Below are 112108 nucleotides of genomic sequence, written 5' to 3'. Positions count from 1 at the left end.
GTTGTCATTGCAGGCGATGGGCAGGTCTCGCTCGGCCAGACCGTAATCAAGGGCACCGCGCGCAAGGTGCGGCGTCTGACACCGGGCGGCTTCGACGTGGTCGCGGGATTTGCCGGCTCGACCGCCGACGCCTTCGCGCTGCTCGAACGGCTCGAAGCAAAGCTCGAGGCGACACCGGGCCAGCTGGCGCGCGCCTCGGTCGAACTCGCCAAGGACTGGCGCACCGACAAGTACCTGCAGAAGCTCGAGGCGATGCTGATCGTCTCGGACGGCAATGACATGCTGGTCATCACCGGCGCCGGGGACGTGCTGGAACCGGAACACGATGTCGCCGCCATCGGCTCGGGCGGTAACTACGCGCTGGCCGCGGCGCGCGCGATGATGGATACCGAGCGATCCGCCGAAGAGGTCGCGCGCGCGGCGATGGCGATCGCTGCGGATATCTGCGTCTACACCAACGGCAACCTGACCGTGGAGAAGATCTCGAAATGACCGATCTCACCCCCCGCGAAATCGTCTCGGAACTCGACCGGTTCATCATCGGCCAGAAGGATGCCAAGCGCGCGGTCGCCGTCGCCCTGCGCAACCGCTGGCGGCGCAAGCAGCTTTCGGACGCGCTGCGCGACGAGGTGTATCCGAAGAACATCCTGATGATCGGGCCCACCGGCGTCGGCAAGACCGAGATCAGCCGCAGGCTGGCCCGGCTGGCCCGGGCGCCGTTTCTCAAGGTCGAGGCGACCAAGTTCACCGAAGTCGGCTATGTCGGCCGCGACGTCGAGCAGATCATCCGCGATCTCGTCGACAGCGCCATCGTGATGACCCGCGACTACATGCGCGAGCAGGTCAAGACCTCGGCCCAGCAAGCCGCCGAGGACCGGGTGATCGACGCCATCGCCGGAGAGGACGCCCGCGAAGGCACGCGCGAGATGTTCCGCAAGAAGCTGAAGGCGGGTGAACTCGACGATACCGAGATCGACCTCGAGGTTTCGGAGTCCTCGAATCCGTTCCCGATGATGGAGATCCCCGGCCAGCAGGGCGGGATGGGGATGCTCAACCTCGGCGACCTCTTCGGCAAGGCGATGGGCGGGCGCAAGACCAAGAAGCGCCTGACCGTGGCCGACAGCTACGATGTGCTGATCGGCGAAGAGGCTGACAAGCTTCTCGATGACGAGACCGTCACCCGCAGCGCCATCGAGGCCGTGGAACAGAACGGCATCGTGTTCCTCGACGAGATCGACAAGGTCTGCGCGCGCTCGGATGCGCGCGGTGCCGACGTCAGCCGCGAGGGCGTGCAGCGCGACCTGCTGCCGCTGATCGAGGGCACGACCGTCAGCACCAAGCACGGGCCGGTCAAGACCGACCACATCCTGTTCATCGCTTCGGGCGCGTTCCACATCGCCAAGCCGTCGGACCTGTTGCCCGAACTGCAGGGTCGCCTGCCGATCCGGGTCGAGCTGCGCGCGCTGACCGAAGAGGACTTCGTGCGCATCCTGACCGAGACCGACAACGCGCTGACGCTGCAATATACCGCGCTGATGGGCACCGAAGAGGTCGACGTGCGCTTCACCGAGGACGGAATCGCGGCGCTGGCCAAGATCGCGGCCGAAGTGAACCAGTCGGTCGAGAACATCGGCGCGCGGCGGCTTTACACCGTCATGGAGCGTGTCTTCGAGGAACTCTCGTTCACCGCACCGGACCGGGGCGGCGAAGAGGTCGTCGTCAACGCCGCATTCGTGGACAAGAACCTCGGTGAACTGACCCGATCCGCCGATGTGAGCCGCTACGTGCTCTGACAGGGCTTTCCTTTCCCGCCGAAACGCGGGAGAGAGAGGCATGGGCTTTCTGCAATTTCTCCGCCAGAACGCCCCGTTTCTCTCGGCCGGGTTCCTGCTTTCGTTCACGTCGAGCTACGGGCAGACGTTCTTCATCTCGTTGTTCGCCGGCGAGATCATGCGCGATTTCGACCTCTCGCACGGGCAATGGGGGCTGATCTACACCATCGCCACCACGGTTTCGGCGCTTGCGATGGTCTGGGCCGGCGTTCTGACCGACCGCTTCCGCGTGCGGTATCTGATGGTCGTCGTGTCGATCCTGCTGGCGCTCAGCTGCATCGCCATGGCCGGGGCGCAGGGTGCTGTCGTGCTTGGCGTGGTGATCTTCGCGCTGCGCCTGAACGGGCAGGGCATGATGAGCCACCTCAGCATCGTGGCCATGGCGCGCTGGTTCAACGCCACGCGCGGCAAGGCCATCTCGATCTCGTCGATGGGGTTCGCGATGGGCCAGGCGGTGCTGCCTCTGGCTTTCGTGGCATTGCTGGCCTGGGTCGACTGGCGGCTCTTGTGGCTGCTGGCCGCCGCCATCGTGCTGGCCACCGCGCCGATCATCTTCCGCCTGCTGCGAGAGGAACGCACGCCGCAATCGGTCGCCGAAAGCAGCGCCGCCCTGGGCATGGGCGGGCGGCACTGGACGCGCGGCGAGATGGTCAAGAACTGGCTGTTCTGGGGTGTCCTTCCGCTGATGATCGGACCGCCGGCTTTCGGAACGGCGCTGTTCTTTCACCAGGTACACCTTACCGAAGTGAAGGGCTGGGAATTGGCCGGCTTCGTGTCGCTTCTGCCGCTTTTCACCGCCGTCTCTGTCCTGACGACCTTCACTTCGGGCGGCCTCATCGACCGGATCGGCACCCGGCGGCTGATGCAGGTCATCTTCGTGCCCTTCGTACTGGCCTTCTTCGTGTTGGGACAGGCGCAGACGCTCTGGGGCGCGGCGCTTGGCATGATGATCTTCGGCATCTGCACCGGAGCCCAGTCGACGATCCCCTCCGCCTTCTGGGCCGAGCATTACGGCACGCGGCACATCGGATCGATCAAGGCACTGGTCACGGCGATCCTGGTATTCGGGTCGGCGATCGGCCCCGGCCTCACCGGCCTGCTGATCGACCTCGGCATCGACTTTCCCGACCAGATGACGGGCATTTCCATCTACTTCGCGCTGACCGGCATCTTGGCCGCGGTCACGGTGGAGAAGGCCGCGCGGTTCTTCGCGTCACCGGCGCAGGTAGACGTAGTAGGCACCTGATCCGCCATGCCGGATGTGCGCGGGTTCGACCTGCAGGACGGCGGCGGCAAGCGGCTGGAGTCTCAGCCATTGCGGCACCTGGTGCTTGAGAACACCGTGCCGCACCGGAATCGGCCCGTCGTCGTCGCGGTCCTTGCCCTTGCCGGTGATCACCAGCACCAGCCGTCGCCCGGCACTTTGCGAAGACAGGATGAAACGCGTCAGCGCGACATGTGCCCGGTCGAGCGTCATGCCGTGCAGGTCGATCCGGGCCTCGGGTTTCAGCTTGCCGCGCCGCAGGCGGGTGAAGGTCTTGCGGTCCATCTGAAGCGGTGCGGCGCGCAGGCCTTCGGCAAGCGACGGCGCAAGATCTTTCGCGGTCTTCTTCGGCGCGGGCCGGGCGGGAAAGCGCGAAGCCGTCGGTTCGGCCTTGCGGCGCGGGGCCGGCTTCGGGGTCGGAACGATGGCTTCGGGATCGAAGGTCTCGCGCCGGCGCGGGTGCAGCGGTTCGGCCTGATCCGCCACCTTGCGCCAAAGTTCGACTTCGTCCGCCGTCGGCCTTCGACGGCTCATATGGCGCTTTCGGGCAGCAGCGCATAGGCGCGCTGGATCGGCATCAGTACCAGCATCCGACCCGGGTCTTTCAGTTGCCCGGCCGCGCGGCCCGCGGTCGCCCCGGTGCCAAAGAACACGTCCGCGCGTTGCGCGCCCTTGATCGCCGACCCGGTGTCCTGCGCGATCATCAAGCGGTGCATCGGCTCCGCGCCCGCCTTCTCGATCCAGACCGGTGCGCCGAGCGGCACGAAGGCGGGATCAACGGCGATCGAGCGCAGCTTGGTCACCGAGCGGTTCATCGCGCCCAAGGGACCGCGATCCGCCGGCACCTCGCTCACCTCGCGGAAGAAGACGTAGGACGGGTTGTGGAACAGCAGTTCGCGGCCGTCGTCGGGATTGCGCCGGACCCAGTTCTTGATCACCTCGGCGCTGACCTGGTGCACGTCGTAGATGCCGCGCCGGACCAGCTCGACCCCGATCGAACGGTAGGGATGTCCGTTCGCCCCGGCATAGCCGACGCGGATGTGGCGACCGTCGGTCAGGCGGATCCGGCCCGAGCCCTGGATCTGCAGAAAGAACAGTTCGACCGGGTCGTCGACCCAGGCGATTTCCAGTCCACGGCCCGCCATGATCCCGCCGTCGAGGATCTCGCGCCGGGTGAACCACAGGCTCGCCGTGCGCGCCTCGGGCGGCATGGCATAGACCGGGTAACGAAACCGCGGCGTCTCGACCAGCGAGCCATCAAGCTCGGGCTCGAAGTAGCCGGTGAAAAGCGCCGGGTCGCCATCCTCGATCAGCACCGGGCGGAACAGCAGTTCGAAAAAACTTTTCGGATCCGGATCGGTCGCGGCGAAGGCGCAGACCGCGCGCCAGTCGGGATCGCGCATGTCAATGCAGGTCTTGCGGAACACCTTGAGCGCCGCGCCATGATCGTCCGTCTGCCAGTCCTGCAGATCGGCGAACTCGACCATCGTGTAGCGCGGATCGGCGGCGGACGGCGCGGCCATCACGACCGACAACGCCGACAGCACCCCCGCAAGGAGACCACTCAGCCGTCTGTGGAGACCAGCAGCCAATTTGGGTCGTCCGATCCCATCTTGCGCGCGAACGACCAGGTGTCCTTCTGGCGCTTGACCTCGTTCTTGCTGCCCTCGACGACCTCACCCTCGGCGTTGCGCACTTCCGAAGTCAGCTCGCCGGTGAAGCGGATGGTCAGCTCGGCCTCCTGCGTGTCCTTGTCGAACGTGGCATCCATCAGCTTGAGCTCGCGCACACCGATGAAATCGGCCTCGATCGTCAGGCCCTGGTCCTCGCGGGCGGCAACACCCTCGACGAAGCTTTCATAGATGTCCTCGGCCAGGAACGGCTTGATCGCGTCGAGATCGCCGCGCTCGTAGCCCATCACGATCATCTCGTAGGCGCTGCGTGCGCCGGCGAGGAATTCGGTCACGCTGAAGGATGGCTCGATGCGTTTCATCTCGGCCAGCGCCTTGGCTTCGTCGCTGCCCTCCTCGACATGGTCGGTGATGTCGTAATCGGGTCCGCCCTCGATCACCTCGAACTCGCGGCTCGGCCGGTTCGAGACCGGCGGTTTCGACGAGGCCGGTCCTTCGAATCCGTCCCTCGTGCCCAGCACGTTTTTCAGGCGCAGGATCAGGAAGATCGCGATTCCGGCCAGCACCAGAAGTTGAAGGAGGGGCGAATTCATTGAAACCTCGTACAGGTCAAGACATGGAAACAGGTGTCTAGGGCACTTATGTAAGCGAGTGACCCGTTCAAGTCCACAAGACCACACGAAAGGACACGACCATATGTGGCTGTTTCTGATCTTCATCGCGGTCCCGCTGATCGAAATCGCCCTGTTCATTCAGGTCGGCGGTCTGATCGGGCTTGGCTGGACGCTGTTCACCGTCGTCGTGACCGCGATCCTCGGGACCTGGCTGGTCCGCACGCAAGGTCTGGCCGCTCTCGATCAGCTGAAAACTTCCTTCAACGAGATGCGCGACCCGTCCGAGCCACTGGCGCATGGTGCCATGATCCTGTTTTCCGGCGCACTTCTGCTGACACCGGGTTTTTTTACCGACGCCATCGGTTTCGCCCTGCTGGTGCCCGCGATCCGCTCCGCCGCCTTCCAGGCAATCCGATCGCGTGTCCGGGTCACGTCCTTCCAGTCGGGATCTGTCCCGCCGCACCGCGAACCGCGTCGGCCGGTCCGTCCGCGCGATGACGTGATCGAGGGCGACTACACCGAGGTGCCGCCCAAGGGCGTGCGTCCCACCCATGACGGGCGCAACGGCGGTTCGGGCTGGACCAAGCATTGAGCAGCCCGCCCCGAGGTGTTAAGCGGTCGCTGATTTAAGAACACCTCAGGGAGACACCCATGGCAGAAGACGCCGACGCCCAGCAGCCGCAGCAGCCTCAAGTCCCGCAGATGCGGGTCCTGGGCCAGTTCATCCGCGACATGTCCTTCGAGAACATCATGGCGCAAAAGGGCGCGCCCGCCGACGTGACCCCGGACGTGCAGGTCCAGGTCAACCTCGACGCCAAGAAGCGCAGCGCCGAGAACCAGTACGAGTCCTCGATCAAGCTCAACGTCACCTCCAAGCAGAAGGACGGTGACGCGACGCTTTTCGTGCTCGAGATCGACTACGTCGGCATCTTCAGCATCCAGAACGTCCAGGACGATCAGCTACACCCGTTCCTGCTGATCGAATGCCCGCGGATGATCTTCCCGTTCCTGCGCCGCATCGTCAGCGACATCACGCGCGACGGCGGCTTCCCGCCGCTGAACCTCGAGAACATCGATTTCGTGTCGCTGTACCGCAACGAGATCGCGCGCCGTCAGGCCAACCCGCCGAAAGCGGACGCCTGAGCTAGAGCTTGCCCCAAAGAGCGTCCGCGCCCAGCGCCTCGACAAAGGCGGCATGGGCCGCGGCCTCTCTTTCGGTGATCCGCGGCGGCAGCGCTTCAGGTCGCGGCCGCGGGGTCCAGTCCTCGCCGCCGCCGCCCGTGCCGTTGTTCACCGAAACCGAAAGGGCGAAATCGGGCTGCCGTCCGCCGATCAGCTCGAGATAGACCTCGGCCAAAATCTCGCTGTCGAGCAGTGCACCGTGCAGCGTCCGCGCCGAGTTGTCGATCCCGAACCGCCGGCAAAGCGCGTCCAGCGACGCGGGAGAACCCGGAAACCGCTTGCGCGCGATTTCCAGCGTGTCGATGGCGCGCTCCCACGCGATCTGCGGCAGCCCCATCCAGCGCAGTTCGGCATTGAGGAATTTCACGTCGAAGGCCGCATTGTGGATCACCAGCTTGGCATCGCCCACGAAGTCGAGAAACGCCTGACCGACTTCCGCGAACTTGGGCTTGTCGGCAAGAAACTCGTCACCCAGCCCATGCACTTGGAATGCCTCTTCGGGCATGCTGCGCTCGGGGTTTATGTACTGGTGGTAGGTCTTGCCGGTGGCGACATGGCCGATCAGTTCGACCGCGCCGATCTCGACGATGCGGTCGCCGGTCTCGGGGTCGAATCCGGTGGTTTCCGTGTCGAGCACGATCTCACGCATTGCGTTGCCAGCCTCGTCTGAGGGTTTCGACAACAGCCTGCACCTGCGCGCGGGCATGTTCAAGCGTATCGGTTTCAATCACGAAGTCGGACCGCGCGCGTTTCTCCGCATCCGGCATCTGGTTGTCGCGGATCTGGCGGAATTCTTCACGGGTCATCGAACTGCGCGCCAGAACCCGGCGTTCCTGCTCTTCCGCCGAGACGGTCACGCAGGCCACGGCATCCATCTCGCGTTCGCCGCCGGTCTCGAACAGCAGCGGAATGTCGAGCACGACGATATCGGCCTCCGTCCGGTCGAGAAACTCCGCGCGATCCTGCGCCACCAGCGGATGCACGATTTCCTCGATCCGTTTCAGCGCCTGCGGGTCGCGCGCGATGATCCCGCGCAGCGCCGCGCGCGACACCGCGCCATCTTCCACCGCATCGGGATAGGCCGCTCCGATCGGCTCGACCGCCGCGCCGCCGGACGCATAGAGCCGATGGACGGCCGCATCCGCGTCCCACAGCGCACAGCCTTCCTCGGCGAACATCCGCGCCGTGGTCGACTTGCCCATCCCGATGGAGCCGGTCAGCCCGAGCCTGATCATCCGCCCAGAACGACCCGGCGGGTCTCGTCGTCGACCTGTGGCCGTGTGCCGAACCAGCGCTCGAATCCGGGCACCGCCTGATGCAGCAGCATCCCCAACCCGTCGACCGTGACGCATCGCTTTGCCTCGGCGGTCTCGAGCAGCCGGGTGCGCAGCGGCGTGTAGACGAGGTCCGTGACCACCGTTCCGGGCCGCAGCCCGTCGAGCGGCACGCGCATTTCGGGTTTTCCGACCATGCCCAGCGACGAGGTGTTCACCACCAGCCGGGCCTCCTCCAGCATGTTTCCGGCCTGCACCCAGTCGACGACGCTGACCCGGTTGCCGAAGTCGCTTTGAAGTTTCTCGGCCCGGACACGGGTCCGGTTCGACAGCAGGATCTTCGGCGTTCCCGCCTCGAGCAGCGAGGCGATCACCGCCCGGGCACCGCCGCCCGCGCCCAGCACCGCCGCCGGCCCGTCCTGCGGTTTCCAGTCCGGCGCGCCGGTCTTGAGGTTCTCGAGAAACCCGTACCCATCCGTATTGTCGGCATGAATCTTGCCGTCCTGGCGGAAGATCAGCGTGTTCGCCGCCCCGATCAGCGTTGCCCGGTCGGTCACGAGGTCGGCGATGTCCAGAACCGCTTCCTTGTGGGGCAGGGTCACGTTGGCGCCGACGAAGCCCATCTTGGGCATTTCGCGCAAGACGTCGCGCAGATCGCCCGGCGCCACGTCCATCGGAATGTAGAACCCGCGGATTCCGTGACGCCGCAGCCAGTGGCCGTGCAGGATCGGCGATTTCGAATGCGCTATCGGCGCACCGATGACGCCGGCCAGGGGAATTTTCTGTCCGCTCATGCCTCGAGATCTCCGCTTCGTGTCATCCAGGCCAGCAACTCGAGAAGCGGCAGGCCCAGAACGTTAAAGTAATCGCCGTCGATCCGACTGAACAGACGCACGCCTTCTTCTTCCAGCTTGTAGGCGCCGACCGAGTCGCGGATGCTTTCCCAATTCCGCGCCACGTAGGCGTCGATGTAGGCGTCCGAGGCGTCGCGCATCAAAAGCCGCACCTGCCCGACATGCCGCCAGACAGGCTGGCCGTCCTCGCAGACAACGGCCGCTGACAGCAGCATATGGCGCTTGCCGCGCATGGCCCGCAACTGGTCGCGCGCCTCCTCCGGGGTCTCGGGCTTCGACAGGATCTGGCCTTCGAACTCAAGCACCTGGTCGCAGCCCAGAACCTTTCGGCCCGGCAGCTTGTCGCTGACCTTGCGCGCCTTCAGCTCGGCCAGTGCGTCCGCGACATCCCGTGGTGGCGCATCCTCTGCGGCGAGTGCAGCGCGCACGGTCTGCTCGTCGATCCGCGCCGGGATCACCTCGATCGGCACCGCAGCCTGGCGCAGAAGATGCGCCCGGATTGTCGAACCTGACGCGAGGACAAGGGGGAAAGACATGGGGATAACCGTGTGTGCGGCATTAGGGATCTCTTAACGAAGGTTTCTGAATAATTAAGGCCGCGAGGGCAACCCGGCTGCGCTACATCGTCTTCGCGGTGAAAACCGGCGGTTCATCCGCATGTTGGCTTGAACAACCTGCGAGCTGTGGAGGATCAAGTCGTCCGGGAAACATCCACGCTGAAATCCACATGCCGAACGTCTTTGTGAAGTTTTAAACATCTGACAATAAGTGATAATTTTGCATCCCGAGGATTGTACACGAAATCGCCCACATCGCTTTCCAGACGGGATAACCCAGGCTGTAACTTCGAAATCCCCAGATTTCGGTCGACCTACATTCATCATCAATCTTTCTTTCTTATTTCTTATTGATGTAAGGAGCGGCTTCGAAGGAGTGCCCGATGACCGACCTGCTTGCCGCGGCCTATCCCTGGACCAAGGCGCTGCACATCATGGCCGTGATCGCCTGGATGGCGGGCCTGTTCTATCTACCGCGGCTGTTCGTCTATCACGTCGAGACCGTCGGCGAGACCGGAGACACCCACGGGCTTTTCATGACGATGGAGCGGCGGTTGATCCGGGTCATCATGAACCCCGCGATGATCGCGACCTGGGTCTTCGGGCTTTGCCTGCTCTTCACGCCGGGGCTGGTCAGCTGGGACATGATCTGGCCCTGGACCAAGGGCGCCGGTGTGCTCGCGATGACATGGTTCCACCACTGGTGCAGCATGCGCCGAAAGGAGCTCGAGCGCGGCGAGAACCACATCACCGGCCGTCAATTCCGGATGATGAACGAGGTGCCGACGCTGCTGATGGTGCTGATCGTCGTTTCGGTCGTCGTCCGCTTCTGAATCGTTGACTCGGCTGCAAAGCCTGCTTATCTGGCTGTCACCGCCCCGTCCGGGGACGGCGCAGACCAGACATCGCAATTTCATCACCGCCCCGCGACCGCGCGGGTCGAGAACGGGTATTCCATGACATCCGATATCACCGACGCCCCGGCGCAGCCCGAAATCGTCGAAACGCTCAACCTCGCCGATCTCAAGCGCAAGAGTCCCAAGGACCTTCTGGCCATGGCCGAGGATCTCGAGATCGAGAACGCCTCGACCATGCGCAAGGGCGAGATGATGTTCCAGATCCTGCGCGAACGCGCGGACGAGGGCTGGGAAATCTCCGGCGACGGGGTTCTCGAGGTGCTGCAGGACGGTTTCGGCTTCCTGCGCTCGCCCGAGGCCAACTACCTGCCGGGCCCCGACGACATCTACGTGTCGACCGAGATGATCCGCAAGTTCTCGCTGCGCACCGGCGACACCATCGAAGGCGTGATCCGCGCACCCGATGACAACGAACGCTACTTTGCGTTGCTCGACGTCACCAAGATCAACTTCGAGGATCCCGAGAAGGCGCGCCACAAGATCGCGTTCGAGAACCTGACGCCGCTGTATCCGGACGAGCGGCTGAACATGGAAATCGAGGATCCGACGATCAAGGACCGCTCGGCCCGGATCATCGACCTGGTCGCGCCCATCGGGAAGGGCCAGCGTTCGCTGATCGTGGCGCCGCCGCGGACCGGCAAGACGGTCCTGCTGCAGAACATCGCCAACTCGATCGAGAAGAACCACCCCGAGTGTTATCTGATCGTGCTGCTGATCGACGAGCGCCCGGAAGAGGTGACCGACATGCAGCGGTCGGTGCAGGGAGAGGTCGTCTCCTCGACCTTCGACGAACCGGCCACGCGACACGTCGCGGTCTCGGACATGGTCATCGAGAAGGCCAAGCGCCTTGTCGAGCACAAGCGCGACGTGGTGATCCTGCTCGATTCCATCACCCGTCTCGGCCGCGCCTTCAACACCGTGGTCCCGTCCTCGGGCAAGGTGCTGACCGGTGGTGTCGACGCCAACGCGCTGCAGCGGCCCAAGCGGTTCTTCGGCGCGGCGCGCAACATCGAGGAGGGCGGGTCGCTGACCATCATCGCCACCGCGCTGATCGACACCGGCAGCCGGATGGACGAGGTGATCTTCGAGGAATTCAAGGGCACGGGCAACTCCGAGATCGTGCTCGACCGCAAGGTGGCCGACAAGCGGGTCTTCCCGGCGATGGACATCCTCAAGTCCGGGACCCGGAAAGAGGACCTTCTGGTCGACAAGGCCGACCTGCAGAAGACCTTCGTGCTGCGCCGCATCCTGAACCCGATGGGGACGACGGACGCGATCGAATTCCTGTTGTCGAAGCTCAAGCAGACCAAGACCAACTCGGAATTCTTCGACTCGATGAACACCTGATAACCGTTTAATTTCAATGGTTTGAATGGAATGGAAACGATCTACGCCCTGGCTTCCGCGCATGGGCGGGCCGGGGTTTCGATCGTTCGGATCTCCGGCCCGCGGGCGTTTGGCGTGGCCGAAACCCTGTGCGGGTCCCTGCCGCCGGTTCGCAAGGCGGCGACCCGTCGCCTGACCGATGGCGCGGGCGGACTGATCGACGAAGCGCTGGTGCTGTGCTTCGCCGCGCCGGCCAGCTTCACCGGTGAGGACGTGGTCGAGTTGCAGGTCCATGGCAGTGTCGCGGTGATCGACGCGGTGCTCGGATGTCTCGCCGAAGTAGACGGGACGCGCATCGCCGAGGCAGGGGAATTCACCCGGCGCGCGCTCGAGAACGGCCGCATCGACCTCGCGCAGGTCGAAGGGCTTGCCGACCTGATCGACGCCGAGACCGAAGCGCAGCGCAGGCAGGCGGTCCGGATCCTGTCCGGTGCGCTTGGCGACAAGGTCGAAACCTGGCGCGCCGATCTGGTCCGCGCCGCAGCCTTGCTCGAGGCGACCATCGACTTCGCGGACGAGGAAGTCCCGGTCGATGTGTCGGAAGAGGTGGCCGATCTACTTGCGCGTGTTCAGTCGGACCTGCGCCAACACATCGACGGCGCTCAGATTGCCGAACGCATCCGGTCCGGATTCGAGGTCGCCATCGTCGGACCTCCGAATGCCGGCAAGTCGACGTTGCTGAATGCTTTGGTCGGTCGGGATGCGGCGATCACGTCGGAGGTCGCCGGCACCACGCGGGATGTCATCGAGGTGCGCATGGACCTGGGTGGACTGCCGGTCACGATTCTCGACACCGCCGGCTTGCGCGACAGCAGGGATGCCGTCGAGCGAATCGGGATCGAACGTGCGCTCGACCGGGCCAGATCCTCGGATCTGCGCGTGTTCCTGACCGATGCGCCGGGTAATCTGGGCCTCGTGCCGAGCCCTCAAGATATTGCGCTGATGCCCAAACAGGACACAGCGGATAGCGCGGCGCGGGGGATTTCCGGAAAAACGGGTCAAGGCATTCCCGAACTGCTCGCCGATCTTCAAGCCTACTTCTCGACCCGCGCGACATCCGCGGGATTGGCGACACGCGACCGGCATCGCACAGCCATGCTGCGGGCGACAGGCGATTTGAACGCGGCCCGGGAAATGTTGCGGCACGGTCCGGATCGGTATGATATCACGGCAGAAGAGGTGCGGTCCGCGATTCGATCCCTCGAAGTTCTCGTGGGTCGGATCGACGCAGAAAATCTGCTGGACGAGATCTTCTCGAGCTTTTGCATTGGCAAATGACAGGTGTTTCACGTGAAACATTTTGACGTGATCGTGGTCGGCGGAGGCCATGCGGGCACCGAGGCGGCCCATGCCGCGGCGCGCTCCGGTGCGCGAACTGCGCTTGTCACCATGACGGAAGACGGGATCGGCGTGATGTCCTGCAATCCCGCGATCGGAGGGTTGGGCAAAGGTCATCTGGTGCGCGAGATTGACGCGCTGGACGGGGTTATGGGTCGCGTCGCGGATCATGCGGGAATCCAGTTCCGCCTGCTCAACCGTCGCAAGGGTCCAGCGGTGCAGGGGCCGCGCGCGCAAGCCGACCGGCAGCGGTACCGTTCCGAGATGCTGCGGGTGACGAAGGCTCAAGCCGGACTGCACATCATCACCGGAGAGTGCGTCGACTTCCTGATGGACAAGGACCGGGTTACCGGCGTCGTTCTTGACGATGGGACCGAAATCCGGGCCGACGCGACAGTCCTGACCACGGGAACATTTCTGCGCGGCGTGATCCACATCGGAGACGTGTCGCGGTCGGGCGGCCGGATGGGCGATCGGGCGTCGGTGAAATTGGCCGAACGAATCGACAGTTTCGACCTCGACCTTGGCCGTCTCAAGACGGGAACCCCACCGCGACTCGACGGGCGCACCATCGATTGGGATGGGCTCGAGATGCAGCCGGGGGACGATAGTCCGACCTTCTTCTCTTTCCTTACGACCGAAGTGTCGGCGCGCCAAGTGTCCTGCGGGATCACCCACACCAATCCGCGCACCCATGACATCATCCGCGAGAACCTCGCGCGGTCCGCGATGTACGGCGGACATATCGATGGGGTGGGTCCGAGGTATTGCCCGTCCATCGAGGACAAGATCGTACGGTTCGGCGAGAAGGACTCGCACCAGGTTTTCCTTGAACCCGAGGGGCTGAACGACGCGACGATTTATCCGAACGGCATATCGACCTCGCTGCCCGAAGACGTGCAGCTCCAATACGTGCGGTCGATGAAGGGGCTGGAGGGGGTCGAGATCCTGCAACCAGGGTATGCCATCGAGTACGATTACGTCGATCCGCGCGCGCTCGACGCGACATTGGCGCTTCGGACGGTTCCCGGGCTTTTCCTCGCCGGCCAGATCAACGGAACCACCGGCTACGAAGAAGCCGCGGCGCAAGGAATGGTGGCCGGGCTCAACGCGGCGCATGCGGCGCTGGGTCGGGAATCCGTCGTATTCTCGCGGGCAGAGAACTACATCGGCGTCATGATCGACGATCTGACCACGCGTGGCGTGACTGAACCCTACCGGATGTTCACGTCCCGCGCCGAGTTCCGTCTGTCGCTACGGGCGGACAACGCCGATCAGCGGCTGACGCCCTTGGCGATGGAGCTCGGTATCGCCAGCGATGCCAGGCGCGCTGCGTTCGCGGCCAAGATGGAAGACCTCGAAGCAGGACGGAAGACGTTAAAATCGCACGCCTTCACGCCCAAGGAGCTTGCGGCCCACGGAATTCGGGTCAACCAGGATGGTTCGCGGCGGAATGGCTATGAATTGCTGGCATTTCCGGATGTCGAATTTGCCGACATTCTCCCGCTCGAGGAGACGTTTTCCGAGATCCCGCCGGAAACCCGGCAGCAACTGGGGCGCGAGGCGCTGTACGCGAATTATCTGACGCGGCAACAGCGGGACATCGAAATGCTCCGCAAGGACGAGAACCTGCGGATACCGGGCGATATCGACTACGCTGCGCTGGACGGGTTGTCTAAGGAATTGCAGGGAAAACTGAGTGCGGCGCGCCCCGGAACCCTGGCGCAAGCGGCGCGCATCGACGGCATTACGCCCGCAGCCTTGACATTGATCCTCGCCAAGGTTCGCGGTGCGCGGAAGCGGTCCGCATGACCCCTTCTGCCGCGGCACCCGATGTTTCACGTGAAACACACGAACGGCTGGACGCTTACGCAGCCTCGGTGGAAAAGTGGACGCCCCGGATAAACTTGGTGTCGAAATCTGACGCAGCGCACCTCTGGACCCGTCACATTGCTGATTCCATGCAGCTTTTCCACTTGCAGTCCCGCGCGAAACTCTGGTGCGACATCGGAAGTGGCGGCGGTTTCCCCGGATTGGTTCTCGCGATCATGGCGGCCGAGGGTGATCCGGCGCGCGAAACCGTTCTGATCGAAAGCGACCAACGGAAATGTGCCTTCCTGCGCACGGTCGCCCGCGAGCTGAGCCTCAAGGTGCGCGTGATTGCCGATCGCATCGAAAATGTAGCGCCGGTCGGGGCGGACGTGGTGTCGGCGCGGGCGTTGTCCGATCTCGACCAGTTGCTCGGCTATGCCAAAAGGCACCTCGGACCTCAAGGCACGGCGCTTTTTCCGAAAGGTCGGAGGTGGCAGCAAGAGGTCGAGGCAGCGCGGGCCCACTGGACGTTCGATCTCGTGACGCACCCCAGCCGGACCGATCCCGATGCAGCGATACTGGAAGTAAGGACTCTCGAACGTGTCTGATCTCTCGCGGCCGCAGGGCCCCAAGATCATCGCCGTGGCCAATCAGAAGGGCGGTGTGGGCAAGACCACGACGGCAATCAACCTCGCCGCTGGACTTGTCGAGCTTGGCCAGCGAGTCCTGGTCGTCGATCTCGACCCGCAGGGCAATGCGTCGACCGGCCTGGGGATCGAGCTCGATGATCGCGAGTTCACGACCTACGAACTGTTGCTCGAGGATATCGATCTGAAGTCTGTGATCCTCGAGACCCCGATCGAAGGTCTGATGATCGTCCCGTCGACGGTTGACCTGAGTTCCGCCGATCTGGACCTGATCTCGAACGAAAAGCGCAGCTTTCTTCTGCACGACGCACTGCGCCAGACCGCGATGGACGCATTCAACCTCGATTTCATCCTGATCGACTGTCCGCCGTCGCTGAATCTTCTGACCGTGAACGCCATGATCGCGGCGCACTCGGTCCTCGTGCCGTTGCAGAGCGAATTCTTCGCGCTGGAAGGCTTGTCGCAGCTCATGCTGACGATCCGGGAAGTCCGCCAGAGCGGCAACAAGGACTTGCGCATCGAAGGTATTGTGTTGACCATGTATGACAAACGCAACAACTTGTCCCTGCAGGTCGAACAGGACGCTCGCGAGAACCTTGGAGAGCTGGTCTTCCAGACGCGGATTCCGCGCAACGTCCGGGTCAGCGAGGCGCCGTCCTTCGCGCTGCCGGTGCTGAGTTACGACACGCAGTCGAAAGGCGCGCAGGCGTACCGGTCGCTGGCGATGGAAATACTGAACCGGAACGCCGCGAAAGCGGCTTGAGAGGTAGCAAAGCATGGCAATGGGTTCGGACAGGAAGCGTGGGCTCGGGCGCGGGTTGTCTGCGTTGATGGCGGACGTGGCGGAGACTGAGGAGGCGACGCGTCAGGGTCCGACCGCGGCGGATCGCCTGGTCCCGATCGAACGCGTGGTGCCGAACCCCGAACAGCCGCGTAAACGATTTGCCGCGGAAGACCTCGAGGACCTGGCCGGATCGATCCGCGAGAAGGGGATCATCCAGCCGCTGATCGTGCGGGCCAAGGGTGACCAGTTCGAGATTGTGGCCGGGGAGCGCCGCTGGCGCGCGGCGCAGCAGGCGCAGCTGCACGAGATCCCGGTGATCGTGCGCGACTTTACAGATGTCGAGGTTCTGGAAGTCGCGATCGTCGAGAACATCCAGCGCGCCGACCTGAACGCGATCGAAGAGGCGGCGGGTTACCGGATGCTGATGGACCGGTTCGGGCACACGCAGGAGAAGATGGCCGAAGCGCTCGGCAAAAGCCGGAGCCACATCGCCAACCTGCTGCGGTTGCTGCAACTCCCGGACTCGGTGCTCGAATTCGTGCGCGGTGGCGAGTTGAGCGCGGGCCATGCCCGGGCCCTGATCATGGCACGTGATCCGTTGCAACTGGCGCGCAAGGTGATCCAGGGCCGGCTGTCGGTGCGCGAGACCGAGGCATTGGTCAAGAAGGAGAGCGCGCCGGAGCAGGGGGAGAGCACGCCGCGTCCGACCCGCGAGACCGGGGAAAAGGACGCCGACACCAAAGCGCTCGAGGGCGATCTGTCGGCGGGTCTCGGCATGAAGGTCTCGCTGAGCCACAAGCCGGGGCAGGAATCGGGGCAGATGGTGATCCAGTACCAGTCGCTCGACCAGCTTGACGAGCTGTGCCGGCTGCTGAGCGTCAGCTAGACCCCGACCAGGCGGGAAATCACCGCGTTCAGAAGCATAAACCCTTGTTCTGAAACAATTATTCTGTCTTCTTGATCAGAGATCATGCCAAGGTCGCGCAAGTCCGACAGGGTGACCGGGTCCAGGGGCCGGCCAGCGAGTGCGGCATACCGGACCGGGTCGATCCCTTCCTTGAGACGCAGGCCCATCAGCAAGAATTCCGCGGCCTGATCCTCGGGCGTCAGTGCGGTTCGGGGCAGTTCAGCCTCGTTTGTCGCCACGCCGTCCAGCCACGCCTTCGGCATCCGGCGCGCCTCGGTCGCGACGCGCCGACCATCCAGCGTCAGGCGGCCATGGGCGCCCGGACCGATCCCGATGTAATCTCCGTAACGCCAGTAGACGAGGTTGTGGCGCGACTGTGCGTCGTCGCGCGCGTGGTTCGAGACCTCGTAGGCCGGCATTCCGTGCGCGCCGCAAGCCTCCTGGGTCAGCGCGAACATGTCCGCGCCGAGATCTTCGTCGGGCAGACCGCGCAGGCGCCCGGCCTTGTAGCGGTCTCCGAAGGCGGTGCCTTGCTCGATGGTCAACTGGTAGAGCGAGAGGTGGTCGATGGCGAGCGAGAGCGCCCGGGTCAACTCGGCCTCCCATTCCGCCAGCGTCTGATCCTGGCGGGCATAGATCAGGTCGAAACTCACGCGGTCGAACGCCGAGCGGGCGATGTCGAAGGCCTTCAGCGCCTCGTCGGTACTGTGCAACCGGCCCAGCCGGCGCAGGTCGGCATCGTTCAGCGCCTGGATGCCCATGGAGACCCGGCTGATCCCGGCCTGCCGGTAGGCAGCGAAACGACCTGCCTCGACCGAGCCCGGGTTGGCTTCGAGCGTGATCTCGAGATCGTTGGCAACGGGCCAGAGGCGGCGCAGCTCGGCGATGATTTCGGCCACCGTTTCGGGCTGCATCAGGCTGGGCGTGCCGCCGCCGAAATAGACCGATCTCAGAACCCGGCCCGGAGTCTCGGCCGCGGCACGGTGCAGCTCCGACAGGTAAGCTCGGCGCCAGGCGTCATGGTCGATCCGGGCCGAGACATGGCTGTTGAAATCGCAGTAGGGGCACTTCGATTCGCAGAACGGCCAGTGGACGTAGAGGCCGAAGCCGCCCTGTTGCCAGTCCTCAGCCAAAGCAGGCCGAGATCAGCTTGGCGAAGGCATCGGCACGGTGGCTGATCGCGTTCTTCTGCGTGGAGGGCATTTCCGCGAAGGTGACGTCATGTCCGTCGGGCTGGAACATCGGGTCGTAGCCGTGGCCCTGCTGACCCCGGATCGGCCAGACCAGCGTGCCGTTGACCTTGCCCTCGAACACCTCGTCATGCCCGTCCGGCCAGGCAAGCACCAGCGTGGCGCGGAACCGGGCGCGGCGCGGATGCGGCGCGCCGCGTTCTTCCAGCAGCGTATGCGTCTTCGTCATCGCCTTGAGGAAATCGCGGCCTTGCGGCGTCTCGGCCCAGTCGGCGGTGTAGACCCCGGGCGCGTTTTCGAGCACCTCGACCTCGATCCCGGAGTCGTCGGCCAGTGCCGGCAGCCCCGTCGCCTTGGCGGCGGCATGGGCCTTGATGCGGGCGTTTCCGACGAAGGTGGTTTCGGTCTCCTCCGGCTCCGGCAGCGACATCTCGGCAGCACCCACGACGGCGACGCCATGCGGTTCGAAGAGTTGCGCCATCTCCTCGAGCTTGCCCGCATTATGCGTGGCGATCAGGATCCGGTCGCCCTCGAAGCGGCGTGTCATGCCACGGCGGCTTTCTGGATCTCGGCCAGTTCGGTCACGCCCTTTTCGGCGAGGTCGAGCAGCGCGTTCATCTGGTCGCGGGAATAGGTGGCGCCCTCGGCGCTCATCTGCACTTCGATCAGGCGGTGCGAACCGGTCATGATGAAGTTGCCGTCGACGCCGGCCTCGCTGTCCTCGGGATAGTCGAGGTCGAGCACGGGCTGTCCCGCATAGATGCCGCAGCTGACCGCGGCGACCGGATCGGCAAGTGGATCGGTAATGACGTCGCCGGCCTTCATCAGCTTCTGCACGGCGAGCTTCAGCGCCACCCAGCCGCCGGTGATCGAAGCGCAACGGGTTCCGCCATCCGCCTGGATCACGTCGCAGTCGACGGTGATCTGGCGTTCGCCCAGGGCCACGCGATCGACGCCGGCGCGCAGCGACCGCCCGATCAGGCGCTGGATCTCGACGGTGCGGCCACCCTGCTTGCCGCTGGCGGCTTCACGCCGCATCCGCGTGTTGGTGGCGCGCGGCAGCATGCCGTACTCCGCCGTCACCCAGCCCAGACCGGAGCCCTTGATGAAGGGCGGCACGCGATCCTCGATGGTGGCGGTGCAGAGCACATGGGTATCGCCCATGTGGATCAGCACGGAGCCTTCGGCGTGCTTGGTGAAACCAGTTTCAATTGAAACTTCTCGCATTTGGTCGAGTTGTCGGCCTGACGGGCGCATGATCTGTCCTTTTTGCTGTTGTCCCCGGATAACGTTCCGGGCGCGCGGGATGCAAGCCTGATTGATTTCGGGCAGGTTCGTGCTTTTATCTTGGACGGGGAAAGAAGGCGGCGATGAACGACGGCAAAAACATCCTGAACGAGATGAACGAACGCTCACGCGAAGTGTTCCGGCGCGTGGTCGAAGGCTACCTGGCCGATGGGCTGCCTGTGGGCTCCCGAACGCTGACACGCGACTTCAGCGAGAAGGTGAGCGCGGCGACGATCCGCAACACGATGCAGGATCTGGAATACCTCGGCCTGCTCGACAGCCCGCATGTCAGTGCCGGACGAGTGCCGACGCAGTTGGGCCTTCGGATGTTCGTCGACGGGCTTCTCGAGGTCGGCAACCCCGACGCGCAGGACCGCGAGCGGATCGACGCGACGCTCGAGCCGGGCGAGGGTGATGTGGCCGAGATGCTCGACCGGGTCGGATCGGCGCTGTCGGGGGTGACCCATGGTGCCTCGCTGGTGCTGACGCCGAAACACGAGGCGCCGATCAAACACATCGACTTCGTGTCTCTGGCGCCCGACCGGGCGCTGGTGGTGCTGGTCTTCGCCGACGGGCATGTCGAGAACCGGCTTTTCAGCCCGCCGCTTGGCCAGACTCCGAGTTCAATGCGCGAGGCGGCGAATTTCCTGAATGCGCTGATCGACGGCAAGACGTTGGGCGAGGTCCGGCTGAGCGTTCAGGACCAGATCACCCAGCGCAGGCAGGAAATCGACACGCTGGCGCAGGAACTCATCGAAAGCGGTCTGGCGGTCTGGGAGGGCAACGGCGATCAGATAGAGCGTCTGATCGTGCGGGGCCGGGCGAATCTGCTGACCCAAGAAGGCGAGGCGGAGGACCTTGACCGCATCCGCAGCCTCTTCGACGACCTCGAACGCAAGCGCGACATTGCCGAATTCCTCGAGCTTGCCGAAGGCGGCGACGGTGTGCGCATTTTTATCGGTTCGGAGAACAAACTTTTTTCACTTTCGGGTTCCTCTCTGGTGGTTTCCCCATATATGAACGCTGATCGAAAGATCATTGGCGCCGTGGGCGTCATTGGTCCGACACGACTGAATTACGGAAGAATCGTGCCGATCGTGAGCTATACGGCACAACTGGTCGGAAAGCTGATCTCCGACCGGAGTTAGAGGTGACATATGGCAAAGCCAAGGGAAGACGACTTTCTCGATGATATCGAGAATGCCGAAACGGAAGAATATGCCGACGCCGCGGCAGAGATCGACGCCGAGGAGCTGGAGCTGGATCAGCTTCGGGCCGAGCGCGATCAGCTGAAGGACCGGTTCATGCGGGCGCTGGCGGATGCCGAGAACGCGCGCAAGCGGTCCGAGAAGGATCGGCGCGAGGCCGAGCATTACGGCGGCGCGAAGCTGTCGCGCGACATTTTGCCGGTCTATGACAACATGAAGCGCGCGCTCGACGCCGCGACGGACGAACAGCGCGACGTAGCGGGCCCGTTGATCGAGGGTATCGAGCTGACGATGCGCGAGCTGCTCAACGTGTTCAAGAAGCACGGGATCGAGGTCATCGCGCCGGAAGTGGGCGACCGGTTCGATCCGCAGCATCACCAGGCGATGTTCGAGGCCCCGGTGCCGGGCACCAAGGCCGGCGACATCATCCAGGTCGCCGCCGAAGGTTTCATGCTGCGCGACCGGCTGCTGCGCCCGGCGCAAGTCGGCGTGTCCTCGACGCCGGCAAGCTGAGCCTGTCGGGCCATTCGGATTTCGGAGGCGGTCAGGTTCTGGCCGCCTCTTTCAGTTTGTAAACCAGTTCCAGCGCCTCGCGCGGGGTCAACTCGTCCGGCAGGACGGTTTCCAGCGCCTTTTCGACGGCCGAATCCTGTTTCGGTGCAGGTGGCGGTGCGGCAGGACGGGCCGAGAACAACGGCAGGTCGTCGATCAGCGTCTTCTGAGTCGCGCCGCCTTCGCGCTCGCCTTTTTCCAGAGCGTCGAGCACGACCCGCGCCCGGGCGATCACGGCGGGTGGAAGTCCCGCAAGCTGGGCGACCTGCACGCCATAGGACCGGTCGGCGGCCCCCTTGCGCACTTCGTGCAGGAAGATCACCTCGCCCTCCCACTCCTTGACGGCGACGGTGGCGTTCTCGACACCGGCAAGCTTTCCGGCCAGCGCCGTCATCTCGTGATAATGCGTGGCAAAGAGCGCGCGGGCCCGGTTCACGTCGTGCAGGTGTTCCAGCGTCGCCCAAGCGATGGAAAGACCATCATAGGTCGCCGTGCCGCGCCCGATTTCGTCGAGGATCACCAGCGCGCGGTCGTCGGCCTGATTGAGGATCGCCGCGGTCTCGACCATCTCGACCATGAAGGTCGAGCGCCCGCGCGCAAGATCGTCCGAGGCGCCGACGCGGCTGAAAAGCTGGCTGACGAGGCCGACGTGGGCCGAGGCCGCCGGGACGAAGCTGCCCGCCTGAGCCAAAAGAGCGATCAGCGCGTTCTGGCGCAGGAATGTCGACTTGCCGGCCATGTTCGGCCCGGTCAAAAGCCAGATCGCCGCCGCATCGCCCTCGGCGCCGAGGTCGCAATCGTTGGCGATGAAGGGCTCTCCGCCTTGGGTTTGCAATGCACGCTCGACCACCGGGTGGCGCCCGCCTTCGATGGTAAAGGCGCGGCTGTCGTCGACCTGCGGACGCACCCAGCTCTCGATCGCGGCGACTTCGGCCAGCGCCAGCGCAAGGTCGAGTTCGGCGAGCGCGGCGGCGGTGGCGCCGACCGGGCCGGAGGCGGTCAGCACCGTTTCGCAAAGCCCTTGGTAGAGACACTTTTCGATCTCGATTGCCCGCGATCCGGCGTTCAGGATCCGCGTTTCCAGCTCCGACAGTTCGACTGTGGTGAACCGCACCTGATTGGCGGTGGTCTGACGATGGATGAACCTGTCCGAGAGCGGCGGCGACAGCATCTTCTGGGCATGCGTCGCCGTGGTTTCGATGAAGTAGCCCAGCACGTTGTTGTGCTTGATCTTGAGCGAGGCGATGCCGGTTTCCTCGACGAACTGCTGCTGCATCCGGGCGATGACACCGCGACCCTCGTCGCGCAACTGGCGGGCCTCGTCGAGGTCGGCGTCATGACCGGGGGCGATGAACCCGCCGTCGCGCGCCAGAAGCGGCGGCTCGGCGACCAGCGTCGAATCGAGCGCGGCGATCAGCGAGTCATGCCCCGTCAGGTCGCCGGCGGCCTGGGCCAGAATGCCGGGCAGGTCGTGGCCCGACAGCAGCGCGGCCAGCTCTTCGGCCCGAGACAAACCGTTGCGGATCGCGCTGAGGTCGCGCGGCCCGGCCCGGTCGAGCGCGATGCGCGACAGGGCGCGGTCGATGTCGGGCACCTTGCGCAGCAGGTCGCGCGCCTCGCCGCGCACTCCGGCGTGGTCGACGGCGAAAGACACCGCGTCGAGACGGTCGCGCACAAGCGCGAGGTCGCGTGACGGGCTCGAAAGCCGCCGTTCGAGCAGCCGCGCGCCGGCGGCGGTGGCTGTGCGGTCCATCACCGAAAGCAGCGACCCGGCGCGGCTTCCGGCCAGCGACCGCGTGATCTCGAGGTTGCGCCGCGTGGCGGCGTCGATCTGCACGGTGCGCTCGGGCGAGTCGCGACGCGGCGGGCGCAGCAGTGGCAACTGACCTTTCTGCGTCAGGTCGAGATACTGCACGATGGCGCCCAGCGCCGAAACCTCGGCGCGCGAGAAGGTGCCGTAGCCCTCCAGGGTCTCGACCCCGAATAGCGCGCACACCCGGTCCTCGCCCGAGGTGCTGTCGAAGGCGGAGCGGGCCAGCGGAGTCAGGGCGATGCCGAAATCCTCGGCCACCGCGCGCAGCTCCGCCTCGCGGGTTTCCGCCACGATCAGCTCGGACGGGGCGAGCCGCGCCAATTCCGGACCCAGCCGGGTCGCGGTCAATGGCATGACGTGCAGCGCGCCGGTCGAGATGTCGACCCAGGCAAGCGCGGTGTCGTCGCGCACCTCGGCAAAAGCGGCGAGGTAGTTGTGGCTGCGCGCCTCGAGCAGCGATTCCTCGGTCAGCGTGCCGGGGGTGACCAGCCGCACCACGTCGCGTTTGACGACCGATTTCGAGCCGCGTTTCTTGGCCTCTGCGGGGCTTTCCATCTGCTCGCAGACGGCGACGCGAAACCCCTTGCGGATCAGCGTCAGAAGGTAGCCTTCCGCGGAATGCACCGGCACGCCGCACATCGGGATGTCGTCGCCGTCGTGCTTGCCGCGCTTGGTCAGCGCGATGTCGAGCGCCTCGGCCGCGGCCACCGCGTCGTCGAAGAACATCTCGTAGAAATCACCCATGCGGTAGAACAGCAGGGCGTCGGCGTGCGCGGCCTTGATCTCGAGATATTGCGCCATCATCGGCGTCACGGTCATGCTGGCCCCCCGGCGGTTTCGGCGGACCTTACAAATCCGGGACCGGCGGCGAAAGCGCCAATTCTGGCCCATTGAGGCAGGTCTGCAATGCCGCTAGAACAGCCGGTACGCTGCCAAGGGGGAGGCTCGCCAGTGTCCAAGAACCGCATCACCGACGAAGAGGCGCTGGCCTTCCATCTCGAACCGGCACCGGGAAAATTCGAGATCTCGGCGACGGTCCCGATGACCACGCAGCGTGACCTGAGCCTGGCCTACAGCCCCGGTGTCGCGGTGCCCTGCGAGGCGATCTCGGACCGGCCCGAAACCGCCTACGACTATACCAACAAGGGCAACCTCGTCGCGGTGATCTCGAACGGGACGGCGGTTCTGGGACTCGGCAACCTCGGCGCGCTGGCCTCGAAACCGGTGATGGAGGGCAAGGCGGTGCTCTTCAAGCGCTTCGCCGACGTCAATTCGATCGACCTCGAACTCGACACCGAGGACACCGATGCCTTCGTGAACGCGGTCAAGCTGATGGGGCCGACTTTCGGGGGCATCAACCTCGAGGACATCAAGGCGCCGGAATGTTTCATCATCGAGCAGCGGCTCAAGGAAGAGATGGACATCCCGGTCTTTCACGACGACCAGCACGGCACGGCGGTGATCTGTGCGGCCGGGCTGATCAACGCGCTGCACATCTCGGGCAAGAAGATCGAGGACGTGCGCATCGTGCTCAACGGGGCCGGGGCGGCGGGGATCGCCTGTCTCGAACTGCTGAAGTCGATGGGGGCGCGGCACGAGAACTGCATCATGTGCGACACCAAGGGCGTGATCTACCAGGGCCGCACCGAGGGCATGAACCAGTGGAAATCGGCGCACGCAGTCAAGACCGAGCTGCGCACGCTAGAAGAGGCGATGAAGGGGGCCGATGTGTTCCTCGGGGTCTCGGTCAAGGGCGCGGTCACGCAGGACATGGTCGCAAGCATGGCCGACGACCCGGTGATCTTCGCGATGGCCAACCCCAACCCCGAGATCACGCCGGAAGAGGCGCGCGCGGTGCGGGCAGACGCGATCGTGGCGACCGGGCGCAGCGACTATCCCAATCAGGTCAACAACGTGCTGGGCTTTCCCTATCTCTTCCGCGGTGCGCTGGACATCCACGCGCGCGCCATCAACGACGAGATGAAGATCGCCTGCGCCCATGCGCTGGCGCTTCTGGCGCGCGAGGACGTGCCGGACGAGGTGGCGCTGGCCTATGGCAAGAACCTCAGCTTCGGGCGCGATTACATCATCCCGACGCCCTTCGATCCGCGCCTGATCCACCGCGTTCCGCCCGCCGTGGCCAAGGCCGGCATGGACACGGGCGCCGCGCGGCGGCCGATCATCGACATGGACGCCTATGAGCTGTCGCTGAAATCGCGCATGGACCCGACGGCAAGCATCCTGCGCGGCATCACAGCGCGGGCGCGGGCGAACCAGACCCGGATGATCTTTGCCGAGGGCGACGATCCGCGGGTGCTGCGCGCGGCGGTGACCTACCAGCGCTCGGGCTTCGGCAAGGCGCTGGTCGTGGGCCGCGACGACGACGTGCGCGCCAAGCTCAAGGAGGCGGGGCTCGAGGACGCGGTGCGCGAGATCGAGGTCGTGAACGCCGCCAAGACGATGCATCTCGAGACCTACAAGGCGTTTCTTTACGACCGCCTGCAGCGCAAGGGATTCGACGCGCAGGACGTGCATCGCCTTGCCGCCCGCGACCGGCACGTGTTCTCGGCCTTGATGCTGGCGCACGGGCATGGCGATGGCCTCGTCACCGGTGCGACGCGCAAGTCGGCGCATATCCTTGAGCGGATCAACCACGTCTATAACGCCGATGTTTCCAGTGCTGCGGCCGGGATCACCGCGCTGGTGCACAAGGGGCGCATTGTGTTCATCGCCGATACGCTGGTGCACGAATGGCCCGACGAGGAGGATCTTGCCAATATCGCCGAGCGTGCGGCGACGGTGGCGCGCAACATGGGGCTCGAGCCGCGCGTGGCCTTCGTCAGCTTCTCGACCTTCGGCTACCCGGTGTCGGAACGCGCCACCAAGATGCTCGAGGCACCGCGCGTGCTCGACCAGCGCGGCGTGAGTTTCGAATACGAGGGCGAAATGACGGTGGATGTCGCGCTCAACGCCCGCAGCCAGGCGCAATACCCGTTCTCGCGCCTGACCGGACCGGCGAACATCCTTGTCGTGCCGGCGCGGCATTCGGCCAGCATCTCGGTCAAGCTGATGCAGGAAATGGCGGGTGCGACCGTGATCGGGCCGATCCTTGCCGGGGTCGACGGGGCGATCCAGATTTGTTCCTCGACCTCGACCGCGAACGACATCATGAACATGGCGGTGCTCGCGGCGAGCGGGGTGGGACGGTGACGGTCTTCAACCTCGGCTCGATCAACGCGGACTTCGTCTACCACGTGCCGCATCTGCCGGGTCCAGGCGAGACGCTGAGTGCGGCCAAGCTGACCCGCGGGCTGGGGGGCAAGGGCGCGAACATGTCGGTCGCGACGGCCCGGGCGGGGGCGCGGGTCGTGCATATCGGAGGCGTGGGAAAAGACGGGCGGTGGGCGGTGGAGCGTCTGCTGGAGTACGGCGTCGACACGCGGCACATCGCGGAAACCGAAGCGGCCACGGGCCACGCGGTGATCTACCTCGATCCCGAGGCCGAGAACACCATCGTCATCTTTCCCGGCGCCAATCGCGAGGTCACGGCTGAGATGGTCGAGGCCGCGCTGAGCGAGGCGGGACCGGGGGACACGCTGATCTTTCAGAACGAGACCAGCATGCAGCGCGAGGCGGCCGAGGCGGCGCGCGCCAAGGGGATGCGCGTGGCCTATGCGGCGGCACCCTTCGAGGCGGCCTCGGTGCGCGCGGTTATGGATTTGCTCGATCTGCTTGTCCTGAACGCGGTGGAGGCCGAGCAGTTGCAGCGCGAAACAGGCTCCAACCTGGCGGATCTGCCGGTTTCGGACATCGTGGTGACGCGCGGCGCCGAAGGTTGCTTGTGGATCTCGCAGGAAGATCGGGCGGGTCGCAGCTTTGAGGCGCTGAAGGTGGAGGCGGTCGACACCACCGGCGCGGGGGACACCTTCACCGGGTATCTCGTCGCCTGTCTCGACCGGGGGATGCCGATGGCGCAGGCGGTCAGCCAGGCGATGCGGGCGGCGGCGCTGATGGTGACGCGCCACGGCACCGCCGACGTCATCCCCGACCTCAAGGAGATCGAGGACCACGTCTTCGGGCGTTAGCTTCCGACGAAGGGCGCCGCGCTGCCCCAAAGCTGGCGGACGCGTGTGTCGCGTCCGCAGGCTTCGCGATAGGCCTTGTAAGCGCTGGCCTGGCGTTTCGGGCCGAACCGCGTGAGGATCAGCTTGTCGCCCTTGTAGTAGTCCTGGTGGTAGGCGTCGGCGGGGTAGAACCGCCCGGCATCGAGCACCGGGGTCACCACCGTCTGGCCGAGCGCCTGCTGGGCCTGGGATTTCGCGGCCTGCGCGGCCTGTTTCTGCGCCGCGCCGTCGGCGAAGACCGCCGTGCGGTAGCTGTCGCCGCGATCGCAGAACTGCCCGCCCGCGTCGGTGGGGTCGATCGACCGGAAGAACATGTGCAAAAGCTGCTCGCGGCTGACCACCGACGGATCGAACCGGATCTGCACCGCCTCGTAATGCCCGGTGCTGCCACCGGTCACCTGCTTGTAGGTCGGGTTCGCCGTGGTTCCGCCGGTAAAGCCCGACACCGCCCCCTTGACGCCTTTCACCTTCTCGAAGTCGGCCTCCACGCACCAGAAACACCCTCCGGCGACGGTCAGGGTTTCGGTTTCGGCCGCATGGGCGCCGCGGCTCTGCGCGATCAGGCCAAGTGCGATGGCCGCGGCAAGGGCGCAGGTGCGCAGGGTGTGATGATGTCTCGGCATGTGCATCTCCTCTGGACCCAGTCTAGGCGAGGCCGGGTGCGCCTCAATTCACGCTGCGGTGAAAACACGGGCGTGTGAGCGCGGTTTACCTCTTGGCTTTGCCGGGCGGCGTTCCTAGCGTGCGCTGAAACAGACCGGGCCGGGACAGGGCGCGGAATGTTACAGCGGGCGTCGGAATGAGGGCGGGACGGAATGCGGATTGCAATGTGGTCGGGACCCCGGAACCTCTCGACGGCGATGATGTACAGTTTTGGCGCGCGCGACGATTTCCACGTCATGGACGAGCCGTTCTACGGCGCTTACCTCATCGAGACCGGGCTCGACCACCCGATGCGCGACGAGATCCTTGCCGTCCACGAGACCGACGCGCGGAGCGTGGCCGAGGTCTGCGGCGTCGAACTCGCCGACCGTCCGCACCTCTACATGAAGCACATGGCGCATCACATGCTCGACGGCTTTCCGCTGGGCTGGGCCGAGGGCTGCGTCAATGTCCACCTGATCCGCCACCCGGCGCGGGTGATTGCAAGCTACGCGGCCAAGCGCGAGGCGCCGGATCTTCGCGATATCGGCTTCGAACAGCAGACCGCGCTATTTGACCGGCTGGGCGGGATCGTCGTGGACAGTGACGACATCCGCGCCGACCCCGAGGCCATGCTCCGGTTGCTCTGCGATCGGATCGGGCTGCGCTTTGATGCCGCGATGCTGTGCTGGCCGGCGGGTACGCGCAGCGCCGACGGTGTCTGGGCGGCACATTGGTACGGCGCGGTCCACCAGAGCACAGGGTTTGCGGGGGCCGAGGGTCCGCTGCCCGACCTGTCGGGACGCGAGGCGGAGCTGTCGGCCGAGGCGCTGCCGTATTACGAGGCGCTATGGAACCGGCGCCTGCACTGACACCTCCACGGCGAGGCGGTTGCGCCGTGTCTCCGGATCAAGTCGCTCCAATGGCGAAGGTGGGTTGCAGGCGGCCCGGGGTCGGGCCGCCATCGACGCTGCGGCGCGTTACAGCGCGTTCTTGAAGATCTCTCCGCCCTTCATGATCAGGTCGAAGCGTTCCTCGTATTCGGTCATCACCGACATATCCTCGAGCGGGTTGCCGTCGATCAGCAGGATATCGGCATGCGCACCTTCCGCGATCACCCCGAGCGTGCCCGGGTAGGGGTTGCGCGGACCGGACAGCGCCAGAAGCTCGGCCGATTTCGAGGTCGCCTGCCGCAGGATCTCGATATTGTCGAACCACTCGGTGCGCAGCACGAACTCTTCGTTGGCCCGCGCGAGCATCGCAGGCGAGGTGATGACGTCGGTGCCGAAGACGATGTTTTCGAAGCCCAATTCCTTGGCCATGGTGAACATCTGGTCGATGCCGTCGAAAGCTTCGTCGTGCCGGGCCTTCTGCTCATCGTTGTAACCCGCCGGATGGAAGGTATAGACAATCACCTGCGGCGACAGCCAGGCGTCCTTCTCCATCATCAGGCGCATCGCCTCCTCGCTCATCAGGTTGCCGTGCTCGATCGATTTCACGCCGTTCTCGAGCGCGCGGATGATGCCGTCGGAGTTGTAGACATGGGCGGTGACGTAGGTGTTCCAGTCCTCCGCCGCCTCGACGGCGGCGCGGATCTCGTCATCGGTGTACTGCATGGTGTCAAGCGGGTCGGCATACGATCCGGTACCCCCGCCCACGGAAATCTTGATCTGCGAGGCCCGGCGGCGCAGCACCTCGCGCACGGTTCTCAGGACCTCTTCACGCCCGTCGGCAATCGCGGCATGGAAGTACTTCATCGGCACACTGGGATCAAACTCCAGCGATCCGGGCGCGTTGGCGTCGGTCCGGTGGTCCGAATGGCCCGAGCTCTGCGAGATCATCGGGCCCGACGGGTAGACGCGCGGGCCGACGAGGATGCCCTGGTCGATGGCGAGCTTCAGCGAGAAGGAATTGCCGCCGACGTCGCGGACGGTCGTGAAGCCTTGCATCAGGTATTGTTCAGCCGTGACCGACGCCACATAGGCCCAATATTCCCGGTCGGAAGAGAACGCGAGGCCGAACGGCATCTGGAACATCAGATGCGAATGCATATCGGCGAAGCCCGGCATCAGGAAGCGCCCGCCGGCGTCGAGCACGGTGGCACCCTCGGGCGCGTCGAGATCGGCCCCGATGGCCGAGATCAGCCCGTCCTCGACCAGCACGTCCTGCCCTTCGATGAGATCTTCGCTGACCCCGTCGAAGATGCGTGCGCCGGTGATCAGCGTGGCGTCCTGCGCGACGCCGGGCGAGGCGAGGGCAAGACAGAAAATACTGGCGAGAAACGTTCTGGGCGCGCGCATGGCAACTCCTTTCAGATGTCGAACGGGATGGATTTGCAGAATTTTCTTTTCGTGGCCGTAAGGCTTCGACTGTATCTTCCGACCGGCCTTCGGCGGCGGAAGGTCGTTCCGGTCGGGGCGGGCCCGACTGTTTCGCGGCGGCTTGATAAACGCCCGTCGGTAAATCCAGTGGCAACGGTCATGCGACGTCTTCTGTCCGGTAGAGGCCGAGCGCCACGATGATGTTCAGGATCGTCCCGTAGAGATTGATGCCGACGGCCACGACGAACACCGGAACCGAGGCGTAGTCGTCCAGCCCGTTCTGAACGACATTGGCGATAACCCCGCCGCCACCGAACACGACAATCGCCGGGATCATTGCGAGGCGGTACCAGCCGACACGGCCCATGCCCGGCAGCTTCAGGCTGGTCGCGTAGAGCGTGAACATCACCAGCGATGCCGCAACCGGCGCCGCGCTGAGCGGCGCACCCGCGATTAACGCGGTGAGACCGCTTGCGATGAGAAAGCCGAAGGCGAGAGCCGCGAACAGCCATTGCAGACGCAAAAGCTTTGCGAGCGGCAGCGGAAACGTCACTTGGGCACTCCTCGTGTCGCCTCGACCAGGGTCGCGCAAGACATGGTGTACCCGAGGCCAAGAAAGTCTTGCCCGCAACCTTAGGGGTATTTCTCGAAATTGTCAGGCTTTCCCTTGGGTTAGTGCTGTGGGCCGAATTCGAGCAACCTTCAAGTTTCGCGGCGGCTGAAACTTCCCGGTGATCGGCCACGTGACTGCGCGTGTAATTGGAACCAAGGGAGACCAACCGATGAAAATTGCAGCAACAATTTCCGCTCTCGCGCTTGTGGCCGGAGCGGCGTTTGCCGACAACCACGCACCGATGGTGATGGCAAGCGACCAGGACGTGTCGAACGGCATCGTGAGCGCCGAAAAGGTCATGGCCGGCGAGAACGGCTGGCTGGTCGTGCATCGCACCGATGCCGAGATGAAGCCTGGCCCGGTGGTGGGCTATGCCCCGCTGCGCGGTGGCGAGAACACGGACGTCGCGGCGATCCTCACCGAAGAGGTGCAGCCCGGCGAGATGCTGATGCTGATGATCCACTCGGAAGCGGGCGGCATGACCACCGGCGCCTTCGAATACACCCTCGGCGCGACCGAGGACGGGCCGATCAAGCCCGACGGAAACCTGGTGATGCAGGTCGTCACCGCCAAGTAAGCTGCATCCCACCGGTTATCCCCAATGACACAGGGATGCGCAGCCCGGACCGGTTCACCGGTCCGGGTTTTTACCTGCCCGACAGACGCTTGTCGCGGGCGGCCAGAAGCTTGAGGCGCAGCGCGTTGAGCTGGATGAAGCCTGCCGCGTCCTTCTGGTCGTAGGCGCCGGCATCTTCTTCGAAGGTGACATGCGCTTCGGAATAAAGCGAATGGTCGGACCAGCGCCCGACCGTGCGCACGTGCCCCTTGTAGAGCTTGAGCCGAACCGTGCCGGTGACATGCTCCTGGCTCGCGTCGATGGCGGCCTGCAGCATCTTGCGCTCGGGGCTGTACCAGAACCCGTTGTAGATCAGTTCGGCGTAGCGCGGCATCAGCTCGTCCTTGAGATGCATCGCGCCGCGGTCGAGCGTGATCGATTCGATCCCGCGATGCGCCTCGAGCAGCAGCGTCCCGCCCGGGGTCTCGTAGATGCCGCGTGACTTCATGCCCACGAAACGCCCCTCGACGAGGTCGAGCCGGCCGCAGCCGTGCTTGCCGCCCAGTTCGTTGAGCTTCGTCAGCAGCGCGGCCGGGGACAGCGCCTCGCCATTGATGCTGATCGCGTCGCCCTTCTCGAAGCCGATCTCGACATATTCCGGCGTATCTGGTGCTTTTTCCGGGTCGGTGGTGCGCTGGTAGACGTAATCCGGCGCATCCTCGGCCGGGTCCTCCAGCACCTTGCCTTCGGACGAGGTGTGCAGAAGGTTCGCATCCACGCTGAACGGCGCCTCGCCGCGCTTGTCCTTGGCGATCGGGATCTGGTTCTGCTCGGCGAAATCGATCAGCCGGGTGCGGCTGGTCAGGTCCCAGACCCGCCACGGCGCGATCACCTTGATGTCGGGATTGAGCGCATAGGCCGCAAGTTCGAAGCGAACCTGGTCATTGCCCTTCCCGGTCGCGCCATGCGCCACCGCATCGGCCCCAGTCTCGGCCGCGATCTCCACCAGCCGTTTCGAGATGAGCGGGCGCGCGATCGAAGTGCCCAGCAGGTAGAGCCCTTCGTAGACCGCGTTGGCGCGGAACATCGGGAAAACGAAATCGCGCACGAACTCCTCGCGCACGTCCTCGATGAAGATGTTTTCGGGCTTGATGCCCAGCAGTTCCGCCTTCTTGCGCGCCGGTTCCAGTTCCTCACCCTGGCCGAGATCGGCGGTGAAGGTCACCACTTCGCAGCCGTACTCGGTCTGCAGCCACTTGAGGATGATCGAGGTGTCGAGACCGCCGGAATAGGCGAGCACTACTTTCTTCGGCGCGGACATGCGGAATTCCTTCGTTCGGGATCGCGAAGCGCGATAGCGGGTTTTCGATGCGCTCGCAAGCTTGGCCCGCGTTGACCGGCGCGGCGGCGATGCCTACTGATCGTGCACCCGACACGAGGACCCCCGTGATGACCCGCGACGCCTTCATCGCCGCCGCCCGCGCCGCCGAACGCGACATGCGGAGCGTCTTTCCCGAGACGCCGCTGATGCGCAACGATCACCTGAGCGCGCGGTTCGGCGCCGACATCTGGCTCAAGCGCGAGGATCTGAGCCCGGTGCGTTCGTACAAGCTGCGCGGGGCCTTCAACGCGATGCGCAAGCAGATCCCGGGCAAGTCGCTTTTTGTCTGTGCCTCGGCGGGCAACCACGCGCAGGGCGTGGCCTTCATGTGCCGGCATTTCGGGGTCAGGGGCGTCGTGTTCATGCCGGTGACGACGCCGCAGCAGAAGATCCAGAAAACCCGCATGTTCGGTGGCGGCATGGTCGAGATCCGGCTGGTCGGGGACTATTTCGACAAGACGCTGGGCGCCGCACAGGCGTTCTGCTCCGAGGCAGGCGGGCATTTCTTGTCGCCCTTCGACGACGCGGATGTGATCGAGGGGCAGGCGACAGTGGCGGTGGAGATCGAGGCGCAGCTCGGGGCGCTGCCGGACCGGATCATCCTGCCGGTGGGCGGCGGCGGGCTGTCCTCGGGCGTGCGCAGCTATTTCGGCACCGACTGCGCAATGACCTTCGTGGAACCCGCGGGCGCAAAAAGCCTCGCCGCCGCGCTGGCCGAGGGACAGCCCGTGGACGTCTCGCCGATCAACAATTTCGTCGACGGGGCGGCGGTGGCCAAGTTGGGCGAAAAGACCTTCGCGCGGCTAGCCGGAGTTGATCCCGGCGACGTCCTCAGCCTTTCCGAAGACCGCATCTGCGTCACGATCATGGAGATGCTGAACGTCGAGGGCGTGGTGCTGGAACCCGCCGGCGCGCTGGCGGTCGAGGCTTTGTCCGAGCTGGGCGAGACGATCCGCGGCAAGACTGTGGTCTGTGTCACCTCGGGCGGAAACTTCGATTTCGAGCGCCTGCCGGAAGTGAAGGAACGGGCGCAGCGCTACGGCGGGGTGAAGAAATACTTCATCCTGCGGATGCCGCAGCGGCCCGGGGCGCTCAAGGAGTTTCTCGAGATCCTGGGGCCCGACGACGACATCGCGCGCTTCGAATACCTCAAGAAGTCCGCGCGTAACTTCGGCTCGGTACTGATCGGCATCGAGACCAGCGCGCCTTCGAATTTCGACGCGCTGCGCGGCAAGCTCGACGCGGCTGGGTTCACTTACACCGACATCACCAACGACGAGACGCTGGCGCAATTCGTGATCTGAGGGAGCGGGCATGGACTTCGAAAGCAGGACCGTGGTGGTCACAGGAGGAGCCAGCGGGATCGGCGCCGCACTTGCGCGGCGGTTCGCGAAGGCGGGCGCCCGGGTCTGCATTGCGGACCACGACGCCGCCGGCGCACGGGCCGTCGCGGGCGAGATCGGCGGGCTCGGGGTGACGTGCGACGTGACCCGCGAAGAGGCCGTTCGGTCGCTTGTCGATGAGGTGCGAACGAAGCTTGGTCCGGTGGACATTTTCGTCTCTAACGCGGGCGTTGCGCGCGGTCAGCCGGGACATGCCGTCTCTGCCGACGACGACGTCTGGACGCTGAACTGGCGCCTGCATGTCATGGCGCATGTCTACGCGGCGCGGGCGCTCCTGCCCGAGATGATCGCCCGGCGCTCGGGACATCTCGTCAGTGTCGCCTCGGCGGCGGGGCTTCTGAACCAGATCGGAGACGCGGCGTATTCCGCGACCAAGCATGCCGCCGTCAGCTTTGCCGAGTCGCTGGCGATCAGCCACGGCGACGACGGCATCGATGTCTCGGTGGTCTGTCCGCAATATGTCGCGACCCCGCTGATCGGGCTGGCCTCCGGGGATGCCGATGACGTGCCGGGCCTGCTCACCGCCGAAGAGGCGGCGGCGGTGATCGTCGAAGGCGTCGCGAAAAAACGGTTCCTGATCCTGCCGCATCCGCAGGTCGCGGATTACGCTGCCCTGCGCGCGCGCGACCCCGAAGCGTGGATCGCGGGCATGCGCAAGCTGCGCCGCCGGACCGCGGCGGCAGACGGGTCGCTGGATGCAGCCGCGCTTTACCGTCTGGTCTAGCCGGCGCGGCGCTCTCCGATCTGTGAAAGGAACAGCGACCGCGTGGCATCGTAACAATCCGCGATCCGCTCGACCTCGATCACGGTGAGGTTGCCGGTACGGGCAACAATCTCTCCAACCTTGCAGAGTTCGACGAAATCCTCGAAGCCCAGGTTGAGCGCGCTGCCCTTCAAGGAATGCAGCAGTTCCGGAAGATCGCCCGCAGCGGGCGCCTGCCGGAGCTGTGAGATCGCCGTTCCGGTTTCACTGAGGAAAAGTTCGACGATTTCGTCGAACACGTCCGCGCCCAAGTCCCTTTTCAACGTCTCGATCTGGTTCCAGTCGATCATCGCTACCCCGTCTGCCTCCGGCGCAAGCCTCGCGGCATATCGTTAACATGAGGTAACGCGGAAGATTTGAACCAAGTGAATTCGAGCATTCACACGACCTTAAACCCGGTGCCGCTAAGCCCGGTTGGAGGATCCTCGCACGGGACGACCGAATGCTGCTTGAAACCGATCCGACCGGGCTGACCGGACAGCGCGCCCGTGCCCGCGCGGCGCTGTCGGTCCTGGTCGTTGACGACAGCCCGATGCAGCGCCGGGTGCTCTCAGGGCTTCTGGGTCAGGCGGGTCACGCGGTGACCGAGGCCGGATCGGGCGAGGAGGCGCTGGCGCGCAGTGCCGAACACCCGCCCGACCTGGTGCTCAGTGACTGGGTGATGCCGGGCATGTCCGGGATCGAGTTCTGCCAGCGCTTCCGCGAGCAGTCTGTGGACCAGTTCGCCTACTTCATCCTGCTGACGTCGAAAAGCGACAAGCAGGACGTGGCCCAGGGTCTCGACGCGGGGGCCGACGATTTTCTGACCAAGCCGGTGCATGGGCATGAGTTGCGCGCGCGCGTCGATGCCGGTCGGCGCATCCTGCGGATGCAGCGCGAACTGACCGAAAAGAACCGGCTGATCTCGGAAACGCTGGACGAGATGCAGCGGCTCTACAGCGCGCTCGACAGCGATCTCGCCGAAGCCCGGAAGCTGCAGCAATCTCTCGTGCGCGAAACGCATCGCCGGTTCGACGGCGGCAGCGTGTCGCTGATGCTGCGGCCCAGCGGCCATGTCGGGGGCGATCTGGTCGGGTTCTTTCCCGGCGGCCAGGATCGTGTCGGGCTTTTCGCCATCGACGTATCGGGCCACGGCGTCAGCTCGGCGCTGATGACCGCGCGCCTGGCCGGGTATCTCTCGGACGGCACGCCGGAGCAGAACATCGCGCTCGCGCGAAGCGACGATGGCGGTCACGCGCCACGCCCCCCGGCCGAGGCCATCGGCACGCTCAACGACCTGATCCTCAACGACATGTCGACCGAGCATTATTTCACCATGCTGCTCGCGGACGTCGACCTCGGAACCGGGCGCATCGCCATCGGCCAGGCGGGTCACCCGCACCCGATCGTGCAGCGTGCGGACGGACGCATCGAGCAGGACGCGCCGGGCGGGTTCCCGGTCGGGCTGATGCCGGGGGCGAGTTTCACGCAGTACGAGCTGACGCTCGATCCCGGCGACCGGCTGCTGATCCTGTCGGACGGCGTGGCCGAGTGCCCGTCGAAGTCGGGCACGTTTCTTGGCGATGACGGGGTGGAAGGGTTTGCCCGCGACCTCGCGCATGTGCGCGGACCGGAGTTTTTCGAGGCGCTGATCGAACGGCTGTCGCGGTTCAGGGGCGGTACGAAGTTTCCCGACGACATTTCCGGGATCCTTCTGGAATTCGACGGCCCGTCATAACCCGAACCACGACCGCAGGAACCGCCGGTCGCCTTCGTTGCCGAGGATCGTGGCGGCCTCGCGGGGTGTCAGAACCAGAGTCCGGTGATCCGCTTCGGTCGGCGCGGCCACCGGGCGGACGGGGCGTGCGACGTAGACATGGCAGAGCTTTTCGGCCCAGAGGTCGTATTCCGGCATGAAGGCGAAGCGCCGGAAGGCGCCCAGACGGCGCGGACGCGCAATGCGCCAGCCGGTTTCTTCAAGCACCTCGCGGTGCAGCGCCTGCACCGGGCTCTCGCCGGGATCTACGCCGCCGCCGGGCAGCTGGACATCGACCGGGTCACCGGTCTGGACGGTCAGCAGGACCCGGTTTCCCAGCGGCAGGATCGCGTAGGTGCCGGGCCGCGTCCGGTAGCGGCGGTCTGCGCGTGGTGCATGGCCGACCCTCGGGATCATGGGCGCAAGTCCTCTTTTCATCCGTGTTGTAGGCCATATATGGACGCGGTATGCCAAGAGCAGCCGCTTAAGGAAACCCCAATGACACTCGGACAACAGATCGCGTGGGACGACACGGTCCTGCCCTTCCAGCTTGACGTCAGCGACATCCGTGGCCGTGTCGCACGGCTCGACGGGGCGCTGAATGGCATCCTCAAGCAGCACGATTACCCGCCGCAGGTCGAAGCGCTGGTAGCCGAGATGGCCCTGCTGACCGCGCTGATCGGGCAGACCATCAAGTTGCGCTGGAAGCTGCAGCTGCAGGTCCAGACCAAGGGCGCGGTGCGCATGATCGCGACGGACTACTATGGTCCCGAGACCGATGGCGCGCCGGCGCGGATCCGGGCCTATGCCAGCTACGACGCGGACAAGCTGACGGACGGTGCGCCCTTCGAGCAGTTGGGCGAGGGCTATTTCGCCATCATGATCGACCAGGGCAAGGGCATGACACCCTACCAGGGGATCACACCGCTGACCGGCGAAAGCCTGTCGGCCTGTGCCGAATCTTACTTCGCGCAGTCCGAACAGCTTCCGACCCGCTTCTCGCTCAGCTTCGGGGAAAGCCTGGAGCCCGGCGTCGACGTGCATTGGCGGGGCGGCGGCGTGATGCTGCAGCACATGCCCAAGGCCTCGCCTTTCGTGGCGCAGGGCGAAGGCAGCGGCGAGCCGCTGGTCGCCGACGATCTTCTGGACGGCGGCGAGGCCGAGAACTGGTCCCGGGTCAACATCCTGCTCGACACCGTCGAGGAGATGGAGCTTGTCGGGCCGTCGGTGCCGCCGAACGACCTGCTGCTGCGGCTTTTCCACGAGGAGCAGCCGCGGGTTTTCGACGCCCAGCCGGTGCGCTTCGGCTGTACCTGTTCGGAAGACCGGGTGCGGCAGAGCCTGTCGATCTACTCGTCGAAGGACATCGAGAAGATGACCACCGACGAGGGGCGCGTCACGGCAGACTGCCAGTTCTGCGGGGCGCATTACGATCTCGACCCCGCAACGGTCGGCTTCGAGGCGGAAAAGGACCCGCGTGACTGACGCAATTGCCGCGATTCGCGCCGCGCTGGAGCACTCCGGCGCGGCGTCCTCGGATTTCGACCTCAACCCGGATTTCGTGCTGCCCGAGGGTCGCAAGCTGCGCCCCGCCGGGGTTCTGGCGCCCATCTTCGAACGCGACGGGCGGTTGGAGCTGCTGCTGACCAAGCGCTCCTCCATGCTCAAGCACCATCCTGGACAGATCGCCTTTCCGGGCGGCAAGCAGGATCCGGTCGATCCGGACCCGGTGGCGGCCGCTCTGCGCGAGGCGGAGGAAGAGATCGGCCTCCCGCGAAACCTGGTCGAAATTCTTGGCACCATCGCCCCGCACGAGACGGTGACGGGGTTCGTGGTAACGCCCGTGATCGCCTTTGTCAGAGACACATTCGACATCATTCCCGAACCCGGCGAGGTCGAGGAGGTGTTCGCAGTGCCGCTGTCGCATGTGCTCGACGCTTCGAACTATGTTGTGCAGTCGCGGCAATGGCGCGGTCATGTCCGGTCCTATTTCGCGGTGCCCTACGGCCCCTATTACATCTGGGGCGCGACTGCGCGTATGCTCCGGGCATGGACCGACCTGATGACGCGCTGATCCCCGCCGGGACCGCCTGGCTCGACGACCGCGCGGCGCAACGGGTCTGCGCGGCGGTCGCGGCAGGCGATCACCGGGTCTTTTTCGTCGGCGGCTGTGTCCGCGACGCGATCCTGGGCCGGGGCGGTTCGGACGTTGACCTTGCCACAGATGCACGACCCGAGAGGGTCATCGAACTGGCCGAGGTGGCTGGACTGAAATGCGTGCCGACGGGCATCGATCACGGCACGGTCACGGTGGTCGCCGAGGGCCGGGGCTTCGAGGTCACGACCTTCCGGCGCGACGTGAAGACCGACGGACGGCGGGCGGTCGTGGCGTTTACGGATGACATTGCCGAGGACGCGCGGCGGCGCGATTTCACCATGAACGCGCTTTATGCCACGCCCACGGGGCGGGTCGTCGATCCGCTGGGCGGGCTGCCGGATCTCTTGGCGCGCCGCGTGCGGTTCATCGAGGATGCGGACGCGCGGATCCGCGAGGATTACCTGCGGACCCTGCGGTACTTTCGCTTCGTCGCCTGGTATGGCGATCCCCAGATCGGTTTCGATCCGGATGCGCTTGATGCGATCGCGCGCAATCTCTCCGGGTTAGAGACGCTTTCCGCCGAACGAATCGGAACGGAAGTGATGAAACTATTGTCGGCGCCGGATCCGGTGGCGGCGGTGGCGGGCATGCGCGCAACGGGTGGTCTGGCGGTGCTTCTGCCCGGAGCCGACGACCGGTTTCTCGGTCCGGTCGTGCACCTCGAGAGTGGCACGGGCGATGCCGATCCGGTTCTGCGGCTGGCGGCGCTGGGCGGCGAGGGTGTGGCGGACCGGCTTCGGCTCAGCCGGGCGGACGTCCGCACGCTGGAAGCGATGACCGAAAGTGCCGGCAGTGCGCAGGGGATCGCCGAGATCGCCTACCGGCACGGACCGCGGATCGCGACGGCCGCGGCGATCCTGCGCGCCGCGATGGCGGGCACCGAGATGCCGGCGGGCACGGCGCGGGCTGTCGAAACCGGGGCGCAGGCGGTCTTTCCGGTCAGGGCGGCGGACCTGATGCCGGCGCTCTCCGGTCCGGCGCTGGGCGAGACCCTGCGCCGGATCGAGCAACGCTGGATCGAGTCGGGTTTCACGCTGGGCAGGGACGATCTGCTGCCTGACGACTGAAAGGCTCGACATGCGGGGCCCGAGCGGGTAAGGGAAAGCCATTATGGCGGACAAGCGCGGAAATATCACTGAGTTCGTGATCGGCTGAAGCCGGTCTGACTGCTCTTTCGGACGGTGGTGCCCTGGGCGACGCCGGACCCTTCCGTGAATGACTACCCCTCCCCGAGGTTCCCGCCATGTTCCAGTACTTCGAACGACTCGTCGACCCGTATGTCGCATACGAGGAAACCGACCACCCGCCGCAAAAGCTCTGGCCTTTCATGCGCGACTACGCGCGGCCTTTCGGGCGGGTGTTTCTCGTCACGGGGCTGATGTCCGTCGTGGTCGCGGCCATCGAGGTCGGGCTGATCTCCTACATGGGTCGCGTGGTCGACCTGCTGGCGGGTTCGCCCGGGGATTTCTGGGCCGAACACGGCACCGAGATGATCCTCGCGGGACTGTTCATCCTGCTTGTGCGCCCGGTCATCCAAGCCTTCGACGTGGCGCTGCTGAACAACGCGGTGCTGCCGAACTTCGGCACGCTGATCCGCTGGCGTGCGCACCGGCAGGTGCTGCGGCAGTCGGTCGGCTGGTTCGAGAACGATTTCGCAGGCCGCATCGCCAACCGGATCATGCAGACGCCGCCGGCCGCCGGCGAAGTCGTGTTCCAGGCCTTCGACGCGATTTCGTTTTCGCTCGCCTATTTCATCGGCGCGGGCATCCTGCTGATGGCTGCCGATCCGCGGCTTCTGTTGCCGCTGGCGGGATGGTTCGTGCTTTACGCGCTGCTGATCCGCTGGACGGTCAAGCGCGTCGGCCCTGCCTCGCAGGAGGCATCGAACGCGCGGTCCGTGGTGACGGGTCGGGTGGTCGACGCCTACACCAACATCCACTCGGTCAAGATGTTCGCGCATCACGACCAGGAACTCGACTACGCGCGCGAAGCGATCGAGTATTCGCGGCGCACCTTCCAGACCGAGATGCGGATTTTCACGATCATGGACGTGGCGCTGACCGCGCTCAACGGCGTGCTGATCGTCGCAGTCGTGGGCTGGGCCATCGCGCTCTGGATGCAGGGGCAGGCCAGCGTCGGTATCGTTGCCGCCGCCACCGCGCTGACGCTGCGGCTGAATGCGATGACGGGCTGGATCATGTGGGCGCTGACCACCTTCTTCCGGCAGCTCGGCGTCGTCGCCGAGGGGATGGAGACCATTGCGCAGCCGATCGACCTGGTGGACGCGCCCGACGCGAAACCGCTCAAACTGACCCAAGGCGAGATCGTGGTAGACAACCTCAGCCACCACTACGGGCGCGGCGCGGGCGGGCTCGACCGGATTTCGCTGACCGTGAAAAGCGGCGAGAAGATCGGGCTCGTGGGCCGGTCGGGTGCGGGCAAGTCGACGCTGGTGAAGCTGCTGCTGCGGTTCTACGACGCCGAAACCGGCTCGATCCGCATCGACGGGCAGGACATTGCGGGCGTGACGCAGGACAGCCTGCGCCGGTCCATCGGGATGGTGCAGCAGGACAGTTCACTGCTGCACCGCTCGGTGCGCGACAACATCCTTTACGGGCGCACCGATGCGACCGAGGCCGAGATGATCGCGGCCTGCAAGCAGGCGCAGGCGCACGACTTCATCCTCGATCTGCGCGATCCGGAAGGGCGCACGGGCTATGATGCGCAGGTCGGCGAGCGCGGTGTGAAGCTGTCGGGCGGTCAGCGCCAGAGGGTGACCCTTGCGCGAGTGATCCTGAAGAACGCGCCGATCCTTCTGCTCGACGAGGCGACCAGCGCGCTCGACAGCGAGGTCGAGGCGGCGATCCAGGACACGCTTTATGGGATGATGGAAGGCAAGACGGTCATTGCCATCGCGCATCGGCTCTCTACCATTGCCCAGATGGATCGCATTCTCGTGCTCGACGCCGGACGGATTGTCGAGGACGGAAATCACGAGACCCTGCTGGCTCGGGGCGGTCTTTACGCTGAGTTCTGGGGCCGGCAATCGGGCGGTTTCCTGCAAACGGAAGATGATGCCGCTTGAAGATCGCTGACCTGATCGACCCATTCGCGCCCGCCGAGGGGCCGCCACCGCAGACGCTGGGCGCCTTCCTGCGCTGGTGCCTGTCGGGTGCCTGGCCGGCGCTGTGGCTCGCGGCCTTCCTGTCGGCTGCGGCGGGCGCGATGGAGGCAGGCACCGCCTGGATTCTTGGCAAGGTCATCGACGCGACGGCGGCGGGCGGGCCGGACGCGTTTTTCGACGGCGGCAACATCGCCCTGATCGTGGGAGCGGTGGCGTTCTTCCTTGTCGCCCGGCCGATCCTTTTCGGTCTGTCGGCGGGGTCGAACGCGATCATCGTGCAGCCCAACCTCAACCCGCTGGTGCTGTCGCGCCTGCACCGCTGGACGCTGGGTCAGACGGTCACCTTCTTCGACGACGACTTTGCCGGACGTATTGCGCAAAAGCAGATGCAGGCAGCGCGGGCGGTGACCGAGGTCACGTCGGAGTGCATCAACGTGGTGGCCTTCGCGCTGGCCTCGCTGCTTGGGTCGGTGCTGCTGCTGCTCGCGATTGACTGGCGTGTGGCGCTGGGCTTCGGCGTGTGGCTGGTGCTCTACTTCGCGCTGATTCGCTGGTACCTGCCGCGCATCCGCAAGCTGTCGGCGGCGCGGGCCGGCGCGCGCGCGATGGTCTCGGGGCAGGTCGTCGACACGATCACCAACATCAAGACGGTGAAATTGTTTGCCCATGCCGATCACGAGGACCGCGCAGCGCTGGGCGCGATGCAGACCTTCCGGGATCGCGCGGTCAGCTTCGGGCATCTCTCGGCCAGTTTCCGGTTGGCGCTGATGACGCTGGCGGGGCTTCTGCCGGTGGTGCTGCTGGGCGGGACGATCCTGATGTGGCAGGCCGGTGCGGCGACGCAGGGCGATATCGTGGCGGCCGGTGCGGTGGCGATCCGCATAGCGCAGATGACGGGTTGGGTCAGCTTCACGCTGATGGCGATCTATGCCAACGTGGGTGAGGTCGAGGACGGGATGCGGACCCTGACCCCGCGCAAGCGGCTCGACGATGCACCGGGGTCGACCGATCTGGTCGTGCCGCGTGGCGAGATCGCGTTGCGCGGCGTCGAATTCGCCTACGGGCGCGAGACCGGCGGTGTGCGCGACATCGACCTGACCGTGACACCGGGCGAAAAGCTCGGGATCGTCGGGGCGTCTGGCGTGGGCAAGTCGACGCTCGTGGCGCTGCTCTTGCGGCTCTACGACCCGGAAGAGGGCACGATTCTCATCGACGGCACGGACATTCGTGACGTCACGCAGGAAAGCCTGCGGCGCAACATCGGGATGGTCACGCAGGAGACCGCGATGTTCAATCGCTCGGCGCGGGACAACATCCTGTACGGACGCCCGGATGCGGACTTCGACGCGGTTGTGGCCGCCGCGCGCAAGGCCGAGGCGCATGAGTTCATCCTCGATCTCGAGGACCATCATGGGCGCAAGGGATACGACGCGCATCTGGGTGAGCGCGGGGTGAAGCTGTCGGGCGGGCAGCGGCAGAGGATCGCGCTGGCGCGGACGATCCTGAAGGATGCGCCGATTCTCGTGTTGGACGAAGCGACCAGTGCGCTCGACAGCGAGGTGGAGGCGGCGATCCAGTCGGCGCTCGACCGGGTGATGGAGGGCAAGACGGTGCTCGCCATCGCGCACCGGTTGTCGACGCTGACCGAGATGGACCGGATCGTGGTCATGGACGAGGGGCGCATCGTCGAGACCGGCACGCACGAGGCACTGCTGGCGCAGGGCGGGCTTTATGCGCGCTACTGGCACCGGCAGTCGGGTGGGTTCATCCGCACACAGGCGGCCGAATAGGGCTTTTGCGACCCGGTCGGCTGCTCTAAGCGAAAGCCATGGGCGAACATCTGATCCAGCGGCTGGGTATTCACGGCGACGGCGTGGCCGAGGGCCCGGTCTTTGTGCCGCTCACCTTGCCGGGTGAGGTGGTCAGCGGGACCGTCGAGGGCCAGAGGCTGGCCGAGGTGAAGATTGTCACGCCCTCCGAGGAGCGTGTTGCGGCCCCCTGCCGGCATTTCCGGTCCTGCGGCGGCTGCCAGTTGCAACATGCCTCCGACGGTTTCGTGGCCGACTGGAAGGTCGCGGTGGTGCGCGATGCGCTTGCCGCGCATGGGATCGAGACCGCGTTCCGGCCCATCGTGACCTCGCCGCCGGCCTCGCGGCGCCGGGCGACATTTGCCGCGCGGCGCACCAAGAAGGGCGCCATCGCCGGGTTCCACGCGCGCGGCTCGGACGCGGTGATCGAGATTCCGGGCTGCATCCTGCTGACGCCCGACGTGCTGGGCGGGCGCGACAATGCCCACGCGCTGGCCCTGCTGGGCGCCAGCCGGAAGGCGGCGCTGGCCGTCGCCGTCACCGCGTCGCGCGCAGGTCTCGATGTCGCGGTCACGGGCGGCAAGCCCGCCGATGTCACGCTCAGGCAGGAACTGGCGGCGCTTTGCGAGGCGCGCGGTCTGGCGCGTTTGACCTGGGACGGTGAAGTGATCGCGCTGCGTGCGCCGCCTGCGCAGGTGTTCGGACCGGCCGAGGTCGTGCCGCCGCCGGGCGCCTTCCTGCAGGCTACGCAGGACGGCGAGGCAGCGCTCGTGCATGCGGTCCGCGAGATCGTCGGAGATGCGCGCAGCATCACGGACCTGTTCGCGGGCTGCGGGACCTTCAGCCTGCCGCTGGCGGCCGGGGCGCGAGTCCATGCGGTCGAAGGCGATGCTGCGATGATCGCCGCGCTCGAACAGGGTTGGCGGCACGCGAAAGGGCTGCAGCGGGTGACCGGCGAGGCCCGCGATCTTTTCCGCCGTCCATTGCTGCCGGACGAGCTGCAAGGCGCGGATGCGGTCGTCATCGACCCGCCACGGGCCGGCGCCGAGGCCCAGATTGCCGAGCTTGCCCGCTCCGGCGTGGCGCGGATCGCGCATGTCTCGTGCAGCCCCGTGACCTTCGCGCGGGACGCCGCCACGCTGGTTCGCGCCGGATACGCGCTGGACTGGGTTCAGGTCGTCGACCAGTTCCGCTGGTCGCCGCATGTCGAGATGGTCGGTGCCTTCACCCGTTGACGGAGCTGCAACAAGCCGAGAATTTTCTGGAAGTTCACGGTAAATTCAGAAAGAAAAACTACGCGGATTATGCTATCGCGCTGAAAAAAGCAGACCGGGACAGGTAACAGGCTGATGCGTAGAAGAGACCTTTTGATGGGTGCGACCGCGATGGTCACGCTGGGAGCGTGCAGTGGCGACCCCAAGTTCAAGCGCTACTCGGGTCCGGAAGTGACCTATGTCGTCGTCAACAAGAACGAGCGACGGATGTACCTTCTGCACCACGACCAGGTGCTGAAATCCTACGACGTGAACCTCGGCTGGGCGCCGGTGGGCCACAAGATCCGCCAGGGCGACGGCAAGACGCCGGAAGGGCGCTACACGATCGACCGGCGCAACCCCAACAGCAAGTATCACCTGTCGGTGGGAATCAGCTATCCTAATGACAAGGACCGCGAGATCGCCGATGCGCTGGGCTATCGCACGGGCGGCGACATCTTCATCCACGGCCAGGAAAAACCGAACCGCAAGGACAAGAAGGACTGGACCTGGGGCTGCATCGCGGTGCGCAACCGCGAGATCGAAGACGTTTACGCGATGGTCCGCGACGGCACGCCGATCACAATCAACCCCTGAGGGTCACGTTTCCTAGAACTGAAAAGGGCCGCGGAATGCGGCCCTTTCTTATTTGGCGGTGTGAAGCGAGTCGGTTCGGTCGGCTTCTGGCCGACCGTGTTTCGATGACCGGAGATTTTCCGGTTACCCACCCAAGTCGATCATGCGGGCAAGTCGGGGCCGCTCGTCGGACAATTCGGCCATCCGCGACAACAGTATGTACCCTGATCCTTGGCGAATGGTTCAGGCCAGATTGTTCTTGTGCGCCTTTCCGCCCTTCATGATCACATCGAAATTGTCCGCGCTGGCCATGACCGTCAGGTCGGCAATCGGGTCTCCGTTCACGAGAAGAATGTCGGCGTAGGCTTCTGCTTCGATGATACCGACCCGACCAGCCTGGTAGGGATTGCGCGGGCCGGTCAGGTCCCAAAGCTGTCCGTTCAGTCCGGTCGCCTGCCGCAGAATCTCGGCGTTGCTGAACCATGGCGTCCTGAGCTGCAATTCCTCCAGCTGCGTTGCCTTCGTTTCCCGCGATCCGACGAAGTCCGTTCCGAGGGCAATCTTGGCTCCGGACTCGCGCGCCAGCCGCAGCATTGCGTCGAGACCATCAAATGCCATCTGCTGGCGCTCTGCCTGGGCGGGCGTGAATCCGGCCGGAATGTCCGCCGCGAAAAAGCCGACCTGGGTCGAAAGCCAGACCCCTTTTTCAACGGCCAACTCCATCGACTCAGGTGTCATCAGGTTGCAGTGCTCGATACATTCGTAACCTGCCTCGATCGCGGCGCGGACCGATGTGTCCATGTAGGCGTGCGAGGTGGCGTAGGTGTTCCAGCGTTTGGCCTCTTCCACTGCGGCTTCGAGCTCGGCCGGGGAATATTCGTTGATGTCCAAGGGGTCGTAGAGACCGGTCACGGCGCCACCCGAAAAGATCTTGATGAAGTGCGCACCCTGCCGAAACTGTTCGCGAGCCGCCGCCAGAACCTCGGGAACTCCGTCTGCAAAAAGCGTGATTCCAAGCCGCTCAGCTTCGGTGAACGGCGGCCCGCCAAAGGCGCGTGGCCGCACGGACCGCGGCCGAAGGTCGCCATGACCGGCGGTCATCGAGATCGCGGCGTTTGACGCTTGAATGCGCGGGCCGGGGTGGAGGCCTTCGTCTATGGCTCGCGCCAGACCGAGGACGCCGCCACCGGTATCGCGGACACTGGTAAAGCCACGCATCAGGGTGGCTTCACTTTCGCTCAAGGCCAATGCGGCGATGTAATCTGGGCGTGCCGTCAGGAAACCGGCCGGATCCTGGTTCCACTGCAGGTGGACGTGCATGTCGAGCAGCCCCGGCATCAGCGTGCGGCCGTCTCCTTCGATTCGCGGAACTTCCGGTGCAGCGTTCGCGACCGGTGAAATCTCCCGGATCAGTTCTCCCTCGACCAGTACGTTCGTCAGATCGGTCAGTTGATCGGACATCCCGTCGAAAACCCGAACGTTTGTGAACAGCGTCGCATCCGGTGCTTGCGCCCGGACGCGCGCGGGGACGAGGGCCAGAGCACTGGTCGATGCCAGACCGGACAAAAACGTGCGTTTGGTGAGCATGACATATCCCTATAGTTGATCGCTTGGTTGAAGACTAAGTCACGCTCCCGTTGAAAACCAATCGGTAAATCGGATGAATTGGGTGACGTGAGGAAAGTGTCTTTGGGCGCTGAGCTGCAGAATGTCGTGCGTTGCAGGAAAGGCCCGAACGGGCGCGTTGCGGACTTTGGCGCGTCCGAGAGTTGACCCCGCTTACCGGACAAAGCTGACGTCGACAGGTTCCAGCCCCGGTGGTACGTGCGGCCCATGCGCAGAACACTGGTCGACACTTTTGCAACCATTGCGTTCTTCACGACTGTTGCAGCCGTGACCGAATTGTTCGTGGCCGGCATGGCGCCTGCCGAGGTTCTCAAGACGCGCGCGACCATGATCCCGCTCATGGTCCTGACAGGGCGACCCTACGGGCTTTGGCGGGATTGGTTTTTCCGGACGACGAAGCCCACCGTGTCTTGGAGCAAGACGCTGATCGACGGCAGCGCCTTTTTGTCGTTCCAGTTGCCGGTCTATGGCCTGGTTCTGTTCATCGTCGGGGCTGACGGGGGCGAGATACTCGTGCTGCTGGCGTCGACTGCGATCCTGATGTTCGTGGTCAGCCGCCCGTTCGGGATCTTCCTCGAGTTCACCCGAAGGCTGTTCGGGGTCGACTGAACAACGTCCGACGGCTTTGACTTAGAGGCGTACGGTACTGGCACGGCCAACTTCACGTCGACATGCAAAAGGGCCGCGCGATGCGGCCCTTCTTTTTTGCTCGATCCGAACCGGCGTCAGCCGCCCAGGATCATCGTCCACCAGATCTTGCCGCTCGATTCCTGGTGCCAGTTGAAGCCCAGCGACGTCGCGGCGGGCGACATGATGATGCGGCGCGTGTCGGGTTGTTCCATCCAGGCGGCAAGGGTCTCGAGTTCGGTCTCGTAGGTCTCCGAGATGTTCTCGCCGACGAGTGTGCCGGAATAGCCCGAGCGGCGAACGCGGTCGATCGGCGAGGAGCCGTCGGAGCCGAAGTGCCAGGGGCGGTTCTGGATCGACATGTCGCGCGAATGGGTGGCGGCGGCGGCATTGAGCTGCGAGTTCAGCGAGACCGGCTGCAGGCTCGACGCGGCGCGCAGCGAGTTCACGGCGTCGAGCATCCGGACCTGGATCTCGTCGGACTGGAAGCGGCTGATCCGGTAGACCTTGGGAAGCGGCTTTCCGTCGGGCCCGATGGCGGAGCCCTGGCCGACCGGCTCGCAGGCAGCGAGCGTGAGCACGAGCACGGACAATATCGACAGCAATCGGATCATGGCAGACTCCCAGAAAAACCCCCATCGGGCTTATCGCGGGATGCTGCCCAGTTCAAACGCACTTTTCCGATAGTTCGCGCCACGGTAGCTGATTGATTTGCGACTGAGGCATTACCGCCATAATATCGGTGCAGAAGTGCCCAGACGCATATGGAGGAGACCAGACGTGTCCGATTCGCGATTCGCCGCCCCGACCCGCCGCGGGTTCATAGCCGGTACCGCTTCGTTGCTCGCCGCCCCGGCCTACGCCCAGCGCCTCGTCGGCGAGCAGAACGTGCTCGAGTCCGAGCGCGAAGCCAATCCCAACGTGCGGCGCAACATCTCGAGTTTCAGCGCGCAGGACTGGCGGCCCTATTTCTCGTCGCTGCGCAACGGGGCGATCCTTGTCGATATCGACAGCCGCGCGCTGCACTACTGGGGACCGGACCAGGTCACGTACCGGCTTTACCCGTCGAGCATCCCGATCAGCGAAGAACTGACCCGACGCGGCCGCACGTCGGTGATCCAGAAGGTAGTCGGCCCGGACTGGCGCCCGACGCCCAATATGCTCAAGCGCAATCCCGAGTGGCCGCGGTACATCCCGCCCGGACCGGATAACCCACTTGGCACCCACGCGCTTTACCTCAGCTGGACCTACTACCGGATCCATGGCACCCACGACAATCGCAAGATCGGACGCAAGTCGTCGAACGGGTGCATCGGGCTTTACAATGCCCACATCCAGGACCTCTTTGCGCTGGCCCAGGTCGGCACGCAGGTCCGGGTGATCTGACGGAAGAAAATCGCTGTCCGGAAGGCGGCCCGCCGTGGCCGCCTTTCGCGTTTCAGACCCAGCCTTCCATGTTGTCGTCGATGACGTTCGAAAGGGCGGTGACATGCGCCGCGTCGTCGTTGAGGCAGGGAATATAGGTGAAGGTCTCGCCGCCCGCTTCCTCGAAACTTTCGCGGATCTCCTCGTTGATCTCCTCGAGCGTTTCGATGCAGTCGGCCGAGAAGGCCGGGGCGCAGACGGCGATGGACTTTTTGCCCGCCTTCGCCAGCCGCGCAACCTCTTCGACGGTGTATGGCTTGAGCCATTCCTCGGGTCCGAAGCGCGACTGGAAGGTGGTGGTGATCTCGGTATCGGCCCAGCCGAGACGTTCCTTCAGCAGCCGCGTCGTCTTCTGGCACTGGCAGTGGTAGGGATCGCCCTCCATCAGGTAGCGCACCGGCACGCCGTGGTAGGAACAGACAAGGATGTCAGGCTTTCGCTCCATCCCCGCGTAGGCGCGCTCGATTGATTGCGCCAGTGCCTCGATATAGTCGGGCCGGTCGAAATAGGGCTCGACGGTGCGGGTCACCGGCTGCCACTTCTCGGCCATGAGCGCGCGGAAGAAGGCGTCGTTGGCCGTGGCCGAGGTCGCCCCGGCGTAATGCGGGTAAAGCGGGAAGAACAGGATCTTGCGGCAGCCCGCCGCGATCATCTCGCGGACCTTCGATTTCGTCGACGGGTTGCCGTAACGCATGCAGAAATCGACCATCACGTCATCGCCGTGCCGCTTGCGCATCTCGGCGGCGACCGCCGAGGTCTGCGACTTGGTGATCGTCATCAGCGGGCTTTCCCCGGCCTCGTGGTTCCAGATCGACTTGTAGGCCGCGCCGCTGGTGAACGGGCGTTTGGACAGGATCACGAGTTGCAGCAGGGGCTGCCATTTCCACGGGCTGTAGTCGATGACGCGCCGGTCCGAGAGAAACTCGTTGAGATAGCGCCGCATCGACCAGTAGTCGTAATTGTCCGGCGTGCCGAGGTTGGCGAGCAGGATGCCGACCTTCGGCTTCGGCACGGCGGGGTGATCCGCCGGGGCGTGGCGTGGCCGGGTTGCTGCATCGCCGCCGTCAAGCATGTCTGATCCTTCGTTCTTCCGCGAGACTTCGCAGAGATAGACAGTTTCGCGCCCCGGTCAATCGCGCAGGGGTGTCTCGGAGGTGTCGAGCGCCTCGGCAAGCCGCGTGCGGGCCGAGCCGGGGCGCAGCGGCTGCGGCTGGTCGGCGTGGGGCGCCCAGCCGGTCAGCACGACGATCTCGAAGGTGGCGCTTACCCGACCATCAGGCGTTGCGAAGTGCTCGGCGTAAAGCGCGTCGACCGCCTCGAAAAGGGCGCGGCGCGGCGCGCGGCGCAGCCGCGATTGCAGCGCGTTGGCTTCGCCCATGTCGCGCAGATCGTGCATGAGGTGGCGCGCGTCGCGGTACGCGACGTGCAACGGCACGCTGTCGGCGACCGGCAGCGCCAGGCCAGCTCGCTGCAAGAGCGCACCGAGGTCGCGGATCTCGCCCATCGGAGCCACGCGCGGCGAAAGGCCTCCGGTCATGGCGATCTCGGCCTCGCCGAGACAGCGCCGCAGCTCCTGCAGTGTCGTGCCGCCGAGCGCCGCGGCAAGCAGCAGCCCGTCGGGTTTCAGGGCGCGCCGGCACTGGATCAATTGGCCCACGGGATCGTTCGACCAGTGCAGGGCAAGCGCATGAACGACCAGGTCATGCGCCTGCGGTTCGAGATCGAGCGCCTCGGCCTCTGCGACGATCTTCGCTCCGGGCAGGCGGGAGGCCCAGACATCGGGAAAGGGCGTGACGACGGCGGGCGCGCTAAACGCCCTGTTAACCATGCCCAGGCGATCCTCGATCTCGTCGGCCGCTGTGTCCTGAAGGAACAGCGCGCCGGGCCGGGCCCGGGCGCGGTGCTGGGCAAGCGCCCGGGTGTCGGTCAGTTGGTTGGGCGTCGGCATGAGCGGAGAATAGGGTGCCACACCGGGCAATTCAAACGGCTGTCTCGCTGGTCTACCCGCCGCGCTGCATCGCCTGCGGCGAAACGGTGGACAGCGATTTCGGCCTGTGTGGTCCCTGCTGGCGGGACACGCCGTTCATCGGCGGGGCGATCTGCGACCGCTGCGGCACGCCGCTACCCGGGGCCGCGGAGGAGGCCGGGCTTAGCTGCGACGATTGCCTGAGGACCGAACGGCCCTGGCGACAAGGCCGCGCGGCGCTGCTTTACAAGGACACGGCGCGCCGGCTTGTGCTGGCACTGAAACACGGCGACCGTCAGGAGATCGCGAAGCCCGCCGCCTTGTGGATGGCAAACGCCCTGCACGGTCTGCCCTTGGAAAACGTGCTTATCGCGCCCGTCCCGCTGCACTGGCTGCGGCTGCTGCGCCGGCGCTACAACCAGTCCGCCCTGCTGGCCCGGGCGCTTGCGACGCAGCTTGGCCGCCCGGTCTGCCCGGACCTGCTGGTGCGGCGGCACCGGACGCCAAGCCTTGATGGCAAGAGTCGCGCGTTGCGCTTCGAATCGGTCCGCGGCGCAATCGCGGTGCATCCGCGGCGCCGGCACAGGCTGGCCGAACGGCCGATCCTGCTGGTCGACGACGTGATGACCTCGGGGGCAACGCTGGCCTCGGCCGCCGACGCCTGCATTGCAGCAGGCTCGGGTCCGGTCTGCGTCGTGACACTGGCACGCGTTGCCAAAGACACCTAAATCCCTGACAACAGTATCTGTCACAAGGGACCACCCCGATGAAACCGGTCGAAATCTACACCTCTCCGCTTTGCGGTTTCTGCCATGCGGCCAAACGCCTGCTGTCCGAGAAGGGCGTCAGCTTTTCCGAGGTCGACGTTCTGGAGCACCCCGACCGCCGGGCCGAGATGATGCAGCGCGCCAACGGCGGGCGTACGGTGCCGCAGATCTTCGTCGGCGACACCCATGTCGGCGGCTGCGACGATCTTTATGCGCTGGAACGGGCCGGAAAGCTCGACGCGCTGCTCGCGGCCTGATGCGCTGCGCGATCCTTCAGCTCAACGCATCGGACGATCCGAAGGCGAACCTCGAGACCACGCTGGAGATGGTGAAGGACGCGGCGGGCCAGGGCGCGGAATTTGTGCTGACCCCCGAGGTTACGAATTGCGTCTCGATGAGCCGCAAGCATCAGCAGGCGGTTCTGGCGCACGAGGACGAGGACGCGACGCTTGCAGGTCTGCGCGGTGCGGCGCGTGCGCACGGGATCTGGCTGCTGATCGGCTCGCTCGGGCTCAAGACCTCGGACCCGGACGGGCGCTTTGCCAACCGCTCGATCCTGGTCGGCCCCGACGGCGGGATCGCGGCGCGCTACGACAAGATCCACATGTTCGACGTGCAGGTCACGCCGGAGGAAACGTTCCGCGAATCCGACGGCTACCGGCCCGGAACGCGAGCGGTGCTGGCCGAGACGCCGTTCGCGCGGATCGGCATGACGGTGTGCTATGACATGCGGTTTCCGCTGCTCTACTCGGCGCTCGCAAACGCCGGGGCCGAGGTGTTCACGGTGCCGGCGGCGTTCTCAACGGTGACCGGCGCGGCGCATTGGCACAGCCTGCTGCGCACGCGGGCGATCGAGGCCGGCTGTTTCGTGATCGCGCCTGCTCAGACTGGCGAACATGCCAGCGCGGCGCACAAGACACGCAAGACCTACGGGCATTCGCTGGTGGTCTCACCCTGGGGCGAGGTGCTTCTGGACGCGGGCGAAGAACCCGGCGTCTACATGTTCGATCTCGACATGGGACAGGTCGCCGAGGCGCGACGCCGGGTGCCGAGCCTCGCCAATGCACGAACCTTCGACGGGCCGGAATGAGCGAGGACCGCAACACCCTGGCGATTGCCCTTTTCAGCGAGGTGCTGGCGGCCGACCAGATGGTCCGCAACAGGCTGGGACGGGTTCTGCCGAAGGGCATGGAAATCTCGCATTTTTCGGTGCTGAACAATCTCGCCTGGCACGATGGCGAGCGCACGCCGGCGCAGCTGGCCGAAACCTTCCACGTCACCCGCGGCGCGATGAGCAACACGCTGAGCAAGCTGGAATGGGCGGGATACGTGCATGTCCGTCCCGACTGGGACGACGCGCGGCGCAAATTGGTGTCGATCAGCCCCGCCGGCCGCCGCGCGCGCGACGAGGCGCTGGGCTCGATTACCCCGATGATCAACCAGGCGGTCGAGGAGATGGGCGAGGACCGCGTGCGTGCGGCATTGCCGATCCTGCGCGAGATGCGCCGCCAGATGGGACCGCAGGACTAGGCCGGGCGCAGGCTCGCCGTCACGTAGTTGACGCTGAGGTCGCGGTCCGACAGACGCCAGGACCATGTGATCGGGTTGAACACGAATCCCTTGCGGTCGACCGGCTCCAGCCCCGCCTCTTCGAGAAGGGTGAAAAGCTCGTCCGGCGTGATGAACTTCGACCAATCATGCGTGCCCTTGGGCAGCCAGCGCATCACGTGCTCGGCCCCGACGATTGCCATCATGAAGGACTTCGGATTCCGGTTCAGGGTCGAACAGATATGCAGCCCGCCGGGTTTCAGAAGGTCGTGCACGGCGCGCAGGTAGTCGATGGGCGAGGCCACATGTTCGACCACTTCCATGTTGAGCACGACGTCGAAGGATTCGCCGCTGGCGGCGAGATCCTCGGCGGTCGTATGGCGGTAGTCGATGTCGAGACCCGACTGCTCGGCATGCACCCGCGCCACCGGGATGTTGCGTTCGGCGGCATCGGCACCGACCACGTCGGCACCCAGGCGCGCCATCGGTTCGGACAAGAGGCCGCCGCCGCAGCCGATGTCGAGGATGCGCAGGCCGGCGAAGGGCAGCTTGCCGCCAAGGTCGCGGTCGAACTCGCCGGCGATCTGCGCGGTGATGTAGTCCAGCCGGCAGGGATTGAGCATGTGAAGCGGCTTGAACTTCCCGTTCGGATCCCACCATTCTGCGGCCATCGCCTCGAACTTGGCGATCTCGCCGGGGTCGACAGTCGTTTGCGGCGTCGGCATCGCGGTCTCCCATGTACTCTTCTGCCCGTCGGGCTGTATATAGGTCACTAATGGACAAATACCCGGACCAAAAGCGCGCGGTGCAGTACCTCTACCCGCCGATCGACCCCTTCGATCAGCGGATGCTCGAGGTGGGCGACGGGCACACTGTCTACGTCGAACAGTGCGGCAATCCGAAGGGGCTGCCGGTGGTCGTGTTGCATGGGGGTCCGGGCGGCGGGTGCAGCCCGGCGATGCGGCGCTATTTCGATCCCGAGGTCTACCGCGTGGTGCTGTTCGATCAGCGCGGCTGCGGTCGGTCGCGGCCGCATGCCTCGATACGCAACAACACCACTTGGCATCTGGTGCGCGACATCGAGTTGATTCGCGACACGCTGGGCATCAAGGACTGGATCGTCTTCGGCGGCAGCTGGGGCGCGACCCTCGCATTGATCTATGCGCAGGCCCATCCCGGTCACGTGCTGCACCTCGTGCTGCGCGGTGTGTTTCTTATGACCCAGCGCGAGCTTGACTGGTTCTATGGCGGCGGCGCGGGCCGGTTTTGGCCCGAGGTCTGGGAACGGTTCGCAACGATGGTGCCCGAGGACGAGCGCGACGACCTGATCGCGGCCTATCACAAGCGCCTGTTCTGCGGCGACCTTCCGACCGAGACGCGGTTCGCCCGTGCCTGGTCGGCATGGGAGAACGCGCTTGCCTCGATTCACTCGACCGGCTCGGCCAGCGACAGCCCCGGTGATTATGCGCGCGCCTTCGCGCGGCTCGAGAACCACTATTTCTCCAACGCGGGCTTTCTCGATTTCGACGGGCAGATCCTGGCCGAGATGGACAAGATCGAGAACATCCCCGGGGTGGTCGTCCAGGGGCGCTATGACATGATCTGCCCGCCCGAGGGTGCCTATGCACTGACCCAGCGCTGGGATGCCTGCGAACTCAAGATGGTGCGCAGCGCCGGGCACGCGCTGTCCGAACCGGGCATCAGCTCGGAATTGGTGCGGGTCATGGACGGGCTCGCCGAGCAATGAACCGGGTGTCGCGCATCGACCGCCGGGCGCTCTTCACAACCGGTGCCGCCGCCGCCGTGCTGGCTGCTGCCGGGATCAGCGCCGAGGCCGAGCCGCGGCGCGGCGGTCGCCTGCGCATGGCGCTGTCGGGCGCCGGGCGGAGCGACAGCTTCGACACGCGCCGGTCTCAGGGTCTCTTCATGCAGGTGGCCGGCGCCGGAACCGTCTTCGACACGCTGACCGAGGTCGCTGCCGACGGCACCCTGCGCGGCGAACTGGCGACGGGCTGGGAGGGCAGCGCCGACGCGCGCAGCTGGACTTTGACGCTGCGCGAGGGTGTGCGCTTTCACGACGGCGCGGCGTTTACGGCGCACGACGTGCGCGCCTCTTTCGACCTGCACCGGGACTCGGGCCTCGATGCCGTGCGGCGGATCGAGATCCTGAGCGATCACCGTATTCGGGTCGATTTCGACCGGCCCAGTCCGCAGTTTCCCTTCCTGCTGTCGGATGCACGCTTTGTCATCTACCCGCACCGGCGTCTTGAGGACGCGATGGCGTGGGGTATCGGCACGGGGCTCTACAAGGTGCGGCGGTGTCAGCCCGGGCGCGACCTGATCGCCGAACGTGTCGCCGAGCATTACAAGGACGGCCACGCGGGCTGGTTCGACGAGGTCGAACTGGTCTCGATCCCGAAGGCCGAGGTGCGCGCCGAAGCGCTGCGGGGGCGCTACGTCGACGTGGCCGACCTGGCGGATGCCCAAGGTCTCGACCGCGCGTCGGACTTCGCGCTTCTGCCGGATGCGCAGACCATGACCCAGGCCGCGCAGCCGGGCGTGCGGTTCCCACGGCTGATGGGCCGCGCGCTGCCGCTCGACAACCTGCGCGCGGCCGAACGCTGGTGGATGGCCTGAGCCCGCGACAGGGCTTGCAGACTCGGACGCGCCCGACTATATGCAAGCCAACAGCGGCGCTTCCGGGTCCAAACCGAAAGCTCCACCGGAAAGATTGACGGGCCGCGCGCCCGTTTTTTTGTGCCTTGAGACAGGTGCGTCAGACCGGACAGGGACATGAGCAACGACCTAATCGCCAAAGCCGCAATGGATCGCCGACTGGCCGAGATCGTCACGCCCGTGATCGAGGATCTCGGCTTTGAACTCGTGCGCATCCGGCTGATGTCGGGCAAGACCACGACGCTGCAGATCATGGCCGACAAACCGGAGGGCGGGATCGAGGTCGACGACTGCGCCATGATCAGCCAAGCGGTGAGCGCGGTGCTCGATGTCGAGGATCCGATCCTCGATGAGTACACGCTCGAAGTCTCGAGCCCCGGCATCGACCGCCCGCTGACGCGGCTGAAGGACTTCGAGGCCTTCGAGGGCTACGAGGCCAAGCTCGAAACCGCCGAGACGATCGACGGGCGGCGGCGCTTCAAGGGTGAGTTGGCCGGCGTCGAGGGCGACGAGGTGCTGATCAACGTGACCGAGGGCACGATCGGGCTGCGCTTCGAGTGGCTCAGCGAGGCCAAGCTCGTTCTGACCGACGAGCTGATCAAGGAAATGCTGCGCCAGCGCAAGGCCTCGGGCGCGCTGGACGAGACCAAATTCGACGAGATCCAGACCGACGAGTCTGCTGTAGAGGAAAACGACTGATGGCAATCACATCCGCAAACCAGCTGGAGCTTCTGCAGACCGCAGAAGCCGTCGCGCGCGAGAAGATGATCGACCCGGGCCTCGTGGTCGAGGCGATGGAAGAGTCGCTCGCCCGCGCCGCGAAGTCGCGCTACGGGGCGGAGATGGACATCCGCGTGTCGATCGACCGCAAGACCGGCCGCGCGACCTTTACCCGCGTGCGCACCGTGGTCGAGGATGAGGAACTCGAGAACTACCAGGCGGAATTCACCGTCGAGCAGGCCAAGCAGTACATGGAGGACCCCAAAGTCGGGGACACCTTCGTCGAAGAGGTTCCGCCGGTCGAAATGGGCCGGATCGCGGCGCAGTCGGCCAAGCAGGTGATCCTGCAGAAGGTGCGCGAGGCCGAGCGCGACCGCCAGTACGAGGAATTCAAGGACCGCGCGGGCACGATCATCAACGGCATGGTCAAGCGCGAGGAATACGGCAACGTCATCGTCGACGTGGGGGCCGGCGAGGCGATCCTGCGCCGCAACGAGAAGATCGGCCGCGAAAGCTATCGCCCGAACGACCGCATCCGGGTCTACATCAAGGACGTGCGCCGCGAGCAGCGCGGCCCGCAGATCTTCCTCAGCCGCACCGCGCCCGAGTTCATGGCCGAGCTCTTCAAGATGGAAGTGCCGGAAATCTACGACGGCATCATCGAGATCAAGGCCGTGGCCCGCGATCCCGGCAGCCGCGCGAAGATCGCGGTGATCTCCTATGACAACTCGATCGACCCGGTCGGCGCCTGCGTCGGCATGCGCGGCAGCCGCGTTCAGGCGGTGGTGAACGAGCTTCAGGGCGAAAAGATCGACATCATCCCGTGGAACGAGGACCAGCCGACGTTCCTGGTGAACGCGCTGCAGCCCGCCGAGGTCAGCAAGGTGGTTCTCGACGAGGAGGCCGGCAAGATCGAGGTGGTGGTGCCCGAAGAGCAGCTGAGCCTCGCCATCGGGCGTCGTGGTCAGAACGTGCGGCTTGCCAGCCAGCTGACCGGTCTCGACATCGACATCATGACCGAGGAACAGGAAAGCGCCCGCCGCCAGGCCGAGTTCGAGGCCCGTACCAAGCTCTTCATGGAGCAGCTCGACCTCGACGAGTTCTTCGCGCAGCTTCTGGTGTCGGAAGGCTTCACCAACCTCGAAGAGGTGGCCTATGTCGAACTCGACGAGCTTCTGGTCATCGACGGCGTCGACGAGGAAACCGCGAACGAGCTTCAGGCGCGGGCGCGTGACGTGCTCGAGGCGATCAACAAGGCCGCGCTCGACAATGCCCGCGAGATGGGTGTCGAGGATAGCCTGGTTGAATTCGAGGGCCTGACACCCCAGATGATCGAAGCGCTTGCCAAGGATGGCGTGAAGACGCTGGAAGACTTCGCGACCTGCGCCGACTGGGAACTGGCCGGCGGCTGGACCACGGTCGACGGTGAGCGTGTCAAGGACGATGGTGTTCTCGAACCTTTCGATGTCTCGCTGGAAGAGGCGCAGGATCTCATCATGACCGCGCGGATCATGCTGGGCTGGGTCGACCCCGCCGACCTCGAAGCCGAGGAAGAGGCCGAGGACGGCGAAGCGACCGAGGAGGCCGAGGCCTGATCGCGGGTCTCGGGAGTTCCGAATGGGCCGGGGCGGCGCAACCAAGGACCGCGGCGACGGTCCGGACCGCAAGTGCATCGCGACCGGTGCGGTTCAGCCCAAGGACGGGCTGATCCGCTTTGTTGCGGGACCCGAAGGCGAAGTCGTGCCGGACATTCTCGGCCGGCTTCCGGGGCGCGGACTCTACGTGTCGGCGGATCGCGAAGCGATCGCGACGGCGGTAAAGAAGGGGCTGTTCTCGCGCTCTGCGAAACGGGCCCTGAAGGCGGATGAAACGCTGCCGGACGAGGTTGAACGCCAGTTGGCGCGGCGCGTGGTCGAGCTGATCTCGCTGCAGCGCAAGGCGGGCAAGGCGGTGGCCGGATACGAGAAGGTCAAGAGCTGGCTGCAGATGGAAGAGGCGCAGGTTCTCATCCAGGCCAGCGACGGATCGGGACGCGGAAAATCGAAGCTGAGCACGCCGCATTTCGGCACGTTCATCGGCTGGCTGACCGCGGATGAATTGGGTTTGGCATTCGGTCGCCAAACTGTGATACATGGGGCGCTCGCCTCTGGTGGACTCACGCAACGTGTTGTAGAGGAAGCCCGAAGACTGAGAGGCGTGCGCGGAAACGAGGGTGGCAAGGGCCATCCGGAAGGATAGACGAGCTTTATGAGCGATACTGACGGCAAGAAACCATTGGGTCTGCGCACAGGCGCGCGTCCGGGCAACGTGAAGCAGAGCTTCAGCCACGGGCGGACCAAGAACGTCGTTGTTGAAACCAAGCGCAAGCGCGTCGTGGTGCCCAAGCCGGGTGCTGCGAGCAAGCCTGGTGCAGGGTCGTCATCCGCTCCGATGGGCAATCCCGCAAAGCGGCCCGCAGGTATCTCGGATGCCGAGATGGAGCGTCGTCTGAAGGCGGTTCAGGCCGCCAAGGCACGCGAGAGCGAGGAGGCTGCCGAGCGCGAGGCCGAGGAGCGCGCGCGCGCCGAAGAGCGTGAGCGTCGCCGGGCCGAACAGGAAGCCAAGGAGCGCGAAGAGCGCGAGCGCGAGGAAAGCCTGCGCGCCAAGGCGGAAGAGGACGAGCGCCGCAAGCGCGAGGCCGAGGAGGCCGCGAAGGCCGCCGCCGCGGCACCGGTCGTCGAGGAACCGGCCGCCGCACGCCAGGGTGGCCCCAAGCAGGGCGACGCCGGGCGCGGCAAGAGCCAGGCTCCGGACCGCGACCGCGACCAGCAGAACAAGCGCGGCAAGGGTAGCGGCGACGCCAACCGTCGCTCGGGCAAGCTGACCGTCAACCAGGCTCTGGCCGGTGGCGAAGGCGGCCGCCAGCGGTCGATGGCCGCGATGAAGCGCAAGCAGGAGCGCGCACGCCAGAAGGCGATGGGCGGCCCGGTCGAGCGCGAGAAGGTCGTGCGCGAGGTGCAGCTTCCCGAGGCGATCATGGTCTCGGAACTGGCCAACCGCATGGCCGAGCGCGTCGGTGAAGTCGTCAAGGCGCTGATGCAGAACGGCATGATGGTCACCCAGAACCAGAGCATCGACGCCGATACGGCCGAACTCATCATCGAGGAATTCGGCCACAAGGTCGTTCGCGTATCGGACTCGGACGTCGAGGACGTCATCAAGGAAGTCGAGGACGCGCCGGAAGACCTGCAGGACCGTCCGCCGGTCATCACGATCATGGGTCACGTCGACCACGGCAAGACGTCGCTTCTGGACGCGATCCGCAACGCCAAGGTCGTCGCGGGCGAGGCTGGCGGTATCACCCAGCACATCGGCGCCTACCAGGTGAAGACCGATGGCGGGCAGGTGCTGACCTTCCTCGACACGCCGGGCCACGCCGCGTTCACCTCCATGCGCTCGCGCGGGGCGCAGGTGACGGATATCGTCGTGCTGGTGGTGGCCGCGGATGACGCGGTGATGCCGCAGACCATCGAGGCCATTAACCACGCCAAGGCGGCCGGTGTCCCGATGATCGTGGCGATCAACAAGGTCGACAAGCCGGCGGCGAACCCCGACAAGGTGCGCACCGACCTGCTGCAGCAGGAAGTGATCGTCGAGAAGATGTCCGGCGACGTGCAGGACGTGGAAGTCTCGGCCGCGACCGGCCAGGGGCTGGATGAACTGCTCGAGGCAATCGCGCTTCAGGCCGAGATCCTCGAACTGAAGGCCAACCCGGACCGGGCGGCCCAGGGCGCGGTGATCGAGGCACAACTCGACGTGGGTCGCGGCCCCGTTGCGACCGTCCTGGTCCAGAATGGTACCCTGCGTCAGGGCGATATCTTCGTCGTGGGCGAGCAGTACGGCAAGGTTCGTGCGCTCATCAACGACAAGGGCGATCGCGTCAAGGAAGCGGGACCGTCGGTTCCTGTCGAGGTACTCGGCCTCAACGGCACGCCCGAGGCCGGTGACGTTCTGAACGTGACCGAGACCGAGGCGCAGGCCCGCGAGATCGCGGCCTACCGCGAGCAGCAGGCCAAGGACAAGCGCGCCGCTGCCGGTGCCGCGACGACGCTCGAACAGCTGATGGCGAATGCCAAGGCGGACGAGAACGTCAGCGAACTGCCGATCGTGGTGAAAGCCGACGTGCAGGGCTCTGCCGAGGCCATCGTTCAGGCGATGGAGAAGATCGGCAACGACGAAGTCCGCGTGCGCGTGCTGCACTACGGTGTCGGCGCGATCACCGAAACCGATGTCGGCCTCGCCGAGGCCTCGAACGCGCCGATCATGGGCTTCAACGTTCGTGCCAATGCGTCCGCGCGCAACACCGCGAACCAGAAGGGTGTCGAGATCCGTTACTACTCGGTGATCTACGACCTCGTGGACGACGTGAAGGCGGCCGCCTCCGGCCTGCTCAGCGCCGAGATCCGCGAGAACTTCATCGGTTATGCGACGATCAAGGAAGTCTTCAAGGTCACGGGTGTCGGCAAGGTCGCCGGTTGCCTCGTTACCGAAGGCGTGGCGCGACGCTCTGCAGGTGTGCGCCTGCTGCGCGACGACGTGGTGATCCATGAAGGCACGCTGAAGACGCTCAAGCGCTTCAAGGACGAAGTTCCCGAGGTCCAGTCGGGCCAGGAATGCGGCATGGCTTTCGAGAACTACGACGACATCCGCGACGGCGACGTCATCGAGATCTTCGAGCGCGAGGAGGTCACGCGGACGCTCGCGTGACACTTCTACCGTTGCAATGAAATTGAAAAAGGGGACAGACGGATCTGTCCCCTTCTTGCTGTCTTGCCTCGCGGTCGACCAGATGTCAGGCGGCTTTTTGGACCGGACTTCCCGCGTAGACGGTGTTGTCCACCCTGACCGCGATGCGCCCGTCCGGCAAACTCCGGACAAAGACACCTTGGATCGACACGGCACTACCGACGGTAATGGTGCGAAGCACGTCGTTTCCTCCCCAGGATCATGACATGGCCTCTGCATAGTCAAACTTCGTCAATATGTCATAAACAAATTCACGAATTCGCGAGGATTGGTCACGGATCGGCAATATTTCGCGGATTTTCCGGTCTGTGAACTAGAGCCAATCCCGCAGGACGGGAATGAGCGGCAGATCGGCGGGCGGCATCGGATAATCGCGCAGGTTCTGCGGGCGCACCCATTTCAGCGCCTGACCTTCACGCGACATAGGGGCTCCTTCCCACTTTCGGCAGGCGAAGAGCGGCATCAGAAGGTGGAAATCGCCATAGGCGTGGCTGGCGAAGGTCAGCGGCGCGAGGCAGGACGCCCAGGTGCTGATGCCCAGTTCCTCTTCGAGCTCGCGGATCAGCGCTGCTTCCGGGGTTTCACCGGCCTCGACCTTGCCGCCGGGAAACTCCCAGAGCCCCGCCATCGACTTGCCTTCCGGACGCTGCGCCAGAAGCACGCGCCCGTCGATGTCGATGAGCGCCACGGCGGACACCAAAACGATCTTCATGCGCGCGCCGTCACGACCTGTAATCGGCGTTGATGTCGATGTAGCCGTGGGTCAGGTCGCAGGTCCAGACCGTCGCCGCGCCGTCGCCGATGCCGAGATCGACCGCGATACGTATGTCCTGGCCCTTCATGTGTGCCGCGGCATCGGCTTCGACGTATTGCGGGCTGACCCAGCCCGCCTCGGCCACCACGACGTCGCCGAAGCGGATCGCCAGCTTGTCGCGATCCGCCGGCGCGCCGGATTTGCCGACGGCCATAACCACCCGGCCCCAGTTGGGATCCTCGCCGGCGATGGCGGTCTTGACCAGCGGCGAGTTGGCGATGGACATCCCGTGCGTGCGGGCGTCGCCGTCGCTGGCGGCGCCGGTCACCGTGATCTCGACGAATTTCGTGGCGCCTTCGCCGTCGCGCACGACCTGATGCGCGAGGTCCAGCATCACCGCCTCCAGCGCTTCGGCGAAGTCGGCGTTGCCCGAGACGTCCGCTTCCGACGCGCCGGTCGCGGCGACGATCAGGCTGTCCGAGGTCGAGGTGTCGCTGTCGACCGTGATGCAGTTGAAGGTCCGCGCGCTGGCCGCCGAGACCATTGCCTGCAAGGCGGCCTGATCGCAGACGGCATCGGTGAAGATATAGACCAGCATCGTCGCCATATCCGGCGCGATCATCCCCGAGCCCTTCGCGATGCCGGCGATCGAGACCGTCCGACCCGAGACTTCGATCTGCGCCGCGGCACCCTTGGGATAGGTGTCGGTGGTCATGATCGCGCGGGCCGCGGACTCGATCCCGGCGGTGCTCAGCCCGTCGACCAGCTCCTGCAGTTTCGCCGTGATGCGTTCGTGCGGCAGCGGTTCTCCGATAACGCCGGTCGAGGCGGTGAAGACCCGCGCTTCGGGCACGCCGCAGGCGGTCGCCGCGGCCGCGGTTATGGCCTCGACCGCAGCGATCCCGTTCTTGCCGGTGAAGGCGTTCGAGTTACCGGAATTGACGAGGATCGCGGCGCCGTCCGCCGGATCGCCGCCGAGTTTCGACTGGCAGTCGAGCACCGGCGCCGAGCGGGTCTCGGAGCGCGTGAAGACCCCCGCAATCGCGGTGCCGGGATCAAGCTGCGCCAGCATCACGTCGGTGCGGCCCGAGTACCGGACCCCGGCCGCGACGGTGGCAAAGCGCACGCCGTCGATGACCGGAAGCTCGGGAAACCGCTCGGGCGCCAGCGGCGAGACGGCGAGGGTCTTCGCCATACGCGTCAGTCCAGCAGTTCGAGGTTGTTGAGAACCGTGGGGTCGATCCCGCTCACGTCGGCGCGCTCGACTTCCGCCGCCGTGGCGGTTTCCTCGATCTTTGCGTTGACGGCCGCGCGCATCAGCTCGGTGTTGAGCTCCTCGCGCATGTCCTCGAGCGTCGGGACGGAGGCGTTGCGCTTTTCGTTGAGCTTGATGACATGCCAGCCGAACTGGGTCTGAACCGGCTCGGAGACTTCGCCAGGTTCGAGCGCGAAGGCCGCGGTTTCGAACTCGGGCACCATCTGCCCGGCACCGAACCAGCCCAGCTCGCCGCCGTTGGGGCCGGACGGGCCGGTCGACTTCTCGCGTGCGACCGCGGCAAACTCGGCCCCGCCGTTGATCTCCTCGCGGATCGCCTGCGCCTCTTCCTCGGTCTCGACGAGAATGTGGGAGGCGTTGAATTCCTCCTGCTCTTCCATGCCGGCAACGCGTTCGTCATAAGCCGCCTTGATTTCTTCCTCGGGCATGGTGTCGCCGACCATCTCCTGGATCGCGATGCTGGCGCGAACCGAGCGGTTCTCGTTCTCCAGCGCGACGGCGGCACTGTTGGGCAGGTCGCCGGTGAAGGTATCGGCCAAGGCCTGCTGCTGGATCAGCTGCTCGAGGATGCCGCCGAACAGCGCATCGGGCGGGACCTGCTGGTACTGTGCCGGCAGCGTGGCTCGGGCCGCGATCATGTGGCCGATCGTGATGTCCGTCCCGTTGACCGTTGCGACGACGGTGTCGGCGCTGGCGGTGGTCTCGGCCGCGTCGTCCTGCTGGGCGTGTGCCGGCATGGCAAGCGCGGTTGCAATGGCCGTACCGGCCAGGAAGTTGCGAAGGTTCTGCATGATAGGTCCTATGTATACGTCGCGGCGTGGCACGACATTGACACTGTTTGGCGCGCCCCTTACATCGCCCTGTGGGCGCGGCGGTGGCCGCCGTCTGCCACATATCTATGGGCTGTGCCGACCACGGGCAAGCCGTCAGGCCATCAGATCACATTATCGGCTGGAGAACGCATGCTGGGTATCGGAACACTCGCCAAGAAGGTCTTTGGAACCCCCAACGACCGCAAGATCAAGGCGACCCTCCCGCTGATCGCGCAGATCAACGATCTCGAGCCTGAGTTCGAAAAGCTCAGCGACGACGGCCTGAAGGAAAAGACCGAGGAATTCCGTCGGCGCGCCAAGGACGGCGAAGCGCTGGACAGCATCCTGCCCGAGGCTTTTGCGAACTGCCGCGAAGCCGCGCGCCGGGCGCTGGGCCTGCGCGCCTTCGACACCCAGCTGATGGGCGCGGTGTTCCTGCACGGCGGCAACATCGCCGAGCAGAAGACCGGCGAAGGCAAGACTCTGACCGCGACCTTCGCGGCCTACCTGAATGCGCTGACTGGCAAGGGCGTACATATCGTCACCGTCAACGAATACCTCGCCAAGCGCGACGCGGCGTGGATGGGCAAGGTCTTTGGAACGCTGGGCCTGACCACCGGCGTCGCCTATTCGCAGATGCCCGAGGATGAAAAGCGCACCGCCTACGAAAGCGATATCACCTACGCCACCAACAACGAGCTTGGCTTCGATTACCTGCGCGACAACATGCGCTCGGAACTGAGCCAGATCTTCCAGAAGCAACACAACTTCGCCATCGTGGACGAGGTCGACAGCATCCTGATCGACGAGGCGCGCACGCCGCTCATCATCTCCGGGCCCTCCGACGACCGCTCGGACCTCTACCGGACCGTCGACACCGTGATTCCGGTGCTGCAGGACGACCACTTTTCGCTCGACGAAAAGACCCGCAATGTGACCTTCACCGACGAGGGCAACGAGTTTCTCGAGGCCGAGCTGCGCCGCCGTGGCCTGCTCGAGGAGGACCAGTCGCTCTACGATCCGGAAAGCACGACGGTCGTGCACCATGTCAACCAGGGCCTGCGCGCGCACAAGCTGTTCCAGCGCGACAAGGACTACATCGTGCGCGACGGCGAGGTGATGCTGATCGACGAATTCACGGGTCGGATGATGCCGGGCCGGCGCCTGTCGGACGGGCTGCACCAGGCCATCGAGGCCAAGGAAGACGTCGAGATCAAGCCCGAGAACGTGACCCTCGCCTCGGTGACCTTCCAGAATTACTTCCGCCTCTACGACAAGCTTGCCGGGATGACCGGTACCGCCTCGACCGAGGCCGAGGAATTCCGCGAGATCTACGGGCTTGGCGTGGTCGAGGTTCCGACCAACAAGCCGGTCGCCCGTGCCGACGAGGACGACCAAGTTTATCGTACCGCGCGCGAAAAGTACGAGGCAATGATCGAAGAGATCAAGAAGGCCAACGAGCGCGGCCAGCCGGTGCTTGTCGGGACTACCTCGATCGAGAAATCCGAGATGCTGAGCCAGATGATGAAGGCCGCCGGCATTCCGCACAACGTCCTGAACGCACGCCAGCACGAGAAAGAGGCGCAGATCGTCGCCGATGCCGGCAAGTTCGGCGCCGTGACCATCGCGACCAACATGGCCGGGCGCGGCACCGACATCCAGCTTGGCGGCAACGTCGACCTGCAGGTGCTCGACGCCATCGCCAGCGACCCGGACGCCGACCCCGAGGCGCTGCGCAGCCGCATCGAGGCCGAGCACGCCGACGAGAAGGCGAAGGTGATCGAGGCCGGCGGTCTCTACGTGATCGCCTCGGAACGCCATGAAAGCCGGCGGATCGACAACCAGCTGCGTGGCCGTTCGGGCCGGCAGGGCGACCCCGGACGCTCGGCCTTCTACCTCAGCCTCGAGGACGACCTGATGCGGATCTTCGGGTCCGAGCGGCTCGACAAGGTGCTCAAGACGCTTGGCCTGCAGGAAGGCGAGGCGATCGTTCACCCGTGGGTCAACAAGTCGCTGGAGCGCGCGCAGGCCAAGGTCGAGGGCCGCAACTTCGATATCCGCAAGCAGCTGCTGAAGTTCGACGACGTGATGAACGAGCAGCGCAAGGTGATTTTTGGCCAGCGCCGCGAGATCATGGAGGCCTCGGACCTCAGCGAGATCACGACCGACATGCGCCACCAGGTCATCGAGGACATGATCGACCGGTTCCTGCCGCCCAACACCTACGCCGACCAATGGGATGGCGAGGGTCTTTATGCGGCGGCGATCACCCAGCTTGGCATCGACGTTCCGGTACTCGAATGGGTCGACGAGGATGGCGCTGACGACGAGGTGATCCGCGAACGGCTGAACGAGGCTTCGGACACGTTCATGGCCGAGAAGGCCGAGGCGTTCGGCTCCGAGAACATGCGCAACATCGAAAAGCAGCTTCTGTTGCAGTCGATCGACGGCAAGTGGCGCGAGCATCTGCTGACGCTCGAACACCTGCGCTCGGTCGTCGGTTTCCGTGGCTATGCCCAGCGTGACCCGCTGAACGAGTACAAGAACGAGGCCTTCCAGCTTTTCGAATCGATGCTGGACAGCCTGCGCGAGGACGTGACCCAGAAGCTTGCGCAGATCCGGCCGATGACCGAGGATGAGCAACGCGCGATGGTCGAGCAGATCCGCGCGCAACAGGCGCAGATGCAGGAAGCCGCCGAGCGCGCCGAGCAGAAGGTCGCGGCAGAGCATGGCGATACGCCGCAGGCCGAAACGGTTTTCGACGAGAACGACCCGTCGACCTGGGGCAATCCCGGCCGCAACGAGCCCTGTCCCTGCGGCTCCGGCAAGAAGTTCAAGCATTGCCACGGCCGGCTGGTCTGAGGGCGCCGCGATCTCGTCGCAAAAAAATGGTTGCTTGCCACAACTCTGCCGGGTTTTCCTTTCATTAACCACATGTGGGAAGCATGTAGGGCGAGTGGAATGTCGTACCGAAAAGAGTTTTTGACGGCCTTGGGCACACTGACCTGTGCGCTTGGCATCGGCTTCATCATGCAAAGTGGAGATGCCGCCCGAGAACGATACGGTCACGCCCAACCCATTGAAGATGAGGTGGAATTCCTGCCGAAACCCGCGCGCACCGCGGTCGTCAGGTCGGCTTTCGCGATCACCGGGACACCGAGCGCGGCCCTCAAGGTCAGCGACATCACCCTGACGTCTGCCGAGGTCGATCCGGTCGCTATCAGCACAACCGTCGATTCCCGCATCAACTCTCCCAGTGCGCCCGAAAGCGGGCTGCCTGCCCCGAACCTGCCCGATTCTCCGGTTGCCGAGGCTTGCGCGACCGGCTTCACCGCGACACCGGTTGCCGCCGCGATGGTGGAACTGACGCTGGTGGCACCCTGCAGCCCGGGCGCCGAGGTGCTGTTTTCGCACGCCGGCCTGGTGTTCTCGGAAATGGTCGGCGAAGACGGGCGCGCCCTCGTCATGGTCCCGGCACTTCGCGCGTCGGCGACCTTCGAGGCCGCCATCCCCGCGGGCAAGACCCTGAGCGTTACGACCTCGGTCGAAAGCCTGCCGCTCTACCGGCGCACCGTGCTCCTGACCACCACGGCTGACGGGCTCGAGCTGCATGCGCGCGAATTCGGCGCGGAATATGGCGCAGAGGGTCATGTCTGGTCGGGTGCCCGGCGCGGCATCGAGGCGGTGACGCAACGAACCGGCGGCTTCATGGTCAGCCTCGGAAATGGCGGCGGTGCGGACGGGTATCGCGCCGACGTCTACACCTTCCCGCGCGCCTTGCAGGGCGACACGGACCCGTTCGAACTGTCGCTCGAGGCCGAGATCAGCGGGTTGAACTGCGGTCGCGAGATCGACGCCCGCGTACTGTCACTCGATGCGGCGTCGAAGCTCGTCACCACCGACGTCACCCTGTCGGTTCCGGGATGCGACGCCATCGGCGACTTTCTGGTGTTGAAATATCCGCCCCAAGACCTGACAGTCGCGGCGAGATAATTTCGGGACCGGGGCCGACGGACAATGCAGTTTTGGCGTGCGGCGGGATTCGCCGCACTTTTCGTTTCATCCGTCGCGTGCCGCGCCGCCGCGCAGGACGTGACGCTGACCTCGCGTGACGGCAGCGTCGAACTGAGCGGAACGCTTCTGGGCTTCGACGGCGAGTTCTACCGGGTCGAAACCGAGTACGGCGAGCTGACGCTCGACGGGTCTGGGGTGCTGTGCGACGGGCCGGGTTGCCCCGACCTGCAGGACTTCGTGGCCGAGATCGCGGTATCCGGTTCGGCCACGATGGGCGCGGTGCTGATGCCGGCGCTGGTCGAGGGCTTCGGATTGCGCAACGGCTACCGGACCGACCGCGAGGCCGAGAGCGACGCCTATTTCACCTACCTTCTCACCGATGAGGAGACCGGGAAGCTCGCGGCGCGGATCCGGTTCCGGGTGACGACGACCGACGAGGGGTTTGCGGACCTGCTGGCCAACGAGGCCGACATGGTGATGGCGCTGCGCGAAATTCGCACCGACGAACGCAACCGCGCGCGCGAGGCCGGGATGGGCGATCTGACAGGTGCCAACCGCAGCCGGGTTCTGGCGCTCGATGCGATCGTTCCGATCGTGGCTCCGAACAACCCGGTGCGCGCGATCTCGGCGCAGGATCTTGCGGAAGTCTATGCCGGTCGGATCGCCAACTGGTCCGCGCTTGGCGGTCCGGATGCGCCGATCACCCTGCACGCGCCCGACCCCGGCACGGGACTTGGTCAGGCGGTCGGCGACCGGCTGCTCGATCCGGCGGGACTCGAGATGTCCGCCGAGGCCACGGTCCACATGCGCGGCGCCGAGATATCCCGCGCGGTGGCCGACGATCCCTTCGCGATCGGGCTGGCCAGCTATGCCGAGATCGAGGACGCGCAGGCCGTGGTGCTGACCGGAAGTTGCGGCCGGACGCTGCGAGCCTCGCGTCGCAGCATCAAGACCGAGGACTACCCTCTGACCGCACCGATGTTTCTCTACCTGCCTGCGCGGCGGCTTCCGAAAGTGGGGCGCGAGTTCCTGGCCTACACCCGCGGGCTGGCAGCGCAGAACGTGATCCGGCGCGCCGGGTTCGTCGACCAGGCCCCCGAGGAGGTTCCGGTCGACGACCAGGGCGACCGGTTCGTCAACGCAATCGCCGCGGCCGGGGCCGAGGTCACGCTCGGGGAATTGCAGCGCATGGTCGCGACCCTGTCGCCGATGGCGCGCCTCACGATCTCATTTCGGTTCGAGGCGGGTTCGATCCGGCTCGACGCGCAATCGCGCTCGAACGTGCAGCAGCTGGCCCGGGCGCTCGAACAGGGGCAGTACGACACGCGGCGGCTGCTGTTCGTCGGCTTCAGCGACGGCGACGGCGCGTCCGGGGCCAACCGCGACATCGCCCTGCGCCGGGCCGAGGCGGTGCGCCGCGCGGTCACCATCGCCGCCGAGACCGCCAACCTCGAACGGGTGACACTGGACGTTGACGCCTTCGGAGAGGCCTTGCCGATGGCCTGCGATGACTCGGCCTGGGGCCGGCAGGCGAACCGCCGGGTCGAGGTCTGGCTGCGCTAGGCGTCAGATGTAGCCTTGCGCGCGAAAGCTGATCTCACGCGATCTGCCGACGATGATGTGGTCATGAAGGGTCAGACCAAGCGCCTTGCAGGCGCCGTCGATCTGGCCGGTCATCGAGATGTCCGCCTGCGAGGGCGAGGGATCGCCCGAGGGGTGGTTGTGAACGAGAATCAGCGCGCTCGCGTTCAGTTCCAATGCGCGCTTGGCAATCTCGCGCGGGTAGACCGGAACGTGGTCGACGGTGCCGCTGGCCTGCGCCTCGTCGGCGATCAGCACGTTCTTGCGGTCGAGGTAGAACACCCGGAACTGCTCGGTCTCGCGATGGGCCATGGTGGTGTGGCAATAATCCAGCAGCGCATCCCAGCTCGACAGGACCTGCTGTTTCATGATCCGGGCGCGCGCCATGCGGTGTGCCGCGGCCTCGACGATCTTGAGCTCGGTCACCACGGCCTCGCCGACGCCGGAAAGGTCCCGTAATCGCGCGGGATTGGCCGTGATCACGCGGTTGAAATCCCCGAAGCGCTGCAACAACGCATGGGCCAGCGGCTTGACGTCGCGCCGCGGGATGGCGCGGAAAAGCACCAGTTCCAGCAGTTCGTAATCCGGCAGCGCCGAGGCGCCGCCCTCCATGAACCTCTGCCGTAGACGCCGGCGATGGTCCGAGATGTAGGAAGGCAGGCGGCCCTTCGGGACCGCCACTGCAGCGGCCTCGTCGGAAAGGAAGGGAAGCGGGGCTTCCCCGAAACTGTCGGGTGGTGTGTTCATCCCGCGATAATTGCGCCGGGATGGTTGCGCGGCGGTTAACGCGGTTGCGATCTGAGGTTGTGCGGGCGCACGGAGTGGCGCGCCCTACCCTTTCATCGAATCCCAGAAGTTCTTGACCGAGGAAAAGAAGCTCGAAGTCTCGGGATTGTTGTTCTCGGACAGATCCTCGAACTCGGCCAGCAATTCCTTCTGGCGCGAGGTCAGGTTCACCGGGGTCTCGACGGCCAGTTCGATGAACATGTCGCCATGCCCACCGCCGCGCAGCGCCGGCATGCCCTTGCCGCGCAGACGCATCTGCCGGCCCGACTGGCTGCCCGCGGGGATCTGCACGCGCCCGCGCCCGCCGTCGATCGTGGGAACTTCGATGCTGCCGCCCAAGGCGGCCTTTGCCATCGAAACCGGCACGCGGCAGTAAAGGTTCGTGCCGTCACGGGTGAAAAGGTCATGCTCGCGCACGTCGATGAAGATGTAGAGATCCCCCGACGGGCCGCCACGCATGCCGGCCTCGCCCTCGCCGGCAAGCCGGATGCGGGTGCCGGTCTCGACGCCGGCGGGAATGTTGACGCTCAGCGCCCGGTCCTTCTCGACCCGGCCGGCGCCCTTGCAGGTATGACAGGGGTTCTTGATGATCTGTCCGAGACCCGAACAGGTCGGGCAGGTCCGCTCGACCGTGAAAAAGCCTTGCTGCGCACGCACCTTGCCCATGCCCGAACAGGTCGGGCAGCTTGTCGGCTCGACGCCGCCCTCGGCGCCGGAGCCGTTGCAGGATCCGCAGGCAATCGATGTCGGCACGTTGATGGTCTTTTGCAGCCCGTTGAAGGCCTCTTCGAGCGTGACGCGCAGGTTGTAGCGCAGGTCCGACCCGCGCGCCGCGCGACGGCCGCCGCGCTGGCCGCCCATGAAATCACCGAAGAGGTCGTCGAAAACGTCTGAAAAGGCGCTGGAAAAGTCGCCCTGCGGGCCGCCACCGCCAAAGCCGCCGCCCGGCCGTGCGCCGGCGCCCATGCCGCCGTCGAAGGCCGCATGACCGAAGCGGTCATAAGCCGCCTTTTTTTCGGCGTCCTTGAGAACCTCGTAGGCTTCGTTGGCTTCCTTGAACTGCGCCTCGGCCTTCGGGTTGTCCTTGTTGCGGTCCGGGTGAAGCTCTTTCGCCTTGGTCCGGTAGGCCTTCTTGATCTCGTCGGGCGTGGCGCCCTTCTGCACCCCGAGGACGTCGTAGAAATCGCGTTTGGACATCTTGTTCTTCCCCTCTTGGAACGTGATGGGCCGGCCCGCTTGGGACCGGCCCTGTCAGTGGTTCCGGGTTTCGCGGATCACGCGCGCTTGTTGTCGTCGCCGAGATCTTCGAAGTCGGCGTCGACGATGTCGTCATCGTCTCCGCTCCGCGGTGCGTCGGCCTCGGTCGGGGCTTCTTCGCCGCTGTCCTGCGAGGCCTTGTAGATCGCCTCGCCCAGCTTCATGGCCGCCTCGGTGACGTTCTGGATGCCCGCCTTGATCTTGTCGGCGTTGTCGCTTTCCATCTCGTCCTTGAGCGCCGCGATGGCCAGTTCAATCGCCTCGACCGTGGACGGGTCGACCTTGTCCGAGTGCTCCTCGAGCGATTTCTCGGTCGAATGCACGAGGCTTTCGGCCTGATTCTTCGCCTCGACGAGTTCGCGGCGGTTCTTGTCGGCCTCGGCGTTCTCCTCGGCGTCCTTGACCATACGTTCGATGTCGTCGTCGGTCAGACCGCCCGACGCCTGGATCGTGATCTTCTGCTCCTTGCCGGTGCCCTTGTCCATCGCGCCCACCGACACGATGCCGTTGGCGTCGATGTCGAAGGTCACTTCGATCTGCGGCATACCGCGCGGGGCCGGCGGGATGTTCTCGAGGTTGAAAGCGCCCAGAAGCTTGTTGTCCGACGCCATCTCGCGCTCACCCTGGAAGACGCGGATGGTCACGGCGTTCTGGTTGTCCTCGGCGGTCGAAAAGATCTGGCTCTTCTTGGTCGGGATCGTCGTGTTGCGGTCGATGAGGCGTGTGAACACGCCACCCAGCGTCTCGATGCCCAGGCTCAGAGGCGTCACGTCGAGCAGCACGACGTCCTTGACGTCACCCTGCAAAACACCGGCCTGGATGGCGGCGCCCATGGCCACGACCTCGTCCGGGTTCACGCCCTTGTGCGGCTCTTTGCCAAAGAACTTGGTCACTTCCTCGACCACCTTCGGCATGCGGGTCATGCCGCCGACGAGAACGACCTCATCGACGTCCGATGCCGAGATGCCGGCATCCTTGAGGGCGGCCTTGCACGGGTCCATCGACTTCTTGATCAGGTCGCCAACGAGGCTTTCGAGCTTCGAGCGGGTCAGCTTCATAACCATGTGCAACGGCTGGCCGTTCGAGCCCATCGAGATGAACGGCTGGTTGATCTCGGTCTGGCTCGACGAGGACAGCTCGATCTTCGCCTTTTCGGCAGCTTCCTTGAGACGCTGCAGAGCCATCTTGTCGCCGGTCAGGTCGACGCCGTTCTCCTTTTTGAACTCCTCGGCGAGGTAGTTCACGATGCGCATGTCGAAGTCTTCGCCACCGAGGAAGGTGTCGCCATTGGTCGACTTCACTTCGAAGAGGCCATCGTCGATCTCGAGGATGGTGACGTCGAAGGTACCACCACCAAGGTCATAGACCGCGATCGTCTTCGACTCTTTCTTGTCCAGACCGTAGGCCAGCGCAGCAGCGGTCGGCTCGTTGATGATGCGCAGCACTTCAAGACCGGCAATCTTGCCGGCGTCTTTGGTCGCCTGGCGCTGGGCATCGTTGAAATAGGCGGGCACGGTGATGACGGCCTGCGTCACTTCCTCGCCGAGATAGCTCTCGGCGGTTTCCTTCATCTTGCCGAGGATGAAGGCCGAGATCTGGCTCGGCGAATACTTTTCGCCCTTGGCTTCCACCCAGGCGTCGCCGTTGCCGCCGTCGATGATGTTGTAGGGGACGATCTTCTGGTCCTTCGTCACCTCGGGGTCCGAGGTGCGGCGGCCGATCAGGCGCTTGACGGCAAAGATCGTCGCTTCGGGGTTGGTGACGGCCTGCCGCTTGGCTGGCTGTCCGACAAGCCGCTCGTCGTCCGTGAAGGCGACGATCGACGGCGTGGTGCGCGCGCCTTCGGCATTCTCGATCACGCGCGGCTGGCTGCCGTCCATGATGGCGACGCAGCTGTTGGTGGTTCCCAGGTCGATACCAATTACTTTGGCCATTTTAGATCCCTCATAGTTCAAGGCGATGACACGGAGAGCAGGCCCGTTCCGGCGCCTCTGCCCCGTTCTTGATGGTCGGGAAAGCGCAACGCTTCCCCGCGGTTCGCAGGGTATATAGGGAGGGCAAAAGCGGCCTGCAACCATTGCCATGCGGTCGCAAACCGGATTCTTTCGCCCGTATTCGGGCGATTTGCACGAAAGGTCCGCCGCATGCCGCCGCTGCGCGTGAAAGGCTTCGAGATCCATGTCGGCTACCTCGACGTGCCGGCGCAGCAGGCGCTGGTTGCCGCGGTCCGCGGGGTTGCGCGCGCGGCGCCGTTTTTCACGCCCGAGACCCGGCGCGGGCAGAAGATGTCGGTGCGCATGACCTCGGCAGGGAGTTTCGGCTGGATTTCGGATCGCAAGGGCTATCGCTACGCGCCACGGCACCCCGACGGCACGGCCTGGCCGCAGCTTCCCGCCGAGGTCCGGGCGATCTGGCAAGATCTCGCACCCGGCGCGCCGGACCCGGATTCGTGTCTCGTGAACTGGTACGGCGAGGGCGCGCGCATGGGACTGCACCAGGATCGCGACGAAGCGGATTTCCGCTGGCCCGTGGTTTCCGTTTCCCTGGGGGATCAGGCGCTGTTCCGCATGGGCGGCACCGACCGCCGCGACGCGACCGAATCGATCTGGCTGTCCTCGGGCGATGTCGTCGTGATGGGCGGTGACGCGCGCCTTGCCCATCACGGCATCGACCGCATCCGGTTCGGCTCTTCGACGCTGCTTGACCGCGGAGGGCGGATCAACCTGACCCTGCGCGTCTCGCAGTAGCCTAAGCCGTGTCCGCCGACAGGGCGCCGTCATATTCGGCCACCCGCTCCTGCGCCGGACGCTCCGAGCAACGCCGGACCCAGTCGCGGATCGCCGAGTCGTCAGGCGTTGCGTCCGGCATCCAGACGAACGGCGACGTCACCAGAAGGTCGGCGGCGCTGAACGCCTCGCCCAGCAGATACGGCCGGTCCTGCAAGGCGCCTGAAATTCGGCTCGTCAGTTCGGTCATGCCGCGGAAACTGGCCTGCAGCACCGGATGCTGGAGGCCGGTCATCGTGTGGATCAGCACCGGTTCGACGACATTGCCATAGTAGGCGAGCCAGCTCAGATAGGCGCCGCGGTCGGCTGCGCCCACCGCCGGCCCGAGACCGGACTTGGGGAAGAGATCGGTCAGGTAGAGAATGATGGCATTGGATTCCCAGATCAGCGCGCCGTCGTGGACCAGCACCGGCACCTTGCCCTCGGGATGCGGGTTCTGCGGATCGACCCGCCCGCTGCCGTCCGCGCGCGGCACCTCGACCCTCCGGATCTCGACCTCGTCCTCGACGCTCATCTCGTAAAGCAGCCGCACGATGCGTGTCGAGCGGCTGTGGGGGGCATGGTAGAGCGTGAGCATGGATGACCTCTTGTCTGCGTGTTGCACGGGATTTCCTAGCCGAAGCCCCTGACAGAACATGTCTGGAGCGCCGAACCTGCCACAATCCGGTGTGCTAAGATACCACGGCGCGCCGGGAGCGCGCTCTGAGGACAAGGAGACAGCCATGATCATGCGGATCTTCCAGGTGACAGCGCGACCGGGCAAGGAGGCGGACTTTGCGCGGTTCTTCCATGAAACTGCGATCCCGCTCATGAAACGGACCGAAGGGCTGCGCACGATACTGCCCGGCGCCGCCCGTGCGGACGCCCCGCGCGATTTCGCCTTCGTCATGGTCTGGGAGAGCCTTGCCGCGCTCAAGCGTTTCGTGGGCGAAGACATCTCGTCCCCGCATGTCGACCCGGCCGAGGCCGAGTTGGCCGAAAGCCGCTCGATCCGCCATTACGACCTCGTCGAGGCCTGACTGGCAGAGCAGCTGGCGACGTTATCCGGCGGCGGTCAGCTGCGCCGGGTTGCCGACTTCGCTGCTGCGGATCGCCGCATCCATCCGGTCGAAACGCGGGCCTTCTGTTTCCAGTGCGATCCGGCGGTGTTTCTGGTCGTATCGCCTTTTGTAGAACCGCATATTGAGCGCCTGCATCAGCTTCGAGCGGTGTTTCGGATGCTCGCGCCGCCAGGCCAGCGAGCCGGCTGCGGGGCGGATCGCGAAATCCGGGAAGGTGCGCCCGAGGTAGTCGGTGTATTCGCGGGCGAATCCAGCCACAAAGGTATTGTCCTGCAGGGACCACGGTTTGTTGGGCCCGGTGAAATGCAGGATGTAGGGCTGGTAGCGTTCGACCGCGGGCGTGTTCATCCAATTCTGCGTGCGCCAGTTGAACAGCGGGTTCAGCGTGAGGATCTGGTCCGAGAAGGCCAGGTTCATCGCGCCCTGGTCTTGGTCCTTGTGAACCGGAAGGTAGGGAATGTTGTCGACCATCGCCTTGCGCAACCGGGCCGGGCCGTCGATCCCGAGGAACCCTTCCGGCTGGCAGAGAAAGACCCCGGCGTTGAAGTAGCGTCGGCTGGCACCGCCCAGATCGTCGACCTTGGCGCGCCGCTTTGCGTCCATTTCGCCTTCGTCGAGGTTCCAGAACTCCTGCGATGCGGCAAGGGCGAAAGGCTGGTCGACGCTCGAGAACAGCCGGCCGATCCCCGGCCGGGCGAGGTAGGTATCGGTATCGAGATAGAACAGCAGGTCGTAATCGTCGCCGAGCGTCTCGGGCAGCAGCCATTTGAAATAGGTGGCCGCGGTGATCCATTCCTTGGCCTGCGGTACATCCGGCAGGATCGACACGTCGATCTCGCAGAGGCGCGCCGGGCCGTCGAGATGGGTCGGGTCGACGCCGCCGATGTCGGGCATGCAGATCACGACATCGAATTGGCCGTCGGGCTCGGTGCGGCGGATCCGGTCGGCGCAGAACATCGCCAGCGGCAAATGGCCGGTGTCACATGCGAAAACGACGGCAGCGCGGTGCATGGCCGCGCGGTTTTGTCTGGCTGGTCCCATGGTCGGATCGACGGTTCACGATGCTGGCCTGATGAACCGAGATTGCCCCCGTTCGCGCGGTATCACAAGGTCCGGTTGCAGCCGCCGACCGTGCTGCAGAAGGCGGGCTTCAGCGCCGCGCGCTCCAGCTGAGCGAGGCATGCCTGCGGGTGTAGAACTCGCCCATCATGCCGATCACGACCAGCACCACGCCGCACCACCAGGCGTATTGCCAGTTGGTGTAATGCGGATTGTAGTTGATGAAGGCGAACCCGCGGCACTGGTCGATGATGTGGAACAGCGGGTTCCAGTCGAACATCGCCAGCATGAAACCGGGCAACGTGTTTGCGACGAACATCTTGCCCGAGGCGATCATGTTGGCGCGTTGGTAGACCGTCGTGAAGATCGACACGAATCCCGGCGCCCACGGCTTCAGAGCCAGCAGCACGAGGCCAAGTGCCAAGCCGGTGAACCACGCCAGCAGCAGCATTCCGAAAGCCGGGAACGGCTGGTCGATTTCCAGCGGCGTGAAGGCGACGTGATAGACGAACAGGATCACCGCCAGCGACAGCACCTGGATATAGAGCGCCCCGAGGCCGGCCGACATCAGCGCGATGAAGGTCGACATCGGGGCGTGCTGCATCATCGGGCTGGCCGGCCCTTCCGAGCCGACCACGGCGCCCAGCGTCTTGGCATGGGTCATGAACAGGAACACGCCGGTCATGATGTAGACCAGGAAATCGCCGCGCAGGGCCGCACCGCGCAGGCCGAGCAGCGAGAACATGACGTAGAACGCCATGATGAAGATCAGCACCTGCACGATGTTGACGATAATCGCCAGAAAGGCGTTCGAGTTGGTCTTGCGTACCGAACGCACGATCGAGTGGTAGATCAGCTCGAGGATCACGACGGCCTTGGTCAGGCCGCTCTGTGGTCTGCGTTGGGGCTTGAACATTGCTCGCCGGCCTCGATGCGCGGGGGGGTCTGAAGGGACTTCTTGAGGTTCCGCTGGGAGCGCATCATAAGGGGTAAAATTCGCTACATCAACGAATGCCGATTGGGAGTTGCACCTTGGATTACGAAAAACTGGTCGATGTCATGCGGTCACTTGCGCTGGAGGCGGGCGACAGGATCATGGAGATCTACGAGGCCGACGACTTCGACGTGAAGGTCAAATCCGACGCGAGCCCGGTGACCGAGGCCGACGAGGCCGCCGATGCCATTATCTCGGCCGGCCTGACCTCTGCATTCCCGGACATGATGCTGGTGACCGAAGAGCAGGCCGCGACCCATTCCGCCTCGGGCGATACCTTCCTGATCGTCGATCCGCTCGACGGGACCAAGGAGTTCATCAACCGCCGCGGCGATTTCACGGTCAACATCGCGCTGGTCGAAGGTGGCAAGCCGGTGCGCGGCGTGGTTTATGCCCCGGCCAAGGGGCGCATGTTCTACACCCGCGCCGACGGTCAGTCGGTCGAGGAAGCCGGACCCTTCGACAGGGCTGCAGTGGGCGCGCAGACGGAGATCAACGTTTCGGATGCCGACAACTCGGCCCTGATGGTCGTCGCCTCGAAATCGCATCGCGACCAGGCGACGGACGACTATATCGGCAAGTACGCCGTCAAGGACATGAAGTCCGCCGGGTCCTCGCTGAAGTTCTGTCTCGTGGCCACCGGCGAAGCCGATCTCTATCCGCGTCTCGGACGCACGATGGAATGGGACACGGCCGCGGGCCATGCCGTCCTGTCCGGTGCCGGCGGCGCGGTGGTGCGGTTCGACGACCTCAGCCCGCTGGTCTACGGCAAGGAAGGCTTCGCGAACCCGTTCTTCATTGCCTACGCCCCGGGTGTCGCGCTCAAGGAGGCCTGATGTCGGTTCTCATCGTCATCCCCGCGCGCTACGCCTCGCAGCGCTATCCCGGCAAGCCGCTGGTGGCCCTGCGTGGCGCCGATGGCCAGTCGCGCAGCCTGATCGAGCGCAGCTGGCTTGCGGCGCGTGCGGTTGGTGGCGTCGACCGGGTCGTTGTGGCCACCGACGACGATCGCATCCGCGAAGCGGCCGAGGCGTTCGGCGCCGAGGTGGTGATGACCTCAAGCGACTGCCGCAACGGGACCGAGCGTTGCGCCGAGGCTCATGCGACACTGGGCGGTGGTCATGACGTCGTCGTGAACCTGCAGGGCGACGCACCGCTGACGCCGCACTGGTTCGTCGAGGATCTCGTCAGCGGATTGCGTGCGGCCCCCGATGCCGAAATCGCGACCCCAGTGTTGCGCTGCGAGGGTGCGACGCTCAACGGCTTTCTCGACGACCGCAAGGCCGGTCGCGTCGGCGGCACCACGGCGGTCTTCGGGCGCAAGCGGCAGGCACTCTATTTCTCCAAGGAAGTGATCCCCTTCACGTCGCGCAGCTATGCCGACGCCGAACCGACACCGGTGTTTCACCATGTCGGGGTCTATGCCTATCGCCCCGAGGCGCTCGCGGCCTACCCGGGATGGGACATCGGTCCGCTGGAACAGCAAGAGGGCCTGGAACAGCTTCGGTTCATGGAAAACGGGCGCGAGGTCCTGTGCGTCGAGGTCGAGGCACGCGGGCGGCAGTTCTGGGAACTGAACAACCCCGAGGACGTGCCGCGGCTCGAGGCTATGATGGCGGCGATGAAGCTCGAATGAGCAAGGCGCGGGCCAGCGTCGTCGTTGTCAGCCGTCACCGGCCCGACGATCTCGCGCTTTGCCTGACCGCGCTGAGCCGCCTTCAGGACGTGTGTTTCGAAATCGTCGTCGTGGCCGATCCGGCAGGCGTAACGCGGGCGGCCTCCCTGCCCTTCGCGGACGATCTGAAGATCGTCGCTTTCGACGTTCCGAACATTTCCGCCGCGCGCAACCTCGGGATTTCCCACGCGTCCGGAGAGATCGTCGCCTTCATCGACGACGATGCGGTGCCAGAACCGGGCTGGCTGTCGGAACTTGTCGTGGAATTCGAAAGTCCCGGCGTCGACGCCGCCACCGGCTACGTGCGCGGGCGCAACGGGATCAGCTTCCAGTGGCGCGCTCGCGGCGTGGACGACGCGGGCCGCGCGGTTGCGCTCGGGAAAGGCGTCGTCGACACGGTGAGTACGGTCGCGGCGGTCAAGCTCGAAGGCACCAACATGGCCCTTCGCCGGCAGGTGCTGGTCGAGATGGGCGGCTTCGACGAACGGTTGCACTACTTTCTCGACGAGACCGAACTGTCGTTGCGACTGGCCCGGGCAGGACGGGTCACGGCAGTCGTTCCCACGGCGCAGGTGCATCACCGGATGGCGGCGAACCGGGTGCGCACCGCGCGGCGCGTGCCGCGCGATCTTTTCGACATCGGAGCCGGCTGGGCGATTCTGCACGGGACCCATCTGGCTGCGTCGCGGCGCGCAAGGGCGCTGGCCGAGATGCGTGAACACCAACGCGCCCGCTTGCTGCGGCACATGGCGGCGGGCACCATCGAACCGCGCGACGTCAAGCGCCTGCTGCGCCGCTTCGATGCGGGGGCGAAAGAGGGTCAGGGGCGCGAAATTTTCTCCGAACATGCGCCGGGTCCGCCGCTTGCGAGATTCCGGCAGTTCCCCGCCCCGGCACGCCGGGCTCAGGTCATCGCGGGCCGTGTCTGGTCGCGCGGCAGACTGCGGCGCGAGGCCGTCAAATCGGCGGCGCGTGGCGACAACGTTACCCTGATCGAGCTCTCCCCGACGGCGCTTTACCACCGGGTGCGCTACCAGCCCGAGGGCTATTGGCTGCATACCGGCGGTCTCTTCGGGCGCAGCCTGCGGAGCGCGCCGATCCTGGCCTGGTATCGCCATGCCACCAGGGTCTCCAAGGAATGCATGCGGATTCGTGCCGAACGGCGGCTCTGAAAGCGAGCGAATTTCGCAACAATGTTCCCTTGGCGTTACAAAATTGCTTTAATTGGCGCGCACGTCGTGTTCTTGGAAAGCGCGACACCCGCTTCGCGGGCCAACGACGACCGATCATTGTGCAGAATGAAATTTAAGGATCCTGAATGACACGTAAGGTAACGAAGGCGATCTTCCCCGTCGCCGGTCTCGGAACGCGGTTCCTGCCGGCGACCAAGTCCGTTCCGAAGGAAATCATGACACTCGTGGATCGGCCGCTGATCCAGTATGCGATCGACGAGGCCCGAGCTGCGGGCATCAAGGAGTTCATATTCGTGACCTCGCGCGGCAAGAGCGCGCTGGAGGACTACTTCGACCACTCTCCGGTTCTCGAACAGGAACTGGAAAAAGCCGGCAAGACGGCGCTGCTCGAAACCCTCAAGACGACCGACATGGACAGCGGCGCGATCGCCTACATCCGCCAGCACAAGGCGCTGGGCCTGGGACACGCAGTCTGGTGCGCGCGCCGCCTGATCGGGGATGAACCCTTTGCCGTGATCCTGCCCGATGACGTGATCGCGGCCGACAAGCCCTGCCTGCAACAGATGACCGAAGCCTATGCCGAGACCGGCGGCAACATGGTCGCAGCGATGGAGGTCGCGCCCGAGAAGGCCTCGTCCTACGGCATGCTCGACGTCGGCGAGGATTCCGGCACGACCGTCAAGGTGCAGGGCATGGTCGAAAAGCCGAGCGCCGGCGAGTCGCCATCGAACCTTGCCGTGATCGGGCGCTACATCCTGACGCCGGACGTGCTCAACGATCTCGACAGCATGAAAAGCGGCGCCGGCGGAGAAATCCAGCTGACCGATGCCATTGCCTCGCAGATCGACAAGCAGGAGGGCGTCTTCGGCTACCGGTTCCGTGGCCAGCGCTTCGACTGCGGATCGAAGTCGGGCTTCCTGCAGGCCACAGTAGCCTTCGGCCTTGCGCGAGACGACCTGCGTGACGACCTTGCCGCCTACCTGCGCGAGATCGTGCATATCGACAAGGCGGCCCAGTAAGCTTCGGGAGATCGTACGTGTCCAAGGTTCTGGTCACCGGCGGCGCCGGCTACATCGGGTCGCATGCCTGCAAGGCGCTGAAGTCGGCGGGCTACGTGCCGGTGACCTTCGACAACCTCGAAACCGGCTGGGAAGACGCCGTCAAGTTCGGTCCGTTCGAGAAGGGCGATCTGCTGGACCGCGACCGGCTCGACGCCGTTTTCGCGCAGTACGCGCCCGTCGCCGTGATGCATTTCGCCGCCCTCAGCCAGGTCGGCGAAAGCATGTCGAACCCGGGCCGCTACTGGCGCAACAACGTCACCGGTTCGCTGACTCTCATCGAGGCGGCGGTGGCGGCGGGATGCCTCGATTTCGTGTTCTCGTCGACCTGCGCCACCTATGGAGAGCAGGACAACGTGGTGCTCGACGAGGACTCGGCACAACACCCGATCAATGCCTACGGCGCATCGAAACGCGCGATCGAGGAAATCCTGCGCGATTTCGAGACCGCGCATGGTCTGCGGCACGTGATCTTCCGCTATTTCAACGTCGCCGGAGCCGATCCCGATGGCGAGGTCGGCGAGTTCCACCGGCCCGAGACCCATCTGGTGCCGCTGCTGCTCGATGCCATCGACGGCAAGCGCGACGCGCTGACGATATTCGGCACGGACTACCCGACCCCGGACGGCACCTGCATCCGCGACTACGTGCATGTCTGCGATCTCGTCGACGCTCATGTGCTCGGGCTGAAATGGCTGGAGGACGGCAAGGGCAGCCGGGTGTTCAATCTCGGCACCGGGTCGGGGTTTTCGGTCCGCGAGGTGATGCAGCAGTCGCGTTCGGTCACCAACCGCGAGGTCCCCTACTCCGAAGGTCCGCGCCGCGCCGGCGATTGCACGAAGCTGGTGTCGGGCTCGCGCCGCGCCATCGCCGAACTCGGGTGGTCGCCCGACCGGTCGACGCTCGACACGATGATCCGCGACGCCTGGAGATGGCACCAAACTGGCCATTACGAGAAATAGCCCGCCGCCCGCGCGGCTTCTCGACCTGACGCGAACGCTGCTCCGCGCCGGCCGGGTGCCGACCGGGATCGACCGCGTCGAGCGCGCCTACCTGCAACATCTCTCCGAAGACGGCGTGCCGCTCTGGGCGCTGGCGCGCAGCGCCTGGGGCTTTCTGCTACTCGACCCATCCGGTGTCAGGGCCGCGATTCCGCATCTGTGCGGTGCGTCACCCTGGCCAGGCGGAGACCTGCTGTCATCGCTGGCGCTACGCCGGCCCGCCGCCGTGCGCCGCACCGAGGCCGGATTGCGGCGTCTTGCCGTGGCCCGATGCCGTCCGGGCGGGCTCAAGGCGATGCTGTCGCGCCATTTGCCGACAGGATCGGTCTACGTCAACGTCGGGCATACCAACCTAGACGCCCCGGTTCTCGAGGCCATCGCCGCGGCGCGCGGTCGGTGCGCCGTCATGGTGCACGACATGATCCCGCTGGATCATCCCGCCTACCAGCGCGACGGCAGCGTGGCGCGGTTCCGCGTGCGCATGCGGCTTGTCTCGGAACGGGCCGATGTGGTGATCTACACGGCGCGGGCCACCCGGCAGCAGGCCGAGCATCGCTTCGAGAGTTGGGGTCGCGTGCCGCCCGGGGTCACGGCATGGTTGGGGGTCGAGATCGGGCCCGTTGGAGATCTTCCGTCCGATCTGCCGCCAGCCTCCCCCTATTTCATCTGCGTCGGCACGCTCGAGCCGCGCAAGAACATCGGCTTCCTGCTCAATCTCTGGGGCGACCTTGGGCCAGGCGCGCCTGCGCTTCTTCTGTGCGGAGCGCGGGGCTGGAAGAACGAGGACGTTTTTCGCAGGCTCGACGGATCACGGACCGGCTCCATACGGGAAATAGCCGGTCTCGACGACGCGGCTCTGCGCAGACTTGTGTCGGGCGCCGCGGCGCTTCTTTTCCCCAGCCATGCCGAGGGGTTCGGTCTTCCCGTGATGGAGGCCGCGGCGTTGGGCACCCCGGTGATCTGCAACGATCTGCCAGTGCTGCGCGAGGTGATGGGAGACGTGCCGACCTACCTCCCGGTCATCGACAGGCATCGCTGGGCGGCAGCGATCCGCGCGCTTGCGACCGGGCAGGGCGACGGGCCGCCGCCGGTTTTCGATCCACCGCGCTGGGATAGGCATTTCCAACAGGTACTGAGCGTGATCTGATAGCGTGGAAACGCCATCGCGCGGGTCAGGACAGGGAGCGGGGATTGAAGGTCTGGCAATCCTACCGGTTGCGGCTTCAACGCAAACGCTGGCGCCTGCGCGCGCTCCGCAAGCGTCGCGAACTTCAGCCGCTGAAGGACCGGACCGCCCGCATCGCGCCCGACGACATCCTCGTCTTCTCCACCCTGAGGAACGAAAGACCGCGCCTGCCCTTCTGGCTCGACTACCATCGGCGCCTTGGTGTCAGGCATTTCATCATCGTCGACAACGACAGCAGCGATGGGTCGCGCGAATACCTGCGCCAGCAGCCCGACGTGTCGCTCTGGGGCACAGGGGCAAGCTATCGCCGGGCGCGGTTCGGAGTGGACTGGCTGAACTGGTTGCAGCGCCGCCACGGCCATGGTCACTGGTGCCTGACCGTCGACCCGGACGAATTCTTCGTCTACCCGTTCTGCGACACGCGCCCGCTGCGCGCGCTGACCGACTGGCTGGACGCCTCGTCGATCCGATCCTTCGGCGCGATGTTGCTCGACATGTACCCGCGCGGCCGGATCGACGCACAGCCCTACCGGCCGGGGCAGGATCCGGTCGACATCGCCTGCTGGTTCGACAGCGGCAACTACACGATCTCGCGCAACGACCTGTTCGGCAACCTGTGGATCCAGGGTGGCCCGCGCGCCCGGACCTTCTTTGCCGAAGAGCCGTACCGTGCGCCTGCCCTGAACAAGGTTCCGCTGGTGCGCTGGGACCGGCATTACACCTACGCCAGTTCGACGCATATGCTGCTGCCGCGTGGCCTGAACCTCGTCTACGACGAATGGGGTGGCGAAAAGGCTTCGGGCGTGCTGCTACACACCAAGTTCCTCGACACCTTCGCCGCGAAGGCCCACGAGGAGATGGGCCGCGGTCAGCATTACGCGGCCTCGTTCGAATACCGATCCTATGCCGAGCGGCTGCACGCCGATCTCCAGCTCTGGTGCGAGCGGTCCGAGAAATATCTCAATTGGCGCCAGCTCGAGATCCTCGGGCTCATGTCGCGGGGCAACTGGGCATGAGCCTCGGCGTCGTCGTTCTCGTGCATACCGCCTTCGACCGTGCCGAGCAGGTGATCCGGCTCTGGTCGGCCGCCGGCTGTCCCGTGGTGGTTCACGTCGACCGCGCCGTGTCGAAAGCTGCATACCACGGTTTCGCAGAGGCGCTGGGCGACCTGCCGGACCTTGCCTTCTGCAGGCGTCACCGATGCGAGTGGGGCACCTGGGGGCTGGTGGCGGCGGCACTCTCCGGGTCGGAGGTGATGTTGAGACGCTTTCCGCAGGTCGGCCATGTCTACCTCGCCTCGGGGGCCTGCCTGCCACTACGGCCGGTGGCCGACCTGATCGCCTACCTTGCCGCGCGTCCGCGAACCGATTTCATCGAAAGCGCCACAACCGCGGACGTTCCCTGGACCGTGGGTGGGCTAGAGGAGGAACGCTTCACGCTGCGCTTTCCGTTCTCGTGGAAACGGCACCGGGCGCTTTTCGACAGCTATGTCGCCCTCCAACGTCGGATCGGATTCCGGCGCAAGGTGCCGCTGGGGTTGGTGCCGCACATGGGATCGCAATGGTGGTGCCTGACGCGCCGGACGCTGTCGGCAATCCTGCACAATCCCGACCGCCGGCGGATCGACCGCTATTTCCGGCGCGTGTGGATCCCGGACGAAAGCTATTTCCAGACCCTCGCGCGTCGGTTTTCGTCCCATGTCGAAAGCCGCTCGCTGACCCTCTGCAAATTCGATTTCCAGGGCAAGCCGCACCTCTTCTACGACGATCACCTGGAAATGCTGCGCCGTTCGGACTGTTTCGTGGCGCGCAAGATCTGGCGCCACGCGGATGCGCTTTACGAGGCGTTCCCGACAAACTGTGCCTCTGCGGTCGAACCACGACCGGGCCGTATCGACCGGGTGTTCGCACAGGCTGTCGAGCGACGCACGCGCGGGCGTCCCGGACTTTACATGCAAAGCCGGTTTCCCAACGAGCACTGGGAGAACGGCATCACCGCCGGACCCTATTCGGTGTTTCAGGGCTTTGACGACCTGTTCGCAAACTTCACGCCCTGGCTTGCCGCGGAGACCGGCGCGCAGGTGCATGGTCATCTCTTTGCACCGGACCGGGTGGAATACGCTGGCGCGCAAAAGGTGTTCAACGGCGCCCTGTCGGACGCCGCGCGCCTGCGTGATTACAATCCCAACGCCTTCCTGCAGAACCTGGTGTGGAACACGCGGGGAGAGCGGCAGGTTTTCCAGTTCGGGCCGCGCGACAACCAGCAAGTCGCGTGGCGCTTCGCCCGCGATCCCAACGCGCAGGTCTCGGTCATCACCGGGGCCTGGGCGATCGCGTTGTGCCGGTCCGCGCGCAGGCCCGCGGACCTGCGCCGCCTGGCGGCGCATCTGCAGAGGATCGAGGCCGAGTTTCTCACTATCCTGCGCGCGCCCTGGACCAAGGCGCGCATCCGGATCTGGACCCTGGCGGAGTTCATCGAGGCGCCGATGGCTCCCTTGCAGGCGATTCTCGACGAGATCGGGCAGGTGCCCGGGCACCGGTTGACGGAAGCGCCGCAGATGGTCGATCTGCAGGGGTTCGACGGCTTTCTGCAGACCCTCAAGAACCAGGGGATGCATCCCTATCTCGTGGGCGAAATTCCGGCGGGACCAGAGAACGAACCGCGCCAGTCCGGCGCGGCGAAGCCCTATATCGTGCGGGCGCGGTAACCCGTGAGCAGGCGCTTCGATCTGTTCGTGATTCTTGCGCATATGCGCACCGGGTCGAACCTTCTGGAGTCGAACCTCCAAGCGCTCGAGGGCGTGCGCTGTCACGGCGAGGCCTTCAATCCGTATTTCATCGGCGCCCCGGATGCCGAAAATCTGCTGGGCATCACGCAGGCCAAACGCGACGCCGACCCGGCGCGGCTTCTGGCGCGGATCCGGGACCATGACGGCCGGCTGGGCGGGTTCAGGTTTTTTCCCGACCATGACCCGCGAATTCTCGGCCGGATCCTCGACGACCCGCGCTGCGCGAAGATCATCCTCACGCGCAATCCGCTCGACAGCTATGTCAGCCTCAAGATCGCGCAGACGACGGGCCAGTGGAAGCTGACCGACGTCCGCCGGCGCCGGGATGCTAAGGTGCGGTTTGACGCCGACGAGTTCCGCCGTCACGAGGCTGCAATGCGGGAGTTCTCGGCGCGGGTTGGCCACCGCCTGCAGGTCACCGGGCAGGCCGCGTTCCGGATCGCCTACGACGACTTGCGGTCGGTTGAAGTGCTGAACGGGTTGGCGGAGTATCTCGGGGTCGCTGGCCGGGTGAAACGCTTAGCGGCGGATCTCAAGGCGCAGAACCCGCAGGCCATGGCCGAAAAGGTGACGAACCCCGAAGAGATGCGGCGCGCGCTGGCTGCCAGTGACCGATACGATTTGGACGCAGCGCCGGAGTTCGAGCCGCGTCGGTCCGCGGCGGTGCCCGCTTATGTGACGGCGGCGAGGGCGCCGCTGGTCTACCTGCCGATCCGCTGCGGCCCGGAGGAGCAGGTCCTCTCGTGGCTGGCCGCGCTTGATAATACTGAAATCTCTGCGCTGGGCACCGGCCTTTCGCAGCGCAGCCTGCGCCAGTGGAAGCGACGGCATCCCCGGCATCGCGGCTTCACTGTTCTTTGCCATCCGGCGCGGCGCGCCCATGCCGCCTTCTGCCGCCATATCCTGGGTGTCGGCGGTCCGCGCTACAGTGCGATCGCGCGCCTTTTGCGGCGGCAGTACGGCGTCGGGATCCCCGAAGACTCCGATGACGCGGGCTACAATCTTGACGCGCACCGCGCGGCCTTTGTCGGGTTTCTCGAATTCGCCGCGGCGAATCTCAACGGTCAGACTGCGGTCCGGGTCGACCCGGCCTGGTGCAGTCAGTACGCGGCAGTCCAGGGCTTTGCGGACTTCGCCCTGCCCGACGTCCTGATCCGCGAATCCACGCTCGAGACGGACCTGCCCCGGCTGGCCGATAGCGTCGGCTTGGCGTCGGTGCCGCCGCCCGGCCCGGCGGTAAAGGACATGCCGTTTGCCTTCGAGGACGTCTACGACGATGCCATCGAATCGGCGGCGCAGCGGGCCTACCGGCGCGATTACATGATGTTCGGGTTCGAGCGCTGGCGCTGAGCGGTCAGGCAGCCTGGTCGGTCTCTGCCGAGGTCAGGATCGTGTAGAGCGTCTGCGGATTCGGATTGGCCCGCAGCTTGGCGCAGACCCCGGCATTGCGCAGCGTCCGCGACACCAGCGCCAGCGCTTTGAGATGTTCGACGCCGGCATCCTCGGGTGCGAAGAGGCCGAAGGCGATATCGACCGGCTGGCGGTCGACGGCGTTGAAATCGATCGGCTTGTCGAGCAGGACGAAGGCACCTGCAACCTGATCGAGCCCGCCGAGCCGCGCGTGCGGCAAGGCGACGCCGTGACCGACACCCGTCGGTCCCAGCGCCTCTCGGGCGAGCAGCGCGTCGAGCACGTCGCCGGAGCGCAGCCCGTAAGCCTGTTCGGCGACTTCACTGAGATCGTGCAGCAATCGTTTCTTGCTGGATGCAGACGTGAGAACTTTCACCGCCTCCGGTTTCAGGAGTGTTGCAAAATTCATGATGCTCGCTTTGCCGCGGCGCCGCGCGCCGTCTCGTTGTCCTATTGCGGGTCGATCCAGCCGATGTTGCCGTCATCCCGGCGATACACGACGTTCAGGCCCTTCTTGTTCTCGTTCCTAAAGATGAGGACCGGTGCTCCTGCCAATTCCATCTGCATCACGGCCTCTCCGACGGACAGCGACGGAATGTTGGTTTCCATCTCCGCCACGATGATCGGTTGCAGGGAGTCGGGCTCCTGATCTTCCGAATCCGTTTCCGACGCGAGGATATAGGAGGACGCTCCGAAGATTTCAACCGGTTCCGTCCGGTCCTTGTGATGGTCCTTGAGACGGCGCTTGTAGCGTCTCAGTTGCTTTTCCATTTTTTCGCAGCACGCCTCGAAGGCGGCGTAGATTTCGGTCTCGTGCGCCTTGGCCTGTGCGGTAAGGCCGGTCGACAGGTGCACGGTAGCCTCGCAGACATACTCATGTGCGGATTTCGAGAACACGACCTGCGCATCGGTCGGGCGTTCGGCATACTTCCGGACCGCATCTCCAAGTCCCTGCTCGACATGCGTGCGCAAGGCTTCGCCGATGTCAATCTGTTTGCCGCTTATTTGGTACCGCATGATGTCTCCTTCACGATTCCGACCCCGAACGTCGTCAGCCGCCGCGCGCGCGGCGCAATCTTCGGTCAGAGGTCGCAGAAACAGGCAAGTTTCCGCGTGTCAGTCCGTCCGGGCCTTTGCGTCAAGGCCGCAGAAACGCGGGGCGGGAACACACGGGTTGCCATGACCCGATTGGAGCGGAAACGCGGGGATGAGTCAAACGAAAGCCGGTGCTGAAACATGCCATTTTCGTTAACACTCTATTGAGCGAAATCAGTATATTCGGAAGTTGTCGCCCAGGTAGACGCGGCGCACGTTCTCGTTCTCGACGACTTCGTCGGGGGTGCCCGACATGAGCACCTGACCTTCGTGCAGGATGTACGCCCGATCCACGATCTCGAGCGTTTCGCGCACGTTGTGATCGGTGATGAGCACGCCCAATCCGCGTTTCTTCAGGTCCGCGACAAGCAGCCGGATGTCGCCGACCGAGATCGGATCGACCCCCGCGAAAGGCTCGTCCAGCAGGAGGTATTTCGGATTGGCCGCGAGGCATCGCGCGATCTCGACGCGCCGCCGCTCGCCACCCGAGAGCGCAACCGCCGGGGCGCGGCGCAGGTGTTCGATCGAGAACTCCGACAACAACTCCTCGAGCCGTTCGCGCCGCTTGTGCCGATCGCTTTCGGAGATGTCGAGAATCGCGGCGATGTTGTCCTGCACGGACAGGCCGCGAAAGATGCTCATCTCCTGCGGCAGGTAGCCGATGCCGAGTTGCGCGCGCCGGTACATCGGAAGGTTGGTCGCATCCTGTCCGTCGATCAGGACCGAGCCGCCTTCGGGATTCACCAGACCCGCGATGGCGTAGAAAGTCGTTGTCTTGCCCGATCCATTCGGTCCGAGCAGCGCCACGACTTCGCCGCGCTCGAGATGCATCGAGAAGTCGCGGATCACGGTCTTCTTGCGGTAGGACTTGCGCAGGTGCGAAACCTGCAGTCCCTGGGTCCCGGTCGTGACGGTCAGTTCGGGCTGCACGGCTAGCGATCGCCGGTCTGCAGGATGGTCTTGACCCGCCCGGCCATCTGCGCCGTTCCGTCGTCGAGCTGAACCGTCATCTTGTCCGCGCTCAATGCCGACTGGCCCTGGGTCAATAGCACGTCCCCGTTCATGACGATGGTGCCGGCGTCGATGTCGTAGTCCGCGGTCTGCGACTCGGCGGCATCCGGACCCGAGACCAGCGTGACACCGCCCTTGGCCTCGAGCCGGGCGATACCCTCCGCCGTGCCGCGGTAGACGACCAGAACCTCCTGGGCGGCGAGGCGCATCTCGCCCTGGACGATGACAACGTTGCCCGAGAAAACCGCCGTGCCGGTGGCGTTGTCGACGGCCAGGTTGTCGGCGGTCACTTCGACCGGCAGCCCGGTGTCCTGCTGGATCGCGCCGAAGGCGACGCTGGCGGTCTGCGCGCCGAGCGGCGCGGCGAAGGCCAGAAGCACAAGAACGGTCAGCAGGTCACGCAGTCTGGTCACGGGTCACTCTTCCAATGGCTTCGGCAGATATACAACTTTCACCCCGTCTGTGAAAAGCATTTGCTCCGGCGCGCTCTCGCCTTCCGGGGCCGTGATCCGCATGGCGCCCGCGTTGAGCTCGCCCATCGGGCTGAGTCCCGCGACCGGCCCGGGGCTCACGACTTCCAGCCGCGACATACGAGAGCGTATGTTGTCGCTGCGGACGTCGTACTCTGCCGAGGTCGAGACGATCACCTGACCGGTCAGCGTCGTCATGTCGTCGCCCAGATCGTAACTTGCGTGGTTCGCCGTCATCACGATCCGGCCTCCCGAAACGGTGTCGATATCGACCTCGACCGTCTCGGCCTCGTTCCGGCCCACGGTTCCGGCAGGGGTGATCAGCTTGTCGGCGATGAAGGTCAGTTCGTGCCCGTCCGCGGTCGTGCCGGAAAAGAACGGTGCGGTGATCTGCTGATCGCGCAGGCGTTCCTGGATCTCGGTTTCGGCGAACGGGATCGAGGCCGTGGGATCGACCACGCGTGACAGCAGGAAAAGCGTGGACAGCAGGGCAAGTGCGGCAAGCGGAAGCATGACTTTGAGCCATGCCACGAGGCGCGAATAGGCGTCGCCCTGCATCGCCTATCCGAGACCGACGCGCAGGCAGTCGTGGATGTGCAACAGCCCCAGCGGCGTCCGGTTGTTCGCTCCGAGCACGAAAACGCAGGTGATCTTGCGTCCGTTCATGATGCCGACAGCCTTTTCCGCCAGATCGTCCGGCGCGATCACGGTCGGGTTGCGCGTCATGACATCCGCTGCCGTATGGTTCAGCAGCCCGTCCATGTGCCGGCGCAGGTCGCCGTCGGTGATGATGCCCGCAAGCGCGCCGTTCGCATCGGTCACGCCGACCACGCCGAACCCCTTGCGGCTGATCTCGATCAGCGCTTCGGACATCGGCGTGTCCTCGGAGACCAGCGGAAGCGCGGACCCGGTGTGCATCAGATCCTCGACCCGGCTCAGAATCGCGCCGAGCTTGCCGCCGGGGTGGAAAGACCGGAAGTGTTCGGGCGTGAACGCGCGGTGCTCCATCAGCGCCACGGCAAGCGCGTCGCCGAGCGCCAGGGTCATCGTGGTCGAGGTCGTCGGCACCACGCCGATACCGCAGGCCTCCTCGGCTTTCGGCAGCACCAGCGCGACGTCGGACTGGCGCAGCAATGTGCTGTCGGCGCGGCTGGCCACGCCGATCATCGGGATCGCGAACCGGCGCGTGTAGGCGATGACGTCGGCAAGTTCAGGCGTCTCGCCCGAGTTCGACAGGACGATCACCACGTCGCCCCGTCCCATCATGCCAAGATCGCCGTGGCTCGCCTCGCCCGGATGCACGAAATGGGCCGGCGTGCCGGTCGAGGCGAGGGTCGCCGCGATCTTGCGTGCGATGTGGCCCGACTTGCCCATCCCCGAGACGATCACGCGCCCGGTCGCAGCGAGGATCAGGTCAACGGCCTTGGCGAAGCTGTCGTCGAGCGACGCTTCCAGCTTGGCCAGCGCGTCCGCCTCGATGCGGACCACGCGCCGCGCGGTGTCGAGGAAGGTGTCGCTCATGAGTGTGCGAAGATGTCGGTTTCGGGCCAGCCGGCGAGGTCGAGCCGCGCCCGTGTCGGCAGGAAGTCGAAGCAGGATTGCGCGAGATCGGTCCGGCCTTCACGTTCCAGCATCGCATCAAGCGCATCGCGCAGACGGTGCAGATAGAGCACATCGGATGCGGCATAATCGAGCTGGGCGTCGGTCAGCGTTTCGGCGCCCCAGTCCGAGGATTGCTGCTGCTTGGAGATGTCGATGTTCAGAAGTTCCTGCAGCAGCTTGGCAAGCCCGTGCCGGTCGGTGAAGGTGCGCACGAGGCGGCTGGCGATCTTGGTGCAGTAGACCGGCTGCGCCAGAGCGCCGAAGGCGTGGTACATCGCGGCGATGTCGAAGCGCCCGAAGTGGAAGAGCTTCAGCACATCGGGGTTCTCGAGCAGGGCGCAGAGATTCGGCGCAGCGGTCTGACCGATCTCGATCTGTACGAGATGCGCGTCGCCGTCGCCCCCGGACAGCTGCACGACGCAAAGCCGGTCGCGATGCGGGTTCAGACCCATGGTTTCGCAGTCGATGGCCACGACCAGGCCGAGGTCGAGCCCGTCGGGCAGGTCGCGCTTGTAGAGATGATTTGTCATGGCTTCCTATAGCGTGCGGCTCTGACATGGGAAAGTGCGCGCACGGGATCAAGAGCGGGTCCGCCGACGCTGCAGCGTCGGGAACGGTGGGATCGGGCCATTAGGGCAGATCACGCAGCTCGTTGGTTGTCGCGGCCGACGCTGGGCCAAGGGCGCCACCCGCAGACGGACGGCCCGTCGCCGGGCCGCCCCCCTTGTCACGTCAGCCGTCGACCTTTACCCAGGCCGCATCGCGCGCCGACGAGCGTACGCAGGCGTCCACGAAGGCCACGCCCTTCAGCCCGTCCTGCACCGTGGGATAGATCACCGCGCCGTCCGGCTTGCCGCCGGACTGGTGCGCGACGATCGCCTCGGCGGCCTCGGTGTAGATGTTGGCGAACCCTTCGAGATAGCCTTCGGGATGCCCCGGCGGCACGCGGCTGACCCGGCCTGCCGCGGCATCTGATCCCGCGCCGTTCCGGGTAATCAGTCGCTTCGGTTCGCCGAAGGGCGTGACCCAGAGGTAGTTGGGGTTCTCCTGTTCCCATTCGAGACCGCCCTTGTCGCCGTAGACGCGCAGGCGCAACGCGTTCTCGTTGCCCGGCGCGACCTGGCTGCACCAGAGCATGCCGCGTGCGCCGCCCTTGAAGCGCATCAGAACATGGCCGTTGTCGTCGACCTGCCGTCCCGGGACGAAGGCCTGCAGATCAGCGGCGAGGCTCTCAAGTTCCAGCCCCGAGACGAAGCTCGCGAGGTTGTAGGCATGCGTGCCGATATCCCCGGTCGATCCGCCGGCACCCGAGCGCGCTGGGTCGGTGCGCCACTCGGCCTGCTTGATCTCGATCTGTTCGGTCAGCCAGTCCTGAGCGTATTCGACCTGCACCACCCGGATCGTGCCGAGATCGCCGTTGGCGACCATTTCGCGGGCCTGCCGCACCATCGGGTAACCGGTGTAATTGTGGGTCAGCACGAAGAGCGCATCGGAGCTTTCGGCGGCCTTCACGAGCTTCTTGGCATCCGCGAGCGTCGAGGTCAGCGGCTTGTCGCAGATCACATGGATGCCGCGTTTCAGGAACTCGCGCGCTGCCGTGTAATGCACATGGTTCGGGGTCACGATGGACACCGCCTCGATACCATTCTTCAGCCGGGCCTCGCGTATCGCCATCGCCTTGAAGTCGTCGTAGACCCGGTCCTCGGCCAGACCCAGCGCCTTTCCAGACGCCTGAGCGCGTTCCGGCGTCGACGACAACGCACCGGCGACCAGCTCGAACCGGTCGTCGATGCGCGATGCGATGCGATGCACCGCGCCGATGAAGGCGTCGTTGCCGCCGCCGACCATGCCGAGCCTGATCCGTCGACCCTGATCCGATTGTCCCTCGTTGGACATGATGTGTCTCCCTGTCTTGGTTCCGAGTGGGGCGCCGCAGGGACGCCCCCGCCGCGTCAGCCGATGCCCAGCATTTTGCGGTTGGCCGCCTCGTCGCTGCCGCCGTCGGCGAAGTCGTCGAAAGCGCGTTCGGTCACGCGGATGATGTGATCCTTGACGAATTGCGCGCCTTCGCGGGCCCCGTCCTCGGGATGCTTGAGGCAGCATTCCCACTCGACCACGGCCCAGCCGTCGAAATCGTTTGCCGCCATCTTCGAGAAGACCGCGCCGAAGTCGACCTGACCGTCACCGAGGCTGCGGAAACGCCCGGCCCGGTCGACCCAGGGTTGGTAGCCCGAGTAGACGCCCTGCCGGCCGGTCGGATTGAACTCGGCGTCCTTGACATGGAACATGCCGATGCGGTCCCGGTAGATGTCGATGTTGTCGAGGTAGTCGAGGCACTGCAGGACGTAGTGCGACGGGTCGTAGAGCATCTTGCAACGCGGGTGGTCGTTCACGCGCTCGAGGAACATCTCGAAGGTGACGCCGTCATGCAGGTCCTCCCCGGGATGGATCTCGTAGCAGATGTCGACGCCGTTCTCGTCCGCGTAATCGAGGATCGGCTTCCAGCGTTTCGCCAGCTCGTCGAAGGCGGTTTCGACCAGACCGGCGGGGCGCTGCGGCCAGGGATAGACGTAGGGCCATGCCAGCGCGCCGGAAAAGGACGCCTGCGCCGTGATCCCGAGGTTGTTCGACGCCTTGATCGCCTTCTTGACCTGATCGACCGCCCATTCCTGCCGGGCGGCGGGATTGCCGTGAACCGACGGATCGGCAAAGCCGTCGAAGGCCGTGTCGTAGGCTGGGTGGACGGCGACGAGCTGTCCTTGCAGGTGCGTCGACAGCTCGGTCACCTCGATGCCGTTCTCCGCTGCCTTGCCCTTGAATTCCTCGCAGTAATCCTTCGAGTCCGCAGCCTTTGCGAGGTCGATCAGGCGCGCGTCCCAGCTGGGCACCTGGACGCCCTTGTAGCCGCAGTCGGCGGCCCATTTGGTGATCGCGTCCCACGAGTTGAACGGCGCCTCGTCGCCGGCGAACTGCGCCAGAAACAGCGCCGGCCCCTTGATTGTCTTCATGTCTTCCTCCCTGTCATTCCGTGCCGCACGCGATGGTGCCGCTCTGGTGGCGCGATGGCGCCCGACGGGCGATGCTGCCACTGCCGGGATCCGGTCTGCCGTGATGCCCGCCGATGCCGCGCGCGGCACCGGGGCGTGGAGACCTGCCCGTCTGGAAGCGTATGCCGACCACCCGGACCGTCCCGCGCCCCAGAGCGTCGCGCGACATCGGGGTCAACCTGGAACGATGATGGCCAGACCTCGGTGAGACCGCAAGGGATCAGTGCGGCTCTGTGGATTTTTCTGCGCATGCGTTACTGCTGCAGGCACGGGATGCCGCGGGTCTTGCGATCCGTGATGCCTTGCATTGTCAGTGAGACCCGGCACCATGAGCGGGAAGGGGGAGACGCATGGGCGAACGTAGCAAGATGGAGGCGGGCGCATGGTACTGTTGCCTCGACCCTGAGCTCGACGCCCTTCGCGCGGACGCCCGGAGGGCGGTGCATGAACACAACACCCTCGCGCCCGACCGGCGCGGTGCGATCGGCCCCCCGGTTGCGTCGGCTGCTCGGCTCGGTCGGCGAGGTTTTCGTGGAGGCGCCGATCCATGTCGCCTACGGGATCAATCTGCATCTGCACGACGGGGTCTACATCAACGCCGGGTGCGCGATCCTCGACACCGCGCCGGTGGAAATCGGCGCGCGCACGATGCTGGGGCCGAATGTCCAGATCTACTGTGCAGAGCACCACAAGGACCGCCTATTGCGGGCACAGGGGCTTGAAAAGGCGCTACCGGTACGTATCGGCTCGGACGTCTGGATCGGCGGTGGCGCGATCATCATGCCGGGCGTCACCGTTGCGGACGGTGCCATCGTCGGGGCGGGCAGCGTGGTGACCCGCGACGTGCCGGAAGAGGCCACGGTGATGGGTGTCCCGGCGCGGGTGCGGCAGCCCTAGAGATCGCGCGCCCAGGTCTGCCCGATAAGATCATGGCCAAAGCTGTGATGGGCTTCTTCTTCGACCAGTTCGAAGCCGGCGGCGACGTAGATGCGCCGGGCCGAAACCAGCACGTCGTTGGTCCAGAGCACCATGCGCCGGTAGCCGCGGTCCTTTGCAAAGTGCAGGCATTCATCGACGAGCCGCCCGCCCAGTCCGCGTCCGCGCGCCGCCGGGTCCACATAAAGCAGGCGCAGTTTCGCGGTCGCTTCGTCGCCGCGCACCACGAACACCGATCCGACCACCTCGCCTGCCATTTCGGCGATCCAGCAGCGTTCGCAGTCGTGATCGAAGTCGCGCAGGAACTTTCCGAGGATCTCTGCCACCAAAGCCTCGAACTCATGATTCCAGCCGTATTCCTCGGCGTAGAACGCCGCCTGTTGTTGCAGGACCCGCCCCATGTCACCCGGTTCCGGATCACGAAGCGTGATCGGTGGCGGCTTGCCCGTATCGCCGAGATGGTGCCGGACGGTGCTCATGGCGTTCGCGACGGCGACACGTTGGGGCTCCGCGAGGGGCGCGAGCAGCGCCGAAATTTCCTGTCTCGACGCGGCGTCGAGCGTCTGGAACGCAAGGCGTCCCGCCTCGGTCAGACGCAGCTCCAGCCGCTTGGCGTTCCCGGGAGACGGGGCGCGCTGCAACAGGCCGTCACTCTCGAGGCTCGAGACAAGGCGGCTGATAAACCCGGTATCCATGCATAGACGCTCGGCCAGATCCCGTGCGGAAGGTGCGTCATTCGGCGCGGCATGGGCCAGCTCGTAGAGGATCCGCGCCTGCGGAAGGGAAAACTGCGATGCAAGAAGGTGCTCGTTCAGGGCACCCACGAGGCGGGTATGAAACCGGTTGAAAGCCCGGACCTCGTCGATCTGGTCGGCGCGGACGGATTCCGACTGCGGCATGCGGCATCCTCCTCAAGACATATGTTGACTAAGTCAACATACGAGGTGACGCGCGGTCGTGCAATCCAGTCGACCTCTCGATCACGTGACGGCGTGCAGAGTATTGCCGGTGGACATTCCCACCGCGCGAGGCCTCTACTGATGCCATGCACGTCGGAGGATGACATGCGACGACTTCTTCTCCTGCTGATCCTTGCTTCGCCGATTCTGGCAGCCGGCTGCGACACCGGTCCGAACGGATACGGTACCGCGCCACCGGGAACCTCGCAGGCCGCCTGGGATGCGCAAAAGGCGGCAGAGCGTGACGCGTACCGCGACTACATGCACGGCCCGCGCGGCGGCTCGCGCTAGGCGATCAGGACCGCGGCGGTTCGGTGGCCCAGCTGCGCACCTCGTCGAAGCTCGCATCGGTACGCCGTGCGATGCCGTCCCGCACGGCACGCCGGACGAGTGAACGATAGGTTTCGCGCGCAGCCCCGTAGCGCTGTGCCCGCCGTTTCCACCCCAACGTCTTGATCAGGCAGACCGGCCAGAACAGCACCGGCCCGGCCGCGGCGCGATAGACCATCAGCTGGTTGCGGTACATGTAATAGACCTTCCAGAGCGGCCGGATCGGGTGCTGGCCCATCTCCGAACCGACGGCATGTTCGAACTTGAGACCCGGATCGAAGGCGATCCGCACGCCGGCCTCGCACATCGCCAGAGAGTAAAGCGCGTCGTCGCCATAGATGAACAGGCTGCCGTCCGGAAAACCGGTCCGTTCGATCGCCGTGCGGGATACGAAGAGCCCGACAAACGAACCGCCGTCGACGTCGCGCGGCTCCGTCGCGGCATAGCCTTCGTCCTGGATGTGATACCCGTCCCGTCCGGCGACGAGCGAGCGCAGGAAGCCTCCGAGGCTGGCAAAGGGGTTGATCAGGGGCCGGTTCATCTCGCAGACCGTGCCGTCCGGCTGGTAGACCGCCGCAACCCAGGCGCCGTGGCTGTTGCGCGGACGGTCGAGAAAGGTGGCGATCGCGCCGGGGTAGGGGCGCGCATCGTCGTCCATCAGCAGAACCCAGTCGGCGGTACCGGCGTCGTGGACATGGCGCATCCCGGCTTCGAAACCGCCGGCGCCGCCGACGTTGCGCGGCAGGCTCAGAACTTCGAGCCTTTCGTCGCCGTGGGTGCGCAGCCACTCCGCCGTGCCATCGCTCGAGGCGTTGTCGACGACCAGAACGTGCGCGAGATTCGCGCTGTCGAGCAGCCGCGCCACAGTTTTCTTCAACTCCGCAAGGCGGTTGAAGGTCACGACAAGCGCCGTGACGCGCGGCGGGTTCGGTTCGGGCGCGGTCATCCCGGTCAGAGCGGCGCGCCCGAGAACACCGGCGGCGTGCCGCCGCTCTGCTTGGCGGCAAGCCAGGCTTGTGCCGTGTCGAGCGCCTCGCGGATGCAGACATCCATGTCGAGGTAGCGGTAGGTGGCGAGGCGCCCGAGGAAGGTCACGTTCTGCGTCGCCTCGGCGCGCGCCACGTATTCCGCCAGCAGCGCCTTCTCCTCGACAAGCCGGATCGGGTAGTAGGGAATGTCCGACGGCCCGCAAAGCCGCGAGTATTCATGCGTTATCAGCGTGCGGTCGTGATCTTCCCAGGGCGCGAAATGCTTGTGCTCGGTGATGCGCGTGTAGGGCACCTCGGCATCGCCGTAGTTCATCACCGGGCAGCCCTGGTAATCGCCCTCGCGCCGGCTGTGTTCGAAGTCGAGCGTCCGGTAGCCGAGCCGTCCCAGTTCGTGACCGAAGTAGCCGTCGAGCGGACCCGAGTAGAAGACATGCGTGTCGCTGCCGACGGCGGCCTTGTCGAACTGCGTGTTCAGCCTGACCGTAATCGCGGGATGGTCGAGCATCGCCGCGACCATCGGCGTGTACCCGTCCTCGGGGATGCCCTGGAAGGGATGCGCGAAATAGCTGTCGTCGTAGGTGAACCGCAGCGGCAGGCGCTTGAGGATCGAGGCCGGAAGCTCGCGCGGGGAACAGCCCCACTGCTTTTCGGTGTAGCCCTTGAAGAAGGCGCCGTATATGTCCGGACCGACCATCGACAGGGCCTGTTCCTCGAAGCTCGCCGGATCCGCGATGTCATGCGCGGCCTCGGCGACGAAAGCTCGGGCCTCTTCGGGGCGGAAGCTACGTCCGAAGAACTGGTTGATGGTCAGCAGGTTGATCGGCATCGAGAAGACGCGGTCACCGACCGTCGTCATCACCCGGTGGCGGTATTCCCGGAAGGTCGTGAAGCGGTTGACATACTCCCAGACCTCGGCGTCGCCGGTGTGAAATATGTGGGGGCCGTAAACATGCAGCATGACGCCGGTTTCGGCATCGCGCGTGGTGTGGCAGTTGCCGGCGACGTGATCGCGCGCCTCGATCACCGTCACTTCCTGCCCGGCCTCGGCAAGCTGGCGTGCGGTGACGGCGCCCGAAAGACCCGCGCCGACGATCAGAACGTTCNTGTCCCCCGGTATCCATGCCTCGTTGCGCGCCTGTATTGTCAAAAACGCCGCCGAACGCAATTCGATATCAGACCCCCGCACAACCCGTGGCGCCAGCGCACCAGGAGAGGGGGTTTCAGCGCAGGCGTTTCTCGGTTTCGGGGTCAAAGAAAAGCGCGTCGGAGGGATCGAATCCGACCTGTACCGCGGTGCCTTCGGGCAGCATCGCGTCGTCGCGTGATTCCACGATCAGCCGCTCGCCCTGCGGCGTGTTGAGGTAGTCGTAGGACACGCCCCCGAGGCGTTCGCGCAGGTCGAGCGTGATATCCGAAGGCCCGGCGGTGACGTTCAGGTGCTGCGGACGCAGCCCGACGAGGACTTTTCCCTTCGTTGGCAGCGCGACGCTGGTGTCGATAACCGTGTCGCCAAGCGCCGGAATGCGCACGCGCCCCTCCTCGACCACGCCGTCGAGGAAATTCATGCTGGGCGAGCCGATGAACCCGGCCACGAAGCGGTTGTCGGGGTCGGCGTAGAGGTCCATCGGGCTGCCCACCTGTTCGATGTTGCCGGCGCGCAGCACGACGATCTTGTCGGCCAGGGTCATCGCCTCGACCTGGTCGTGGGTGACGTAGATCATCGTCGCGCCGATTTCCTTGTGCAGGCGCGCGATCTCCACCCGCATGTCGACGCGCAGCTCGGCGTCGAGGTTCGAGAGCGGCTCGTCGAAGAGAAACACCTCGGGCCCGCGCACGATGGCGCGGCCGATGGCGACGCGCTGGCGCTGGCCGCCCGAGAGCGCCTTGGGTTTGCGGTCGAGATACTCGTCGAGCTTCAGGATACGGCTCGCCTCGGCCACCTTGGCCCGGATCTCGTCCTTCGCATGGCCGTTCATGCGCAGCCCGAACCCCATGTTCTCGGCCACGGTCATGTGCGGGTAGAGCGCGTACGTCTGGAACACCATCGCCACGCCGCGCTCTGCCGGATCGAGGTTGGTCACGTCGCGCTGACCGATCCGGATCGCGCCGGACGTGGTCTGTTCGAGCCCCGCGACCATGCGCAGGAGCGTCGATTTCCCGCAGCCGGACGGGCCGACGAACACGCAGAAATCACCGTCCTCGATATTGAGATTGACACCGTGGATCACCTCCACCGGTCCGAACTTCTTCACCACGTTGCTCAGCGTGACTCCGGTCATTGGGTCCTCCCAGTCATGTTCTTTCTGGAAAGCGCCAGCTTTCCGCGTCTTCAGCGATCCGTGCCGCGGTCTCCAGAAGCAGCGCGGCCTTTTCGTCGAGCTGCGCCAGCGTCGCGCGGGCAACCGTCGTGGTCAGAGATATCGCGCCAAGCGGGCGGTGGGTCCGGCTGAGGACCGGAACCGCGCAGCAGATGATCCCGAGTTCGTGCTCCTCGCGATCGAGCGCGTAGCCGAGCTCTCGGATCCCCGCGAGTTCGGCGCGCAGGGCGTCCTCGCTGGTGATCGTGTGCTTGGTGTGACGGTAGAAGCTTTGCGCCTTGAGCGCCTCCGCAAGGCCTTCATCATCGAGAAAGGCCAGCATCGCCTTGCCCACGCCGGTGCAATAGGCCGGGCCGACCTTGCCCGCCTGTGCGAACATCTCGATCGGCCGCGCGGCGTTGCGCTTGTCGACGTAGAGCACCTGGCCTCGGTCGAGCTGGGCGAGGTGGATCGTCTCGCCGGTCGCGGCCGACAGAGCGTCTACGTGCGGACGCGCCAGCGGAGCCAGCGAGCTTTGCGCCCACGCGCTGTGCGCAAGGCGCACGAGGCGCACGCCCAGCGCGTAGGTGCCGGTCTGCGGATCGTGGCGAAGCATCTGCTGGCGGGTCAGGGTTTGCACGAGGCGGTAGAGCGTCGCCTTGGGGTAGCGCGAAGTTTCCAGAAGATCGGAAAAGCGGATAGGTTCGCCGCGCTCGGCCACCGTCTCGAGCACGGCCAGCGCCTTGCCGACGGTCCCTTCGGGCTGACCTTCCGCTGTCATGCCGCCTCCCCCGATGCGAATCTGTTGACAGCCCAGACTGTACCGAACATATTTCCCATTATTCAAGACCAAGTTTCAATAGTTGGAACCAAGGGAGGACATCATGTTCCACTACAAGACGGGCGTCGCCGCCCTGACCGTCGCGCTGCTCGCGACGACCTCGGCGCTGGCGCAGGACAAGCGCGTCGTGAAGTACAACGCGGACTACGATCCCGCGCCGCTGGCGGCGATGGAAGAGGTTATCGCGAAGTTCGAGGCCGAGAACCCGGACATCGACATCCAGCTGAACAACTTCGACCACGAAGGCTACAAGACGGCGATCCGCAACTTTCTGACCGCCGACGCGCCGGACCTTGCCAACTGGTATGCCGGCAACCGGATGGCGCCCTTCGTGAACTCCGGCCAGTTCATGGACGTCTCGGACGTCTGGGAAGAGAACGGGCTGAAGGAATCGCTCGGCTCGGCGCTGGCGTCGATGACCATCGACGACAAGCAGTGGGGCGTACCCTACACCTATTACCAGTGGGGCATCTACTACAACAAGGAGGCCTACGAGGCCGCCGGCGTCGAGGTTCCCGGCCCCGAGGGCGTGAGCTGGGAGCAGTTCATCGCCAACTGCGAGAAGTTCGCGGCGGCCGAGATCGACTGCATCACCACCGGCACCAAGGCGCTGTGGCCGGGGGCGGGCATCTTCGACTACCTCAACCTGCGCACCAACGGTTACGAGTTCCACATGGACCTGACCGCGGGCGAGGTGGAATGGACCGATGACCGTGTGCGCGCGACCTTCGCGGAATGGGCCAAGATCCAGCCCTACATCACCAAGAACCACGCGGCGATCGACTGGCAGGATGCCGCAGCATTGCTGGTGCAAGGCAAGGCCGCCAATTACGTGATGGGCAACTTCGCCGTGGCCGTCTTCAAGGAAGGCGGGATGACCGACGAGACCCTCGGTTTCATGGGCTTCCCGGAAATTACCGCGGGCGTGCCGCGTGCCGAGGAAGCGCCGACCGACACGGTCCACATCCCGTCAGGTGCGACGAACGTCGAGGACGCCAAGAAGTTCCTGGCCTACCTCGCGACGGCGGAAGCGCAGACCACGATCAACGCGGCCATGGGCCAGCTGCCGATCAACAAGGACTCGACCGTGGCCGACGATCCGTTCCTGCAGGCGGGCTTCGAGATGCTGTCGACGGCCGATGGCGGCATCGCGCAGTTCTTCGACCGTGACGCCCCGGCCGAGATGGCCAAGGCCGGCATGGAAGGTTTCCAGGAGTTCATGGTCCGGCCCGAGAACCTCGACCAGATCCTCGAGCGCCTCGAGAAGATCCGCGGCCGCGTCTACTGACGCCAAAACTTTCGGGGCATCCCTGTCGGGGTGCCCCATTTCCGGCCTGACCGAGGGGGATCGATATGGCGACATCCGCGTGGAAAGCCAACCAGAGGCGGCTTGCGCCCTGGTTGTTCCTGGCGCCCGGACTGATCATGTTCGCGGTCTACGTCGTGATCCCAATCTTCCAGAGCATGTGGATCAGCTTCTACGACTGGGACGGCCTGGGCGAGAAGGTGTGGATCGGCACCGAGAATTACGTCGAACTGATGGACGACGACGCGTTCTACACCTCGCTCAAGAACAACGTCATCTGGCTCGTCCTCTACATGCTGTCGGTGCCCGCGGGGCTGCTGATCGCGATCTTCCTCAACCAGACGATCACCGGGATGCGGCTCTACAAGTCGCTCTTCTTCTTTCCCTTCGTCATTTCGCAGGTCGTTGTCGGCCTGATCTTCTCGTGGTTCTACGCACCCGACTTCGGCCTGCTTTACAAGCTGATCGAGATCGTCACCGGCAGCGGCGTCGCGATCCTTGCCGACGACCGCTACGTGACCTACGGCATCATCGCCGCAGGCCTCTGGCCGCAGATCGCCTACGTGATGATCCTTTACCTCACCGGGCTCAACAACGTCTCGCCAGACCAGATCGAGGCCGCGCGGCTCGACGGGGCCAAGGGCTGGCGCATGCTCTGGCATGTCGTGCTGCCGCAACTGCGTCCTGCGACCTTCATCGCCATCGTCGTCACCGTGATCGGCGCGCTTCGTTCCTTCGACCTCGTCTCGGTCATGACCGACGGCGGCCCTTACGGGTCGAGCCGCGTGCTGTCCTTCTACATGTACGAGCAGGCGCTCAGTGAATACGGCTACCGCATGGGCTATGGCGCGGCCATCGCCGTGGTGCTCTTCGCCATCATGATGATCTTCATCTCGGGCTTCATCTGGAAGATGTGGCGCGACGAGCGGGAGGGGCACTGATGTCCGGAAACTTCCGCGAAGCGGTCAACGCCACCTGCCGCGAAATGCCCGGGGCCGAGGTCTCGGATCCCTGGGGGGGCGGGCATGACGCCTGGAAGGTCGGCGGCAAGATGTTTGCCTGCATCGGCGCGGCCACGCCCGGTGTGTCGGTCAAGACCGCCGATATCGAGACCGCGACCATGCTGATCGACGCCGGTGTCGGCATCAAGGCGCCCTATTTTCACCGCAGCTGGATTCTGCTGCCCGAGGATTGCGACCCGGACGAGCTGACGCACCGTCTTTGCGCTTCTTACGACATCGTTCGCGCGGGGCTCACGAAAAAGGCGCAGGCCGCGCTGCCGGCCAGAGACGAGAGCTGAGCCATGTTTCCAAGACCGATCGAACAGACCTCCGTCGGCACGCAGCGGTTCTACAAGATCGCCGTGCCGGTGGCCCTGGTTCTCTGGCTGTTGCCGCTTCTGGGCGTGGCGCTGACCTCGGTGCGCCCGGCCTCGGACCTCGCACAAGGCAACTATTTCGGGATGCCTTCGGCGCTAGCGTTCTCGAATTACATCGAGGTTTTCGCCAATTCGCCGATGGCGCAGTACATGCTGAACTCGTTCAAGGTCACGATCCCCACCGTGATCGGCGCCGTGGCCCTGTCCTGCATGACGGGCTTCGCGCTGGCGATCTACGGCTTTCGGGCGAACTTGCTTGTGTTCTTCATGTTCGTCGCCGGGAACTTCGTGCCGTTCCAGATCCTGATGGTGCCGGTGCGCGACCTGACGCTCAGTCTGGGAATGTACAACACCTGGTATGGGCTGGCGCTCTTTCACACCGCCTTCCAGACCGGGTTCTGCACGCTCTTCATGCGCAACTTCATCAAGGCGCTGCCCTACGAGTTGATCGAGGCCGCGCGTGTCGAAGGCGTGAGCGAGGTCCGCATCTTCTGGTACGTCGTGCTGCCGCTGATGCGGCCTGCAATCGCGGCGCTGAGCGTGCTGATCTTCACTTTCATCTGGAACGACTTTTTCTGGGCGACGGTGCTGTCGAACTCACCCGACTCGCAGCCGATCACCGCCGGTCTTTCGTCGCTCAACGGCCAGTGGATCGCGCAATGGCATCTCGTCAGCGCAGGCTCGATCCTCGCCGCAGTGCCGCCGGTCCTGATCTTCTTCCTGATGCAGCGCCACTTCATCGCCGGCCTCACGATGGGAGCCGTGAAGTGATCCGAAGCTGGCGGATCGACGGAAAAGGCCAGACCCTCGTCCTTGCCTCTGCCGAGGACCGCCTGCCGTGCGTCGCCTACTGGGGCGCGTCGCTGCCCGAGTCGGAAGATCTCGGCGCGATCTTCGCGGCGCAGGACCTGGACGTGACCGGGGGCATGCTCGACGCGAACCCCGAGCTTTCGATCTGCCCGGAGGCGGCGCGCAGCTTTCCCGGCCAGCCGGGTCTGGTTCTGCGGGATGGAGCCGGAGCCCCGGTGCTGCCGAGCTTCCGCCATGTCGGTGACGATAAGGACGGCGACGGCCTGACGCTCGACTACCGGGACGACACCGCCGGGCTGGCATATCGAGCGCGGTTTCACATCAATCCGGCAACCGGACTCATCGAAGCCTCGGCCACGCTCGAATGCGACGCGCCCGTTCGCGTGGAATGGTTCGCGGCCCCGGTCTTTCCAGGCCCGCAGCTGTGCGACGAGATGATCGACTTTTCCGGTCGTTGGTGCGGCGAGTTCCAGCTAGAACGCACGCCTTGGCGCGCAGGGATACGCGCACGCGACAATCGCACGGGGCGCACGGGGCACGAGCATTTCCCGGGCCTGATCCTGCCCGGACGCAGTGCGACGAATACCGCCGGCGAGGCGCATGCTTTCCACTATGGCTGGTCTGGCGGCCACGGCATGATCGCCGAAGAGCTGCCGGACGGGCGGCGCCAGGTCCAGTTCGGACACGCCCGCGACACCCAAAGCCTTCCCGGCACCCGCTTCGAGACTGCCACGCTTTTCGTGGCGTTCTCGGACGCCGGGCTGAACGGCTGCGCCACCGCCTTCCAGCGGCACGTCCGCGACCGGATCGTGACCCCGGCCCGGCCCGACACGCCCAGACCGGTACATTACAATTGCTGGGAGGCCATCTATTTCGACCATGACGTCGACGAACTGAAGAAGATTGCGGAACAGGCGGCGGACCTTGGCGCCGAACGCTTCGTGCTCGACGACGGCTGGTTCGGCAGGCGCGACGACGATACCACCTCGCTGGGCGACTGGACAGTGGATCCGCGCAAGTATCCCGACGGGCTTACGCCGCTGATCGACCATGTGCTGGCGCGGGGCATGAGCTTCGGCATCTGGTTCGAACCCGAGATGGTCAGCCGCGACAGCGATCTCTGCCGCGCGCATCCCGACTGGGTCCTCGGCGCCGACAACCAGATCCCCGGACGGCAGCAGATGGTGCTCGACATGGCCCGAGAGGACGTGCGCGCGCATCTTTTCGACGCGATCTCGGCAATCCTGTCGAACCATGCCGTCGACTACGTAAAATGGGACCACAACCGTGTGCTACCGACACCGGACGCGGCGCAGACGCTCGGCACCTATGCCCTTCTCGACCGGCTGCGCGACGCCTTCCCGCAGGTCGAGATCGAAAGCTGCGCCTCGGGCGGCGGCCGGATCGACCTCGGCATCCTGCAGCGCACCGGGCGGGTCTGGCTGTCGGACAGCAACGACGCGCTGGAACGGCTGCGCATCCAGCATGACGCCGCGCTGTTCCTGCCGCTTGCGATCACCGGCAGCCACGTCGGCCCGCGCACCTGCCACACCTCGGGCCGGGTGTTCGACATCCGGTTCCGGGCCTGGGTCGCGGCGCAACGCCACATGGGATTCGAGATGGATCCGCGCGAACTGACCGACCACGAAGCCGAGGTTCTGAGGCGGGTGACCGGCTGGTGGAAGGACAACCGCGACTGGCTGGTGCGCGCCGACATCCTGCGGCTCGACAGTGCCGATCCGGCCGTCATCGCCGAGCAGCACCTTGCCGAGGACGGTGCGCGGTTCGTCGTTTTCGCCGGAAAGGCCGCGACTTCGGACCAGATCCTGCCGCGCCCGTTGCGGCTCGACCGGCTGCAGTCGGACGCGATCTATCGTGTCGAGCTTGCCAACCGCGCGGATGCGCCGCGCCTGTCGCGCGGAGATCAGGTGCTGAAATCCGGACCTCTCGAGCTTAGCGGACGCTTCCTGATGCAACACGGGCTGGCCCTGCCGTGGAGCTTCCCCGACACCATATGGGTGATGGAAGGGCAACGCATATGACCGCCGATCAGAGCCGACCCGACTGGATCGCCGTTGACTGGGGCACATCGCACCTGCGCCTGTGGCGCATGAGCGCGGCGGGAGACATCCTGCAACGCATCGATTCCGACAAGGGCATGGGGCGGCTGTCGCAGCAGGAGTTCGAGCCGGTGCTGCTCGATCTTCTCGCGCCGGACCTCGGTGCCGACCGACCATTGACCGTGATCTGCTGCGGCATGGTGGGATCGCGGCAGGGCTGGGCCGAAGCCCGCTATCGTGCGGTGCCCTGCAAGCCGCCGGGCCTTGCCGAGGCGACTGTGCCTGACGCCGATCCGCGGCTGCGCGTCTTTCTTCTGCCGGGTCTCAGCCAGGCAAGTCCCGCCGATGTGATGCGCGGCGAGGAGACGCAGATCGCGGGCTTCCTGTTTTCCGAACCCAAATTCGACGGCGTACTCTGCCTGCCGGGAACGCATTGCAAATGGGTGCATATCAGCGCCGGCGAAGTGGTCAGCTTCCGCACCTTCATGACCGGCGAGATGTTCGAGCTGCTGTCGACGCAATCGGTGCTGCGCCACTCGGTGAGCTCCTCGGGCTTCGATGCAGAGGCTTTTTCCGAAGCGGTCGACCGCACCCTGTCGCACCCGCAGGCGCTCGCCGGCGATCTCTTTGCCCTGCGCGCCGAAACGCTGCTCGCCGGGCTCGGGGCCGAGGCCGCGCGGGCGCGGCTGTCTGGGCTTCTGATCGGTGCCGAACTCGGCGGCGCGCGCCCTTACTGGCTGGGTCGCGACGTGGTCGTCCTCGGCGAAAGCGGGGTCGCCGCCGCCTACGCGCGGGCGCTCGAATCGCAAGGCGCCGCACCGCGCACGGTCGATCCCGAGACCATGACCCTCGGCGGTCTGCGCGCCGCCTATGCGCAAATGGAGACATCAGCCACATGAGCCGCGACATCATCGCGATCCTCCGGGGCATCCGCCCCGACGAAGCCGAGGAGATCACCGAGACCCTTATCGCGTCGGGCGTCGACCGCATCGAGGTCCCGTTGAACTCGCCCGAGCCGTTCGACAGCATAGCGCGCATGATCGCGCGCGCCGGTGACCGGGCGCTGATCGGCGCCGGAACGGTGCTGACGGTCGAGGACGTCGCGGCGCTGGCCGGGATCGGCGCCGGGATGGTGGTCTCGCCGGACTGCAACCCGGCGGTCATATCGGCCACGAAAGACGCGGGCATGTTGTCCTTTCCCGGGGTCTTCACGGCAACCGAATGCTTTTCGGCCCTGCGTGCCGGGGCGGACGGCCTCAAGTTCTTTCCGGCAGACCGGCTTGGCGCGGGTGGCCTGAAGGGGCTGCGCGCCGTGTTGCCGCCCGAAACCCGCAGCTTCGCCGTCGGCGGCGTCGGTCCGGCCGATTTCGCTGAATGGCAGGCCGCCGGGGTCACCGGCTTCGGCATCGGCTCGGCGATTTACCGGCCCGGGATGAGTGCAGCCGAAGTCGCAGACCGCGCCAGCGAGATCGTCGCGGCCTACGACGCCGCCTTTACTGCCTGATCCGGCCCGAACCTGAACCACAGAGCACCCCACATGACCGACCTCAAGCGCACGCTCGGCGTCTGCTATTACCCCGAACACTGGCCCGAGGAACAATGGGCAGAGGACGCGCGCCGGATGGTCGAGACCGGCCTGACCTGGGTGCGCATCGGCGAATTCGCCTGGGCGCGGATCGAACCCGAGCCGGGCCGCTTCGACTGGGGATGGCTCGACCGCGCCATCGAGACGCTGGGGGCCGCCGGGCTCCGGGTCGTGCTGGGAACGCCCACGGCCACGCCGCCCAGATGGGTGCTCGACCGACATCCCGACATGCTCGCCGTCGATGCGAATGGACGCCCGCGCAAGTTCGGATCGCGCCGGCACTACTGCTTCAGCCACCGCGGCTATCTCGAGGAGTGCCGCCGGATCGTCACCGCCCTCGCCGAACGCTATGGACGCAACCCGCAGCTCGGCGCCTGGCAAACCGACAACGAGTATGGCTGCCATGACACGACGCTGTCCTACTCTGACGCCGCGCGCCAGGCGTTCCGCGACTGGCTTCGGGCGCGCTATGCGGCACCCTCCGGCAATGGCGGCGATGTCGGCGCGCTCAACCGGGCCTGGGGCAACGTCTTCTGGTCGATGGATTACGCCGATTTCGATGAGATCGACCTGCCGAACCTGACCGTGACCGAACCGAACCCGGCCCATAGCCACGCCTTCCTGCGGTTTTCGTCGGATCAGGTAGTGCGCTTCAACCGCGCGCAGGCCGACATCATCCGCGCCCATTCGGATGCGCCGATTGCGCACAACTACATGGGCCGAGTCACCGAGTTCGACCACTTCGACGTCGGCGCGGATCTCGAGATCGCCTCCTGGGACAGCTACCCGCTGGGGTTTCTCGAGGATCGGGTCGGGGCCAGCGATGCCGAAAAACGCCACTTTGCCCGGCAGGGGGACCCGGACTTCCAAGCCTTCCACCACGATCTCTACCGCGCCGTCGGGCGCGGGCGCTGGTGGATCATGGAGCAACAACCCGGACCGGTGAACTGGGCGCCCTATAACCCCGCGCCGCTGCCGGGGATGGTCCGGCTCTGGACCTGGGAGGCTTTCGCGCACGGGGCCGAGGCGGTCTGCTATTTCCGCTGGCGCCAGGCGCCGTTCGCGCAGGAGCAGATGCACGCGGGCCTGCTGCGCCCGGACAGTGCCGAGGCCCCGGCTTTGGCCGAGGCGCGCCACGTCTCGGAGGAACTTGCGGATGCCAAGGAGGTTTCGGTGCCGCGCGCACCCGTGGCGCTGATCTTCGACTATGCCGCCGAGTGGGCCTGGAAGGTGCAGCCGCACGGGCACGGCCTGAGCTATTTTGCCCTCGTCTTCGAGCACTATCGTGCGCTGCGACGCGCAGGGCTGTCGATCGACATCCTGCCGCCCGATGTCCGCGACGTCTCGGGCTACCGTGCGGTATTTGCGCCGGGGCTGATGCACATGCCCGACGTCTTGAAGGAAACGCTGACCGCCGGCGGATGTGAGTTGGTGCTCGGCCCGCGCAGCGGCGCCCGCGATGCCGATTTCGCCATCCCGCGGCCTCTGCCCCCGGCGATCCCCGGACTCGACATCGCCGTCGCGCGCGTCGAAAGCCTGCGCCCCGACATGCCGGTGGCGGTCGCGGGCGGCGGTCATCTGACTCGCTACGTCGAAGATCTGGAAGGTTCGGCCGAGGTCGTATTGGCCACCGAGGACGGCGCCGCCGCCGCCGTGCGCGCCGCGCGCACGACATATGTCGCGGGCTGGGCCGACGCGGAGTTGCTTGACCGACTGGTGCGCGACATCGCCGACCGGGCGGACATCGCGATCGTGGATCTGCCCCCGGGGCTTCGGATCCGGGACACCGCGACGGAACGCTTCTGGTTCAACTACAACCCGCATCCCGTCGACGGGCCGGCTGGCCGGATCGCTCCGGCCGGGGTCTACCGCGAGACGTTTTGACGATCGGCGCGGACGCGCCCGGTCATGCGGGATTATTTTCGTAGTAGTCGTGGGTTTGGCGGATGCCTTCGAGGAAGGGTGTGACGCGGTCTCCGAGCAGGACGCGGACGTCTTTGGGGTTGGCGATGACGTCGCGGGGTTCGGTGGCGAGCAGGTCGGTGGCGGGGATCTTCTCGTAGGCGAGCGGCCGGCCGGTGGCCTCCTCGATGGCCTGCACCACGTCCATCAGGGTCGTCGAGCGCCCGGCGCCGAGCATGTTCACGGGGGCGGTTTCCTCGCCCGAGGCGAGCTTGCGCGCCAGCGTGGCGATGCCGTAGCCGACGTCGCCGGCGTAGATGAAGTCACGGCTCTGGCCGCCGTCGCCGTTGATGAAGACGCGGTCCCCGGCGATGGCGGCGCGGGTGAAGGCGTGGATGGCGCTTTTCTTGTTGTCCGAGAAGCGCCCGTAGACATTGGTCAGGCGCACCACGCGGAAGGTGCCGCCGCGCAGCGCGACGAGCTTTTCGAGGATCATCTCCTCGGCCGCCTTGGTCGCGCCGTAGAAGTTCTTGGGGCAGTAGGGGCTGTCGACGCCGACCTCGAAGCTGCCGTCGAAGAGCGCGCCGGCGGTCGAGACCAGGATGAAACGGTCGCCCGGGCGCACCGCCTGCATCACGAAGCGCGCCGGCTCGGCGATGTTGGCGTCGATGAAGTCGAGCGGGCGGTCCTTCGATTCCGCCACCCGGGTCTCGCCGGCGAGGAACACGAAGACGCGCCCGCCGGCGGGGGGTTCGGCCTGCTCGAGGAACTCCAGCGCCCCGGCGCTGTCGTAGTCGCCGAGATGGGCCGGCAGGTCGAGGCTCTCGTGTCCGGGGGCGGGGTTCGACAGGTTGTCCACGACCATCGGCGCGAGATGCGCGAACTCGGGGTCGCGGGCCACCGCATCGAGGATGTTGCGCCCGACGAAGCCGAAGCCGCCGACGAGGATGAGGGAGCTCGAATTTCTCAAGGACCGGCCTTTCTGCGGAAGGGTTTGCGGCTTTCTAGGGACAAAGCGGCGGGATTTCAAACGCGGTTTTGCGCCGCTCCTGGTGCGCTGGCGCCACGGGTTGTGCGGGGGTCCGATATCGAATTGCGTTCGGCGGCGTTTTTGACAATACAGGCGCGCAACGAGGCATGGATACCGGGGGAC

At 65.4% G+C, this 112108-nt stretch carries 110 protein-coding genes and 1 pseudogene (1 of these 111 cut by a window edge); 65 read left to right on the top strand and 46 right to left on the bottom strand.

All coding sequences use genetic code 11. The annotated features are described in order from the left end of the window. The 3 genes in view from hslV to R5H30_RS08855 are tightly spaced (at most 40 nt apart) and all read left to right on the top strand, a layout consistent with a single transcriptional unit that may run on beyond the window. On the top strand, nt 1–492 hold the 3' portion of the coding sequence (hslV, locus tag R5H30_RS08865) for an ATP-dependent protease subunit HslV (RefSeq protein ID WP_318327883.1). 66 nt of this gene lie to the left of the window's left edge; only the last 492 of its 558 coding nucleotides appear in the window; its start codon lies off the left edge, out of view; it ends in the stop codon at nt 490–492. After that, a complete protein-coding gene (hslU, locus tag R5H30_RS08860; protein WP_318327882.1) occupies nt 489–1793 on the top strand; it encodes an ATP-dependent protease ATPase subunit HslU in 1305 nt (434 codons plus the stop codon). Before hslV ends, hslU begins: the two co-directional genes overlap by 4 nt. A 40-nt stretch (nt 1794–1833) precedes the next feature. Continuing rightward, nucleotides 1834–3078 carry an MFS transporter gene (locus tag R5H30_RS08855; protein ID WP_318327881.1) on the top strand — a complete coding sequence of 415 codons (1245 nt, stop codon included), beginning with the start codon at nt 1834–1836 and terminating at the stop codon, nt 3076–3078. On the opposite strand, the gene R5H30_RS08850 is transcribed toward R5H30_RS08855, so the two are convergent. The 3 genes from R5H30_RS08850 to R5H30_RS08840 are packed head-to-tail and all read right to left on the bottom strand — an operon-like array spanning nt 3046 to nt 5320. Continuing rightward, nucleotides 3046–3630 carry a Smr/MutS family protein gene (locus R5H30_RS08850; protein ID WP_318327880.1) on the bottom strand — a complete coding sequence of 195 codons (585 nt, stop codon included), beginning with the start codon at nt 3628–3630 and terminating at the stop codon, nt 3046–3048. The two genes, R5H30_RS08855 and R5H30_RS08850, sit on opposite strands and share 33 nt — an antisense overlap. Beyond that, nucleotides 3627–4619, bottom strand: coding sequence for a murein transglycosylase A (gene mltA, locus R5H30_RS08845; RefSeq protein ID WP_318327878.1), 993 nt, complete (start codon nt 4617–4619; stop codon nt 3627–3629). The genes R5H30_RS08850 and mltA overlap by 4 nt, the downstream gene beginning before the upstream one ends. 41 nt (nt 4620–4660) lie before the next feature. Next, nucleotides 4661–5320, bottom strand: coding sequence for a Tim44/TimA family putative adaptor protein (locus R5H30_RS08840; protein ID WP_318327877.1), 660 nt, complete (start codon nt 5318–5320; stop codon nt 4661–4663). A gap of 103 nt (nt 5321–5423) precedes the next feature. Between R5H30_RS08840 and R5H30_RS08835 the strand changes: the two genes are divergently transcribed. Continuing rightward, complete coding sequence (locus R5H30_RS08835) at nt 5424–5933, top strand: FxsA family protein (protein WP_318327876.1); 510 nt, start codon at nt 5424–5426, stop codon at nt 5931–5933. A gap of 59 nt (nt 5934–5992) precedes the next feature. After that, nucleotides 5993–6484 carry a protein-export chaperone SecB gene (gene secB, locus R5H30_RS08830; protein WP_318327875.1) on the top strand — a complete coding sequence of 164 codons (492 nt, stop codon included), beginning with the start codon at nt 5993–5995 and terminating at the stop codon, nt 6482–6484. Between the two features lies 1 nt (nt 6485). On the opposite strand, the gene dnaQ is transcribed toward secB, so the two are convergent. Genes dnaQ through R5H30_RS08810 form a run of 4 tightly spaced genes read right to left on the bottom strand, consistent with a single transcriptional unit; the run spans nt 6486 to nt 9187 of the window. Beyond that, nucleotides 6486–7172: a DNA polymerase III subunit epsilon gene (gene dnaQ / locus R5H30_RS08825; RefSeq protein ID WP_318327873.1), complete on the bottom strand. Its 687-nt coding sequence runs from the start codon at nt 7170–7172 to the stop codon at nt 6486–6488. Beyond that, on the bottom strand, nt 7165–7758 hold the full coding sequence (gene coaE, locus R5H30_RS08820) for a dephospho-CoA kinase (protein ID WP_318327872.1): 594 nt from the start codon (nt 7756–7758) through the stop codon (nt 7165–7167). Before coaE ends, dnaQ begins: the two co-directional genes overlap by 8 nt. Beyond that, nucleotides 7755–8591: a shikimate dehydrogenase gene (locus R5H30_RS08815; protein ID WP_318327871.1), complete on the bottom strand. Its 837-nt coding sequence runs from the start codon at nt 8589–8591 to the stop codon at nt 7755–7757. Before R5H30_RS08815 ends, coaE begins: the two co-directional genes overlap by 4 nt. Further along, nucleotides 8588–9187 (bottom strand): Maf family protein, encoded by a 600-nt coding sequence (locus tag R5H30_RS08810; RefSeq protein WP_318327870.1) that lies wholly within the window; start codon nt 9185–9187, stop codon nt 8588–8590. Before R5H30_RS08810 ends, R5H30_RS08815 begins: the two co-directional genes overlap by 4 nt. Nucleotides 9188–9591: 404 nt before the next feature. On the opposite strand from R5H30_RS08810, the gene R5H30_RS08805 reads away from it, so the two are divergent. The 7 genes from R5H30_RS08805 to R5H30_RS08775 all read left to right on the top strand — a co-directional run bounded on the left by R5H30_RS08805 (nt 9592) and on the right by R5H30_RS08775 (nt 16978). After that, on the top strand, nt 9592–10041 hold the full coding sequence (locus R5H30_RS08805) for a CopD family protein (protein WP_318327869.1): 450 nt from the start codon (nt 9592–9594) through the stop codon (nt 10039–10041). A gap of 123 nt (nt 10042–10164) precedes the next feature. Next, nucleotides 10165–11472: a transcription termination factor Rho gene (rho, locus tag R5H30_RS08800; RefSeq protein WP_318327868.1), complete on the top strand. Its 1308-nt coding sequence runs from the start codon at nt 10165–10167 to the stop codon at nt 11470–11472. A 30-nt stretch (nt 11473–11502) separates the two neighbouring features. Then, nucleotides 11503–12789, top strand: a complete 1287-nt coding sequence (mnmE, locus tag R5H30_RS08795) for a tRNA uridine-5-carboxymethylaminomethyl(34) synthesis GTPase MnmE (RefSeq protein WP_318327866.1) — start codon at nt 11503–11505, stop codon at nt 12787–12789. Nucleotides 12790–12792: 3 nt separating this feature from the next. After that, nucleotides 12793–14661 carry a tRNA uridine-5-carboxymethylaminomethyl(34) synthesis enzyme MnmG gene (mnmG, locus tag R5H30_RS08790; RefSeq protein ID WP_318327863.1) on the top strand — a complete coding sequence of 623 codons (1869 nt, stop codon included), beginning with the start codon at nt 12793–12795 and terminating at the stop codon, nt 14659–14661. Continuing rightward, entirely contained in the window at nt 14658–15269 is a 612-nt protein-coding gene (gene rsmG / locus R5H30_RS08785; RefSeq protein WP_318327862.1) for a 16S rRNA (guanine(527)-N(7))-methyltransferase RsmG, read from the top strand. The genes mnmG and rsmG overlap by 4 nt, the downstream gene beginning before the upstream one ends. After that, nucleotides 15262–16071, top strand: coding sequence for a ParA family protein (locus tag R5H30_RS08780; protein WP_318327861.1), 810 nt, complete (start codon nt 15262–15264; stop codon nt 16069–16071). Before rsmG ends, R5H30_RS08780 begins: the two co-directional genes overlap by 8 nt. Nucleotides 16072–16084: 13 nt before the next feature. Beyond that, the gene (locus tag R5H30_RS08775; RefSeq protein ID WP_318327860.1) at nt 16085–16978 is read left to right on the top strand and encodes a ParB/RepB/Spo0J family partition protein; all 894 of its coding nucleotides are present in this window, start codon (nt 16085–16087) and stop codon (nt 16976–16978) included. Here the strand turns inward: R5H30_RS08775 and hemW are convergent. The 3 genes from hemW to rph are packed head-to-tail and all read right to left on the bottom strand — an operon-like array spanning nt 16975 to nt 19446. After that, nucleotides 16975–18132, bottom strand: coding sequence for a radical SAM family heme chaperone HemW (gene hemW, locus R5H30_RS08770; protein WP_318327859.1), 1158 nt, complete (start codon nt 18130–18132; stop codon nt 16975–16977). The genes R5H30_RS08775 and hemW overlap by 4 nt on opposite strands. After that, the gene (rdgB, locus tag R5H30_RS08765) at nt 18125–18736 is read right to left on the bottom strand and encodes an RdgB/HAM1 family non-canonical purine NTP pyrophosphatase (protein ID WP_318327858.1); all 612 of its coding nucleotides are present in this window, start codon (nt 18734–18736) and stop codon (nt 18125–18127) included. Before rdgB ends, hemW begins: the two co-directional genes overlap by 8 nt. Then, the gene (rph, locus tag R5H30_RS08760) at nt 18733–19446 is read right to left on the bottom strand and encodes a ribonuclease PH (protein WP_318327857.1); all 714 of its coding nucleotides are present in this window, start codon (nt 19444–19446) and stop codon (nt 18733–18735) included. Before rph ends, rdgB begins: the two co-directional genes overlap by 4 nt. Nucleotides 19447–19559: 113 nt before the next feature. Between rph and hrcA the strand changes: the two genes are divergently transcribed. Both hrcA and R5H30_RS08750 read left to right on the top strand, forming a co-directional pair. Further along, nucleotides 19560–20624 carry a heat-inducible transcriptional repressor HrcA gene (gene hrcA / locus R5H30_RS08755; protein WP_318327856.1) on the top strand — a complete coding sequence of 355 codons (1065 nt, stop codon included), beginning with the start codon at nt 19560–19562 and terminating at the stop codon, nt 20622–20624. Between the two features lie 9 nt (nt 20625–20633). Further along, complete coding sequence (locus R5H30_RS08750) at nt 20634–21197, top strand: nucleotide exchange factor GrpE (protein ID WP_318327855.1); 564 nt, start codon at nt 20634–20636, stop codon at nt 21195–21197. A 31-nt stretch (nt 21198–21228) separates the two neighbouring features. Here the strand turns inward: R5H30_RS08750 and mutS are convergent, their stop codons facing one another. Beyond that, nucleotides 21229–23868 (bottom strand): DNA mismatch repair protein MutS, encoded by a 2640-nt coding sequence (gene mutS, locus R5H30_RS08745; RefSeq protein ID WP_318327854.1) that lies wholly within the window; start codon nt 23866–23868, stop codon nt 21229–21231. Between the two features lie 132 nt (nt 23869–24000). On the opposite strand from mutS, the gene R5H30_RS08740 reads away from it, so the two are divergent. Together R5H30_RS08740 and R5H30_RS08735 are read left to right on the top strand one after the other, a co-directional pair. Next, nucleotides 24001–26259 carry an NADP-dependent malic enzyme gene (locus tag R5H30_RS08740; RefSeq protein WP_318327853.1) on the top strand — a complete coding sequence of 753 codons (2259 nt, stop codon included), beginning with the start codon at nt 24001–24003 and terminating at the stop codon, nt 26257–26259. Then, nucleotides 26256–27134: a ribokinase gene (locus R5H30_RS08735; protein ID WP_318327852.1), complete on the top strand. Its 879-nt coding sequence runs from the start codon at nt 26256–26258 to the stop codon at nt 27132–27134. Before R5H30_RS08740 ends, R5H30_RS08735 begins: the two co-directional genes overlap by 4 nt. Here the strand turns inward: R5H30_RS08735 and msrA are convergent. Then, the gene (msrA, locus tag R5H30_RS08730) at nt 27131–27796 is read right to left on the bottom strand and encodes a peptide-methionine (S)-S-oxide reductase MsrA (protein WP_318327851.1); all 666 of its coding nucleotides are present in this window, start codon (nt 27794–27796) and stop codon (nt 27131–27133) included. The two genes, R5H30_RS08735 and msrA, sit on opposite strands and share 4 nt — an antisense overlap. A 192-nt stretch (nt 27797–27988) precedes the next feature. On the opposite strand from msrA, the gene R5H30_RS08725 reads away from it, so the two are divergent. Further along, nucleotides 27989–28687, top strand: a complete 699-nt coding sequence (locus R5H30_RS08725) for a sulfotransferase-like domain-containing protein (protein ID WP_318327850.1) — start codon at nt 27989–27991, stop codon at nt 28685–28687. A 108-nt stretch (nt 28688–28795) separates the two neighbouring features. Here the strand turns inward: R5H30_RS08725 and R5H30_RS08720 are convergent, their stop codons facing one another. Together R5H30_RS08720 and R5H30_RS08715 are read right to left on the bottom strand one after the other, a co-directional pair. Next, nucleotides 28796–30115 (bottom strand): metal-dependent hydrolase family protein, encoded by a 1320-nt coding sequence (locus R5H30_RS08720; RefSeq protein WP_318327849.1) that lies wholly within the window; start codon nt 30113–30115, stop codon nt 28796–28798. Nucleotides 30116–30293: 178 nt separating this feature from the next. Further along, on the bottom strand, nt 30294–30689 hold the full coding sequence (locus tag R5H30_RS08715; protein WP_318327848.1) for a hypothetical protein: 396 nt from the start codon (nt 30687–30689) through the stop codon (nt 30294–30296). Between the two features lie 229 nt (nt 30690–30918). Here R5H30_RS08715 and R5H30_RS08710 point away from each other — a divergent pair, with 229 nt between their 5' ends. Further along, nucleotides 30919–31326 (top strand): DUF7282 domain-containing protein, encoded by a 408-nt coding sequence (locus R5H30_RS08710; protein WP_318327847.1) that lies wholly within the window; start codon nt 30919–30921, stop codon nt 31324–31326. A 70-nt stretch (nt 31327–31396) separates the two neighbouring features. On the opposite strand, the gene R5H30_RS08705 is transcribed toward R5H30_RS08710, so the two are convergent. Next, nucleotides 31397–32626: an argininosuccinate synthase gene (locus R5H30_RS08705; protein ID WP_318327846.1), complete on the bottom strand. Its 1230-nt coding sequence runs from the start codon at nt 32624–32626 to the stop codon at nt 31397–31399. Between the two features lie 128 nt (nt 32627–32754). Between R5H30_RS08705 and ilvA the strand changes: the two genes are divergently transcribed. Next, nucleotides 32755–33990 carry a threonine ammonia-lyase IlvA gene (ilvA, locus tag R5H30_RS08700; protein WP_318327845.1) on the top strand — a complete coding sequence of 412 codons (1236 nt, stop codon included), beginning with the start codon at nt 32755–32757 and terminating at the stop codon, nt 33988–33990. Nucleotides 33991–34000: 10 nt separating this feature from the next. Continuing rightward, the gene (locus R5H30_RS08695; RefSeq protein WP_318327844.1) at nt 34001–34813 is read left to right on the top strand and encodes an SDR family NAD(P)-dependent oxidoreductase; all 813 of its coding nucleotides are present in this window, start codon (nt 34001–34003) and stop codon (nt 34811–34813) included. Here the strand turns inward: R5H30_RS08695 and R5H30_RS08690 are convergent. Next, complete coding sequence (locus tag R5H30_RS08690) at nt 34810–35142, bottom strand: Hpt domain-containing protein (protein ID WP_318327843.1); 333 nt, start codon at nt 35140–35142, stop codon at nt 34810–34812. The genes R5H30_RS08695 and R5H30_RS08690 overlap by 4 nt on opposite strands. Nucleotides 35143–35294: 152 nt before the next feature. On the opposite strand from R5H30_RS08690, the gene R5H30_RS08685 reads away from it, so the two are divergent. Beyond that, complete coding sequence (locus R5H30_RS08685) at nt 35295–36569, top strand: PP2C family protein-serine/threonine phosphatase (protein ID WP_318327842.1); 1275 nt, start codon at nt 35295–35297, stop codon at nt 36567–36569. Here R5H30_RS08685 and R5H30_RS08680 read toward each other — a convergent pair. After that, nucleotides 36564–37004 carry an NUDIX domain-containing protein gene (locus R5H30_RS08680; RefSeq protein WP_318327840.1) on the bottom strand — a complete coding sequence of 147 codons (441 nt, stop codon included), beginning with the start codon at nt 37002–37004 and terminating at the stop codon, nt 36564–36566. The genes R5H30_RS08685 and R5H30_RS08680 overlap by 6 nt on opposite strands. Before the next feature lie 81 nt (nt 37005–37085). Between R5H30_RS08680 and hslO the strand changes: the two genes are divergently transcribed. The 7 genes from hslO to R5H30_RS08645 all read left to right on the top strand — a co-directional run bounded on the left by hslO (nt 37086) and on the right by R5H30_RS08645 (nt 45527). Continuing rightward, on the top strand, nt 37086–38072 hold the full coding sequence (gene hslO / locus R5H30_RS08675) for an Hsp33 family molecular chaperone HslO (RefSeq protein ID WP_318327839.1): 987 nt from the start codon (nt 37086–37088) through the stop codon (nt 38070–38072). Then, nucleotides 38065–38661, top strand: a complete 597-nt coding sequence (locus tag R5H30_RS08670; protein WP_318327836.1) for a CoA pyrophosphatase — start codon at nt 38065–38067, stop codon at nt 38659–38661. The genes hslO and R5H30_RS08670 overlap by 8 nt, the downstream gene beginning before the upstream one ends. Next, the gene (locus R5H30_RS08665) at nt 38637–39812 is read left to right on the top strand and encodes a CCA tRNA nucleotidyltransferase (protein ID WP_318327835.1); all 1176 of its coding nucleotides are present in this window, start codon (nt 38637–38639) and stop codon (nt 39810–39812) included. Before R5H30_RS08670 ends, R5H30_RS08665 begins: the two co-directional genes overlap by 25 nt. Nucleotides 39813–39988: 176 nt before the next feature. After that, nucleotides 39989–41830, top strand: coding sequence for an ABC transporter ATP-binding protein (locus R5H30_RS08660; RefSeq protein WP_318327834.1), 1842 nt, complete (start codon nt 39989–39991; stop codon nt 41828–41830). Beyond that, on the top strand, nt 41827–43659 hold the full coding sequence (locus tag R5H30_RS08655) for an ABC transporter ATP-binding protein (protein WP_318327832.1): 1833 nt from the start codon (nt 41827–41829) through the stop codon (nt 43657–43659). The genes R5H30_RS08660 and R5H30_RS08655 overlap by 4 nt, the downstream gene beginning before the upstream one ends. Before the next feature lie 38 nt (nt 43660–43697). Then, nucleotides 43698–44912, top strand: coding sequence for a class I SAM-dependent RNA methyltransferase (locus R5H30_RS08650; protein WP_318327831.1), 1215 nt, complete (start codon nt 43698–43700; stop codon nt 44910–44912). Between the two features lie 114 nt (nt 44913–45026). After that, nucleotides 45027–45527, top strand: coding sequence for a L,D-transpeptidase family protein (locus tag R5H30_RS08645; protein WP_318327830.1), 501 nt, complete (start codon nt 45027–45029; stop codon nt 45525–45527). 222 nt (nt 45528–45749) lie between these two features. Here R5H30_RS08645 and R5H30_RS08640 read toward each other — a convergent pair whose 3' ends face one another. Beyond that, a complete protein-coding gene (locus R5H30_RS08640) occupies nt 45750–47093 on the bottom strand; it encodes a metal-dependent hydrolase family protein (protein WP_318327829.1) in 1344 nt (447 codons plus the stop codon). A 246-nt stretch (nt 47094–47339) separates the two neighbouring features. Between R5H30_RS08640 and alaE the strand changes: the two genes are divergently transcribed. Further along, complete coding sequence (gene alaE, locus R5H30_RS08635; protein WP_318327828.1) at nt 47340–47741, top strand: L-alanine exporter AlaE; 402 nt, start codon at nt 47340–47342, stop codon at nt 47739–47741. 116 nt (nt 47742–47857) lie between these two features. Here the strand turns inward: alaE and dalA are convergent, their stop codons facing one another. Beyond that, nucleotides 47858–48373: a divisome-associated lipoprotein DalA gene (dalA, locus tag R5H30_RS08630; protein ID WP_318327827.1), complete on the bottom strand. Its 516-nt coding sequence runs from the start codon at nt 48371–48373 to the stop codon at nt 47858–47860. 166 nt (nt 48374–48539) lie between these two features. Between dalA and R5H30_RS08625 the strand changes: the two genes are divergently transcribed. Beyond that, on the top strand, nt 48540–49145 hold the full coding sequence (locus tag R5H30_RS08625) for a L,D-transpeptidase (RefSeq protein WP_318327826.1): 606 nt from the start codon (nt 48540–48542) through the stop codon (nt 49143–49145). Nucleotides 49146–49197: 52 nt separating this feature from the next. Here R5H30_RS08625 and hemH read toward each other — a convergent pair whose 3' ends face one another. Further along, nucleotides 49198–50256 (bottom strand): ferrochelatase, encoded by a 1059-nt coding sequence (gene hemH / locus R5H30_RS08620; RefSeq protein WP_318327825.1) that lies wholly within the window; start codon nt 50254–50256, stop codon nt 49198–49200. A gap of 57 nt (nt 50257–50313) precedes the next feature. Next, entirely contained in the window at nt 50314–51132 is an 819-nt protein-coding gene (locus R5H30_RS08615; protein ID WP_318327824.1) for a methyltransferase domain-containing protein, read from the bottom strand. A 14-nt stretch (nt 51133–51146) separates the two neighbouring features. On the opposite strand from R5H30_RS08615, the gene R5H30_RS08610 reads away from it, so the two are divergent. Genes R5H30_RS08610 through R5H30_RS08595 form a run of 4 tightly spaced genes read left to right on the top strand, consistent with a single transcriptional unit; the run spans nt 51147 to nt 53447 of the window. Continuing rightward, nucleotides 51147–51878 (top strand): double zinc ribbon domain-containing protein, encoded by a 732-nt coding sequence (locus R5H30_RS08610; protein WP_318327823.1) that lies wholly within the window; start codon nt 51147–51149, stop codon nt 51876–51878. Nucleotides 51879–51916: 38 nt separating this feature from the next. After that, entirely contained in the window at nt 51917–52174 is a 258-nt protein-coding gene (gene grxC, locus R5H30_RS08605; protein ID WP_318327822.1) for a glutaredoxin 3, read from the top strand. Then, nucleotides 52174–53007, top strand: coding sequence for a carbon-nitrogen hydrolase family protein (locus tag R5H30_RS08600; RefSeq protein WP_318327821.1), 834 nt, complete (start codon nt 52174–52176; stop codon nt 53005–53007). The genes grxC and R5H30_RS08600 overlap by 1 nt, the downstream gene beginning before the upstream one ends. Next, the gene (locus R5H30_RS08595; RefSeq protein ID WP_318327819.1) at nt 53004–53447 is read left to right on the top strand and encodes a MarR family winged helix-turn-helix transcriptional regulator; all 444 of its coding nucleotides are present in this window, start codon (nt 53004–53006) and stop codon (nt 53445–53447) included. Before R5H30_RS08600 ends, R5H30_RS08595 begins: the two co-directional genes overlap by 4 nt. Here the strand turns inward: R5H30_RS08595 and ubiG are convergent. Then, nucleotides 53444–54190: a bifunctional 2-polyprenyl-6-hydroxyphenol methylase/3-demethylubiquinol 3-O-methyltransferase UbiG gene (gene ubiG, locus R5H30_RS08590; RefSeq protein ID WP_318327817.1), complete on the bottom strand. Its 747-nt coding sequence runs from the start codon at nt 54188–54190 to the stop codon at nt 53444–53446. The genes R5H30_RS08595 and ubiG overlap by 4 nt on opposite strands. A gap of 50 nt (nt 54191–54240) precedes the next feature. Between ubiG and pip the strand changes: the two genes are divergently transcribed. From pip to infB, 6 genes are all read left to right on the top strand, one after another. Continuing rightward, nucleotides 54241–55212: a prolyl aminopeptidase gene (pip, locus tag R5H30_RS08585; RefSeq protein ID WP_318327815.1), complete on the top strand. Its 972-nt coding sequence runs from the start codon at nt 54241–54243 to the stop codon at nt 55210–55212. After that, the gene (locus tag R5H30_RS08580; RefSeq protein WP_318327814.1) at nt 55209–56102 is read left to right on the top strand and encodes an ABC transporter substrate-binding protein; all 894 of its coding nucleotides are present in this window, start codon (nt 55209–55211) and stop codon (nt 56100–56102) included. The genes pip and R5H30_RS08580 overlap by 4 nt, the downstream gene beginning before the upstream one ends. A 156-nt stretch (nt 56103–56258) precedes the next feature. After that, a complete protein-coding gene (gene rimP / locus R5H30_RS08575) occupies nt 56259–56840 on the top strand; it encodes a ribosome maturation factor RimP (protein ID WP_318327813.1) in 582 nt (193 codons plus the stop codon). Further along, nucleotides 56840–58456 carry a transcription termination factor NusA gene (gene nusA / locus R5H30_RS08570; protein ID WP_318327812.1) on the top strand — a complete coding sequence of 539 codons (1617 nt, stop codon included), beginning with the start codon at nt 56840–56842 and terminating at the stop codon, nt 58454–58456. Before rimP ends, nusA begins: the two co-directional genes overlap by 1 nt. Nucleotides 58457–58478: 22 nt before the next feature. Continuing rightward, nucleotides 58479–59099: an RNA-binding protein gene (locus R5H30_RS08565; protein WP_318327811.1), complete on the top strand. Its 621-nt coding sequence runs from the start codon at nt 58479–58481 to the stop codon at nt 59097–59099. A 9-nt stretch (nt 59100–59108) separates the two neighbouring features. Further along, nucleotides 59109–61607, top strand: coding sequence for a translation initiation factor IF-2 (infB, locus tag R5H30_RS08560; RefSeq protein WP_318327810.1), 2499 nt, complete (start codon nt 59109–59111; stop codon nt 61605–61607). Between the two features lie 352 nt (nt 61608–61959). Here the strand turns inward: infB and mutT are convergent, their stop codons facing one another. The 3 genes from mutT to R5H30_RS08545 are packed head-to-tail and all read right to left on the bottom strand — an operon-like array spanning nt 61960 to nt 64467. After that, complete coding sequence (gene mutT, locus R5H30_RS08555; RefSeq protein ID WP_318327809.1) at nt 61960–62358, bottom strand: 8-oxo-dGTP diphosphatase MutT; 399 nt, start codon at nt 62356–62358, stop codon at nt 61960–61962. 10 nt (nt 62359–62368) lie between these two features. After that, on the bottom strand, nt 62369–63595 hold the full coding sequence (argJ, locus tag R5H30_RS08550; protein WP_318327808.1) for a bifunctional glutamate N-acetyltransferase/amino-acid acetyltransferase ArgJ: 1227 nt from the start codon (nt 63593–63595) through the stop codon (nt 62369–62371). A gap of 5 nt (nt 63596–63600) precedes the next feature. After that, nucleotides 63601–64467 (bottom strand): peptidylprolyl isomerase, encoded by an 867-nt coding sequence (locus R5H30_RS08545; RefSeq protein WP_318327807.1) that lies wholly within the window; start codon nt 64465–64467, stop codon nt 63601–63603. Between the two features lie 171 nt (nt 64468–64638). Between R5H30_RS08545 and secA the strand changes: the two genes are divergently transcribed. From secA to R5H30_RS08530, 3 genes are all read left to right on the top strand, one after another. Further along, a complete protein-coding gene (gene secA / locus R5H30_RS08540; protein WP_318327805.1) occupies nt 64639–67350 on the top strand; it encodes a preprotein translocase subunit SecA in 2712 nt (903 codons plus the stop codon). A 228-nt stretch (nt 67351–67578) separates the two neighbouring features. Further along, nucleotides 67579–68481, top strand: coding sequence for a hypothetical protein (locus R5H30_RS08535; protein ID WP_318327803.1), 903 nt, complete (start codon nt 67579–67581; stop codon nt 68479–68481). A gap of 24 nt (nt 68482–68505) precedes the next feature. Next, nucleotides 68506–70065, top strand: a complete 1560-nt coding sequence (locus R5H30_RS08530) for a phosphate ABC transporter substrate-binding/OmpA family protein (protein ID WP_318327802.1) — start codon at nt 68506–68508, stop codon at nt 70063–70065. A 3-nt stretch (nt 70066–70068) separates the two neighbouring features. Here R5H30_RS08530 and radC read toward each other — a convergent pair whose 3' ends face one another. From radC to dnaK, 3 genes are all read right to left on the bottom strand, one after another. Next, complete coding sequence (radC, locus tag R5H30_RS08525; protein WP_318327801.1) at nt 70069–70830, bottom strand: RadC family protein; 762 nt, start codon at nt 70828–70830, stop codon at nt 70069–70071. A gap of 84 nt (nt 70831–70914) precedes the next feature. Continuing rightward, on the bottom strand, nt 70915–72066 hold the full coding sequence (gene dnaJ / locus R5H30_RS08520; RefSeq protein ID WP_318327800.1) for a molecular chaperone DnaJ: 1152 nt from the start codon (nt 72064–72066) through the stop codon (nt 70915–70917). A gap of 77 nt (nt 72067–72143) precedes the next feature. Continuing rightward, nucleotides 72144–74060 (bottom strand): molecular chaperone DnaK, encoded by a 1917-nt coding sequence (gene dnaK, locus R5H30_RS08515; RefSeq protein ID WP_318327799.1) that lies wholly within the window; start codon nt 74058–74060, stop codon nt 72144–72146. 210 nt (nt 74061–74270) lie between these two features. On the opposite strand from dnaK, the gene R5H30_RS08510 reads away from it, so the two are divergent. Next, entirely contained in the window at nt 74271–74873 is a 603-nt protein-coding gene (locus tag R5H30_RS08510) for an alpha-ketoglutarate-dependent dioxygenase AlkB (RefSeq protein WP_318327797.1), read from the top strand. Between the two features lies 1 nt (nt 74874). Here the strand turns inward: R5H30_RS08510 and R5H30_RS08505 are convergent, their stop codons facing one another. Then, nucleotides 74875–75489: a glutathione S-transferase family protein gene (locus R5H30_RS08505; protein ID WP_318327796.1), complete on the bottom strand. Its 615-nt coding sequence runs from the start codon at nt 75487–75489 to the stop codon at nt 74875–74877. Nucleotides 75490–75634: 145 nt separating this feature from the next. Between R5H30_RS08505 and R5H30_RS08500 the strand changes: the two genes are divergently transcribed. Further along, complete coding sequence (locus tag R5H30_RS08500; protein ID WP_318327794.1) at nt 75635–75931, top strand: antibiotic biosynthesis monooxygenase family protein; 297 nt, start codon at nt 75635–75637, stop codon at nt 75929–75931. Between the two features lie 21 nt (nt 75932–75952). On the opposite strand, the gene R5H30_RS08495 is transcribed toward R5H30_RS08500, so the two are convergent. Together R5H30_RS08495 and R5H30_RS08490 are read right to left on the bottom strand one after the other, a co-directional pair. Beyond that, nucleotides 75953–76984 carry a glycosyltransferase family 8 protein gene (locus R5H30_RS08495; protein WP_318327791.1) on the bottom strand — a complete coding sequence of 344 codons (1032 nt, stop codon included), beginning with the start codon at nt 76982–76984 and terminating at the stop codon, nt 75953–75955. Nucleotides 76985–77123: 139 nt separating this feature from the next. After that, nucleotides 77124–77948 carry an ABC transporter permease gene (locus R5H30_RS08490; RefSeq protein ID WP_318327790.1) on the bottom strand — a complete coding sequence of 275 codons (825 nt, stop codon included), beginning with the start codon at nt 77946–77948 and terminating at the stop codon, nt 77124–77126. A gap of 116 nt (nt 77949–78064) precedes the next feature. Here R5H30_RS08490 and cysQ point away from each other — a divergent pair, with 116 nt between their 5' ends. The 9 genes from cysQ to R5H30_RS08445 all read left to right on the top strand — a co-directional run bounded on the left by cysQ (nt 78065) and on the right by R5H30_RS08445 (nt 88277). Then, entirely contained in the window at nt 78065–78862 is a 798-nt protein-coding gene (gene cysQ, locus R5H30_RS08485; RefSeq protein WP_318327787.1) for a 3'(2'),5'-bisphosphate nucleotidase CysQ, read from the top strand. Beyond that, complete coding sequence (locus tag R5H30_RS08480; RefSeq protein ID WP_318327786.1) at nt 78862–79662, top strand: 3-deoxy-manno-octulosonate cytidylyltransferase; 801 nt, start codon at nt 78862–78864, stop codon at nt 79660–79662. Before cysQ ends, R5H30_RS08480 begins: the two co-directional genes overlap by 1 nt. Next, nucleotides 79659–80873, top strand: a complete 1215-nt coding sequence (locus R5H30_RS08475) for a glycosyltransferase family 2 protein (RefSeq protein ID WP_318327784.1) — start codon at nt 79659–79661, stop codon at nt 80871–80873. Before R5H30_RS08480 ends, R5H30_RS08475 begins: the two co-directional genes overlap by 4 nt. A 146-nt stretch (nt 80874–81019) precedes the next feature. Continuing rightward, complete coding sequence (galU, locus tag R5H30_RS08470) at nt 81020–81913, top strand: UTP--glucose-1-phosphate uridylyltransferase GalU (protein ID WP_318327783.1); 894 nt, start codon at nt 81020–81022, stop codon at nt 81911–81913. A 17-nt stretch (nt 81914–81930) separates the two neighbouring features. After that, nucleotides 81931–82914, top strand: a complete 984-nt coding sequence (galE, locus tag R5H30_RS08465; protein WP_318327782.1) for a UDP-glucose 4-epimerase GalE — start codon at nt 81931–81933, stop codon at nt 82912–82914. A gap of 55 nt (nt 82915–82969) precedes the next feature. Further along, nucleotides 82970–84100, top strand: a complete 1131-nt coding sequence (locus R5H30_RS08460) for a glycosyltransferase (RefSeq protein WP_318327781.1) — start codon at nt 82970–82972, stop codon at nt 84098–84100. Between the two features lie 44 nt (nt 84101–84144). After that, nucleotides 84145–85155: a glycosyltransferase family 2 protein gene (locus R5H30_RS08455; RefSeq protein ID WP_318327778.1), complete on the top strand. Its 1011-nt coding sequence runs from the start codon at nt 84145–84147 to the stop codon at nt 85153–85155. Continuing rightward, a complete protein-coding gene (locus R5H30_RS08450) occupies nt 85152–86846 on the top strand; it encodes a DUF5927 domain-containing protein (protein WP_318327777.1) in 1695 nt (564 codons plus the stop codon). The genes R5H30_RS08455 and R5H30_RS08450 overlap by 4 nt, the downstream gene beginning before the upstream one ends. Before the next feature lie 3 nt (nt 86847–86849). After that, entirely contained in the window at nt 86850–88277 is a 1428-nt protein-coding gene (locus R5H30_RS08445) for a nodulation protein NodH (protein WP_318327776.1), read from the top strand. A gap of 4 nt (nt 88278–88281) precedes the next feature. Here R5H30_RS08445 and R5H30_RS08440 read toward each other — a convergent pair whose 3' ends face one another. The 9 genes from R5H30_RS08440 to R5H30_RS08400 all read right to left on the bottom strand — a co-directional run bounded on the left by R5H30_RS08440 (nt 88282) and on the right by R5H30_RS08400 (nt 95523). Next, nucleotides 88282–88746: a PTS sugar transporter subunit IIA gene (locus R5H30_RS08440; protein ID WP_318327775.1), complete on the bottom strand. Its 465-nt coding sequence runs from the start codon at nt 88744–88746 to the stop codon at nt 88282–88284. Between the two features lie 41 nt (nt 88747–88787). Further along, nucleotides 88788–89354, bottom strand: coding sequence for a ribosome hibernation-promoting factor, HPF/YfiA family (hpf, locus tag R5H30_RS08435; RefSeq protein ID WP_318327774.1), 567 nt, complete (start codon nt 89352–89354; stop codon nt 88788–88790). 252 nt (nt 89355–89606) lie between these two features. Then, nucleotides 89607–90362: an LPS export ABC transporter ATP-binding protein gene (gene lptB, locus R5H30_RS08430; RefSeq protein ID WP_318327773.1), complete on the bottom strand. Its 756-nt coding sequence runs from the start codon at nt 90360–90362 to the stop codon at nt 89607–89609. A 2-nt stretch (nt 90363–90364) separates the two neighbouring features. Further along, a complete protein-coding gene (locus R5H30_RS08425) occupies nt 90365–90856 on the bottom strand; it encodes an LptA/OstA family protein (protein ID WP_318327772.1) in 492 nt (163 codons plus the stop codon). A 3-nt stretch (nt 90857–90859) separates the two neighbouring features. Beyond that, complete coding sequence (locus tag R5H30_RS08420; protein ID WP_318327771.1) at nt 90860–91471, bottom strand: hypothetical protein; 612 nt, start codon at nt 91469–91471, stop codon at nt 90860–90862. Between the two features lie 3 nt (nt 91472–91474). Continuing rightward, nucleotides 91475–92434, bottom strand: coding sequence for a KpsF/GutQ family sugar-phosphate isomerase (locus R5H30_RS08415; protein WP_318327770.1), 960 nt, complete (start codon nt 92432–92434; stop codon nt 91475–91477). Beyond that, nucleotides 92431–93045, bottom strand: a complete 615-nt coding sequence (locus R5H30_RS08410) for a ribonuclease D (protein WP_318327769.1) — start codon at nt 93043–93045, stop codon at nt 92431–92433. Before R5H30_RS08410 ends, R5H30_RS08415 begins: the two co-directional genes overlap by 4 nt. A 202-nt stretch (nt 93046–93247) precedes the next feature. Continuing rightward, nucleotides 93248–94411, bottom strand: coding sequence for a Gfo/Idh/MocA family protein (locus R5H30_RS08405; protein ID WP_318327768.1), 1164 nt, complete (start codon nt 94409–94411; stop codon nt 93248–93250). A 56-nt stretch (nt 94412–94467) separates the two neighbouring features. Then, a complete protein-coding gene (locus R5H30_RS08400) occupies nt 94468–95523 on the bottom strand; it encodes a sugar phosphate isomerase/epimerase family protein (protein WP_318327767.1) in 1056 nt (351 codons plus the stop codon). Nucleotides 95524–95912: 389 nt separating this feature from the next. Here R5H30_RS08400 and R5H30_RS21790 point away from each other — a divergent pair, with 389 nt between their 5' ends. Together R5H30_RS21790 and R5H30_RS21785 are read left to right on the top strand one after the other, a co-directional pair. Then, nucleotides 95913–96284 (top strand): maltose acetyltransferase domain-containing protein, encoded by a 372-nt coding sequence (locus R5H30_RS21790; RefSeq protein ID WP_412105122.1) that lies wholly within the window; start codon nt 95913–95915, stop codon nt 96282–96284. 19 nt (nt 96285–96303) lie between these two features. After that, nucleotides 96304–96459: pseudogene (locus R5H30_RS21785) on the top strand (DapH/DapD/GlmU-related protein); the annotation flags it as partial. Here R5H30_RS21785 and R5H30_RS08385 read toward each other — a convergent pair. Next, nucleotides 96456–97397 carry a GNAT family N-acetyltransferase gene (locus R5H30_RS08385; RefSeq protein WP_318327765.1) on the bottom strand — a complete coding sequence of 314 codons (942 nt, stop codon included), beginning with the start codon at nt 97395–97397 and terminating at the stop codon, nt 96456–96458. The pseudogene R5H30_RS21785 and the gene R5H30_RS08385 sit on opposite strands and share 4 nt — an antisense overlap. A 165-nt stretch (nt 97398–97562) precedes the next feature. Between R5H30_RS08385 and R5H30_RS08380 the strand changes: the two genes are divergently transcribed. Continuing rightward, nucleotides 97563–97748, top strand: coding sequence for a hypothetical protein (locus R5H30_RS08380; RefSeq protein ID WP_318327763.1), 186 nt, complete (start codon nt 97563–97565; stop codon nt 97746–97748). A gap of 4 nt (nt 97749–97752) precedes the next feature. On the opposite strand, the gene R5H30_RS08375 is transcribed toward R5H30_RS08380, so the two are convergent. The 4 genes from R5H30_RS08375 to R5H30_RS08360 all read right to left on the bottom strand — a co-directional run bounded on the left by R5H30_RS08375 (nt 97753) and on the right by R5H30_RS08360 (nt 101854). Continuing rightward, nucleotides 97753–98733, bottom strand: coding sequence for a glycosyltransferase (locus tag R5H30_RS08375; RefSeq protein ID WP_318327761.1), 981 nt, complete (start codon nt 98731–98733; stop codon nt 97753–97755). 5 nt (nt 98734–98738) lie between these two features. Then, nucleotides 98739–99962 (bottom strand): UDP-galactopyranose mutase, encoded by a 1224-nt coding sequence (gene glf, locus R5H30_RS08370; protein WP_507028651.1) that lies wholly within the window; start codon nt 99960–99962, stop codon nt 98739–98741. 34 nt (nt 99963–99996) lie between these two features. Beyond that, complete coding sequence (locus R5H30_RS08365; protein ID WP_318327759.1) at nt 99997–101055, bottom strand: ABC transporter ATP-binding protein; 1059 nt, start codon at nt 101053–101055, stop codon at nt 99997–99999. A gap of 13 nt (nt 101056–101068) precedes the next feature. Continuing rightward, on the bottom strand, nt 101069–101854 hold the full coding sequence (locus R5H30_RS08360) for an IclR family transcriptional regulator (protein ID WP_318327758.1): 786 nt from the start codon (nt 101852–101854) through the stop codon (nt 101069–101071). Nucleotides 101855–101957: 103 nt separating this feature from the next. Here R5H30_RS08360 and R5H30_RS08355 point away from each other — a divergent pair, with 103 nt between their 5' ends. From R5H30_RS08355 to R5H30_RS08320, 8 genes are all read left to right on the top strand, one after another. Beyond that, complete coding sequence (locus R5H30_RS08355) at nt 101958–103202, top strand: ABC transporter substrate-binding protein (RefSeq protein WP_318327757.1); 1245 nt, start codon at nt 101958–101960, stop codon at nt 103200–103202. A gap of 65 nt (nt 103203–103267) precedes the next feature. Beyond that, the gene (locus R5H30_RS08350; RefSeq protein WP_318327756.1) at nt 103268–104161 is read left to right on the top strand and encodes a carbohydrate ABC transporter permease; all 894 of its coding nucleotides are present in this window, start codon (nt 103268–103270) and stop codon (nt 104159–104161) included. Then, nucleotides 104161–104520 (top strand): MmcQ/YjbR family DNA-binding protein, encoded by a 360-nt coding sequence (locus R5H30_RS08345; protein WP_318327755.1) that lies wholly within the window; start codon nt 104161–104163, stop codon nt 104518–104520. Before R5H30_RS08350 ends, R5H30_RS08345 begins: the two co-directional genes overlap by 1 nt. 3 nt (nt 104521–104523) lie before the next feature. Next, the gene (locus R5H30_RS08340) at nt 104524–105369 is read left to right on the top strand and encodes a carbohydrate ABC transporter permease (RefSeq protein ID WP_318327754.1); all 846 of its coding nucleotides are present in this window, start codon (nt 104524–104526) and stop codon (nt 105367–105369) included. Next, nucleotides 105366–107450: an alpha-galactosidase gene (locus R5H30_RS08335; protein WP_318327753.1), complete on the top strand. Its 2085-nt coding sequence runs from the start codon at nt 105366–105368 to the stop codon at nt 107448–107450. The genes R5H30_RS08340 and R5H30_RS08335 overlap by 4 nt, the downstream gene beginning before the upstream one ends. Further along, complete coding sequence (locus R5H30_RS08330) at nt 107447–108367, top strand: 2-dehydro-3-deoxygalactonokinase (RefSeq protein WP_318327752.1); 921 nt, start codon at nt 107447–107449, stop codon at nt 108365–108367. Before R5H30_RS08335 ends, R5H30_RS08330 begins: the two co-directional genes overlap by 4 nt. Beyond that, on the top strand, nt 108364–108972 hold the full coding sequence (locus R5H30_RS08325) for a 2-dehydro-3-deoxy-6-phosphogalactonate aldolase (RefSeq protein WP_318327751.1): 609 nt from the start codon (nt 108364–108366) through the stop codon (nt 108970–108972). The genes R5H30_RS08330 and R5H30_RS08325 overlap by 4 nt, the downstream gene beginning before the upstream one ends. A 33-nt stretch (nt 108973–109005) precedes the next feature. After that, nucleotides 109006–110937 carry a beta-galactosidase gene (locus tag R5H30_RS08320; RefSeq protein ID WP_318327750.1) on the top strand — a complete coding sequence of 644 codons (1932 nt, stop codon included), beginning with the start codon at nt 109006–109008 and terminating at the stop codon, nt 110935–110937. Between the two features lie 22 nt (nt 110938–110959). Here the strand turns inward: R5H30_RS08320 and R5H30_RS08315 are convergent, their stop codons facing one another. Next, nucleotides 110960–111925, bottom strand: coding sequence for an NAD-dependent epimerase/dehydratase family protein (locus tag R5H30_RS08315; protein WP_318327749.1), 966 nt, complete (start codon nt 111923–111925; stop codon nt 110960–110962). Between the last annotated feature and the right edge of the window lie 183 nt (nt 111926–112108).

Source organism: Roseobacter sp. FCG-D35, assembly GCF_033436665.1.
Classification (GTDB): domain Bacteria; phylum Pseudomonadota; class Alphaproteobacteria; order Rhodobacterales; family Rhodobacteraceae; genus JAWQFO01.
Note: the sequence above shows the minus strand (reverse complement) of the source record. Positions and strands in the feature narration are given on the sequence as shown.

Excerpts from the sequence above, each read along its gene's own strand:
- hslU (WP_318327882.1), top strand. The coding sequence starts at position 489 with ATGACCGATCTCACCCCCCGCGAAATCGTCTCGGAACTCGACCGGTTC.
- R5H30_RS08855 (WP_318327881.1), top strand. The coding sequence starts at position 1,834 with ATGGGCTTTCTGCAATTTCTCCGCCAGAACGCCCCGTTTCTCTCGGCC.
- R5H30_RS08850 (WP_318327880.1), bottom strand. The coding sequence starts at position 3,630 with ATGAGCCGTCGAAGGCCGACGGCGGACGAAGTCGAACTTTGGCGCAAG.
- mltA (WP_318327878.1), bottom strand. The coding sequence starts at position 4,619 with ATGGCCGCGCCGTCCGCCGCCGATCCGCGCTACACGATGGTCGAGTTC.
- R5H30_RS08840 (WP_318327877.1), bottom strand. The coding sequence starts at position 5,320 with ATGAATTCGCCCCTCCTTCAACTTCTGGTGCTGGCCGGAATCGCGATC.
- R5H30_RS08835 (WP_318327876.1), top strand. The coding sequence starts at position 5,424 with ATGTGGCTGTTTCTGATCTTCATCGCGGTCCCGCTGATCGAAATCGCC.
- secB (WP_318327875.1), top strand. The coding sequence starts at position 5,993 with ATGGCAGAAGACGCCGACGCCCAGCAGCCGCAGCAGCCTCAAGTCCCG.
- dnaQ (WP_318327873.1), bottom strand. The coding sequence starts at position 7,172 with ATGCGTGAGATCGTGCTCGACACGGAAACCACCGGATTCGACCCCGAG.
- coaE (WP_318327872.1), bottom strand. The coding sequence starts at position 7,758 with ATGATCAGGCTCGGGCTGACCGGCTCCATCGGGATGGGCAAGTCGACC.
- R5H30_RS08815 (WP_318327871.1), bottom strand. The coding sequence starts at position 8,591 with ATGAGCGGACAGAAAATTCCCCTGGCCGGCGTCATCGGTGCGCCGATA.
- R5H30_RS08810 (WP_318327870.1), bottom strand. The coding sequence starts at position 9,187 with ATGTCTTTCCCCCTTGTCCTCGCGTCAGGTTCGACAATCCGGGCGCAT.
- R5H30_RS08805 (WP_318327869.1), top strand. The coding sequence starts at position 9,592 with ATGACCGACCTGCTTGCCGCGGCCTATCCCTGGACCAAGGCGCTGCAC.
- rho (WP_318327868.1), top strand. The coding sequence starts at position 10,165 with ATGACATCCGATATCACCGACGCCCCGGCGCAGCCCGAAATCGTCGAA.
- mnmE (WP_318327866.1), top strand. The coding sequence starts at position 11,503 with ATGGAAACGATCTACGCCCTGGCTTCCGCGCATGGGCGGGCCGGGGTT.
- rsmG (WP_318327862.1), top strand. The coding sequence starts at position 14,658 with ATGACCCCTTCTGCCGCGGCACCCGATGTTTCACGTGAAACACACGAA.
- R5H30_RS08775 (WP_318327860.1), top strand. The coding sequence starts at position 16,085 with ATGGCAATGGGTTCGGACAGGAAGCGTGGGCTCGGGCGCGGGTTGTCT.
- rdgB (WP_318327858.1), bottom strand. The coding sequence starts at position 18,736 with ATGACACGCCGCTTCGAGGGCGACCGGATCCTGATCGCCACGCATAAT.
- rph (WP_318327857.1), bottom strand. The coding sequence starts at position 19,446 with ATGCGCCCGTCAGGCCGACAACTCGACCAAATGCGAGAAGTTTCAATT.
- hrcA (WP_318327856.1), top strand. The coding sequence starts at position 19,560 with ATGAACGACGGCAAAAACATCCTGAACGAGATGAACGAACGCTCACGC.
- R5H30_RS08750 (WP_318327855.1), top strand. The coding sequence starts at position 20,634 with ATGGCAAAGCCAAGGGAAGACGACTTTCTCGATGATATCGAGAATGCC.
- mutS (WP_318327854.1), bottom strand. The coding sequence starts at position 23,868 with ATGACCGTGACGCCGATGATGGCGCAATATCTCGAGATCAAGGCCGCG.
- msrA (WP_318327851.1), bottom strand. The coding sequence starts at position 27,796 with ATGCCGAGACATCATCACACCCTGCGCACCTGCGCCCTTGCCGCGGCC.
- R5H30_RS08725 (WP_318327850.1), top strand. The coding sequence starts at position 27,989 with ATGCGGATTGCAATGTGGTCGGGACCCCGGAACCTCTCGACGGCGATG.
- R5H30_RS08720 (WP_318327849.1), bottom strand. The coding sequence starts at position 30,115 with ATGCGCGCGCCCAGAACGTTTCTCGCCAGTATTTTCTGTCTTGCCCTC.
- R5H30_RS08710 (WP_318327847.1), top strand. The coding sequence starts at position 30,919 with ATGAAAATTGCAGCAACAATTTCCGCTCTCGCGCTTGTGGCCGGAGCG.
- R5H30_RS08705 (WP_318327846.1), bottom strand. The coding sequence starts at position 32,626 with ATGTCCGCGCCGAAGAAAGTAGTGCTCGCCTATTCCGGCGGTCTCGAC.
- ilvA (WP_318327845.1), top strand. The coding sequence starts at position 32,755 with ATGACCCGCGACGCCTTCATCGCCGCCGCCCGCGCCGCCGAACGCGAC.
- R5H30_RS08695 (WP_318327844.1), top strand. The coding sequence starts at position 34,001 with ATGGACTTCGAAAGCAGGACCGTGGTGGTCACAGGAGGAGCCAGCGGG.
- R5H30_RS08690 (WP_318327843.1), bottom strand. The coding sequence starts at position 35,142 with ATGATCGACTGGAACCAGATCGAGACGTTGAAAAGGGACTTGGGCGCG.
- R5H30_RS08685 (WP_318327842.1), top strand. The coding sequence starts at position 35,295 with ATGCTGCTTGAAACCGATCCGACCGGGCTGACCGGACAGCGCGCCCGT.
- R5H30_RS08680 (WP_318327840.1), bottom strand. The coding sequence starts at position 37,004 with ATGATCCCGAGGGTCGGCCATGCACCACGCGCAGACCGCCGCTACCGG.
- hslO (WP_318327839.1), top strand. The coding sequence starts at position 37,086 with ATGACACTCGGACAACAGATCGCGTGGGACGACACGGTCCTGCCCTTC.
- R5H30_RS08665 (WP_318327835.1), top strand. The coding sequence starts at position 38,637 with ATGGACCGACCTGATGACGCGCTGATCCCCGCCGGGACCGCCTGGCTC.
- R5H30_RS08660 (WP_318327834.1), top strand. The coding sequence starts at position 39,989 with ATGTTCCAGTACTTCGAACGACTCGTCGACCCGTATGTCGCATACGAG.
- R5H30_RS08650 (WP_318327831.1), top strand. The coding sequence starts at position 43,698 with ATGGGCGAACATCTGATCCAGCGGCTGGGTATTCACGGCGACGGCGTG.
- R5H30_RS08645 (WP_318327830.1), top strand. The coding sequence starts at position 45,027 with ATGCGTAGAAGAGACCTTTTGATGGGTGCGACCGCGATGGTCACGCTG.
- R5H30_RS08640 (WP_318327829.1), bottom strand. The coding sequence starts at position 47,093 with ATGCTCACCAAACGCACGTTTTTGTCCGGTCTGGCATCGACCAGTGCT.
- alaE (WP_318327828.1), top strand. The coding sequence starts at position 47,340 with ATGCGCAGAACACTGGTCGACACTTTTGCAACCATTGCGTTCTTCACG.
- dalA (WP_318327827.1), bottom strand. The coding sequence starts at position 48,373 with ATGATCCGATTGCTGTCGATATTGTCCGTGCTCGTGCTCACGCTCGCT.
- hemH (WP_318327825.1), bottom strand. The coding sequence starts at position 50,256 with ATGCTTGACGGCGGCGATGCAGCAACCCGGCCACGCCACGCCCCGGCG.
- R5H30_RS08615 (WP_318327824.1), bottom strand. The coding sequence starts at position 51,132 with ATGCCGACGCCCAACCAACTGACCGACACCCGGGCGCTTGCCCAGCAC.
- grxC (WP_318327822.1), top strand. The coding sequence starts at position 51,917 with ATGAAACCGGTCGAAATCTACACCTCTCCGCTTTGCGGTTTCTGCCAT.
- R5H30_RS08600 (WP_318327821.1), top strand. The coding sequence starts at position 52,174 with ATGCGCTGCGCGATCCTTCAGCTCAACGCATCGGACGATCCGAAGGCG.
- R5H30_RS08595 (WP_318327819.1), top strand. The coding sequence starts at position 53,004 with ATGAGCGAGGACCGCAACACCCTGGCGATTGCCCTTTTCAGCGAGGTG.
- ubiG (WP_318327817.1), bottom strand. The coding sequence starts at position 54,190 with ATGCCGACGCCGCAAACGACTGTCGACCCCGGCGAGATCGCCAAGTTC.
- pip (WP_318327815.1), top strand. The coding sequence starts at position 54,241 with ATGGACAAATACCCGGACCAAAAGCGCGCGGTGCAGTACCTCTACCCG.
- R5H30_RS08580 (WP_318327814.1), top strand. The coding sequence starts at position 55,209 with ATGAACCGGGTGTCGCGCATCGACCGCCGGGCGCTCTTCACAACCGGT.
- rimP (WP_318327813.1), top strand. The coding sequence starts at position 56,259 with ATGAGCAACGACCTAATCGCCAAAGCCGCAATGGATCGCCGACTGGCC.
- nusA (WP_318327812.1), top strand. The coding sequence starts at position 56,840 with ATGGCAATCACATCCGCAAACCAGCTGGAGCTTCTGCAGACCGCAGAA.
- R5H30_RS08565 (WP_318327811.1), top strand. The coding sequence starts at position 58,479 with ATGGGCCGGGGCGGCGCAACCAAGGACCGCGGCGACGGTCCGGACCGC.
- infB (WP_318327810.1), top strand. The coding sequence starts at position 59,109 with ATGAGCGATACTGACGGCAAGAAACCATTGGGTCTGCGCACAGGCGCG.
- mutT (WP_318327809.1), bottom strand. The coding sequence starts at position 62,358 with ATGAAGATCGTTTTGGTGTCCGCCGTGGCGCTCATCGACATCGACGGG.
- argJ (WP_318327808.1), bottom strand. The coding sequence starts at position 63,595 with ATGGCGAAGACCCTCGCCGTCTCGCCGCTGGCGCCCGAGCGGTTTCCC.
- R5H30_RS08545 (WP_318327807.1), bottom strand. The coding sequence starts at position 64,467 with ATGCAGAACCTTCGCAACTTCCTGGCCGGTACGGCCATTGCAACCGCG.
- secA (WP_318327805.1), top strand. The coding sequence starts at position 64,639 with ATGCTGGGTATCGGAACACTCGCCAAGAAGGTCTTTGGAACCCCCAAC.
- R5H30_RS08530 (WP_318327802.1), top strand. The coding sequence starts at position 68,506 with ATGCAGTTTTGGCGTGCGGCGGGATTCGCCGCACTTTTCGTTTCATCC.
- radC (WP_318327801.1), bottom strand. The coding sequence starts at position 70,830 with ATGAACACACCACCCGACAGTTTCGGGGAAGCCCCGCTTCCCTTCCTT.
- dnaJ (WP_318327800.1), bottom strand. The coding sequence starts at position 72,066 with ATGTCCAAACGCGATTTCTACGACGTCCTCGGGGTGCAGAAGGGCGCC.
- dnaK (WP_318327799.1), bottom strand. The coding sequence starts at position 74,060 with ATGGCCAAAGTAATTGGTATCGACCTGGGAACCACCAACAGCTGCGTC.
- R5H30_RS08510 (WP_318327797.1), top strand. The coding sequence starts at position 74,271 with ATGCCGCCGCTGCGCGTGAAAGGCTTCGAGATCCATGTCGGCTACCTC.
- R5H30_RS08505 (WP_318327796.1), bottom strand. The coding sequence starts at position 75,489 with ATGCTCACGCTCTACCATGCCCCCCACAGCCGCTCGACACGCATCGTG.
- R5H30_RS08500 (WP_318327794.1), top strand. The coding sequence starts at position 75,635 with ATGATCATGCGGATCTTCCAGGTGACAGCGCGACCGGGCAAGGAGGCG.
- R5H30_RS08495 (WP_318327791.1), bottom strand. The coding sequence starts at position 76,984 with ATGCACCGCGCTGCCGTCGTTTTCGCATGTGACACCGGCCATTTGCCG.
- R5H30_RS08490 (WP_318327790.1), bottom strand. The coding sequence starts at position 77,948 with ATGTTCAAGCCCCAACGCAGACCACAGAGCGGCCTGACCAAGGCCGTC.
- R5H30_RS08480 (WP_318327786.1), top strand. The coding sequence starts at position 78,862 with ATGTCGGTTCTCATCGTCATCCCCGCGCGCTACGCCTCGCAGCGCTAT.
- R5H30_RS08475 (WP_318327784.1), top strand. The coding sequence starts at position 79,659 with ATGAGCAAGGCGCGGGCCAGCGTCGTCGTTGTCAGCCGTCACCGGCCC.
- galU (WP_318327783.1), top strand. The coding sequence starts at position 81,020 with ATGACACGTAAGGTAACGAAGGCGATCTTCCCCGTCGCCGGTCTCGGA.
- R5H30_RS08450 (WP_318327777.1), top strand. The coding sequence starts at position 85,152 with ATGAGCCTCGGCGTCGTCGTTCTCGTGCATACCGCCTTCGACCGTGCC.
- R5H30_RS08440 (WP_318327775.1), bottom strand. The coding sequence starts at position 88,746 with ATGAATTTTGCAACACTCCTGAAACCGGAGGCGGTGAAAGTTCTCACG.
- hpf (WP_318327774.1), bottom strand. The coding sequence starts at position 89,354 with ATGCGGTACCAAATAAGCGGCAAACAGATTGACATCGGCGAAGCCTTG.
- R5H30_RS08420 (WP_318327771.1), bottom strand. The coding sequence starts at position 91,471 with ATGCAGGGCGACGCCTATTCGCGCCTCGTGGCATGGCTCAAAGTCATG.
- R5H30_RS08415 (WP_318327770.1), bottom strand. The coding sequence starts at position 92,434 with ATGAGCGACACCTTCCTCGACACCGCGCGGCGCGTGGTCCGCATCGAG.
- R5H30_RS08410 (WP_318327769.1), bottom strand. The coding sequence starts at position 93,045 with ATGACAAATCATCTCTACAAGCGCGACCTGCCCGACGGGCTCGACCTC.
- R5H30_RS08405 (WP_318327768.1), bottom strand. The coding sequence starts at position 94,411 with ATGTCCAACGAGGGACAATCGGATCAGGGTCGACGGATCAGGCTCGGC.
- R5H30_RS08400 (WP_318327767.1), bottom strand. The coding sequence starts at position 95,523 with ATGAAGACAATCAAGGGGCCGGCGCTGTTTCTGGCGCAGTTCGCCGGC.
- R5H30_RS21790 (WP_412105122.1), top strand. The coding sequence starts at position 95,913 with ATGGGCGAACGTAGCAAGATGGAGGCGGGCGCATGGTACTGTTGCCTC.
- R5H30_RS08385 (WP_318327765.1), bottom strand. The coding sequence starts at position 97,397 with ATGCCGCAGTCGGAATCCGTCCGCGCCGACCAGATCGACGAGGTCCGG.
- R5H30_RS08380 (WP_318327763.1), top strand. The coding sequence starts at position 97,563 with ATGCGACGACTTCTTCTCCTGCTGATCCTTGCTTCGCCGATTCTGGCA.
- R5H30_RS08375 (WP_318327761.1), bottom strand. The coding sequence starts at position 98,733 with ATGACCGCGCCCGAACCGAACCCGCCGCGCGTCACGGCGCTTGTCGTG.
- R5H30_RS08365 (WP_318327759.1), bottom strand. The coding sequence starts at position 101,055 with ATGACCGGAGTCACGCTGAGCAACGTGGTGAAGAAGTTCGGACCGGTG.
- R5H30_RS08360 (WP_318327758.1), bottom strand. The coding sequence starts at position 101,854 with ATGACAGCGGAAGGTCAGCCCGAAGGGACCGTCGGCAAGGCGCTGGCC.
- R5H30_RS08355 (WP_318327757.1), top strand. The coding sequence starts at position 101,958 with ATGTTCCACTACAAGACGGGCGTCGCCGCCCTGACCGTCGCGCTGCTC.
- R5H30_RS08350 (WP_318327756.1), top strand. The coding sequence starts at position 103,268 with ATGGCGACATCCGCGTGGAAAGCCAACCAGAGGCGGCTTGCGCCCTGG.
- R5H30_RS08345 (WP_318327755.1), top strand. The coding sequence starts at position 104,161 with ATGTCCGGAAACTTCCGCGAAGCGGTCAACGCCACCTGCCGCGAAATG.
- R5H30_RS08340 (WP_318327754.1), top strand. The coding sequence starts at position 104,524 with ATGTTTCCAAGACCGATCGAACAGACCTCCGTCGGCACGCAGCGGTTC.
- R5H30_RS08330 (WP_318327752.1), top strand. The coding sequence starts at position 107,447 with ATGACCGCCGATCAGAGCCGACCCGACTGGATCGCCGTTGACTGGGGC.
- R5H30_RS08325 (WP_318327751.1), top strand. The coding sequence starts at position 108,364 with ATGAGCCGCGACATCATCGCGATCCTCCGGGGCATCCGCCCCGACGAA.
- R5H30_RS08320 (WP_318327750.1), top strand. The coding sequence starts at position 109,006 with ATGACCGACCTCAAGCGCACGCTCGGCGTCTGCTATTACCCCGAACAC.